Here is an 85,664-nt window from a genome sequence, read left to right as displayed (position 1 = left end):
TTGGCAGGACGTATTCTTGCCTTCTTTGTAATCATCTTTTTGGGAACCGAGATTCTTCTCAACGTTCTCCAAGCTCCTTCCTTACAATACTATAGAGATCAAAAGGTTCTTCATAGATACAATCCTATCTATTACGTGGATCTTGCTCCGAACAAGGATCTCTACATCCGACACTTTGCCGGAAAATGGGAAGGGCGATTTCGGACCAATTCTTTTGGGATGCGAGGTTTGGAAGAACCGGATCCTGATAAACCGAAGCTCGCTTGCCTGGGGGATAGTCTTGTGATGGGTTTTGGAGTCGGAGACGAGGATACGTTTTGCAATCAGTTGAACGGAATCGAACTCAAAGGTGGACCCAGACAATCAATGAACTTAGCCGTGGACGCCTATGGTTCCCTAGGAGCTGTTCGAAGGCTTAAAGACATGGCCCCGAAGTTGAGGAATTTAAAAGAGGTTCTCTTCTTTGTTTCCGCAAATGACTTCACGATCCCCGAAGAATTGCGAAACAAAGGAATGCTTTCCGACGACGAAGTGGATCAGATCCGAGATCAGGATCCTTCTTTCAATCGAAACTTTCAGATTCAATTCGAACTTTCTAGAGCCTCTTACACTTTACAGGCGTTAAAACTCGCCCTCGAGCAACTCAAGGTTCAATACTCGTTTACTACCTTTAAACTGAAATCCGAATGGAATTCCACCGGATTTTCTTCTGCTTCGACTCTGGATCAGACTCCAGTCCGTTATATGAAGGATTCTTTTTTTAGAACTCCGCAGAAAGAAAACTGCGAACCGAATTCTTCTTTAGGAATATTCAAAAATAAGAATATCCCTCTCGCCGCTCCAACGCCGGAAACGATGGCACAGGAAGAATACAAAAAACGATTCTGCCCCGAACCGATTCCGGGTTATTTCTCCTGTCAGGACCAGGAGCCTTCTTTGAATTCTTTAGAACCTCTTCCTGAAATTACGAAGAAGGCTTATGACGAAATGATTGATTACACTCGATCCCAAGGAATTCATCTCATTGTAGTCTTGATGCCGATTCAGGTGGAAGAAATCTTTTGTAGAAATCAAGGAAAGTATCACCCTCTGGAAAACTATGCGCTTCGCGCGGCTTCTTATTTTGAAAAGAAGGGAGTTCCTACGCTCAAGCTGCGAAAAGAAACCTCCGAAATGTGCGGAGAAGTGATCGATACTCCAAAGGGTAAAAAATTCTCCGGAATCCGAGATTATTTTATACCGGAAGATGGGCACCTTACCGTTCCGGGAAACAATTGGGCGAAAAGAGCGGTTGTAAGACAACTCAAGGAATTGGAAAAAAATGCTCTTTAATTCGGTTCAATATTTAATCTTCGCTCCCATCGTCATTCTCGCATACTTTTGGCTTCCCGCGAGGTTTCAGAGGTTCTGGCTCTTGGTTGCGAGTTTGTATTTTTATGCGATCTTTAAGATTCCGTTTATTCTTCTTTTGATATATTCGATTGTCCTAACTTACTTTGCCGTAAAAGGGATGGAGTCTTCTTCTTCTAAATTTTTGAAACTGGTATATCTAAACGTCGCGGTCTGGGGAAACCTTCTTCTTTTATATATGTTCAAGTATATGGATTTTTCTATCCACTCCTGGAACGTCTTTACAAACTCGGAACCTTGCGATCCGACTTATATTTCTCTTACTGGTGCGATGCTTCCGATGGGAATTTCGTTTTTTACTCTCCAAGCGATTTCTTATGCCGTGGACGTCTATCGAGGAACGGTTCCGCAAGCGAGAAGTCTTTTTCAGTTCGCACTCTTTCTTTCCTTTTTTCCACAATTGGTGGCCGGTCCGATCATTCGCGCTCAAGATATGCTTCATCAGTTTTTGGAAAATTACACTTATAGAAAGGAAAACCTGCTTCCGGGCGTGAGGCAACTTGCCTGGGGACTTTTTAAAAAAACCTTTGTAGCCGATCCGATTTCTTTGACGGTCGATCCCGTTTTCACAAATCCAGGAGCTTACGATTCACTTTCTTTATTGATCACTGCTTTCTTGTTTTCCTTTCAGATCTATTGTGACTTTTCCGGGTATTCGGATGTCGCGATCGGTACAGGAAGAATCATGGGTTATAAAATTCCGGAAAACTTTACGAGACCTTTTCTTTCTCAGACCGTAACCGAGTTTTGGAGGAGATGGCATATCTCCTTTTCTTCTTGGCTTCGGGATTATATTTACATTTCTCTCGGCGGAAACCGGGTAAGCATTTTTCGGGCGTATTTTAACGTATTTATCACCACATTTGTGAGTGGTCTCTGGCACGGAGCGGATTGGAACTTTATTATCTGGGGGGCTTGTCACGCGAGTGTGATGGTCTTCGAAAGATTCATCTTTTCGTTTTCGATTCTTAAACGCGCTTGGGATAAAATTCCGGAATGGGCCAAGTATGCTTATCCGTTTTTTGTGTTTTCCTTTTCGATGTTTTTCTTTCGTGCAAAGCCTTCCCCCGAGTACGGATACGAGACGAGCTTGGATCTTGCCTTTGCGATCGTGAAGAGGAGTTTTTCTTTTGAGAGTGGTCAAAGTTTGAGAATCCCGATTGCGGTTTTATTCGCGATTTTGGTTTTGTTCGGTTCCGATTTTTTGCAGGAAAAACGACAGGAATGGATGGAGAAAATTCAAGACGAACCTTGGGTCGTCTATCCGCTTGCGGGAATGATGGTTTTGGTCGGGTTTATCCTTTATAGCGTTACCGTAAGTCAACCTTTCCTATACTTTCAATTTTAATCTGCGGTTTAGTTTAGAAAGGAAGAAAATAATTGAGATGAGGACGTAAGAGGCATACCCTTTTCTAAGGTATTCCGAGCAACTCCCGATCGAATTGAAAAGAGCTTCTTTTTTGAAACAAAATTTAAGAAGGAAACCAGTCTCGATAATCCAAGACATAGAAGTAGTCCTCCGGATTGCATTTTAATGTGCGTGAAAGTTTATTTTTTGTAAGATCGAGGTGAAGGATATAGCTGTAATTACTGTGAAACGTAGGACCTCCCTCATTCATCGTTCTCACGATCGAATCTCCGACTTCGGCTCGATCCAACCAGAGCATATAATTAAAAAGAAAACAGCGTGATACTCCATGGGCTTGTGAAAGAGCTCCTAATAAGGCCCAGGCCCCGGTGCTCATTCGAACGTTCATCCTTCTCATGATTCTCAAACCGGAAGAATTCTGATATAGAGTATTACCCGCATTTTTACCCAGCCTCGGACTTGCGGTTAAGAATTTCGCATAACGCCTTAAAAGATCAGGTAATCTTTTGGGAAGATTTCGTCTTTCTTCTTCGGAATAAAGCAACAAAGTCGATTCCGGTATCAAAAGAGTGACTACGTTCAAGCGATTTTTTTGAAGAGTCGATTCGATCGGGTTTCCAGAATGGATTAATAATACGCCCATACAGAAAACGGTTCCAAGGCGAGTAACCGCAGCGGAAGTTTTAAAAAAAAACCGAAAAAAAACGAAGAGCCGATCCGAAAACCCAGAAACTCTTTTTGTTATCAAACGACGAAATCATCTCCAAAAACTATAGAAGACGAAATGTAGAATCTCGTAGTAGTAACTTCTCCAGACTTTCTTCCCGGTATTCTTAGGGAATGTTTATTGCATTCTTTTTAAGATTTTTTTCGCAATTAGATTAGCCGCAATCGAATTCGGATGCCCGTCGTTTTTAAGATAAAAATCGGTTTTCTTCTCGTTGAATTCTCTTAAAAAATCGGGTCTTGTATCCAAGACCGGGATGCCCTCTTTTTTTGCCATCCTTCCTATCTGATCCAAGAGAGGAGTGGAAGGAAGGGGAGTCAAAGAATGGGTTCCGTTTGGATAGAATAGAACGGTGAGCGGGATTTTTTCCTTTTTGCAGACGTCAAAGAACTTTCTCATCTCTTGGAAGGAGGGATGATCGTCCGGATAATCGGAAAGTGTTTCTGGAATGACCTCGGGACCAAGAGCGCGTAACGCTTCCAGTCTACGATTCTCACTTCGAATCTTAGAATAGTTGTAGAGCGCGCTGTATCTGGATAAAAAAACCGAACCTCGAAAAAACATCCTCCCCGTAAAAGAATTGCGAAGATAGAATTCTCGATGAACGTCCTGTAGATCAGAAGGATGGTAGATCCAAAACGCCGCCTTGGGAAGATGACATCCTTTATCAAACGATCTATCATCGCAACCGAGAGTTCTTTCCATTCTTCTTTGAACACCGCCTGTTCCGAGAGAATCGACGCCCAGATTTCTCACCTGGATTCCTTTTTCTTTCAGCGCGCTTTGCAATTTCCAAGCGATAGTATCTTCGTCGTTTTGTCCAAAGCCGTAAGCGATCGAATCCCCCATCAACCAAACTTCAGGCCTGGAACCGGGAATCACCTTTTCTTCCGAAACAAATCTTTCTCCGTTCTCGTCCACGCGGACACGAAACGTAAAACCTGCGGGATGGGGGAGAATCGTATCCGAATTTTTACAAAGAAGAATTTCTGGGATTTCCATTTCTTCGATACAATGGACCTGTTTGTCCCTGAGTCTGTAGATAAGTCCGGCGGGCGGAAACATTCTCAAAAAAATCTCACCTAACAAAAGACTTACGACTATGAGAATTGAAATTTTCGAATACGGAAACGATTTCATAAGGAGGAATTTGAATAGAGAGAAAGTTCGCATTTTAAAAACATTCTTCTCGCTGGAGGAAGAAGGGCCGGAATTCCGCTGTTTCGAAAACGATTGAACTCGGAAGGATTTTTTCTTTTCTCCAAAATACAATCCTTGAGAAAGAATGCATAACTTTCCATATCCTTGTCTTTCGCTTTTGAGAATTTTTCGAGAATTCCCTTCACCTTGTCCTTATCTTTTTCTTGTAAATGAATTTCTAAAAGATAGAGTAAAAGGGAAGATTCCCCAGGTAGAACCATCTCCGCCTTTTCTAAATAAAAGGCGGCGGAATTAAGAGCGAGGCCGCTGTCCGCGAGAATCATTCCCAACGTACGATTTGCTTCCAGATGGCTCGGATTTTTTTTTAGAACGAGTTCGTATAGACGCATCGCCTCGGCCGTATTCCCTTTAGAAAGAGAATCTCTTGCGTCCCAGATCATATCTTCGCTGGAAGAGCAGAAAAGAAAAGAAAAGAGGAAAAAAGAGAACGAAACGTATCGGATATTTAGTCTCATAAATACAGAAGTTTTTACTCTCACGTTTAGAAAAAAAGAATGTTTAGACCGGTTTTGTCCGGGGTTTCGTTTAGAATTTTCCAATAAACCCTTAAGGCAACATAAAAAAGTTTAATTCTCCTGAGAGGAAACGTCCGAAGGATTTAGTACTTGTTAAACATTTCAGACGGGACTAAAAACAGTGACATCTTCACATAACAACCTACTTCAAAATTTCCAGGAATATCTCTCCGTAGAAAAAGGATTAAGCGACAACTCGATCTACTCCTATGGTTACGATTTGAATAAGTTTAAGAACTTTCTGGAAAAGGAACACATCGATTTCCTTGAAGTTCAGGCGAATGACATCATGCGGTTTTTAAACGAGGAAAAGGATCGAAAGATCAGTTCCAAGACGATCGCAAGAGAAGTGGTCGCGATTCGACAGTTTTACAAGTTCCTAAAGGACGAAAAAAAACTCGATACCAACCCGACTGAAAAAATCGAAACTCCCGAAGTGATGCGAAGTATTCCTGATTATCTGACTCAGGAAGAAATCGACGAACTCTTCGCAACAATCCGAGAAGACAACCTCTACGAACTTCGAGACAAGTGCATTTTTGAATTACTCTATTCTTCCGGACTTAGAATTTCGGAAGCCTGCAATCTTAAACTCACGGATATGGATCTTGAAGGAATGACCCTCACGGTGGAAGGGAAGGGCGGTCGTCAAAGACTCGTTCCATTCGGTGAAAAATCCTTGGACATCCTGAATCGTTATCTAAAACAAAGCCGACCTTTTATATTAAAAGCTAGAAACTGCGAATATCTTTTTGTTTCGAAAAAAGGTTCTTATATCAATCGCAAATCCGTCTGGAGACTTCTCAACCACTATATCAAACGTACTACCATCGCAAAAAAGGTGACTCCTCATACGCTGAGACACTCCTTTGCGACTCACCTTTTGGAAAATCACGCAGATCTCAAATCCGTTCAGGAACTTTTGGGTCACATCGATATTTCGACCACTCAGATCTATACGCACATGGCGAATAAGACCCTAAAAGAAGTTCATAAAAAATTTCATCCGAGAGGATAAAAGTCGAGGTTCCGGTTTTTAGAAATCGGAACCGATTTTTCTTTTTTGTTGAAATCAAATCGAAATGGAGTCGGGCAAAAAAAAAGAATTTGAGAATCTGTTTCGAATGCAGATTCCTTCTCATCCACGTTACCTTTCGATCATCCGAAGTTTAGTTTATAATTTGGCTTTTGAGAATGGGTTTACGGCGAGCGATTCCGCGGACTTAAAACTCGCGGTAGGGGAATGCCTACTCAATGTCATCAAACATTCTTACGGCGGAAAAAAAAATCTCCCTATCTTTTTAGAAATCAATCTTTACGACAATCGAATGGAAATTCGAATTCGCGACTTTGGGAGTCAGAAAAATCTTTCCGAAATTAGAGGTTATGAACCCAATGATTATCGGGAGGAAGGAATCGGTCTTTATCTCGTAAAAAAACTTACGGATCATTTTTACTTGGACCAATCCTTGCCGGAAGGAAACCGACTGATTCTTACAAAACTAAAATGAACTCATTTCGATCCAAATTCACTCTTCTGATTCTCTTTCTTTCAATCCTTTTGTGGACTTGCAGAAAAGGACCTTCCATTTCAAAGGAAGAAGTTCGAAAACTCAGCAAGGACTACTTCACGCGGCTTTGTACAAAGACCGCGGAGTGTGCTAGCCGTTATCTGGAAACTCTGCCAGCTTCCGAAAAAACTTCGGAGAATTCCGCTTATTCCGTGGATCAGTGTATGGAAGAACAAAAGGACCAAAACATTCTTCCTGACGAATACGAAAAGGTGACCGACGCGCAGATCGCAAAAGTGAAAGTCTGTATGGAAGATCTTCTCAAGGTTCCCTGTGAGGAAATGGAAGGAGGAGGAATTCCTTCCTGTCAGGAACTCTTTCAATCTTCTAAAGACGAATAACGCGTTCTCTCCGGAAAAGAAATTTCATTTCCTCGCTTTCATTCTTAATAGATCCGATATTGGAACGCTTTCTTTTAAAAGTTTCTAAAGAAGAATCAGAAGCTATGTTATAATAGAGTAATTTGATTCGTTGGAATCAGTCTTTGCATCTTTTGAATTCTTCTTGAAAACAAGTTTTCTTTTGTTCTCATTCGAAAAATGGAAATCAAAGAAATCACCACAAACATCATCAAAACCTTAGAATCAGCATGGAATCGTGCAAACGGTGAAGAGTTTGGAAAAGCATTCACGAAAAATTCCGACTTCGTGGACATTCGCGGAGATCTACATTATTCCGACGTCGCGGTTGCCAAGGGACACCAAGCAATTTTTGATACTATCTATAAGGACAGTAAAATTAAATTGGAATTACTACAAGCCAATCAAATCGACTTGAATACGATTTTAGTTCACGCCAAAGCGAGCTTAGATTGTCCTAGCGGCCCCTTGGTTGGAAAAACTGATTCGACCATTTCTATGATACTGACAAACTCCGATGAAAGTTGGTCGATCCGTGCTTTTCATAATACGTTGAAACCTTTGGTCCGATAAACGGAGAAAGGTCGACCTTTCTTGTTTGAAACTTTTTACCGTTCAAGAAAGAATAACGCTTTTGAGGTGACATTCTAATTCTAATGATTCAAAAAGAATACGGTATTATGAATATTCTAAAACTATAATTTAATAATCAGATTTATTTTTGGATTTGAATTCCCTCAAGATCCAAAGTGGAAGTGTCAAAAGAATCAAGGCCATCAAAATATACAGGTCGTATGCTTCCAGAATTCCGCTCGCTTTTAACGTCTTTGGAAGCAAAAACAATAAAAAGAAAATCCAAAGATACAAAAAGTAGATTCGTTTTAATAGTATGAAGTTACGATTTTCTTTTCGCAAAAGAAAAGTTTCCAACCACGGTCCGAGAAAGATAATCCCATAGGTGATCATTCCCAGGATCAGACGGGAAAACACTGGAGCTTTTCCGGAAACAGAAAGATACGCGAAAACGAACATCAAGTGGATTCCATGAACGATCGCAAATGTACAGAAAGGCCTTTTTGAAAGAATTTTCCCTAAGACCTTTTCGTTTGCAAAAGCCATCCAGAATAAAAACGTCAAAAGAGAATATCTTCCCGAGAAACGCGCAAGAATTTGAAATCCTTCCGAGGTGAAACCGTGGAGAAAGAGAGAAACAAAAGCGATCCCCGCTTCGATCAGACAAATCAGAATAGTAACTCGGATTAGGCTCACGGGTTCAGGTTTCCAAGTCTCTCTTTTTTTGCGGTCGATCTTAATGGATGATAGAATAGGGGATCCGCATTTTGTATTATATTCCTTTCTTTCAAATTTTGGAAACAGGTCATCTCCAGTGTTTATCTTCGGCTCCGATATAAATCGCGTCCGGTCTTAAAATTCTTTCCTTTTTTTGTTCCAGACAATGTGCCATCCATCCCGCCGCTCTTCCGATCGCAAATACGGGAGTGAAAAGATCCGTTGGAAGATCGAGGCCATGTAGTAACAGCGCGGTATAAAATTCCACGTTTGTATGCAGAGTTCGATCGGGTTTGTATTCTTTTAATAAGCGAAGAGCGGTTTTTTCGACATACATCGCCAAAGAATAAAAGTTTATCAATTCCGGAAGCTCGTAGAGTTCTTTTGCGGCGGAAGCTAAGATGTCCGCTCTCGGGTCGCGGACTTTATAAATCCGATGACCAAAACCCATCAACCTTTCCGCTTTTTCGAGTTTATTTCTGAGATATTCTTCTGTTCTTTCGGGTGAACCGATTTCAAAGACCATGTCCAATGCCGGTCCGGGGGCGCCTCCGTGGAGCGGGCCTTTTAATGCGCCGATGGCTCCGGTTGCAGCCGAAATCATATCGGACTGAGTGGAAGCGATCACTCTTGCTGTAAACGTGGACGCATTGAGTCCGTGATCGGCGACGGTGTTCCAGTATGTATTGAGTGCCTTTATCTTTTTAGGATTCGGAGTAATTCCGAGCATAAAAAGAAAATTGGCTGCAAGACTTAGCTCGGGATTGGGAAGAATCGGATTCAATCCTTTTTTGAGACGATATACCCAGGCGACGATTAAGGGTAAGGTAGCAACGACCGCATAACTTTCCTCTTCACTTGTAGTGAAGGGTTTTCCTAAGGATAAAGACGCGGCCCCGATTCGGAGACATTCTATGATGGTAGCGTTTTCGGAAACGGAGCTTTCTAAGATGTTTCTTTGAACTTGAGAAAATCTTCTCGCGTTAATAAGATCGTCTACGATCCTTTTTTTCTGTTCGGCGTTCGGAAGTTTGTCCTCTAAGAGAAGAAAGAACGTTTCTTCAAAATCGATTTTTTCCGCGAACTCCTCTATAGGGTATCCCGCGATTACGAGTTTGCCGTGGGTTCCGTCCACCTTGGAAATTCGAGTCTTTACGGCGGGAATTCCCTCCAGGCCCGGGCTGTATTTACTTTTTTCTAAAAGATCCATTGTATTCATATTGAATTCCTTACGATCTTGAGTTTACAGCATTGACAAGAAATTATCAATATTGATTTAATAGTCAATGTATGAAACCTTCGGCAAAAAAATCGTTTTTATCGGCGTTTGAGGCGGCTCAAGAACTGGGTGTGGAAGTGGAAACGATCTACGCATATGTCAGTCGCGGAATCCTTCATTCCGAATCGAGCGGTTCAAAGGACCGTAGTAAACGGTATAGAAGAGAAGAAATAGAACGTCTTTTGTTGCAAAGAGAGGAAAAACAAAATCCCGGAAAAACCGCGAGGGCGGCTTTGAGTTTTGGTCAGCCGGTCCTTGAATCTTCGATCAGTTTGATCGAAGAAAACGCGATATACTACCGCGGTCTGAATGCTACCGATCTATCAGAAAATTCTAATTTTGAATCCGTTGCCAAGATTCTCTGGGACTCCGAGAATTCTTTTTCGTTTGAAGAGGAATGGCCGACCCTGGACAAGGATTCTCTCCAAATTCTTCCGGTAATTTCCAACCGTCCTTTGATCGATCTTTGTAGAATCCTATTGGGTGTCGCCGAATATGAGGACACGAGGGCGCTCCTAAAAACTCCGGAAGCCTTGAGTCAAACCGGAACGAAAATTATACGTTTGTTGTCTCTTTTTGCATCGAAGTCCAAACGAGGAGCGGGCTCGATTGCGGAGACTCTTTGGTTTTCTTGGAAAGAAATTTCTTTTGGAAAAAAGAATTCTCATTTTATTTCCGATTCTAAAAAGAATCGAATCCTTTCAAACGAGGACAAGAAGGCGATTCGTTTGATCGACGCGGCGTTGATCCTATCAGCAGATCACGAACTCAATGCGTCTTCCTTTACCACACGTTGTGTGGCATCGACCGACGCAAGTCTTTACCAAGCGGTGATAGGCGGGCTCGCAGCGCTTTCCGGAAAACGACACGGTCTATTGACAGAAAAAGCGATCGAGCTTATAGAAAATGCCTCCGCAAGAAAAAAAGAAGAACGGTTGTTTTTGACGGAACGTTTGAGGATGGGAGAAAAAATTCCCGGATTCGGGCATCCGTTCTATCAAACCGGAGATCCCAGAGGAAAAAAATTGCTCGAACTGACGGAACGATTCTTTCCAAAAAACAAAAATTTGGTATTTGCAAAAAGTCTAATACAGGAATCGATTTCTCTTTTAGGAGATTACCCTACGATCGATATGGGGCTCGCGGTGGTCATCCACACTTTGGGTTTGCCGAAAGGGGCGGGACTTGCGTTATTTGCGATAGGAAGGTGCGCCGGTTGGATTGCTCACGCGATGGAACAATACCAATCGGAACAATTGATCCGTCCGAGGGCGCGTTATGTGGGAATTTCGCCAAAAAAAATCGTTTAAGGATCTTCTTGAAGAATTCCGAGGCGTTTTGGTCTTACTTTTGTGATCTGCGGATTTCCGTCGTTCCCGAGAAATACAAAAGAAGGCCCGGGGATTTCTTTGAGGCGAACCTTGAAGTTTTTTCCTTTTCCCGGATAAATATCCACCCCTGGAAAAATTTCCTCTTCAACTTCAACATAGGAGTCCTTATCCGGTTCAAAACCCATGATCATGGATTGTTCTTGGCCGAGTAAGTTATTTAGAATTCCTGAATATTTCAGTTTGATCGCCGTGAGTTTGGGAAGACTTTCCTTTTCTTCCGCAGTCAGTTGTCTTCTCTGAGAATCTTCGTTGAGTTTTACAAGACTCAGTTCCACTTTTTTAAGAATCTCTTGATTCTTCTGAACTTCGGTCCTCAGTTTTTCCAAGTCCTCCAGAAGTTCCGGACGGATCCCGACGGATACTGAAGTTTTTGTTTCCGCGATGGCGCCTAACTTGGTACAGATGACCGCTTTTCCAGCGACGCAGGTTCCTCCGATCAATTCTCCTCTTCCACCTCGGATGACTACGGATTCTCCGGCGACGAGTTCGGAGTGCATGGAAGCCTCTTCGATAAAAATCGTATTTTTGGAAATGAGTTTTCCCTGTTCCACGAAGCGAGTGTAGATATCGGCTCCGGATTCTATCAAACCGCCGTTTCTTCCCATAAAACCGCCCGACAAAACGATGTCTCCGGCTGCCTTGAGAAAAACCTTGCCTACCGATTTTTTTACGATGATCGATCCTTCGGTTTCCAGCGTAAATCCGTCTGCGATCGATCCTTCCACGATGATCGTTCCAGGGAAACTGACGTTTCCGGTGGAAAAGTCTACGTTTTCCAAATGACAGACCTCGTCCACTCGGATGGTTCCTTGTCGATCAAGGATCGGTCTTCCACTGATCAAAGAATGAACTGAAGTTCCATCCGAAGAGAGTCTAACGTTGGCTCCGAGTTTCCAATCTGCTTCCTTTCCGGGTTCGTACGGAAGAATTTCTCCGAAAACATTCTTTCCTTCCTTTCCAGGGGTGGGAGAAATTTTTTCAGCAAGCTTTTGATCCTGAGCGACACTTTGTATGATTTGAATATTTTTAAAATCGACTCTTCCAAACTCGTCTTCTTCGAGATGGGGAAGCGCGGGATGAATGAAAAGAATTCTGAGATCTCCATTTTTACCTGGAATCGGAGCCGTTCCTTCCGCGATCAGGATTTTTTTTCCGTACTCGGGTTCTGCGGAAAGACGATCGATGGTTTCCGGAATCACTCCGTAAATGATTCCGCGGAGCTGAATCGATTCTTGGATCTGTCCCGAGCTCAAAAGTTTTCCGCCGTACTTTGGAGGATGAAAGAGAACGTAAGTTTTCATTTTATCTTCTGAAATCTCGATCTCGATTCGTGAACTTTCCGGTTTTCCCGGCCATTTTCCGATGAGGTGAGGAAGTCCGTCGGATTTTTGGATCAATTCTTTGATGATCGTATGGGAAATTTCGGAGATCTGAAAGAGTTCGATTCTTCTTAGGATTTCTTTGGAATCGAGGGGTTTCCCTTTTTTGCCGGCCGGAAAGACGGAGAGATAGGCGAGTCCTTCTTCATTTTCGATTTTGAAGAATGCGTTTTCGTTTTCTTCCAGATCCTTTAGAAGGGAATCAGTGAAATTCTTGAGAGAGTCGCTCATCCGGGGTTTCAGTGTAGAAATCATCTTCCATTTTACAATCGAAATCTCCCGGAAAAACTTGAATGTTTGGAAAGAAATTTCTTCTAATGATGGTGAGAATGATCCTCTTGCGGGGATGAATGTTCTTCCATCGGGTGCGAATTCGGAGAATGTTCGTGTTCGGAGTGCGAATGTCCCAGTCTAAAGAAAATCATCGAAATTCCGACAAGGACGATAATAATTCCTCCGTAGCGGATCACACCCTGCGGTAATTTAACCAGTAAGTTTCGAAAACCGACCCCGAACAAGAAGAGTGCAGGGAAGGTTCCTAAGAAAAAAATCGACATCACGAGCCAACCTGAGCTCGCGCTTCCTGTCGCCAAAGCAAGACTAAACGCCGGATACAAAACCGCACAGGGCAAAAGCCCGGTTACCATTCCGAAAGCCATCGAAGTCGTTGGAAGGTTCTTTCCTTGTTTGAGAGAAGCGAGTAATGGTCCCGCAAATCGATTTAGAATTTTCTGATAGAATCCGGACCGTTCCGGCGTTCCGTTTTGGATCAGACTGAGCCCGAATCCGATGATAAAGATTCCGGAGATGACCGCCGCCAACTCGTGAAGAGATACCAATTTTCCAGCAAGATTGAGACCGGAACCTAATATTCCGAAAATGGCACCTAACGTGGAGTAGGAAATCCATCTTCCTAAATTATAGAATAAGTTCGTTTTGTATTTTTGTCCCTGGTTTGCGAGATTTAAGGTTCCCGCAAATGGACCACACATTCCCAGGCAATGAAGCGAACTCGTGATTCCGTGAATAAAGGCGATCGAAAGAGTTGTCAAAAACAGTTCACTCTGCATGTCTTTGTTCTCCCGTTTTGGATATCGGTTTTTTTTCTTCGTCGTCGTCAAAAAGCATTCTGTACTTTGGACCTTCGATGTCTTCATACTGACCGGATTTTAAGGACCAGAAAAAAACTATCAGGGCCCCGAGTGCGATGAGCATCGCGAGAGGAATCGTAAGATAGAGTGCGTTCATAATTTTGTTCTCCATTGTAACGAGATCGAATTTAAAACCACCGAAAGGGAACTCAGAGTCATAAAGCCGGCGCAGATCACAGGAAGCATAAATCCGAAAGCTGCCAAAGGCAACATGATTGAATTGTAAGTTAAGGAAATTAGAATATTCTGAAATACGATATTTCTTGTTTTTTTGGAAATTTTCACGGCCGAAATGATCGAATCTAGTTGATTGCTGATGAGAACCAGATCGGATTTATCGATGGAAAGATCCGATGCGATTCCCATAGAAATTCCGAGATTGGCCGCAGCCAAACAAGCGGAATCGTTGATTCCGTCTCCTACCATGACCACGGTATTCCCTTCGTTTTGAGCTTTTTGAATCACCTTAAGTTTTTCTTCGGGTTTGAGTTCGAAAAGAGGATGGTCGATTCCGACGGCTGCGGCCAAGGATTCTACTTTGGATTTGGAATCTCCGGAAAGAATTCCTAGATAACCAAAATTATTTTTTAATCTTTCGATCGTACTTTTTGTTTCCGGACGAACCAAATCTTCCAATACAAAACTTGCGAGCAGATTTCCTTCTCTACCTAAGTAGATCTTGCCGTCTTGTTTTTGAGTTCCTCCGGACACAAAGTTTAGGTTTCCGATTCGATAAGAAGCGGATTCTCCGATCAATCTGCCTTCCATTCCGGATCCGGGAAGTTCGGTAATTTCTTTCCAAGTATAAATAATCGCTTCTTGATTTTGGTTTTTTAATTTTTTTCCGATTTCTTTTTTTAAACTTTCCGCGAGCGGATGTGTGGAACCGGATTCTAAGGAAAGGATGAGAGAATAGATGCGGAGTTTTTCCTCTTTGTCCAGAAAGTTCTCCTCTTGAAGCGATAGTTTTCCCGTAGTCAGGGTGCCGGTTTTGTCGAAGTAGATTTGATCGGCGCGACTGAGAATTTCGAGAGAGTCCGGATTCTTTACCAAAATCCCTTTCGAGCTGTGAAGTAAGTTACTCACTACATAGGCTGCGGGGACCGCGAGTCCGAGCGCACAAGGACAAGCAACGATCAAAACACTGATCGTGTTGAGGACTGCCGATTCCCAGTTTTGAAAATAGAATCCGTATATGCAAAAAGTTGCAACTGCGATTCCCAAAACGATCTGTATGAAATAAGTCGAAAATCGATCCGTCGTTCTTTGAATTCCGGGTTTTGCTTGAAGCGAGGATTCGATGAGCGCTGAGATTCTCGAGAGCGTGCTTTCCTTTGCGGTTGTAGTCGCAAGCAGCTCCGCGTTCGTACTCAGACACAAAGAACCCGAAAGGATCGTATCTCCATTCTTGTGTGTGACCGGTTTCGATTCTCCGGTTAAAAAGGATTCGTCGAAGTAAGAGGTAGTGGATTGTAGAATTCCGTCCACCGGAACTCGGTTTCCGTTTTTGAGAAGAATTCTTTCGTCCACTTGAATCGCGCTCGGTGCAATCTGAGCTTCGACGGAGTCCCGGAGGACCGTATATTCTTGAGGAAGGGTTGACAGTAGTTCTCCGACCTTTCTGCCCGCTTTCAAACGGATGGCGGATTCTAAAAACTTTCCGATCAGAATAAAGAAATAAATCGTACAGACGGAATCAAAATAGACTTCTCCATGATCGGTTAAAGTCACGTAGACGCTGTAAAAATAGGCAAGGGATACTCCTGAAAAAAGAAGAGTATCCATCGTGAGCATTCTTCTTTTGATCGATTCCTTCGCACCTTTGAAAAAGGGGTAACCCGAGTAGAGATATACCGGAGTCGCGAATATCCAAGAAACGTAATGAAATAGTCGTTTGAATTCGATTTCGATTCCTGTAAAATACCCGGCATACAATCCGACGCTGAAAAGCATGATGTTTCCCCAGGAAAAACCGGCGAGCGCCATTCGGTAAAATAAATCCTTGGAAAATCGAGAAACTCCCGTTTCCGCCTTGAGTGGAGAATAGAGAGAGGGTTCATAGCCGATGCCGTTTATGATCGAAAAAATTTCGTTTAGATCGACCAAACTTCGATCGTAGACAATTTTCATTCTTCCCGTTGCAAAATTAATTCTCGCTTCGAGAATTCCTTTATGATCACCGAGCACTTTTTCGTTTAACCAAACACAGGCGGAGCAATGAATTTTTCCGATGGTGATCAGAGTTTCGCAGATGCCTTCGTTTTTTTGTATTACATATTCCTGATATACGGATTCTGTTTCCAGGTTCTCCCGATTTTTTGTTTCGGAATTTACCGCCTCCAGTTTTTCAGAACCTCTCAGCGTATAAAACTGAGTAAGTCCGTTGTTTACCAAAAGGGTCGCAAGGCTTCTGCATCCGCTGCAACAAAACGATTCGATTTGCCCGTTGAGCTCTCCTCGAATCAGCTCTTTTTCCGTGCGGATCGGAGTATTGCAATGGTAGCAGTTTGTAACTTGAAACAACGTTTCCATACGTTCTATTGAATTTTTACTTCCACGGTTTTTTGAAGAATTCTTCCTTCGGTCTCTCCTTGAAGGTTAAAAATCCAAAGCCCCTCTTCCGGAATTTCCACGCTTCCGTGGTAGTTCCCTGAATCTTTCGGATATTCGATCAAGGATATGGAACGATTCCATTCGTCCGTAGCCGCCCTTTCCAAAAGGATATTCAATTTTGCTCCCACAACGGGCCTTCCCGATTTTTGAAACCGGATCAAAAAGGTATTTTTTCCTTTACGAACATCTTGCGGAGAAGAAAAAAGTTCACTTTCGTAAGAATACCCTTCCGCGATCATCTTTTTTTGTTCCAGGATCGACTTTTCATAGTTCAATCCTTTTTCGTAATATCCCTTTTCGATCGGTCCGGTATATCCTTCGCTTGCGTATCGAATCGTAACTACGGTCGCAGCGATCAAGGCCACGAATGCGACCCCGATCCAAACAAAGGCGAGTTTCATACTTTTATGTAGTGCCATCCAATTTTCCTTGTTTGTATCTTATTTGATCGGGATGCGAAATGGAATCGTCTTTTTTAGCTGAAAGTTCGGATTTTTCAAATCGGTGATTTTGAGTGAAATCTGATGTGTCGGTTTGGACTGATCTTGGGGAAGAGCTACCGTTTCTAAGATGATTCTAAAATCCTGAGAATCGTTTCCTAAAACTTGAATGGCCGGTTTTTCAGTTCCACCTAACAAGATATGGACGGGAGAATGAAGGGTGCTTTCCGCCACCTCGACTTTGAGTTCTCGCTCTTCAAACGTTAGATTCAAGAGATGTCCGTTATAAAAATTTCTTACCAAACCGCCAGGAACTTCCATCGGTTGTATGATTCTGTCCGGAAGAACGTTCGCGTAGAGTGGAACACGGTTGTAAAGAAGGGTTCCCGCCGCCGCCAGGACACAAAATAGAAGAGTTCCATAGACCAAACTTCGAGGACGGATCCAGCGCACTTTTGATCCTGGTTGATACGCTTGGGTTTCAGACATATATCCGATCAGAGTTTTTTTGCCTTCTTTTCCCATCGTTTTTGTACACGCATCCACGCATTTTCCGCAAGCGATACAGCCTACGTTGGTTCCTTCGCGAATATCGATTCCAGTTGGACAAACCACCAAACATAGATTACACGCCGTGCAGTCTCCTTCTTGAACTCCTGCCTTTCTTCTGGGTTCGCCGCGTTTGAAATCGTAGGTTACGTTCACCGAGTTTGCGTCCATCATTACGGTTTGGAATCTCGCGTAAGGACAAGCGTATTTGCAAAACTGCTCTCTAACAAAAGCCATGTCCAGATACAAGGTCGCCGTGAAGAATGCGGTGAAGTAGGTCCATACCGGCGGACTTGTCAGAAACGCGGTAGATCGGATTTCGTTTATCATTTCGTAGGGATCAGCAAAATAAGAAACCCATGCGAGAGCTCCTAAGACGCTCACAAGAATCCAAAGAAAGTGAACGATAAATTTTCCCAACTTGGGAGCGTCCTTTTTGCCGTATTTGGATCCGAGGATCGTTCTTCCGATCCAATCAAAAACGTCGGTAAACACCGTCTGAGGACAGGCCCATCCGCACCAGACTCTACCGATCAGAGTTGTGAAGAAGAACAGGGAAAGTCCCATCCCGATCAGGAAAAGATGAAGATAGTATCCTTCCTGCGGAGTAAAAATATTTCCAAGAAGATAAAACTTTCTATTTGGAATGTCGAGACGGATGAACGGGTGTTCCCCCCAACGAAGCCAGGGAAGAAAAAAATAAATGGGGAGTAAGATCGCTTCTACTAAATATCTTGCCGAACGAATCTTACCGGTTATATGCCTGGAGATGACCACAAAAGTCCTCCTTAGTGGTCTCTGGAAAGAAGGAGAGGTGCAACGTCCGTTGAATTCTCAATTCTTTCCGGAGTAAAACGATCAGACTCTTGGATGAGATCGAATTCAAGATTTCATCCAAGAATTTCATAAACTTATCTTGAAGCCTTGAGACTTGCATTTTGGGTGGCAAGCCAAGCCATCACCTGATATACTTTTTCGGAACCGAGAGAGTTTTCATGCGGAGGCATTGGTCCTCTTCCTAATTTTGTTTTGTCTACGGCGATTCCTTTCATAATCGTCGCATAAACTTCGGAATCCAGAGATCCGTGAATCCATTCCGCATCGACAAGATTGGGTCCGACAAGACCTTGCCCCGTTGGACCGTGACAAGCAGCGCAGACTGTTTTGAAAGTTTTTTCACCTTCCGCAATCGCATCCGCGTTTCCACGCAAGGGATTACTTCCATCGTTGCTCGTTACCGAGACCGCTTTTGGAAACTTTGCTTCGTGTTCTTTTACTTCGTTTTCATAAGCGACATCTTGTTCCCAGCTCGAAAACTTATGATAGTAAATCGAATACACGACCGCGACTACGATACAGATCACGAAGATCCATTTCCACCATTCCGGCATCGGATTGTCCGATTGTTTGATACCGTCGAAATCTTTATTTGAATCATGCGTCATGGATCAGTCCTCCTCCAGCATTCTATACTTTGGATCTTCCATTTGTACCTTGCGTTTCTTGTTGTAAACGTATGCGGTGATCAGACCGATCGCTAAAACAAGAACTGGTAGTCTTGCAAACTTGTAGATTTGAATCAGTTCCAGTTCCATACTTGCCTCACTGAATCGACTTGGACAACTCTGCAGTGTCCCTGCCTAATTTTAGGAGATAGGCGATGAGCGCGTCTCCTTCCGTTTTTCCTTCCAATTCTTTGGTCGCGGAAAGATAATCCGCGTCCTTATAAGGAACTCCGACTTTGGAAAGACCTTTCATGTGGTTCACGATTTCTTCCGCGTCGATGGTGGCTCCCTCTTCAAATAGCCAAGGATAAGCGGGCATAACGGAACCCGGAGAAGTATCTCTTGGATTGATCAAGTGAGTCTTATGCCAAGCGTAAGAAGGTTGAATCTGAGATTCGTGAGCGAGATCGGGTCCGGTTCTTTTGGATCCCCAGAGAAACGGATGGTCGTAGACAAATTCTCCGGCCTTGGAATAACCGTCTCTTCCGTAAGACTTAGAAGGATCGAAACGATCCACTTCCCATTTGAAAGGACGAATCATCTGCGTATGACAGTTGTTACATCCTTCTTTCTGATAGATGTCTCTTCCCGCGAGTTCCAGAGCGGAGAACGGTTTTACTCCTTGAATCGGAACCGCGGTTCTGGAAATAAAAAAGGGAGGAATCAATTCGAAGATACCGCCGATCAAAACCGCGATGGTAGTATAAACGGTGAACTTAACTCCTTGTTTTTCCCACTGATCGGTAAAACCGGAAAACCAATCCAGAAGTATGTCGAATAGTTTCATGCTTTTCCTCCTTCTTCTTTCACTCTCAAATCCACTTCTTGAAAGCCGGAACCGGAAGTTTGAATCGTCTTGACCACGTTATAGATCATCACAAAAACTCCGCTCAGGTAAAGAACACCGGCGACACCTCTTGCGAAGCGGAAGGGTTTGAGAACCTCGGTGATTTGCACCCAGTTCGGGTATTGAAGAAATCCTTTGGAATCGATGGCTCTCCACATAGAACCTTCGGTGATTCCGGAAACCCACATGGATACGATATAAAGAAGAATTCCGAGAGTTGCCAACCAGAAGTGTGTGTTCGCAAGTTTTTCAGAATAGAGATTCGTGTTCCACAATCTTGGGACAAGATAATAGATCGCCGCGAAAGACATCATTCCCACCCAACCGAGAGTTCCGGAGTGAACGTGACCCACGATCCAGTCGGTGTTATGTCCGAGAGCGCTGATCGAACGAATGGAAAGGAGGGGGCCTTCAAACGTCGACATACCGTAGAAGGTAATCCCGACGAGCATCATCTTGAGAAGAGCATCCGTTTTGATCTTTTCCTTGGCTTGTGTTAAGGTGAGAAATCCGTTGAGCATTCCTCCCCAAGAAGGCATCCACAACATGATCGAAAACGCCATCCCGGTTGTCTGAAGCCATTCCGGAAGAGGGGTGTTGAGCAAATGGTGAGGACCAGCCCAGATATAGATGAAGATCAAAGACCAGAAGTGGATGATCGATAATCTATGGCTGTAGATCGGTTGTTTGATATGTTTTGGAAAGTAGTAATACATCAAACCTAAGAACGGGGTCGTCAAAACAAACGCTACCGCGTTGTGTCCATACCACCACTGTATGTTTGCGTCGTAAACTCCCGAGAAAACCGAATATGACTTAGTAAGTCCTACGGGAACGGAAAGGTTGTTCACGATAAAAAGAATCGGAACCGTTACGAAAGAAGCGATGTAAAACCAGATCGCTGCATAGAGTTGTTTTTCCTCTCTCGTAAAGATCGTTGCAAAGAAGTTTACGATGAAGATCACGAACCAAACAACGATCAAAAGATCGAGTGGCCATTCCAACTCCGCGTATTCCTTGGATTGATTGAGTCCTAAGGGAAGAGTGATCGCTGCAAGAAGGATCGTCAGATTGTATAACACAAAATGAATCTTCGCCAGAGAGTCGCTCCAGATTCTAACTCTACAGAGTCTTTGGATCAGGTGATACGCGGTTGCAAAGATGATGCTCAGTGCAAATCCGAAGATGGCTGCGTTTGTGTGCAAGGGTCTGATTCTTCCAAAACTGAAATATTGTGTGAAATTCAGTTCCGGATAAACCATTTGAAATGCGGCGAGGACACCCACTAACATGGATGCGACTCCCCAAACCATAGCCGATATGATGAACCCTTTTACGATTGAATCGTTGTATTTGGCGTTCGTTTGGCTCATGAGATTTTGTCTCCTGATTCGATTATTCCTTCGGTCTAAACTCTCAAAGTCAAAAAATTATATACTATTTTAATAAAATAGAATATTCATTTTTAATTTAGAGTTTTATAATTTTACCTTATATGAAAACCGACTTGGAAAGAAAAGAAATCCCAGGGCGATTTCATGGATATAGGGCATGATAATTGTCAAGGTTGCGGGTTTTGCTTGCGGTTGAGGGAAAAGGGGACCGGAAGAATCTGGTCTTTCCAATGAGCGGTTTTGAGATTCTTTCTCAGAATCGGTTCAGTGGTGATTGGTTGTTTCCAAATTGGAGATTCCGCGCAAAGCTTCGAGATTTAAAAAACGAATTCTGTTTTTGTGAATTTCGATCCAATCTCTATTCTTAAAATCCGAAAGCGCTCGCACCAGCGTTTCCGTAGTAGTTCCAACCATGGAGGCCATGATTTCCCTCGTGAGATTCAATTCGATTTCCGGTTCGTTTCCGGAAGCGGTTTGGAAAGAGATCAGAAGTTCTGCCAGTTTACTGTGAACTTGTTTGGTTCCTAAGGCAACGGTTTGGTCTTCTAATTCTTTCCATTCAATTGCCATTTGTTTTAGAATTTCCAACTGAAGTTTGGGATCGTCTTTCATCAAATCTTCTAAGATGCCTTTCTGGATAAAACAAGCTTCTACCGGTTCCAACGCTTCCGCGTTTTGGGAAAAAGTGTTTCCCGATAAAAGATCTCGAAAGCCGACCCATTCTCCGGATCTCCGAATGGAAAACGTCTGTTCTTTGCCCGAGGGAGAATTCCGAAAGATGCGGACGCATCCTGATTTGATAAAATAAAAACCATCCGCCTTATCACCTGAATGGATCATACTTTCCCCTTTCCGAAAAAGGCGGAATTCCTTGGTAGAATTGATACGATCCAGCGTTTCCATGGAGACACATTTTAAAACGGATTTGTGTCGATTCGAACAGAAGTAGCAATCGGGGGCGAGAGGATTCTCGTTCACAAAGCCCAAACTCTTCTTTTTTTTGGAGATTGTAAATGCATTTTGTTCTCTAAGCGATAAGACGGTAAAAAAATGAGGATCAAAAAAACCGTTCGAGATTTTTCTCTTTCTTTGTAGAATTGGGAAATCTACCGAAACTAAAAACAATGGATCTCAATTTTAAAGATAAGCTCCAATCCGGGATGTCTTCCATAGACAGTCTTTCCCGAAATCTGCCGCCGCAAGTGCAAAAAACCCTCCTGTACACGGGGATTTCCTTGGCCGTTTTGGGTGTTTCTTTAGCGATACTCGTCGGAGTTCAGCGCGGAAAAGAAGGCGCTGCTTTTGAGGATCAGGCCAAAGAATTGGATCGTAAAGCCCTCTTTTTAGAAGATTTAGAAAGAAATTACAATCGAAAGCGAAAGTCCATCCGCTATAGCGATCCAGATCTTTCGGGAACGGGAGAATCTTCCAATCTCGAGATCGATCGATACGAAAGGGAAAAACCAAAGAGCGGACTTTTACCCGAATCGAATTCTCCGGAAGGAAAGGATCCTTTGAGAGAAGGAAGAAGGGAAGGTGGTGGAACCCCGAAACTTCCTACGGAATCCGATTCTCTTCCGAACAATGATCGAGAGAGAACCCCCGATTCGAATCGAAAACTGGAAGACCCGGGAACGGTGACACCCGATCGCGGGACAGGAAGTTCTTCGAATGGAGAAAGACCAAGTTTGATACGTCCTCCTAAAAATAATTCGAAAGGATCTCCGGAACTCAGATGAAATGGATTCGTTCTTTGATCCTTTCTGGATTCTTATTTGGAATTTCCTTTTCTATATTTGCAGATATGCCCCTTCCTTTTCCAGAAGAATCCGAAAAGTCTTCTGTAGAGGCCGAAGTAACCGTAGAAAAGACAGATGATTCTCCGGTGGCAAAATCGAAGGAATTAAATCCAAATTCTTCCGAAAAAACGGATTCAGTTCCGACTAGCAGGGACGAAGCAAAGACGTCTAACGTGTCTGATTCCTCCTCCGAAATGGACATTCAAAAATCTGCTTCCAAAGATTCTCCGGAAGAATCCCCTGCGCTCCCCGAAAAAACCACACTTCCAAATTCTTCCAAGACGAGTTTGAAAAAGAAGAAGGATAAAAAGAAGGACGATCCTTCCGAGAGCGGTTATAAAAAGGGCATACTTCGTCTGAGAGAAAATCAGAGAAACAACGCAAAGACCGAATTCAACCAAGCAAGCGGACAGGGAAAAACAGCTAACGCTTCCAAATTGGAAGACGCAAGACTCACCGCTGAAAGCGCGAATGACGCGAGTTCCATCACGGAACAGATCGATTCTGAAGACGAGAAATGGAAGGCAATTTTTGAAGTGGCCCGCGCTTTGCGAGGGAATGGAAAGATTCCCGAGGCAGAATCTCAATATCTCAAAATTATCACCGAAGCTCCTGAACACTTTCAGTTGATATCTCTTCTTTCTCTCGGTGAAATGCTTTCTTCCACGGAACGAAAGGATTCTGCGAGGAGATATCTTCTGCAACTCGTGAAACTTTTGCAGAAAAAACCGGAATTAGATTCTCAAAAACAAAGTTTGGAAAAAGCGGTGACTCTCATTGTGAGAATCTACGGAGATCAGGGAAAATACGAGGAGGCGGAGAATTGGGCAAAAACCTATCTCACTCGAATGAATCCGGATGCGTCGGAAGATTCTCCCTTTGTGAAAGAACTCCGGAGAATTCTCAAACGAAGATACTACTGAGTTAGAAAGAAATCTCTCATTTCGAATAAGACAAATCGAAACGTTTTTGAAATATGGAAGGAGATTGAAATTCCGAGATAAAGAATTTTAGATCCTAATCTTAAGAACTCCATCCTCTACTCATTTACGAAACGGAGGATTGTAAGGAGATCCGTAGGAACTACGACGCCCTCCCGTGAAAGTCGCGCCCCGCCCAAATTTCGGGTGGAGGGGAGCGGTGGTGGGAAAAACTCCGGAGTCTCTTCTCTATCACAAAATCATACTTTTTGCAAGTCAAAATTCCTATGTAGGAACTCTAACAAAATTCCCTTTCTGGGAAGATTCTCCTCATAGCCTGCGGGTTAAAGATATCCTGATTTTGTATTGGCTCAAGTAATTCAAAGCGGCATTCTCTTTCAATCGCGCTGTAGGGGAAATCTTGGAAAAATTTTTCTCTCTCAAGAAATTGGAACTTTGCAAAGACGAAATCTTGTGGGAACTCCCACACAAAATCATCTTTACGGAGCTCTTTGGGTGCAGTTTGGAAAGGAATTTGGATATTTTTTTTACTTGGATCGAGTTGGCGCTTCGCTTGGAAGACATTCTTCAAATTCTAAAATCGATCCTCTAAAACTTTCTCAACCCCCAAAGAGCAAATCAGATCCAAGAGAAAGTTTAGAAGTCAGAAAATTCTTACGTTAAAGAAACGTTTACGTCCAGTTTTCCGAACTTGGAAAAAAGACTAATTCCAAGAGAAGGTTTTTTGGGGATTTTTAAGGTTTCGTTTTTGGAATCGATGATATTCGGCGCCGTGATTTCGATCGATTGGCCCGAAGTCGCGAAGATATTCATCGCATTTCCCGTCGTCATATTCGCAATCTCTCCCAAGATATCCTTGTACTCGTTTTTGATATCTTGATCGCTCATTCCGGGCATCAGCACTCCCGCAATCTTGTAAGCCGCATCGTAGTTCAAACCGTAGACAACTTCTCCATTGAAAGTTCCGATCACACCAATGACGATCGAAAGCTCCAGATTGGTTTCAGGGCTGTCTTTGATTCCGATTTTTCCTCGGATGAGGTCCGTTTTTAAGACATCTCTAAAAACGATGGTCGCCGCTTCAAGAAAGGGATTTACCAGTTCAGCCCGGATTTGCATTATTCTTCTGCCTTTTGACCGATCCTTCGTTCAATCGGATATTTTTCCTGTAGAGCCTGGCTGATTTCCATCACAAACCCATTCATCAGGTTCGGATTGTCTCTCAAATCGGGGCCCTGGGAAGTCGAAATTTTAGACGAATTGATTTCCATGGAAGCAAATTCTACGAATACATTTTTTTCGGAATCTTTGTAAGGCCCTCCCACTTTTTTAGCCCCAAAGGCAACAGTGGTCAGATCTTTCAAAAATTGTGTGTTGTTTCCTAAACGAATTGTCTGATTTCCGGATTTCAACTCCCAGAGGTTGAGTAGGGTCTGGTCCTTGTAGTCTTGAATCGGGGTTCCGAGAAGTGCGGCGATCTTTTGTAATCCGTCTGGTTCTTCTTGAAGGACTTTTAGTTTGGCTTTCCATTCTTCTTGAGATTTGGATCTACTTTCTAAAAGAATTTTACTCTTGAGGAAATTTTTTCTTTCCTCAAAGCTGACTTCCTTTCCGTCCTTATTTTTCGGAAGTTTTCCTTCTTTTTTCTCGTTTTCATACTTAGCTTTTAGGAGTTCGTCCGTAATCGGAGCCTCTTTTTCCGCAAGTTTGGAAAGTTGGTCGTCTGTGTAAGAAAGAATTCTCAGCTGAACGCGTGCGGATGTGGATTCTTTCTGAACGCTGATTTCTCCGTCCGTTTTTTTCAGATCGGAATTGAGGAGAGAGTCATAGAGAACGCTTGCGTTCTTACGATCGATCCTGTACTGCATCGGCGCCGAATTTAAGATCTGTTTGTAAATGGCTTCCGGTTTTCGAATATCTTCCTCGGAATATCCGGCTCCGCCGATGGATTCTCTGTGAATTCTTCTGGCCTCATCCGAGAGTTCTTCTCGAATTCCGGTTTCCGACACGGAGAATCCCGTTGCGTCCGCGATCTGTTTGGTGACGACCAGGCTTCGAATCGTCTGAAAGGCGCAGGATTGAAGGGTGGCAGGATCTTCCGCCAAAGATGGGGCGATACTTCTATACTGAAAAAAACAATCCCTTCTCGCTGCCTGAAAGTAGTCCATAGGAATGGAATAGTCTCCGATTTTTCCGGCGTTCAAGCTGGAACGACCCGAGATGACGTCAAAAAAGCTCTTTTCCGCGTCTCCCGGTAGAAAGGTGATGATCAAACCACTGACAAGAAAGAAAAGAAAGATAGCGACTACGCCGCGGATGATTTTGTCTTTGAGAGAAACGTTTTCTAATTCCATGTTTGTATCTGTAAACTGAAAGGGTTTGTGAAGGAATATTTCTGTAAAGGAGAAAAGTGAGAAAAACGCTTCAGAAACCGGCCCATTCGACAGATAGATAAAATGATGCTCTTTATCGCAATTGCACTCATTCTTGTGGGACTTCTTTGTTTTATCTACGTCTCTCTGAATCCTCACGGTTCCGGGCAAGACCGTCCCACGTCCAAGTCGAGTTCTACTCGCCCTGGATTTTCTGAAAACGATCACCTCATTTCAAGGCCGAACTCAAAAAGGGCGGGTGAAATTCTTGCTTCCAACAAAAGGGCCTCTCAGACGGAGAATGTAGAAAAGCAGAAACATCTCGAAAACCTCTTCGTGGAAGGAAGAAAAATTCCCAATCAGAAGAAAACTCCAGATTCTTCTTTGGAAACTCCTTTGGAAAGTTTTTCCGAGGAGGAAGAATTTATTTCCGAAGAACTTTCTCCCTCCGGGATTCAGGTTTTGGAAGAATCCCCTAAGTATTCCACGAGAAACGAAGAGAAAATCGAAGAAGTGAGGGAGGTCCGTTTTGAGATCGAGGGCCTTTTGTATCTGGATCAGAATCGGGAACTTCCTTTTGAAAAACTTTCCGGTACAAAGGAGGATTTGACCCCGGAACTTATGAGAGGTCTGAAAAGAATCGGTCCCGGAAAGTTAAACGAAACTAAGGAATCCCTTTCTTTCGAAGCTTTGAACAGCATTTATCGTTATTCCTTTTCCGAGATTGAAAAGATTTTATTTTTTGACGAGGGGGTCGTCTTGATTCCTTCCAAACCCAATTTTCCGGTTCCGGTCTTTTTTACGAAAGAGACAAACCATCTCAAATCCTATCTTGAAAGTTCTTCGAAGACATTTCTTTCTTAGAGAAAAGGGGAATTTGTAAGAGCTCCTACGTCTTCTGCGACCGACTTTAACGCTCGCCTGGAAATCTGCTCAAGTGACCTTGAATCGGTGGACGGAACCTGTAGGAACTCCGACAATTCTTCCGTAAAAGTCGCGCGCCCCGCCCAAATTTCGGGTGGTGGGGTGGGTGGCGGAAAAATTCCGGAGGACTTTCCTATATCACAAAATCCTAATTTTGCGAGAAAAAAATCTCATGTAGGAACTCTTACAAAACCCTTGTCTTAGGACGATTCTCGTTGATCTACTCTTAACTTGTGGGTAGGGATATGCAAATTTTGGATGGTGAAAAAAATCACGAGGGACTTTTGTATATCATAAAATTCTAATTTTGCACGCACAAATTTCCATGTAGGAACTCCGACAATTCTTCCGTAAAAGTCGCGCGCCCCGCCCAAATTTCGGGTGGTGGGGTGGGTGGCGGAAAAATTCCGGAGGACTTTTCTATATCACAAAATCCTAATTTTCCAAGGATAAATTCCCATGTAGGAACTCCTCCCTCTCCTCGGGGCGATTCTCCTTGCACTTCCTCTCAACTTTCGGGTAGGGTTACACTGACCTCGGGCGGAGAGAACGGTGGCGGGAAAAACCTCAGTAGAATTTTCCTCTAATAGAAAATTCTACTTTTTCCAAATAGATTTGAGCCTTTGATTCTTAGTCGTAATTCCGAAAACTGGTTCGAGGTAAGGAATTGCTCTTGATTGGCTCGTTTTAAAAAACTCATACGTGTCGCGCTCAACGACCTTCTACGTGAAGCAAACGAGTTGTCTTTACGATAATTCTCACAAGAATATAGAATACAAGACCTCCTCCAAAAAGGATTATCTGAGGAAGACGCACCGCTTCAAGAAGATTGCTCACGGGCTCGTTAAAATAGACGGCGATGAGATCAAAGACGCTAAAGATCACAAGGATTCCAAATAGACTCGGATATTCTCTTTTGATCACGTTTCGAATCGAAAACGAAAGGGCAGGTTTTTTGTAACCGGTAAACTTAGGAATAAAAGCGGGCACAGTGTTTGCCCAGGAAAGATAAGCTTCTCCGAATTTTTTTCTCAGAAATTGTTCTTCCGCGAACATAATTCTTTCGTAATATACCCAGAAAAAAAGAATAAAGACCGATGCGATCAAAAAATTCTTCAGAAAAAGGACGGCTCCGAGATAAAGAAGAAAGTTTCCTAAATAGAGAGGATGACGCATGAGGGAATAAATGCCTTCTTGATTCACGACATCGGCGACTTGCTCTTTTGTGTTTCTTCCGGAAGTTCTTGCAGGAGCATAACCGATTACAAAACTCCGAACGAAAAGACCGAGGAGGCTGATTCCCAAACAGATCGTTTGGTAATAAAGATGATAGGTGTAAGAATATCCGGGAAACTGATAAAAAGGCAAAAGTCCAAGACAGAGAATCAAAATGATTCCGGGGATATAGGATCTCCAACGAAACAGAAAATTCCCCTGAGATTCAAATTCTTCTATCAAAGCCATGCTTTCGTCCTAATTTTAGATTTCTTGTGAAATGAAATTGGAAGCCTCTGGCCTGTCAATAGAGAATCCGACCCGCTTCCGAGAAGCGGTTTAGAAAGAATCCGGAAAGGAATCCTTCCAATCCATTCTTTCCTGAAAACGATTCATAAATTCAGGATCGAGAACATACAAAATGGAATCGTCCCCGCTTCGAAAAATCGGTTCTTTTTGAGAAGTTTTTGCGATCCATTCTATCTCATAGATCGATACCGGGTTTTTTCCGGAACGAATTTCGATTTTGAGTTTTTCTCCGGAGGAAAGATTTGAGATCGTTTCGTGAAACGGTTTTTTAAGAATTCTTTCCGCTTTCGTTTTCAGAATTGTTTCCACCCAAACTCCACAATCTTCCCCCCAACAAAATTTTGAGTCTGAGTTTTTTATCTCCCATTCGTTGCGCTCGGTCCGGGAAATTTCTATCTTCGAAGAATTTTTTATGCCAAGATAAATAAGAATAGTATGAATTTCTGATGTTTCGAGCTCTCGAGGAATTAACGAACTGGAAAAGAAAAAAGTCTCGTTTCCACGTCCGACGATTGGGTTGAGGCTTTCTTCCACAAACCAGATTTCCTTGTTTTCGGGTTCTCGAACAAAAGTTCCGGTTTCTTGTTTTCCGGAAACTCCGATTTCCAATGTCCCTAATTCCCCCGATTCCGTCTGCAGCGTTAGTTTTAGCTCGTCTCCGTTAAGACCTAAATTTTCGTTTTTTGAACTTGAGACGATTTTTGAGAACTTTCTGAGTTTCAGGAGCGCACCTAAAAAAGATTCAATTTTTTGAATATCACCTCTTGCGATCGTGTCTCGAACTTGAACGTTCCAGTTTCCGTTTTCTCTTTCGAGAAGAATTTCGTGTCCTTTTCTTCCGATTCGGATTTTTTCCACTTCGGAACTTTTAAAAGGAAAGAACGGTTCCGAGTTTCGGTAGGTTCTTTGAAAAATCAAAAACGGATCCGAAATCCCAAAAAAGACCGTTCCTAAAAGGACATTGGTCAAAAACAAAAAAAGGGCCTTTTCTTGTCTGAAAAATCGAAACACCGAAACGATCCGAGCCGAATCCGAAATCATGACTTTTGCTCTTTTCCCCGATAAGAATTTCGATGTCTGATTCTTAAAAACGTATAAAGACCGAGAAGAAAAGGAATTCCCAAAAGGTTCAAAAAACTCAAAAAGAATTTTTCCTTTTCCGAAAACGGATTCAACTTGAGAACTGCGGATTTTTTGCTGCGGATCTGAATGAGATCCGTGTCTCCCGAAGAGATGTCTAAGGCATTTAATAAAAATGGAATATTCGATTCTTGGTAAATGTCTCTTGTTTCCGGAAATACCAACAGATCGGAAACGATATAAGGAGAACCGATCACGAGAATTCTAGAAGTTTTATCTCTTTGAGTTTGCGAAAGAAAAGAAGCCGTTTGATTTATACTCGGAGCTCTTGTATATCGGGAATGAAAACTTCCTTCCAAAATCGCACCCAAGATCTGTTTTTTCTCGGAAGGTTTGTGAGGAGTCGAAAAGATTTGTTTTTCACCCAGGGCTACGATATCGGAACGAACTTCGGATTCTTCTCCCGCAAAGAGGATGGGTATTATGTTTGCATCGGGTTGCCTTGTCGGTTCTAAACTCAAACTGGAAGCCCAGGGAAGGAGTAGGTTCTGCAAACGCGACGTGAAAGGGCTCTCTTCGCTTAACAATTTTTCCTTTTTTCCGGCGACGATCCACGCGGGATACGGAAATCTTCCGATCACTCCAGGTTCTATTTCCATCAAAGGGCCGGTCGAAAGTGAATGTTCTAGATCCAGAACGATGTCCGTGTTTATCCGAAAACCGTAGGATTCAAAGATAGTATTTAATTCTTCTATTTCTTCCGTTGGTCTCGCGATGCCCGCACTGGTCGGAGATATCCCGATTCCTTCTTCCCTATTCGGGGCTTCCATACGGAAGTCCATGGACTTTGCAAAAAAAATCAGACTTCCTCCTCGAAGTAGGAATTGGTCCAGTTGATACGCGCCTTTTTCGGAAAGGATTCCCGAGCCGATCCAAAGGAGTGTATGAATCTCTTCCGGGAGTTCTTCTTCGTTTAACAATATCTCTGGGATCGGACCGTATTCTTCTTTGAGAACCTGATGAACCAAAACTCCAACGCTGTCTTTTCCGCTCGCAGCCCCCGGAGGATCCGTCGATAAAACTCCGGGAACGTTAAGAATCGCGATGCCCGATTCCTCCGGATCACGAATCATCTTTCGAAGTGTAGTCAAGATCTGGTATTCGATCTGTTCTGCAAAATACGCGACCGGGATCGTTTCCTTTCGTGCTCCCAGGGAAAGTGTGATTCCCATAAAGGCTTGTTTGATCTGCGAGGAATCTCTTTCATTCTTTTCCAAAATTTGCGGAGCGATCCCCGATTCGATCGCTTTTTTACGATCTTCTTCGTTTGAATCCGGATCATGAAATCGTAATATTACATCGGAGCCGCCAAGTTCGCTTAGTTCGATTAACAATTCTTTGGTGAGATCCAGAGACGTCTTGTATTCTCCCGGAACCTTGGTAGAATAATATGCGTCTATAAAAAGAGTAGAATTCAAATTTTTGAATATAGATTTTGTACTTTCCGAAATTTCAAAACGTCCCGAGATCGAAAGATCCTTTCTGCACGCGAAGTGTCCGATGATTCCGTTTGTAAAAATAAAAATCAAAAAAATCTGCGAAAATAAAAACCAAGAACTGGAATTTAGTTTTAAAAAAAAGTTTCGACTCTTTGAGATCATCGTTTTGACCTCAACATGAGAAGATTTGCATATAAGGCCGTGATCGAAAAACTCAGATAAAAGAAAATTTCTCTTCCATCCAAAATTCCCATCCGAAAGGTTTCAAAGTGTTTGGACAAGGATAGAAAGGAAACAATTCGACTAAGTTCGGGGCCTAAGAGCGGAAGAAAGGGTCTATAGCCCATAATAAAAAAAAGCAGACATACGATCAGAGCGGAAAGATAAGAACTGATCTGGTCCTTGGTCAAAGAAGAGATAAAACTTCCCAGAGCCAGATTGGCCCCTCCCAAAAGAAAAATTCCGAGATATCCCGCGAAAGTAGTTCCTAAATCCAGATCTCCTAAGTAAAGAATCGTCGTCGGAATCGGAAGCGTAAATAAAAGAACAAAACCTAAAAAACACCAAGCACCTAAAAATTTTCCGAGAACCAATTCCAATTCTCGAAAGGGAAGTGTGAAAAGAATTTCCAAAGTTCCGGAACGTTCCTCTTCGGACCAAAGACGCATCGAAAGCGCGGGAATAAAAATCACATACAAAATCGGAACCCAGAGAAAGTAGGCTTCCATACTCGCCGACTTGAGATCCCAAAACGAACTGTCACCGAATCCAAAGAAAAAAAGAAACGAAGTCATAAATAAAAAGAACCAGGCGAAAATCGTTCCGATCGGAGAATTGAGATACACGGAAAATTCTTTCCAAAAGACGGTTTTTATATTTCGAATGGATTCGAGGATGGAATCGGAAAGATTCATTCTTTTGATTTTCCTGTGAGAGATTCAAAAACGGATTCTAACGAATTTTTTTCTGGAATGAGAGAACGGATCCGAAACTGAGCTTTTTTTAGAATTCCAAAGACGTCCTCCGTTTGAAATTTCGGGGATAAAATTCGAAATTCCTGAAAGCCGTCTTCCTTTTTTCCCGTGTTTTGTATTTCATAAGAATCGTTCGTAAATAGTTTTTTCATCTCTTCGATAGAGGTTTCGGCTAAAACGAGGCAGCCTTCTCCTTTTGCAATCTCGGAAACGGAAACGTCAGCGATTAGTTTTCCGTTTGATAAGACAAGAATATGATCGCAGATCTCCTCCACTTCCTGCAATGTATGCGATGAAAAAAGAATCGTTTTATTTTTTCCTAATGTACGAATCAACGTTCTTAATTCTCCGATTTGGAGAGGATCCAGTCCGTCGCTCGGCTCGTCTAAGATGATATATTCAGGATCTTGAATGATCGCGCCCGCGAGTGAAATTCTTTGTTTAAAACCCTTGGACAAAAACGAAACCGGCCGATAAAGAACTTCTTCGAAATTCAAAAGTTCAGCCGAAGTTTCAATTTTGTTCTTTAGGAAATTCTTATGGATTCCTTTAGCCGAAGCCAAAAAGGAAAGATATTCAAAAACGGTAAGATCCGGATAGATCGGGGAGGATTCCGGAAGATAGCCGATCTCTTTTTGGATTTGAATTTTGTTTTCCGAAAAGTCGAGTCCGTCAAAACGAATCGATCCCGAAGAGGGGATCAGATAACCGGTCAAAAGCCGGAGTGTGGTCGTTTTACCTGCGCCGTTCGGACCTAAAAGGCCTGTGATTCTTCCCTTTGGAATTTCAAAGCTGAGATCGGAAACGGCGATTTTTCCGGGATAGGTGCGAGTGAGTTGACTTACGGAAATCGTTCCCATTGGGATAATCACAGGACTGCGGAACGGAGGAAGAGCGGCAATCGTTTTTCAAAAATGCTAAAGATCTAATTTACCGTCCACTTTGAACTTTTTTAGAACTTCCAAAAGTTCCGGATTGAGATTTTTTATCTTCATCTTCACTCCGAAATTATCCATGAGATTTTTTAGAGTCAGCAGTTTTGCGATTCCGCTGGAAGTGATTTTTTTTACACTTTCCACTTGAAATTCCACATCCGAGATCGCTCCACCGGAAGCTTTTCTGGAGACCTCGTCGAAAATTTTATCATAACCATCGATTACCGTAGTATCGATGAATACTTTTCCGGACTTTCCTTCTACATTGAATTTTGACATACGAATTCTTCCTTAGTTCCCTTTATCTTTTTCATATCCAAGACTTCTTTGAAAGTCTTGGTTGCGCCCCTTTCGAAAGAATATCTTCAGTAAGAAGGGCAATCCTTCCCTTTTTCTACAGCTGTAGACGTAAAAAGTTGCAATCTTAAGAAGTTGATATATATCACAAATTTCGTAAATTAATTTCCTTACTTCGACAGATATAATTTACTAAAGAAGCATCGTCCTCCAAGATCCAGTCCTTATAATCCGAACCCTCGGCCAATAGTTCCAGTCCGCATTGCTTAAGAAGTAAATGGATTGTATTCCTTGAAAAATAGGTGTGCTCGTGAACCTCGGAAAATTCTTCCTTGGACCGTGTGTGAAAGAAGGTGAGAGTGGATTCCAAACGATTGGATTTTTCTAAATAACGATTTTTCCATTGAATTTTAAAATCTCCGACCCTTTCGTGAAAGGTCTGTCCGTCGAAATGTGTTTTGAAATTGTATAAACTACTCAGATCAAAAAAGAACAAACCGTCCGGTGCGAGATGTCTTCGAACGTGTAAGAAGGCTTTTTTGAGTTCGAAGTCGTTTTTGAGATAGTTCAACGTATCGTGTGTGGAAAGAATCAGGTCGAAGGTTTTGTTTTCGAGTTTAAAATCGAGAAGGTCTGAGAGGACAAATTCTCCAGCAATCGCCTTTTTCCGAGCAATTTCAAGCATTTCAGAGCTTGAGTCCACACCGGTAAATCGAACCGAACTTGGAAATTTTTCCCAGAGCTTACAAGTTCCGCAACCGAGATCCAAAACCTGATTCGGAAGATAATTTTCCGTATGGTGGGAGTAAGAATTGAGTATAAATTCCGCCCAAAGATCGTATTGGACATCCTTCATAACTGCGTCATAAACGTTCGAAAAGCCGAAATAAGGCTTTTTTTTAAGCATAATTTAATTTTTTCTTGCTCTTTTTACGATCTTTCTAATAGTCAATCGTAATTTGATGAGACATAATGTTTCAAGGAAAATTTCAACTCCTTTTAGAATTCAATCCTTCCTTTGAGGAAGTTGTCGGAAGAGTTGCAAAGTTTTCGGCTGACGCTCGGATTCTTATGTCTATGGTAAACACAATTCAATGGGAATAGAATTACTCCTGCCGTTTATAGCCAGTGTAGGAATTACAATCCTTCTCAGAAGGTTAGATAAATCCAACTATAAACTCAGTCAAATCAAACGTTTTACTGGAAAAATTCAGGACGAATTGAACGATATCGCTCTTGAAAAAATTCAATCCGTAAAAGACGCAGGAATCGATTTAGAAATCAGTCTCAAACAAACCCGTAAACTCGCAAACGACGTACACGGATTGAACGAAGAATCCAGACAACTCTTAGAATCCATAAAAACAAACCGTGATTTTCTGGATAGCGTCGCGAGAGATTTAAAAGAAGTAGTTCAACTTTCTTCGGATATCCGAGAAGAATCCAATGCGATCCAGCAAGGCCTTCTTCGTATGGAATCCGGTAAAAAAGAGATTCAGCTTTTGGATCAGAAGATCCTCGATCTCCGTTCAGAAGCCGAAGCAATCCTGGAAGTTTTTTCCGATAAGGTCAATCTTCGTTCCGACGAACTCTTACAATCCCTCGCTTCCAAAATCGTAGAACTGGAAGAATTATTAGAAATCAAAAACGATAAAATCGATCAAGGTCTGAACGCGATCGCATCCAATTACAGAGAAAGTCTGGATTCTCATACGAATTCTTTACTCAGAGAATCGGTGGGAAGAGTGGAACAACTTCGTTCGGAAATCACTTCTCTTTTTGAAACGATCACAAACAAAGAAGAAGATTTGGATCTAAGATCCGAAAAACTGCAGACCGTATTCTTAACCGTAAGCGATAAACTGGAAAGACTGGATTCTCGTGTGGAAGAAAAAGCGGAAGCCGCCGATCGTAAACTCGAGGACATGGCGAGACTTTCCGAAAAATCAGTTCAGGACAAGCTGGATCGGATTCTCGAGCAAGTCACTCATTCAAAAGAAGCCTTTATCAACGGAGTCAAACTCGAAGTAGATTCGATCCGGAGAGAAATCGAAGGTATGAGCCTCGAGACGATGACTCGGAGAGACGAAATTCTCAACGAAACGAGACGTCAGGCGGAATCGATCAACGAATCCATCCAATTCTTCCAAGAAAAATATCTGGAAGCTGAGAACAAACTTCTCAGACAAGCGGACGCAAGAAAGTCCGAACTTTTACGTCAGATCGACAACTTTGAAGAAGAGTTCAACCGAATCAGCAGTAATCTTAGAAGTGAATCCGACAGTCTGAAAAAAGATATTTCCTTAGGTCTGAAAGAATTTCATTCCGCTCTGGATTCCGCAAGAGACGAGGCAAAAGAAAAGACGATCTCCGGAATCACGTCTCTCAAGGAAAACTTTGATATCGAACTCGCAAAGGTCCATGCAGAAAGGTCGGCTCTGATCCAACAAGACTTGGAAGCGGTGAGACAATCCATCGTCACACTCGATAAACAGATTTCTACCCGGATCAAAGACGTGGATTCTTACTTAGGAGATCTTCAATCCGCTATGGAATCCAGCGCCGGAGATCTTCTTTCACAAGTGGAAGGAAAGATCGATCTTCTTTCCGGAACCGTGGACGAAGAAGTCCGTAAAATCGATCAGAGATTCGAAAACTTAGGTCGTTATTGGGAAGAAGAATTGGGAACGATTCGTTTAAACACCCAGGATTCCGTTTCTCATCTCCAGGAAAAACTCGGCGGAATTCACGTCGAGGGAAGACAACTCCTGGAAGAATTTAAAAACGAATACAATATTCAAAAAGATAGAATCGAAGAATTTGTTTCCCGTTATAAAACCAACTTTCAAAAAGAAGGGGATTCCGTTTCCGATCGCCTCGGTGATTCTCTGCGTAATATCAAAGAAGAGGGAACTCACATTCTTCAAAACCTTCGGGAAGAATTTTCCGGAACCATCGATAAGATGGAACAGATCGTCAAGAAAAATGAAAAAGTTCTCGAGATCCACGCGGAAAAAATCCGCAACAGCGTGGAATCCAATCTGGAAAATGCGGGAAGAGACGCAGAACGTGTTCTTGATAAATTAAGAAGCTCTGCGGATGATTTTTTTGAACAGCAGGAAGAGAAGATCAGCCGCTTAAACGGGACGATCGACGCAAAAATTTCAAAACAACTCACTTCTCTTATGGATAAGGGTCAGTTGCAACTCGGACAACTCGAGGAAAGAATCAGTAAATACATCCTCGACGTAAAAAAGAATCTGGAAGAATCTCTCAAAGAATCCCGCAAAAACAGCGACGAGCAGATGAAAGGATTCCAGAAAGAATTGCAGAATCAGTTGCGTGAAATGGAATCCGCCTCCGAAGAATTCTTACGTTCCGGCAAAGAAGATTTTAAAGATTCTATGGAAGAATACAAAACTCTTCAGTTGGATCTCAAACGCGACCTCGAAGAAATACGCAACGCGAAGACAAATCTTGTCAACGAAATCCAAGAAGAAGCCGAGACCTTACGTTCTCGCGTCGAAGAAATCACGGACAAGATGGAAGAACTCGGTGAAAAAGCTGAGCTCTTTCACAAGGCGAGCGAAGTTGTAGATAGAACCGATATATACATTCAGACAATGGAAGAACTTCTTTCCAAAGCGGACGAAAGAACTCCTTTGTTAAACGAACTCGAAGATAAACTAGACGAGTTGCAGACTCTAAAACATTCTCTCGTATTGGAAACCGAAGACTTAAAAGTAAGACTCGATTCCCTTACTTCCATCAAGGAATCCTCCGATACCCTTCGAAAAGAATTCGAGGAATTACAAAGCCGTTCTTCCGATTGGGAAGATACGTTTACGAGACTTCTGGAAGCGGGCGAAAAAGCCCTTGAGATGGAAGAAACCTTCGGGGATCTTACTTCCAGACTGGAAACTCTCGAATCCGTTCGGGAGGAAGTCAAAGGTCTTTTTGACGAAACCGACGCGCACAAAGAGGCCGCAAAAGGACTCACGAATAAGCTCTATACCCTCCAAAACGACGTTGAGATTTTAGAGGCGAGAGAAAAAGAAATCGCGGAGACCGTTCGTAAAACCGACGATCGGATCGAGTCCTTGTTCCGTAAGAAGGAAGAAATTCGTTCGGTAGAAGCCAAGTTTGAAAAGATAGAAGACTTGATGGTCGATCTATCGGAAAGACACAAACAGATTTCCACTCTTCAACATCGTATGGAAGACTTAAAAGCAGGTGCTGTCGTCGTCAAAGAAGACCTCGAAGGACTTTTGAGCGAAGCCGACGACAAGTTTGAAAAACTTTCCGGCTTTTTGGACGCGGTTGGAGCCGTTACGGAAGGAAACGTTTCTTCCGGTAAGTCTAAAGATTCTTCCAAGGACCATTTGATTCAGAGAAAGAAAGCGACCGTGTTGAATCTCTATCACAACTTTCAGTGGCCGGCGGAGACGATCGCTGAAAAATTAAATTTAGAGACGGGACTTGTGAACACGATTTTACAAAGCGAGTCAGCGAAGAAGAAATGAAATATTTCTTGACGTTACTTCGCTTGTCTTCTATGTCTCATTCTGTTTCATTAGAGACAAAAACCCGGACGATTCTAAGTTTAGAATCGTTTCAGATGGGTCTGGTATCATTTTTTTTTAAAACAAAGGTAAGGTCGCAAAGGGGAAAGTTCTAAAAGGTTGTTCTTTTTCCGGGTTTCTGAAAAGAATGCAAACAGGAACCGCTAACGGAGTTAAAAACAATCGGACGACCGTGAACCGGAGCAATATTGAAGATGGCACAAAAGAAGAAAACTAAGACAGAGAGGAAGAACTCAATGGCTGGAAAGAATGTCGAAAAGGAAACCCTGATCGTAACAAGCAAAGTAAAGGCTTATATCAAGTCGAAAGGATTTATGACTTCCGGGGATGCAATTGACGGTTTGAATGAAAAGATTCATCAACTCATCGACGATGCAGTGAAGCGTACTGAATCTAACAAAAGAAGTACGGTTCGCCCGACTGATTTCTAATTCGATTTGATCTTCATTAAGAATAAGAGCGAAATCGAAAAAATGAGAGCGGCTGGGAAACTGGCCGCTAAGCTTTTAGATTATATTTCTTCTTACGTTCAGCCCGGAGTTTCGACTCTTCAGTTGAATGATCTTTGCGAAGAATTTACAAAAAAGCACGGAGCGAAATCTGCTCCGCTCGGTTATAAGGGATTTCCAAAGTCGGTTTGTACTTCCGTAAATCAAGTTGTCTGTCATGGGATTCCCAAGGCGACGGAAGTTTTAAAGGAAGGTGATATCATTAACATCGATGTCACTCCTTTACTTGATGGATATCACGGAGATTCTTCTCGAACCTTTATCGTCGGTGGAAAGGCGAGTCCGGAAATTGCAACCTTGGTTGCAGATACGGAAAGGGCGATGTACATCGGAATCGAACAAGTAAAACCCGGAAACCGAGTTCACGATATCGCAAACGCAATCGATGATTTTCTTACTCCGAAAGGTTACGGAATCGTTCGTGATCTAATGGGGCATGGAATCGGAAGAGGCTTTCACGAAGATCCTCAAATCCCACACTTTCGTCAAAACCGGAAGCTTGCAAAACTAGAACCCGGGATGATCTTTACGATCGAACCGATGGTAAATCTTGGAACCTGGCAAGTGAATTTTTCCAAAGAAGATCATTGGACGGTGACTACGAAAGATAACAAGTGGTCCGCACAGTTCGAGCACACAATTCTTGTCACCGAAAAAGGCTATGAAATTTTAACCGTATCGGGTTAATTAGGTGTCATGGAAACAGTACTTGGTTATCTGAGCAGCTTAGGCAAAGACGCAGTATTCTTCTTAATCAGTTTTGTCCTCTTTTATATCGGTAAAAAAATCAAAGACTGGATTGAGCCGGGCGATCTCGATCACGAAATCATCGTAAACAATAACACTGCGGTTTCTTCGGGACTCGCGGGATATTATCTGGGTTTGACCCTGATTCTTTTGGTCATCCTTTCCTCTCCCGGAACCGATTTTGTTTCGGATTGTTTTCAAGTTCTATTTTATGGACTTCTCGGGATTCTACTTTTAAATCTTTCTTATTTTATCAATGATAAGATCATTTTCAGAACTTTCGATTTTACAGAATTGGTTTATTCCGGAAAAAACACCGCAGTCGGTGCCGTCGTATTCGGAAGTAGTATCGCCTCTTCGGTGATCATCGCGGCCTCTTTGAGTGGGGACAGTTCCGCTCTTTCTTTTTCTATCTGGAAAGATCTTGGGCTTTTAGAGCCGATTCAAAAACTTTTAGACGGAACCGTACTCGGAGTTTTGTTTTTTTCCATCGGTCAAATCGCGCTCATTCTATTTACATTCGCATATCGCAAAATGATTCCGTATTCATTGGATCTTGAATTGAAAGATCGGGAGAATCTCGCGGCGGGAGTTTCTTACAGCGGAGCCCTAATTGCCTTGGGAATCATCATCGCCAGAGCCTTGCATAGGGATCTGATTTCGATGGAAGAAACTCTCATTCATATCGGTTTGGATTTTGTTTTGGGGCTCATTGTTATTCCTGCGGTACGACTTCTCACCGATGCGGTGATTCTTCCGGGAAGTACTTTGAAGGAAGAAATCAGCAGAGATCAAAATGTCGGAGTTGGACTTCTCGAAGCGATTGTCCTGATCAGTTTTGCGGGAATTCTTTTCTACGCGGTTTAAGAATTAAAAAATTTCTCTGGAAGTGTAAAGTTTCCACTCCAGGTGATAGACTTTTTGAATTCCGAATTCAAAAGAATCTTTTAGAATTTTGATTCTTTCTTCGTTTGAAATCCGATCGATAGAACCGACGTCTTTCATCGTATTCAAAATTTCGGAACTCAATTCTCCAAAGATGTATTTATGATTGGTATGAAACGGTTTCAGTTCCCTTTCTTGAAATCCTCGAAGAGCTCCTACGACGGAAGCAAAGACGATTTGTTTTGCGAGTTTTTCTTCAGGAAGCGAAATCAGGCGAACCGCTTTCATGACGTCCGAATAAGAAAGAACGCCGGAATGAGCAGGAAGCAATTCCAGTTCGGTTTTTGGAAATTTAACTTTTTCGGATAATTCTTTTTGCATAGTCTTTCTATATCAAATTTATGATCGAAAGTAAAGAAATAATTTCCGAACTCGCTCCTTTGATCGAAGAATGTGGATTTGACCTCTTCGGAATCTGCGAAGCCGTAATTCCGGAAGAAGATCAGAAGAATATTCTTTCTTGGGTGCAAGAAGGAAAACACGGAAAGATGGATTGGTATCCGAAGAATATGGATCTTCGTTTTCATTTTAGAAATCTGGGATTCGAACCAAAGTCCGTTCTAACGCTAGGTACACTCTACAACGATCCAGAATATGATATCTTTTGCAAAACGATGTCATTCCAATTTTCCCGGTATACAATCGGAGAGGACTATCACGAAGTCCTTCGAAAACTTGCAAAACCTTTACTTTCAGAATTGAGAAAGAAATTTCCAAATCACCAGTTTCGTCAAGGTGTGGATTCTCTTCCGGTTCCGGAAAAAGTTTTGGCAAGGGAAGCAGGGCTCGGATGGCAGGCGAAGAATACGAATCTCATTCATCCGGATCTCGGATCCTATTTTTTTCTTACCGTGATTCTTACGGATCTTCCGATCGTTGTGGCCAATGTCGCAGTTAAGGATCGATGCGGGACTTGCTCTGCCTGTATCGATTCTTGTCCTACGGGAGCTCTCGCTCCGTATCAGATCGACGCGGGGAAATGTATCTCGCATCATACTTTGGAAGATCGTTCTTCGACGATTCCAAACACATTCGGTTGGATCGCGGGCTGCGATATTTGCCAAGACGTTTGTCCTTGGAACGACGTAAAAGCTCGTAAAAAAGGAATCCAAACAAGAAGGGAAGAATTTAAAACACGTTCGATTTTTAAAGAAGATCCGAACTCCATCTTGGATTTGGACGAAAGAGGTTTTGAAAAAACGTTCGGCGACTCCGCAATCTCTCGGATGAATTTCAGCATGTTTCGAAGAAACGTTGAGCTTGTAAAAGATTGGTCTCGAAAAAAGAAAAATATTTGAAGAGAGATCGATTCCTCATTTCCAACCGATTTTTTTAAGGTGATTGATTGATTCGGACAAATCGTCCGCTGTAATAAGCGGATCCTCTGCAAAGCGAGTTGCAAGAAGTATGAGGTTTGACTCGATTCTACCGGAAATTCTTATGGAGACTCTTTAAGAGTTTTAATCAACCTTGGACTGTCCCAGTTGCGATGGGAAGCCTTGGTGGGAATAAAAAACAAAGAGTGCGATCGCGCTCTTTGTTTTAGTTTAAAATCAGATTCTTCTGAAATAGCTGAATGTAATTTATTTCTTTTTACTGATGATTCTTACAAACAACCGTTGAAATAAGTAGCCGGGGTTTCCGAATAGATAGGATGACTCCAAGTGGCGTATGGCATAACCTGTTGGCGCGCTCGAACCCTTATGTATTTCTGTTGTCCGATTGTAACCGAAACTGGAATAGACACTTTTGAAGAGGAGCTTGTGTAGTTTCCGTGAATGGTAACGTTTGCGTTGAAATCTTTGTATGGAGAGGTGGCGACTTCGTAGTTAAAACTTGTTCCACCGGACAAAGGTCTTGTCCATTCCACAGTGTTTGCCCCTCTACACTGTTCGTTGATGACCGAGATGCTGAGAGGCATATAGGTTCCGTAATTTATCAAACCTTCTGGAGCGTCTAACAAGGAATAAAGGAATCGGTTGGAATGGTGAAGAGTGGGAACACCCCCGACCACAAATCGGGTCGCAGTATCTACGATTCTTTTTTTTGTTTGAGCGGGAGTCGCTTGAGGATTTTCCGCAAGGAACATGGCTGCAGTCCCGGATACAAACGGAGCTGCGTAGGACGTACCGGTTGCTGAAAAGGTTCCATCACTCATAGTTGCAGCCGATACGTACTCACCTGGAGCGAAAACATGGATACAATCCCCCACGTTTGCGTCAGGGGCTCGATTGATATCTACGTCTACTGAGGATACGCTGATGACCCCAGGTACATTTACCGGAAAATAATCCGAACAATAAGGACTACTTCCGTAACCGTCTAATCCATCATTTCCTGCACTGACAACGACAGTGACCCCTGCGTTGATCAATTTAGTCAGGGCCGATTTTTTTGCCGATGTACCACTACCCATTTTTCCGAAACTCAAATTGGCAACGGCAGGTTTGACGTGGTTTGCAAAAATCCAATCGAATGCTTTGATGACGTTACTACTGGTCGCTCCACCTTCGCAAGCGAAGATTCGAACCGGGTGAAGTTTCGGTAGAGTGGTTCCAACGGTTTGATATCCTGAAAATAATGCGTTGGCACCAGAGATGGACGCGACCCCGGTTCCGTGACCGGAACAATCATCGGTTCCTCTTCCGTCGCTGATAAAGGATACTCCCCCCGAAACTCTTCCACCAAACTGAAGTAATGTGGCCTTGATTCCAGAATCTACTATATAGGCATGGACCTGACTTGCATTGGTTTTATAGTGGTACTGATTGTTTAAAGTAGCATGTGTTCTTTGATCTATTGAGTCTAACGCCCAATCCGCCGGGTCCGCGCTGATTAGAGTCTGATTGTCACCTCCATGCAGGAAGACCGTTTGCTCCGCCTCGATATATTGAACTCGTTCGTCCTTTGCGAGCCGTTCTACTTGTTCGTCGGTCGCTTGGATCGACATCCCATTTAAAACGTGTTGGAATACGTGTTCGACTTCGATTTGATAGTTCTCTTTCCATTCGTTTGCAATCGAAGTTGATTTTGCAAAGGATTCGTTGTTTGGAAGAGCTTCGTCAAAGACTACGATGTATTTTCCCTGGATACGATCAGCAAAATCTAAACCCAGAATTTTTGAATTTTCTACATTGGTGGAATAGAATCGACGCAGCAAGGAATCCGGTTGTTCGACTCGTAAAGTTGCCAAGACGTTGGAAACGAAATTTTTTTGTTCGTTTAAGTTTTCAGCGTTGGAACAAGATAGAAGGCCGAACGTGAACACGGCTAAACAGAAAATTTTTATTTTTATCATAATCCCTCTCAAAGTTTTTTGCAACGATTAGAAAAGTCTTTGATACATTTCAATGACTTTTCGGATAACAAGAATTTAACGTTTCAAATGAGGAATAAAACGCTTAACCGATTCTTTTTAAAAAAAAAAGATCCTCAATCGAGCGTATCTTCGCTTTGTTTTGTTCGCATTTTTATTTTGAATTTAAAAAACGTGCGAATTCTCTATTTTATTTTTAAACTTTAAACTTAACCAAAGAGTGCGATCGCACTCTTTGTTTTAGTTTAAAATCATATTCTTCTGAAATAGCTGAATGTAATTTATTTCTTTTTACTGATGATTCTTACAAACAACCGTTGAAATAAGTAGCCGGGGTTTCCGAATAGATAGGATGACTCCAAGTGGCGTATGGCATAACCTGTTGGCGTGCTCGAACCCTTATGTATTTCTGTTGTCCGATTGTAACCGAAACTGGAATAGACACTTTTGAAGAGGAGCTTGTGTAGTTTCCGTGAATGGTAACGTTTGCGTTGAAATCTTTGTATGGAGAGGTGGCGACTTCGTAGTTAAAACTTGTTCCACCGGACAAAGGTCTTGTCCATTCCACAGTGTTTGCCCCTCTACACTGTTCGTTGATGACCGAGATGCTGAGAGGCATATAGGTTCCGTAATTTATCAAACCTTCTGGAGCGTCTAACAAGGAATAAAGGAATCGGTTGGAATGGTGAAGAGTGGGAACACCCCCGACCACAAATCGGGTCGCAGTATCTACGATTCTTTTTTTTGTTTGAGCGGGAGTCGCTTGAGGATTTTCCGCAAGGAACATGGCTGCAGTCCCGGATACAAACGGAATCGCATAGGATGTGCCTGTTTGTGGATAGGTCCCGCCGGTTAAGTTTGCCGCATCCACATTGTGTCCCGGGGCAAAGAGACTGACACAATCTCCGACGCTCGCTTGAGGATATCGATCGATATTGATGTTTACGGAGGAAACGCTGATGATCGTAGGAACGTCCACTGGAAAAGTGTTCGAACAAAAGCTATTTCCATAACCGTCAATCCCGTCATTTCCTGGACCGCCAACGGCGATTACCCCGGCGTTAATCAGGTTTGTAAGAGCCGTTTTTTTTCCATTTGTATGCGGACCGCCAAAGCTCATATTGACAATCGCAGGTTTTACGTGATTCGCAAAAACCCAATCCAATCCTTGTATGGTTGTGCTGTCTGAAATCGAAGTTCCGCTACAAGGAAGGATTCGAATCGGATGTAGTAATGGCAGAGTGGTCCCCACGGTTTCCGCTCCTGCGGAAGGTGGGTTTCCGCCGATAACCGAAGCGACTCCCGTTCCGTGACCGTTACAATCGTCAGTTCCTCTTCCGTCGCTGATAAAAGATACTCCACCTGAAACTCTTCCACCGAAGCGAGAGATTGAAGCCTTAATTCCGGTATCCATTACATAAACGTGAACCTGGCTTGCATTGTTTTTATAGTGGTACTGATTGTTTAAAGTAGCATGTGTTCTTTGATCGATTGCGTCTAACGCCCAACCCTGTGGATCCGCACTGATCAACGGATGATAGTCCTCGTGCAGTTTGTTTGACTGCTCCGCCTCGATATATTGAACTCGCTCGTCCTTTGCGAGCCGTTCTACTTGTTCGTCGGTCGCTTGGATCGACATCCCATTCAAAACGTGTTGGAATACGTGTTCGACTTCGATTTGATAGTTCTCTTTCCATTCGTTTGCAATCGAAGTGGATTTTGCAAAGGAATCGTTGTTTGGAAGAGCTTCGTCAAAAACTACGATGTATTTTCCCTGGATACGGTTAGGAAGATCTAAACCCAGAACTTTCGGGTTTTTGATGGAGGAGGCGGAGAATTTACTTGCCAGGAACTCGGGTTGTTCGATCTGCAAAATCGATAATAGATTGGGCACAAAGCTTTTTTGCTCGTTTAAGTTTTCAGCGTTGGAACAATATAGGAGGCCGAACGTGAACACGGCTAAACAGAAAATTTTTATTTTTATCATGATCCCCTCTCAAGGTTTTGCAATGTTTGAAAAACTCACGGATATATTTCAATAACTTTTCATAGAATAAGAATTAAGTGTTTCAAATGAGGAATAAAATAAGAATTATGTGTATTTTTAGAATATAATGATTCTTTTTAGTGATTCGAAATCATCCGGGGTTGAATCCGAATCAAAAGATGCGGCGCCTTGCTTTTCGGATGTCTCTGGAATTAGTCGATCATTTGAGATTGTTTTTTGAAAGTTTAGCTCCTTGTATTCCTTGAATAAATGAAACTCGTTTCATAACCAATGAAATCTTTCTAGAGAAATTTTTAGGAATTCTCCCTTCATATTTGGCAGAGGAAATTTAATTTTTTCATTCTCCGCTACCAAAGAAAAAATCCATTTTGTCCGAGTGGAGAATTTGCAGTTCGCCTTTTCTGGGAAAAGAGAAGAAAAACGCTCTCTTATGAATACGGATTTATATGATTTTACTTTTTAGGATCTTTGTATGTGTTTGATCACTTTCTTAAGTGCGCGGCGACTCCAGGTCTCCAATTCACTATTTTGCGGACCAGAAGTTCATTTCAGAAAGCCGGCTTTCAGAAATCTTAGGAAAGAATCTTCTCAGAGTTGTTACTGGAATTTTGAATTCTTTGAACCCTAAAGACTGAGTCTTTAGGGAATCCTGTCGTAAGAACGACAATTCTCCCGTGAAAGTCGCGCGCCCCACCCAAATTCGGGTGGAGGGGAGCGGTGGCGGGAAAAACTCCGGAGACTTTCCTCTATCAGAAAATTCTAATTTTTCAAACACAAATTCTCGCGTAGGAACTCTGACAAACCCCAATCGTGAAGGACAAATCTTATGCACCCCTCTCAACTTCAACTTGTGAGTAAGGTTATTGCGGCTTCGGGTTAGAGGAAAAAAACTGAGAATTCTTTCCTATCACAAAAATCTAGTTTTTGAAAGAACAAAGTCTCTCAAGTGGAATTCCTACAGAAACTTGAAAAATTTTATCTATGAAAACCTTTCGTCGCTCCTAATTAAGAATCCGTGAAAGAGGGAAAATTTCCAAAATTATCAAGGTAGAATTTTGTCGGAGTTGAGATTGGGTCTTTGTGAGATTTCATAATTTGTAAATAGGAGCGGATTCTAGCCGGCGACTTTGAGATCTTGGGAAAGAAGTATCGAGGTCCGAAAATATCTTAGATTAAAAAAGGCGATTTACAAAGAATGGAAGATGTTTTGGATCGGTTTCCAGGTTATGAATGATAAATCTCGGCGCTTTCGTATTTATGAATATTATAAAATACAAATATATATTTTAATTTTATTTTTTCTTAGGCTTTGTCGGTTTTATTTCTTTGGACCTTTTGATTCCGTAGAATTTCGCAAGCATTTCCTGCGCGAGAAAAAGGGTTTCTTTGAGGGGGACTTCCAGAGGATCCAAATGCCACTGCAGATACAAACCGTCGAAAAGAGCGATGAGCAGAGAAGCTTTTAGAATCGAAGGTTTTGAATTCGGCTTTCCCAAGTTCAAATGATCGGACAATTTTTTTCGAAAGCTTCGATACATATCAAAAACTCTTTTTCGAACCTTGGAGTCCGCGGGCTCGTTTAAGATGAGAGTAAAAAAAACTCCATTCGCTTCCGGAGTTTCTAAAAAGAACTCGGTGAACTTATCGAAAAGACAAGAAAACGGATCCGCACCGTTTGCAAGACCTTCCCTGACGGATTCTTCCACTTCGAAAAAGAGAGAGTCTACGAGTTCGATCACAAGTCCTTCTTTTGATCCGAAATGCCAAAGGATGCTGCTCTTTGCGGTTTGCGAATATTCGGAAAGGCGATCCAAACTCGTATTCATAATTCCGTGAATGGTTACAAGATGTCTGAAGTCCGATAGAAGCTTTTCCTTTGTGATCTTGCCTCTGGTCGTATTTCCCGAATTAGCCATGTTGATTCCAAGATTCTAATATTTTCCGGCCTGCGATCATACTAAAGGCCATGATTGTAAAACTGGGATCCACCGAAGAGGAAGTAGGAAACACGGAAGAATCACTAACGTAAAGATTTTTGATCCCGTGAACCCTGTGCGAACTGTCGACAACGGAAGTTTTCGGATCTAAGCCCATTCTACAACCCCCGCCCGGATGGGGAGCCGCCATAAGCGCGGTTACGGGATTGAGTGGAAGTTCGTCGATTTTATTCAGCTCCGATTTGGATCTAAGAATCAAGGAAGTAGAATCCGGGATCATCACTTCCAGGGCGCCGGCTTCCAGATTGAGAAGAACTTGTTTTTTGTAAGTGTCTCTCATTGCTTTTTTGGTGATCGGACCGAAGGAATAATTTACGTTTCTTCGATTTCCATTCACGGTGATATTTCCCAGTTCCGTTTCTATATCGTCCAGCCAAGCGATCGTCCCGCCGAGTTTAGGCAAATTTTTCATATAACGCGTATGTTGTTCTCCGAAACCGGAAATCGTCGCCGCGATCGCGCCAGGTTGAATCTGATTCGGCATCAACATATATCCACCTTCAAGATAGTTTCCATTTTCATCGTAACGAGCCAATCTAAATTCTTCCACTCCGTATGCTGCGGGAATATTTCTCCACTGAATGATATCCTCATCGTAGAGTGCGTGAACAAAAAGAGTCGGATTGATCGAGACAAATTCTCCGAGGGCCGGAAGTTTTTTCTTCCATCCGTTTCTGAGTAAGAATGTGGAACTTCCGAATCCACCCGCAGCGACGACGAAAACCTTCGCCTCCACTTTGATTTGAATTCCGTTTTCTTTGAGAGTTCTTCGATCGATCATGTTCGCTTGGATGGAAGAGATACGGTCTCCATCCATTACCAATTCGGTCGCTCTGCAATCCGCGTAGATATCGGCTCCTGCGGAAAGCGCCAGGGGAATGTGTGTTACGAGTTGACTTTGTTTTGCACCGAACGCACAACCCTGCATACAATGACCCGATTTTTGACAGTTGTTTCTTGCTTGGGGAATTCTTCTTCCTTCCCAACCTAAGGATTGAGAAGCGCTCCGAACGAGTTCATTCATACGATTGAAGAATTCGTCCTCTGCGGGATGAACGTGTAGCCTTCTTTCTAAGATCGGCCAAAGAGGAGCGAGGTCTTCTTTAGTATGACCTTCTACTCCATATTTTTGAGACCAGAGTTGTAGCTTCTCATCGGGAGTTCTATAACTGTCAGCCCAGTAGTGAACGGACGCTCCTCCTACGTTGTTTCCATAAACGATGTTGATGGTTCCGTCTTTTGTTGTTGCAAGATTTCTTTCCGCAGAAACCTTCGCGGCCATATTGAGCTCGTTGTTGTCAAAGGTTCCGGTGTGATAGTAACCGCCTTGTTCGAGCATCACAACTTTTTTTCCCTCCTGTGCAAGACTGAGCGCTAGAGTGGAGCCTCCACAGCCGGTTCCGATGATACAAACATCCGCTTTTACGGTTTGATTTTTATCGATGTGTTTCCATTCGAAAATTTTTCCGGACATAAATGCTCCCTAGTTCTTACGAACCTTTGATTGATAGTAAATTCTGGATTCGCTGAGTTTTTCGGGGAAATTTCCGAAAGGCCCGTCATAGCCGATTTGATTCCAAGTGCTCTTATGCCCGTAGTAAACGAGCATCACAACCATACGAATATTGGATACGATGTTGCGAATGAGTTCCGTTTCGGATCGTAAGGCGAGGTTTAGAAATTCTTTCGCATCTTCCCGTTTCAATTTGGAAAAACGACTCCAATACCCGAATCGTAACGGAAGAAATTCTAAAATCCAAATCGCGGTATCAAAATCTCCGCTGATGGAAGAATCCACGAAAAAGAGTTCTTCATCTAAACGAGAGACTACTTCGGCTTTTTCTAGATCCGGAAAACCTTCTTCCTCCGGAAGAATCGTTTTTGCAAACCAAGACAACGTTTCCTCCGTGAAGCGGCTGAAAAACAATCGTTTCACTTTTTGAGCCGATCTCAAAACGAAACCGACGGATCCAAGAAGAAGTGCGCTTAAAATTGCGGTGAGAATAAACTTTTTTCGGGTGAGTTTTATTGAATTCATAATTGTACCGAACGGTCAGTACAATTATGAATTGGCTTTTTTCGTAAAGAAAAAAATTGAGAGTGGTTTTAAAAAAAATAAATCCCGTCAGATGATCAATCTCTACTGATTTGGGAGAAAAATGTGAATGGCTCCCATCTTTTACGGAATGTTTCCGAGATTGGGGCGTCTCAGTTTGAAGGAGGCCGTTGTCGCGCTCTGGCAAAAATAATTTTTTTACAATTCGCTCAAAATAACACGAAATCGCCTAAAAAAAGATTTCAAAAAGTAAAAACTTTGATCGATTTTATATCCCTTAAGTATCAAAGGAGGACCCTATTTCATGAATTCTCAATTCGGATCTCAGGAAATAAAACCTCCGATCTTCCACTCCGATAAACTCGGAATTTATCTTTCCTCCAATCCAGAGTTTCAAACGTTTTTGGAACTGGAGTCGATCCGGGATCCAGCGAAAGTGATCTCTAAGTCCGCATCGGAGGCCATCTCGGAATTCGCAAAGAATGCCTTCGAGGACAAAATCATTCTTCCGATCGAGTTTACGACCGAGGCTGGTTTTACCAAAAGAAGATCCGTTTTTTTTCGAAAGATCCTTAAAGACGAGGAAGTTCTCGAAATCGAAGGAGTGATCCTTCCCGAGGTGACTAAAACCAAAAAAGCTCGAGGAAAAAGAACGATCGCGGTCAACCGTTCCTACCTCATTCGAAACGAAATCACTCAGTGGATTCTTCGATCCAAATCGGTTCAAGAACTCTACACCGGGGTTTGTAAAATTCTCAAAGCTGAAGAGAATTTAGGATTTGTATGTTTTGGAACAGTGGAATCTAGAAAAAATCTAATATTCCAAGTTGCTTATGCTGGAGAGAATCCGTTTATTTTTAAGACGGAAACCGAAGGTATGGATTTGGGGCCGGGGCTCAAGGCGATCACAACGGGAAAACCTCTGATCGTAGAAGACATTCATAATGCAGAAGATTTCGGTCATTGGAAAGAAACCTGCGTTCAATTCGGCTATCAATCGATGGGCATTTTTCCGATTTTCTTGTTGAAGGAATTAGTTTCCGTACTTTGTATCTTTTCCAGGGAAAAACATTATTTTCTGGAAGACGAGGCCGGGATCTATTCCGAAATCACGAAAGATTTGGCGCTAGGTCTAAAAAATATCAGGGAAAGCGAACAGAGATTTTTAGCAGTTAACGCGTTACGCGAAAGCGACGAAAGATTCCAAGCCATTTTTGAAACCGTCGTAGATGCGATCATTATGATCACTCCTAAAGGGACCATTATGATGTTCAACACCGCGGCGGAAAAAATGTTCGGTTACGGTTTTACCGAAGTTGTGGGTAAGAATATAAAATTTCTGATGCCCGAACCCTATCATTCCGAGCACGACGATTATCTAAGAAGATACGTGGAAACCCGGGAAAAAAAAATCATTGGAATCGGAAGAGAAGTTGTGGCGCTCAAAAAAGACGGCACGAAATTTCCGGTGGAACTTGCAGTTTCGGAATTCTCACAAAACCAGAATCAATACTTCGTAGGCGTCATTCGAGATTCTACTTCGCGAAAAAAATCGGAGAACGATCTCATGGAAAAAACGAGCGCTCTGGAAGAATTGAATCGAGGTTTGGAAGCTCGGGTGGAATCCGAGATCCAAAAACGAAGAGAACAGGAAAAGGCGATGATAGTGCGCTCTAGACTGGCCGATATGGGCGAAATGATAGGGAATATCGCTCATCAGTGGAGACAACCTCTAAACGCGATCGCGCTTTGCGTGCAGGATTTTTCTTACGCGTATTCGGAAGGCGAGCTCGACGAAGAATACATCGAAGATTCCACAAAGAAGATCATGAATCTTGTCGAGCAGATGTCCGGAACCATCGACGATTTTAGGAATTATTTTCGTCCCAATAAGACAAAGGAAAAATTCTCACTGAAGACGGTGATACAAAAATCATTCTCCTTGGTTTCCGAAAGTTTAAAAAGTCACAACATTAGTATTTATTTTAACCCTGATGAAGACTATGAAGTATTCGGTTTTCCGAATGAGTTCTCGCAGGTGATTTTAAATATAATCGCAAATTCGAGGGACGCGCTTATGGAATCTCGTCCGGAAGAACCGGAGATTCACGTCGATATCCGAAAAGAAGGAGATAAAAAATTGGTGATCATACGCGACAACGGAGGAGGGATTGAAACTTCCGTATTAGAAAAACTTTTTCAACCTTATTTTACAACCAAAGATCAAGGAAAGGGAACCGGAATCGGACTTTATATGTCCAAATCAATCATCGAAAACAATATGGAAGGAAAAATTTATGCTTATAATTCGGATAAAGGTGCAGTGATGGTCATCGAACTTCCATGAGCCAAATCGCATTAAAACTTTTGTATGTAGAGGACGAGGAGTTGATCCGAGTGATGATGGTTCGTTTTTTGGAACGTTTTTTAACCTCGGTACGTTCCGCAGAAAACGGAAAAGTCGCTTGGGATGTGTTCCTTGAGTATCAACCCGACGTTGTGATCACCGATCTTAAGATGCCGTTGTTAGACGGAATTGAACTCACCAAAAAAATTAGGGAATACAATTTGAATATTCCGATTGCCGCGATGACTGCCTTCTCAGAACCTGAGATTATCGACGAAGCTCGTAAAGCGGGAGCAACCGAAATTTTTATCAAACCAGTGAACGTGGAGAGAATCAGGGAGCTTCTGCTAACATATGAAAAATAGAATATTTGTAATCCGACATTTATATTTATAACTAAGGTCTTGAAGACCGAAAGGAGTCGGTCCCTTGTCTGAAAATGATATAGCGCAAGCGGAAACGCAGAAGAATATTCCGAGAGAATTGACTCTCGAAATCGATACCAATTACGCGGTAGAAATCGCCGAAGACATCTACTGGATCGGATTTTACGATCAAAGGGAATCCCTTCATTGTAATCCATACATGATCAAAAACGGTGATAGCACCATTTTGATCGATCCCGGTTCCATTCCAGACTTTCCGGTCGTAGCCAGAAAAGTTTTTTCCCTCGTCGCCCCAAACTCCATAGAAACGATCGTCTTACAACACCAGGATCCGGACCTTTGCGCAAACGTTCCGATCTTTGAAGATTTAAGCGGAGATAGTCCCGTTCAGATCATCGCGGAAACAAGAACCGTCTATCTGATCAAACACTATGGTGTAAAAGGAAGTATCATTCGTATCGGCGATGAATTGACTTATTTTTCCACACCCAGCGGTAGAGAACTTCAATTTATCAGCACTCCTTTCGCACATTCCCCCGGGGCCATGATAACTTTCGATCTCAAGTCGCGCGTTCTGTTTACGAGTGATATTTTGGGAGGTTTGGGAAGAGAATGGTCCTTGTATCACGATAAAAAAGCTTTGAACAACATGAAAGCCTTTATGCAAGCCTATATTCCCTCCAACCTCGCTCTACGTTATGCGCTTTTGAAGATAATGAGTTTTGACGCCGAGGTAATCGCACCCCAGCACGGACAAATCATTCGGAAAGAACAACTTCCCGCGATCATCGACGAACTCTGGAATCTTCCCTGCGGACTCGATTTGATCAAAGACGACTGGATTCAAAAAGCAAGAAAGGGTGATCTACGTTGAACGAGTTGGCGGAGTTTGCTCGGAACATCGCGCTGGGAACTCCCGAAGATATCATTCAAAGGGAAGAGGATTATTTTCGGGCCCTAAGCCGAATCGTTCGATATCGAAACAAGGAAGCGCTTACTCGAGAGATGATGAATCACATCGTCAATAGCGATCGAAATCGGATTCTCGAGGAGAAAAAGAAGGCGGACGTACTTTTACAGAACATTCTTCCGGAGTATATGATCGAAGAATTGAAACTAAAAGGAAAAGTTCGACCCATTCAACACGAGAATGCCGTCGTGATTCTTACCGACTTTGTAGGATTTTCGGATATCAGTCGTTATATGAGTCCGAACGAACTTTTAAAGGAACTTTCGATCTACTTCGACGAATTCGAAAAAATATGCACTCAACACAGAATCGAAAAAGTAAAAACGATCGGGGACGCGTTTCTTGCGGTCGGCGGTTTGGGGGGATATAAGAGAACCGCAAAGTTGGATTCTCTTCTGGCATCTTTGAAGATGATGGAATATGCGGAGAATCGCAAAAAGGAAAGAATGAAAAGCGGAGAGGACGCCTGGGGGCTTCGGATCGCGATTCACTCTGGAACCTTGATCGCCGGAGTCGTCGGACATACAAAGATCGCGTTCGATATCTGGGGACATACCGTAAACCTCGCTTCTCGGATCGAAAATATCGGAGAGCCCGGAAAGATCACCGTATCAAAATCCGTTTACAACGACGTTAGGGACTACTTCGATTGCTCCTATGTGGGAATGAAAGAATTGAAGGGAGTCGGGCAACACGATATCTACACGATCGATTCCATCAAAAAGAAGTTGGCAAGTCCCGAGTCGGTTTTAGTCCCGGGACCGAACTTTCAAAAACTCTATCGTGCCTTGGAAAACGGAAAACACATCATGCTCTTGGACGGGAAATATCATATTTCCAATCCGAGCCGTCCGGAGAAGATAAACGTCCTGACCAGAGACTAAAAATTTCGATAGATTCAAAATAAAATCGAATGAAATTTAAGAATCCCGTGAAAACAGGATTTACCGTTGTTCGACGTACCGTTCCATGTAAAGAAATCGATCTTCTTTACGACTGTGGAATCCAAAAACGCCCCCATTTCTCCCGAGCTCCTATTAAAATTAAGAAAGGCCTTACTTTCTTGGTTTCAAAAAAACAAAAGGGATCTTCCCTTTAGAATCAACAAAAACGCGTATCGGATTTGGGTGAGCGAAATTATGCTCCAACAAACCCGCGTCGCGGCGATGCTTCCGATTTACGAAACATTCTTAGAAAGATTTCCGGATCCGAACTCCCTCAAAGAAGCTTCGGAAGACGAGGTCATGAAATACTGGAAAGGACTTGGTTATTATTCTCGAGCGCGAAACTTAAAAAAAGGAGCCGGTCTTTTGGTCGAAAAATTTTCGGGAGAATTTCCAAAGAACTACGACGACGCGCTTTCGATTCCGGGAGTAGGAAGTTATACTGCCTCCGCCGTATTATCCATCGCTTACGGAAAACATCACGCCGTTTTAGACGGGAACGTTAAGCGCGTTTTATCCAGACTTTTTTTGATTGAAGAAGATCCTCTTCTCAATTCCACGAATCAACTTTTAGGAAATCTCGCTCAAGAATTTTTAACTCCGGATTCCGCGGGCGACCACAACGAGGCGATGATGGAACTCGGAGCCTTGGTCTGTGTTCCGATTCCGATTTGTGAGTCTTGTCCATTAATCGATCACTGTGAAGCAAAAGCCGCGGGGAAAGAAAGGGAGATCCCCGTATCTAAATCGGTAGACAACTGGATCGATCTGGATCTGCATTTTTTATTCTTAAGATCTAAGAATCAGATTCTTCTTTTGAAATATTCAGGAAGAAGATTTTTTAAAACGATCTATTCGCTTCCGTTCCGATTGGAAGGAAAACATCCTTACGAAAAGGATTCTATCTCCGAGGAGTTGTTTGAAGAATCCCGTTTGAATACACATCCACATCGTACAAAACATTCCATCACCAATCATAGAATCCAATTGAAGTTCAGCGACATTCTGGAAGAAGACCGAACTCGAATCGAAAAAATCTTAAACAAAAAACAAGACGTCCTTTTCAAATGGGTGAGGGAAGAGGATCTCAAGGAAGAATTCCCTTCTTCGATTTCAGGAAAGCTGATCAAACTCAAAAACAAAACGATAAAACAACCGGAACTTCCGGTAGGAAAATTATGAAAATCAGATCCACGAGCGACTTTGTAAAAGAACTACAAAAAGAAAAAGAACTTCTCGTCATTGAAGAGGAAGTGGATCCGATCTTAGAATTGGCCGAAATCCAAAGACGGGTTGTAGCCAAACGAGGACCTGCAGTTCTATTTCGAAACGTAAAAGGATCCCGTTTTTCCGTCGCCACCAATCTCTACGGTTCCGAAAAAAGAATGAGAATCGCTTTCGGAGAGGATCCCGTAAAGTTCGTGCAAAAAATTGCATATACGATTCAACACTTTCTTCCTCCGTCGCCAGCTAAGGTTTGGAACTTGCGTCATCTCGCGTTTCAGGCTTTGCGTGTCGGATTAAAAAAAGTTAACTCGGCGCCCGTTCTTGAAAATACATTAGAATCTTTGCATGAACTTCCGACTATAAAATCCTGGCCGAAAGACGGAGGTAATTTTGTTACACTACCTCTGGTTTATACGGAAAGCCCGAAAACTGGAAAGGGAAACCTCGGAATGTATCGGATTCAAATCCACGGACCTCTGGAAACCGGGATGCACATTCAAATCCACAGGGGAGGAGGAAATCACTACTTCGAAGCGGAAAGAGAAGAAAAAGGTTTGCCGGTGCATATCTACGCGGGAGGTCCTCCGGGACTTACGATCGCGGCCGTGGCGCCTCTACCGGAAGAGATCAGTGAACTCATTCTCGCCTCACTATTATTAGGCGAAAAATTAAAAATGTATAAGAATTCAAACGTGAGTCCGCTTCCGATCGTCGCGGACGCGGACTTTTTGATTTCGGGAATCATTCCGCCGAAGATTCGAAAACCCGAAGGTCCGTTCGGTGATCACTACGGTTACTATGCTCTGAAACACGATTATCCGATCGTACAAGTAAGGAATATTTTTTATAGAAAGGATGCGATCTGGCCCGCGACCGTGGTTGGACGTCCTCCTCAAGAGGATCACTGGATTGCCGAATATCTCCAAGATCTATTGTCTCCGATGTTTCCGGTTGTCATGCCCGCGGTAAAAGGGGTTTGGGCCTATGAAGAATCCGGAGTTCATTCTCTCGCAGTTGCGGTCGTTAAGGAACGTTATCAAGGAGAGGCGTTTACGGGGGCCCTTCGGATTTTGGGAGAAGGTCAACTCTCCCTTACAAAGGTATTGCTCGTCACCGATCAAAACGTAGATCTTAAAAACTTTAGAAATACGTTTATTAGCGTATTAGAAAGAATGAATCCAATTACCGACTTACATATTTTTTCCAATATTTCCCAGGACACCTTGGATTATACGGGTCCGGAAGTGAACAAAGGAAGTAAAGCGATTCTTCTTGGATCCGGTGAAAAAAAGAATTCTCTTAAAACGAGTTTTAAGGGAAAATTCGTAAGTTCTTATTTTGAGGATCCGATCGTAGCGTATCCCGGAACGTTAGTCGTATCAGGAAAAAAATACAAAAAGAACGACGGCCTCCCCGCAAAACTTCTCAAAGAAAAATGTATTCAAGATTTTTTACTCGTTTTTCTCGTGGACGATTCGGTCGACGCGACTCGTTCCGATCACGATTTTATCTGGTCGATCTTTACTCGCTTTGAACCGGCGGGAGATATCTACGCAAACACAAAATTAATACGAAATCATCCGGGACTCTATCCTCCGGTCGTAATCGACTGCAGACTCAAGGATTGGTACCCGCCTCTAACGGAAGCGGACAGCCAAACCGTGAAAAGGGTAGACGATAGATTTGGTAGACTCTTAGACTCTCTTTAGGAAATTTGAATTCTATGACGAAAAAAAGATGTATAGTCACCGGTGGAGCAGGTCTCATCGGTTCCAATCTCATTGAAGAACTCAACCGCCAAGGAATCGACGACATTCTGGTTGTGGATCATCTTGGAAATTCTTCCAAGTGGAAGAATCTGCTGGGTAAAAAATATTCCGATTATCTGGAAAAGGAACATTTTCTGGATCTCGCGATTCGATCAAGTTTATTCAAAGATTATGATATTCTTTTTCATCTGGGAGCTTGTTCTTCGACGACGGAGACTGACGCCTCTTACCTGATAAACAATAATTTCGAGTATACAAAACTTCTCGCAAAGGAATCGCTCAAAAACGGAGTCCGTTTTGTCTACGCTTCGTCGGCGGCGACCTACGGAGACGGAGCGAACGGATACGACGACAAAAGCGACATCGATGTTTTGAAGCCATTGAACATGTACGGTTATTCCAAACACATGTTCGATCTCTATGCGAAAAAACATTCTTTCTTAGATCGAATTACCGGGATCAAATATTTTAACGTTTTCGGTTACGGAGAAGGTCATAAGGAAGATATGAGAAGTGTGGTTCTAAAGGGTTACGAGCAGATCAGAAGAGAAGGAAAGATCAAACTTTTCAAATCATACAAACCTGAATACAAGGACGGAGAACAAAGACGCGACTTTTTATACGCAAAGGATGCGGCTAAAATCACCGCCTATCTTGCGTTTGGCGGTCATGGAGGTCTTTATAATTTGGGAAGAGGAGTTGCCGAAACTTGGAACGATCTTGTCTCCGCGATTTTTGATACCCTCGGCCTTCCGAAAAACATAGAATACACGGAAATGCCGGAAAGTCTCAAAGCAAAGTATCAGTATTATACCTGCGCGGACACGACAAAGCTGCTCAAAACGGGTTACGAGGAAGGTTTTACGAAGTTAGAGGACGCGGTCAGGGAGTATGTAACCCTCCTCGATCAAGAAGAGGGCACATAATAAATTTTGAATACGCTTCGGGAATCAACCGTAGATCTTTACGATCGTACGAATCAGATCCTTGTATTTACCGTCTTTCAAGTAGTAGAAAACTTGATTGGATTCTTTTCTGCTGGAAAGGATTCCATTGATCTTCATTTTACTCAGGTGTTGAGATGCAGCGGACTGGCTGATTCCAAGTAAATCTACAAGTTCGCCTACGCTATGTTCCTTTTGAGAGAGGAAAAAAAGAATCTGCAAACGGTCCGGGTGTGCGATTCCCTTGATTCCGCGGATTGCTGATTCTAACTGGGTTTTCTTTAATACTGATTTTTCTTTAGACATTGTTTTACTCTTTTTTAGATTTCTAAAAGAAGAAGATGCTTTCTCTTTAGACTGGATTATTGAATTAAGTTTATTCAGTTTTAGTAAACCATAAAGACTTAATTCAATAAATTACAGTCAATTATATTATAATTTTCTCTTAGTGTAAAGTTCTTTTCTGAAAAAATCGATTTCCGATTAAATTTTTACTCCACCTGAAATTTCTAATACAACACCGGACACTAAATCGTTGTTAGCGATGAACTCCGCGGTCATTGCGATCTCATAAGGTTCTCCTAATCTACCAATTGGTATCAGAGACTCCCATTTTTTTAAAGCTTCCGGATTCATATCTTTCATTACCATCTCTGTTTTTATAAATCCAGGCGCTATTCCTGCCACACGAATGCCGTATCTACTTAATTCTTTTGCCCAGAGTTTTGTCATTGCGGCAACTCCGGCCTTCGCCGCGGAATAATTTGTCTGACCTGGATTACCGTGCATCGCAACCGAGGCGATAGGAATGATAACACCTTTACTTTTACTTTCAATCATCTGAATCGCGGCTTCTCTTCCAGTAAGAAACACACCCGTGAGATTTACGTCGATCACCGATTGCCAATTCGCTAAGGACATTTTTGAAACTACTTTACCGGTTTCTTTATCGGTTTTTACAAGAAGGCCGTCTCTTAGAATTCCCGCGTTTAAAACGGCTACGTCCAAACTGCCGAACTGACTCACCGCTGCCTTCATAAGCTTTTCTGCATCTTCTTCTTTGGATACATCCGCCTTAAAAGAAAACACTTCAGCTCCCAGCGACTTGATATCATTTTCGGCTTCCTTTAATTTTTCTTCAGATATGTCTGAAAGAACGATTTTTGCCCCTCTTTTGGCGAAATGTTCCGCCATCGCTTTTCCCAATCCACCGGCCGACCCGGTAACCAATACTGTTTTACCTTTGATTTCCAAGATTATTTTCCTTTAGTTCTTTACTTCGAATGCTGATATAATTTTCCGAAAACGGAATCTCGACACGCGCCACCGTTTCGTGTTCGTGAGTCATGACTCTGAAGAGATGAGGATCTATATTCTCACTTTTTAATAGAATCATAATGAGAGCGATACCGAGTCCGGCTCCTTCTGTATTATCCATATTATCCATATAGAATTCGGCGATATCGTTATAACCCATCGCCTTTCTCATTTTCTCCCGCATCCTTTCCTGTTCTTCGGCGATTACCGGAGTGTTGTTGGTTACTTCTACTACGATTCCGTCCATAGTATAAGTAATGTTTAATTTTACAGAAATTCCACGGGCAAGACACCGCTTGCCATATTCGTCCGCCATTCTTTCCGAAAACTTTGCTTTGAATGCCGCGACTCCCTTTTCATATTCTGCCGGATTTCGAATATCCAAACCTTCGTCCTCAAAGAAGACTCGTTTTTGGTTGGCCTTGACTCCGTTGATGGACATCTCTTTGGTGATGGTATATAACATCTCCACATAACGGGTCTGTCCAACTTTCGTTAGAATTTCCGTTATGATTCGAAGAACATATTTTTCAAGTTTGGAGTTCATCCGCGAGGATTGGACCGTGATTCGGGAACGCGATTGGATGAGTTCGCTTAGTTTTTGATCTAAGTCTTGAAAACTTTTTGCCATATTTCTTTCTATCCCCGTTCATTCCGGACGCTTAACAATTTTCACTGTCAGTATCGATGACAAAGAGATTGAATCAATCAAATTCCAGAATTACGATATTCTAAAAATCGGGTAAAACCGCAAAAATCCAAACCGATTCTTTTGTTTCTTTTGATTTCCGAATTCCTAATTTCTTTTTGCAACAAACGGCTTCTCTAGTAACCTTTGATCGTTCGCTTTTTTTCAGAGATTGAAAAAGAGACTCGAAGAAGAGTTCTCAAAATCAAAATTCGATCGATTTAAAAGTTCATTTTCTATAAGAAAGGAAGTTTTGTTTTATTTATAAGAAAAACGGCATCAGAACTCCATAAAAATATCATAAAGTGGGAATTCTTTTGGGGAAGGCTTCCGTTTTGGTTTGTTTGATTTTTGAAAGAAAACAAGAGGATTCAAAATTTGGAATATTTCATTCCTCATTTCCGTAGATTTTTTCGAAAATTCCAGCGTTAGGAAACGATTTGAGAAAAGGAAAAATTCCTTTTTCAAACTTCGGAAAATCAAAATTCTTTCTTCGTTTATTGCGTGTTCGGCGAGAATTTACGCAAACACCGCATAACCTTCCCCACACGTTGCCCGGATTTAAGAAAAATTGTCGTTGCTAGGACAATTTACTGTGAAAGCGGCGCGCCCCGCCCGTATTTTCGGGAAACTCAGTGCATCGCTTCCTATGGGGCGCTCGCAGGGGCGGGGGGCGGAAAAAACCACGGCGGCCATTCCTCTATCACAGAATCCTAATTTTGCAAGCACGAATCCCTTTGCAGGAAGTTCCTACAAGCCACTCTTTACAGGATCATTTCGTTGCAGATCCCCTCAACTTGTGGGTGAGGATATTGAAAATCCGTATGACTCGGATTTTTTTCGAAAATAAGGTTTTAGAAAAAAAATAACTTGCAATCAGATGTATAGCAGTTATATGAAGGGTATAATTTGTTTAGTATCCCGAGGTAAGTATGCTCAAAACCCTGAATATAAGAGATTTCGCTCTGATTGAAGAAGCTTGTATCGATTTTCAAAAAGGAATGACGGTGATCACCGGAGAAACGGGGGCCGGAAAATCGCTGATTTTGGACGCAATTTCTTCTCTTTTGGGAGGAAAGAGCAGTCCTATGGAAATACGGACAGGAGCCGCAAAATATGTCCTGGAAGGTGTTTTTGATCTTTCTCGCAACCCGGTCGCTCAGGATTGGCTCCAGGAGAAGGGTTTTCCGTCGGATTCCAAAGAACTTACATTGCATAGGGAATGCAGCCGAGACGGAAAGTCCCGGATTCTGATCAATCAATCCCTTGCCTCATCGACCACTCTGAGAGGACTCGGAGAATTGCTCGCGGAAGTCCACAATCAAAACGATCAGATTCTTCTTTTGGATCGAAGCGAACAGTTGGATATCATTGATCTGCACGCGGGGTTGATTCCTCTCCGAAACCAGGTCAAAGAATGTTTTTTAACCTATAAGAGTTTGAAAAAACGTCTGGAAGAATTGCGTAAGAACGAAGAGGAAAAATCAAAACGAATCGAGTTTCTTTCCTTTCAAATCCGAGAAATCAAAGAGGCAGACTTAAAAGAGGGGGAAGAAGAGAGTTTAAGCAAAGAAGAACGTCTTTTAGCTCACGGGGAACTTCTGGCGGAGAATTTCGAAATTCTTTCCTCTTATCTCGCCGATTCGGACTCGGCGATTCTTCCTTCCTTTCCCAGACTTCTGAGCGCAGCGGAAAAAATCAAATCCATCCAGCCGGACTTTGGGAAAACCTTGGACTCGCTTCAGGAAATTTACATCCAACTCAAAGAGATCAATTCTTCCGTTTTGGATGAAAAGGAAGAGATTTTCTTTTCGCCGGATCGTTTGCAGTTTGTTCAGTCTCGTTTGGACCTCATTTCCAAACTGAAAAAGAAATACGGCTCGGATCTATCCGAAATTTTAGATCGTAAGAGAAAGGCGGAACAAGAGCTGGAAGCCATGGAAAAAAATTCCAAAAATAAGGAATCGATGGAGTCGGAGGTGGAGAATGTTACGACCAGACTGGGTTCTCTTTCGATCCAGCTTTCCAAAGCGAGAAGGGAATCTCTGGTTCGATTCGAATCCTCACTCAAGTCCGAATTGGAACATCTGGGAATGTCGGGGGCGGCGGTACAAGTCGTTCTTCGGTGGGAACCTAGCCCCGAAGGAGAAATCTCTGCTTCCGGAAAAAGTTATATCGTAAACGAAACGGGACTCGATCAATTGGAATTTTATTTTAGCCCAAATCCGGGTGAAAAACCGAGACCGCTCCGAAAGATTGCCTCCGGCGGGGAAGTATCGAGAGTGATGCTTGCGATTCGTTCGATTTTGGGAGGTCAATCCCACCTGCGTGTTCTGATCTTCGACGAGATCGATTCCGGTTTGGGGGGGGAGATTGCTATGGATGTGGCTCGGAAACTTCGGAATTTAGCTTCCAATCATCAGCTCATCTTGATTACTCACCTGCAACAAATTGCTTCCGCAGCGAATGACCATCTAAAAATCAGTAAATATGTCGAAGGAGGAAGAACGTTTTCCCGAGCGGAATTCTTGAGTTTAGAAGAGCGTACCTTGGAACTTGCGCGGATGATTTCGGGTCAAAGGGTTTCGAAAGGCGCTCTTGAGCACGCAAAAGAACTGCTGAAAAAACAGGCGGTCTAACCTTGGAACTTTTCCATTGGGAATCCTTATAAAAAGGGTGGGCGCAGATTAGAAAACTGTTTGGCAGTAACAAGAGAGTTTTAAACTCTACTTATGGGAGAATTTCACTCAAATGTTTTTAGCCAAATCTGATTCTCTAATCTCTGCGATCCCTCCAGAATCGGTTCCAATCGTCATTGTCCTAGTTTCTATCGTTGGTTTTACCATCATCATTGAAAGAATGCTCTACTTTTCAAAGTGGAAGCCGATTACGCAGACGGACTGGCGGGCGCTCAAAGACTTGTTTCGCCAAAAGAATTGGGACACTGCAACCGACTTTCTCAAAAATCTAAACAACGGACCTGCTTCCCAAGTTCTCCAAGCGGGAATCGAATCTTCTCGAAAAAATTTGGACGCAGCTGAAGAGGAAATGTTGTCCGCAGGTTTTGCTCAGATCCTTAAGATGGAACGATTTCTATCCGGTCTGGGCACGATCGCGACCATCTCTCCTCTCTTGGGAGTTTTAGGAACAGTTTTAGGAATCATTCGTTCCTTTGAAGAAGGCTCCGGAACGCGCGGGGCCGAAGTCGGGATCAGCGAAGCCTTGATTACCACGGCAATGGGTCTAGCGATTGCGATTCCGGCTTACGTGGCCTACAACTACTTTCAAAAGAAAAAAGAAGATACAATCGCGGAGATGGAAAATCTTTCCGGTCAAGCGATCAAATATCTGAAGTAATATGAAATTTAGAAAGTTCCGATCTTCATCAAGCAGAGGAGGCCAAATCGAATTGGCTCCTCTGATCGACGTTATTAGTTTTATCGTAATTTATTTTTTGATGAATGCGACCTTGGAAAAATCGACCGTGATGAAGATTGAACTCCCTCGATCTTCTTCTACGGCTCAAGAAAAGAAAAAAGACGAACTGGTAATCACCATCAATAAAGATGGAAAGATATTCTTGGATAAAGATACGGATCCTGTTCCCCTGGAAAAACTTACGGATAAGATCAATGTGTTTCTAGGACCTTTGGAAAAGAGAGAACCGGGAAAGAACAGAGTGATCATTCGTGGAGATGGCACCGCAAGCTATCAAACCGTTATCAAAGTGATCGATAAGGTAAACGAGGCAGGAGTGAGTAAGTTTAACCTGGCCATGGTTAGACAATCGGGAACCGGAGAAAAATAAATACCGGCCTTTAGCGGTTTGATTCTGTAAGCAAATATCTGGTGGCTCAGTTTTTAACTTGAAACGAACATTTTCCCTCATTCTGAAAGGATCCATCCTAGCCATCTTATTCGGACTTTTATTCTATTCAGGCGAACTAACTCAACTTCTTTCCAAACGAAGCGATTACTTGGGAAAGGTGATCAAAGAAGTAAAATTCAAAGGAAATAAAAACACACCGGACAGCGATCTGGAATCGATGATCGATTTGCGCGTTGGAAAACAACTTACGAAGAAGGTTTTGGACAAAGATCTAAAAACCCTTTTTAATTCCGGATTTTTCTACTTTGTGGACATCCAAGCGGAAGAGATGGGTGACGGAGTTCGGATTGTCATCGAGCTCAAAGAAAGGCCCCGCGTAAAAGAAGTGGAATTTGTCGGCGCCGACGAAGTATTTCCCGCAGATCTAAGAGACAAACTTCCTCTCAAAGACAACGAAGTCATCACTCCCCAAAAAATTACGAAGTCCAGGGATCTCATCCTGCAAAAATATAGGGATGAAGGTTTTTTTCTCGCTTATGTAAAAGTGGAGTTGGGGAAGCCGGATCCAAAAACAAATCTCGTCAGAGTTCGTTTTATCATCGACGAAGGAGAGGAGATTCCGGTTTCCAAAATCAACGTTTATGGAAACGAATCCGTAGAGACCTCCGAACTTCTTTCCGTGATGGAAATGAAAGAGGAAGGAGTTTTTGAAGGCGGAAATTTCAAAGAATCTTCTTTCGAAAAAGATAAGGATACGATCGTAGCTTATCTTAAAAGCAAAGGATATCTCGACGCCGAACTCATGCGCGAAGGGACCAACTGGGAAATCCATTGGGAAAACCCGGAAAAAAAAGATCGAAGGGTAATCATCGTCAATATCAAAGTTTCCGAAGGGCAGGTTTATTTTTTTAACGGTTATACCCTCAATCACGATAAAACCTTGGACGCGGATGGAAGGCCTCTTTTCTTAAATAAGGAAAACAATCCTCCGGAAACGCCGAAGGAAGAATTAAAACCGCTTCTTCCCGTAAAAGAATTGGAAAAGAATTTAGACTACAGCGACGCGGACGTAGGAGTTCTTTTTGACGAAACTCGTTTCATGCGGGATCGGGGAACGATGAACGAGCTCTACAGTTCGAGAGGATATCTTTTCGCTCAGGTGATTCCTCGTAGAAAAGTTATTTCCCTGGATCGGGAAAATATAGAATACTACGAGAATTGTTACACGCGTAAAACGGACGAAGAACGAAAAGTCTGCGAGACGGAATATTCACAACTTCATATCAAACGTCTCAGACAACTCTATAACACCAAACCGGAGTTACACGGGAAAAAATTCGTTCACGTGGATTTTAATATTCGTGAAAACAATTTAGCTTATGTCGAAAACGTCGTCATCAAAGGGAATAAGAAAACTCAGGATCGGGTGATCCGACGGGAGTTGCTTTTCAAACAGGGAGACCTTTTTAATTCTTCTCTCGTAAACCGTTCCCGAGAAAGAATCTACAACCTCGGTTATTTTAAAGAAGTCAACTTCAACATGAGACCGGGATCGGACCAAACTAAGATGAATCTGATCATCGAAGTTCTCGAACAACCTACCGGAACCGTTTCGATGGGCGGGGGTTATGGAACCATCACCGGTTTTTCCATCTTTACGGAGGTGGGGGAAAACAACCTCAACGGAACCGGACAAAAAATTTCTGGAAGAATCGAATTTGGTCCGTTTCGAAGATTATTCCAGGTGACCTGGACGGAGCCTTGGCTCTACAACAAACCATGGTCTCTGTCTCTTTCTCTTTTTTATTCTTCGAGAATCTACAATGTCGGAGCGGTTTCCATCACCGAGAACAACAACCAACAGTCGATCAAGGAACAAGCCATCTATTCTCGGGACGGGGTGGGATTTACGGTCGGGATCGGACATCGAATCTTTATCAACTGGACTCACTTCCATCGTTATTCTCCGAGTATTTACGCTTCTACAAATCCTTCTTCTCTCGTTTCTGACCAGGTTCTCGCGGAGGTTCGGAGGGGTTGGCAGTTTCGTTCTCAGGTTTCAAACGGACTTGCTTATGACATTCGAGACAACGTTTTTAATCCGACACAAGGATTCGACCTTCTCTTTCAGTTGGACAACGTAGGACAGTTGTTAGGCGGTCAATCCCACTTTGATCAGTATCGTATCCTAGCGGAATACTATCACACTTGGTTTGACTACAGTCTTTTCGGACTATTTCGAAACAACGCGCTTCGTCGTTGGAGAGTCGTTCAAGAATTTAGAAGTTCTTCCCTTTTTACGTTCCAAAGAGTTCCGGCCTATGGAAAACAGGATCCGATTCAAAATCCGTATATTCAATTGCAGGACTTACAATTCTTAGGCGGTTACGAATCTCTTCGAGGTTGGTTTTACAACGACGCAAAATATCCTACCGAGTGGAGAGACGGGGCCGCGAGTCGGATGATTTTCGGTACGGAACTTCGGTTTCCGATCGAACCGAGTCTTCTCTGGCTCGTCACTTTTTTTGATGCGGGAGCTCTCTACGAGGAAGTCAATCGCGCGCAAGGTGTTCGAAGAGATCTTTTTACGACCTATGATCAAAGAATTTTGGAAGCTCAACAGAGAGATCCGGTCGGGTATGCGCTTACGAACTCTTACAACCTGACCGCGCTTCGAAAAGCGGATTATACCTACGAAGAGCTGAACAATCCAGCAAATCTTGTACTTTCCGGAAACAATGTCGCACTGGATAAATTTCGATTTTCTTGGGGGGTGGGGTTACGAATTCAAATCCCGGTTCTCCCTCTTCGGATCTATTTTGCACAAAAGTTGAAATACACAGGCGTCGCGGATCATCCTTTCACAAAATTCGATTCCGACAACGCGTTTCAGTTTGTCTTCGGGATCGGAGACTATAGGTTTTGACCGTGGATCCTCTTCTCGAAGGTTTAAACGAAGAACAAAAAAAAGCAGTCCTCCAAGTTTCCGGTCCGGTACTGATCTTAGCAGGAGCAGGCTCCGGTAAAACGCGCGTTATCACTCATAGAATCGCAAATCTTCTCATCAATCACGGGATTGATAGAATCTGCGCCGTTACCTTCACGAACAAGGCCGCCGCCGAAATGCAGGAACGAGTCAAACACTTAGTTCCATTCTTACCTGCCAATCTTCAGATCAAAACGTTTCACTCACTTTGTCTTTATATCCTAAGAAGAGAAGCTTCGTTTTTCGGATACGCAGGAGGTTTCACCGTTTACGATACAACTCTTCAGGAATCCCTTCTCAAACAAGTCGTAAAGGATTTTTCTCTTGATGCGAAATTCTACAAACCGTCGATGCTCGGGAATTATATCAGCGGTTTGAAAGACAAGATGTTATCTCCCGAAGCGTATCTGGAAAAGGAAGGAAGAACCGATTTTTCAAAAAACGTTTCGGCGATTTATAAGGAATACGAAAAAAGAAAGGACGCGAGTAAAGCTTTCGATTTCGGAGATCTCATTTGGAAGACCGTTCAACTTCTACAAAAATCCCCGGATGCACTTTCCAAGTATCGTCACAAATGGGAATACGTCATGGTCGACGAGTATCAGGATACGAACAAGGTCCAATACGAACTCGTGATTCTTCTTGCGGGAGAAAAAAAGAATCTCTGCGTCGTGGGCGACGACGATCAGTCGATCTATTCCTGGAGAGGAGCCGATATAGCGAACATTCTCAACTTCGAAAAGGATTTTCCGGAATCGACTGTTATCAAACTCGAGGAGAATTATCGTTCCTCCTCGAACATCATTCTTGCCGCGTCGCGCGTCATTTCGAACAACACACAACGCAAACAAAAGGAAATTTTCACGAACAACCCTAAGGGTTCTCCCGTGATTCTTACCGAGTTTCAGAACGAATCCGAGGAGGCTCACGGAATCATCACGAGAATTCGGTCCGCGTATTCCTCCGGAACGGAATATAAGAATATTGCAATATTCTATAGAACGAATTCTCAATCCAGATACTTTGAAGAGGCCCTTCGAAACATCGGAATTCCCTATAAGATTTTCGGCGGCTTTCGATTTTTCGATCGTGCGGAGATCAAGGATTTTATCGCTTATTTGAACGTGGTTTCCAATCCGGTGGATTCCGTTTCGCTTTTGAGAATCGTAAACTATCCTCCGCGCGGAATCGGAGATTCCGGAATCGACAAGATCCGAGAATTCTCCCTCGAAAAAGGAATTTCACTTTTGGAAACCTTGGGAAGAGAAGAGATTCCTTTAAAGAAAGCGGCGAAGGCGAAGGGAAAAGAACTCTTTCATCTATTTAGCGATCTCGTCGAAAAAAACGAAAAGGGTTCTTCTCCCTCCGAAATCGCATTGGAACTTTTGAATCGTTCCGGGCTCATGTCCTATCTTAAAGAGGAAGGAACGGAAGAATCCATCGCACGTCTGGAAAACTTGCAGGAGCTCGTGAACTCGATCGAGGAATACGAAAAAAATTCGGATTCTCCTTCCTTGGAAGAATACCTCAACCAGATCAGTCTTCTCACGAGCGAAGAGGACACAAAAGAACTGACAGACTATGTCAATCTGATGACGGTGCACAACGCGAAAGGTCTTGAATTTCAGATCGTCTTTTTATCGGGATTGGAGGAGGGAACCTTCCCACACAGTATGAGTCTGGAAGATTCTCAGTTTGGAGATGAAGAAGAACGACGTCTTTTTTACGTCGCTCTCACCCGCGCTCGAAAGGATTTGTTTTTGAGTTTTTGTAGAACTTCCCGCAAATTCGGAAAAGTCGAAGACCGGATTCCGTCCCGGTTTTTAGCGGAAGTTCCCAAAGAATGTTTTGGAGAACAGCAATTTGCAACCCGAGAAAGGACCGCAAGAAGACCGCAAGGGCCGCCTCTTGCTTCCAAAATTCGCGAGGTGGAAGAAGAATTCGATTCCGGTTTTTCGGAAGCCCCTTCTCCGGATAACCTTCAACTGAAGGCAGGCGATCGGGTGAAACACAAACAATTCGGGATCGGCACCATTTTAACGGTTTCCGGAAAGGAAAAGAATACCAAGGTGGCGATTCGATTCGGGAACGTGGAGAAGAACTTTTTTGTTGCCTATACCCCGCTCGAGAAATTATAAGGAAGGGGTAAGTTTACTTCCCCGAAATCCGATACTAGTAGCAGACAGGAAACCCAGATGAAGAAAATATTCGTGCTAACTCTATTGCTTCTCATTGCCTCTTCAGGTATGTACGCAGGAAAGTCTCAAGGTGTTGTGGAAGAATTCAACAAAGTGGAAGAATTTAACAAGAACATCAAAATTTCGGACGCTTTCAAAAAAGCGACCCTCGAAAAAAATCTCCTTTCCGCCGTAAAATATACCCTTCATCACAGATATCTGGAATACAAGGAAATCACGAAAGATCTCAATCTCGAGACGATGTTGTATGAACCTCAAAAGGGAACTTACACTGTTTATGTAAAATACAAGAAATTCCTTTTTTTCTATAGCTACAAAATGGATCCTGAAATCTATCTTCAAACTCCTGAAAACGAAGTTTTTTATATCCGTCCGGAAAACTTGGACGATCCTCATAAGGAAAACGCCGCCACTCCCGAAGTAAAACCCGGTAAGTGATTTTTCTTTACTGAGTATTTATTTTTTGGATTCGATTCAATTTCTTCAGCCCGCCGTCAATTCCGTCTTGGAAGCGGGCAAAATCGTATTAGAAATCTATCATACGGATTTTAAAGTCACGGACAAGGGCGGAAACGATCCTGTCACCGAGGCCGATCTCAAGGCCGGCGCCTTAATCGCGGAAATTCTTCAATCAACGAAGATACCGGTTCTATCGGAAGAAGATAAGGAAAGGAAAAACATTTCCATACTTCCGGCGGCTTGGATTTTGGATCCGATCGACGGAACCCGAGAATTTGTTCATAAGAATCCGGAATTTGCGATCAGCCTGGGATTGTCCGTTCAAGGACGAGCGGTCCTCGGCGTGATCCTAAATCCGGTAACGGGGGAATTGATTTTTGGAGACGAAAGTGTGGGAGTCGATTATCTGAAATTTACTTCGATACCCGATTCTTACGAAATCGATTTCAAACGATTTTCCAAAAAACTAAGCTCACACACACCCGTAAAAACGATTCTCATTTCTAGGAACGAAGAAAGGGACGGGCTTTTTAAACAAGAAATGCTTCCTTACGATTGGAAATTCGCCTCTATGGGTTCTATCGCTTATAAACTCGGGCTTGTGGCCGCGGGGATCGCCTCGATTTCCCTTTCTCTCAAACCGAAAAATGAGTGGGACGTTTGTGCAGGAATCGCTCTTGTAAGGGCTTCCGGAGGTTCGGATCTAGAGATTCAATCCTCTAAGCCGTTTCAGTTTCAAACCGTTTCCGGGCGAGGTGAAGGTTTGATCGCGGGTCACTCCGAGTCATTGGATCAACTCTGGACAAATTCAAAAACGTATTTTCAATCCAGTCTGACTGATTGGAATTGAATCATAGAGCTCTATGAGTAAAAAAGAATATTCGAATATTCCGATTCGTAAGATAAAAATCGGCGTAGACGCAAGGCCGTTTTCTACTCCGGTCTCCGGCGTGGGAAAGATGATTCACAGCGCGCTACTGGATCTGGGAAAAGACCCCGGATTAGAATTTTATCTTTTTTCACACAGGGATCTGCATCCGAGTTACGCGGATCTTCTAAAACTTCCAGGAATTACGTTTATCAAAGGTGAGGGGATTCTTTCCAAAAAAGGGGGAATCTATTTTGCGATCGCGCTTCCTCTTCAACTTCGAAAGATCCAGCTGGACCTTTTTTGGGGAACACAACAGGTTTTTCCTCCGTTTCTTTCCCAAAAAACCGCGACCGTTCTGACTTATAACGATCTGGTAGCCTATCGTTTTCCGGAAACGATGAGAACTCTCGCGAGGCTGCAGCAAAAATTCTATCTTTCCCGTTCCATCCGCCGCGCGGACAAACTGCTCCCGATTTCGGAATCCACCCGAAACGAAGTCTCGGAATTCTTCCACATTCCTTTGGAAAAGATGCAAGTGGTCTATCCCGGAATCGAACTTTCAGAGTTTCAAGGTCTCTTAAGGAAAAAACCGGGAGAACGCGTGGATTCGCTTCCAAAAAAATACTTTCTTTCCGTTTCTACGGTAGAACCCCGTAAGAATTATTCTTTTCTGTATAAAACATATTTAGAATATTCTAAATATGTAAAGCCAAGTCAGAAGTTTTCTTGGGTGATCGGCGGTAAGGCAGGCTGGGAAGATCCGGAATTTATCGAGACACTCCGAAGCGATAAAAGCAAAGAAATCGGAATCCATTGGATCGAAAGTCCGACCGATGTGGAACTCGCTCACATGTATAAAAAATGTTCTCTTTTTTTATTTTCTTCCTTATACGAAGGATTTGGAATCCCCCTTTTAGAAGCTTTGAGCCTGCAAAAGCCGGCGATCGTTACCGATCTTTCCGTGTTTCGGGAAATCGGCGGAAATCGGATTCAGTATTTAAAATTGGAACAGGATCTTTGGGTGAAAGCGCTTTTGGATTTTTCGAAAAAACCCTATCCTGGTAAAAAGGTGGATCTTCGAAAATTCTATCGGAGCGCAGCGGCAAAAACGATCGCGAATCAAATTCGGGAAGTTCTAAAGGTTAAAACCATTTCCTCCAGCCTTTAAGTCTGGCAAGAGTGCCCGAAAATTCCAACCCGATCTTAGAATCGATTTGAAGATGAATTCTCTTTCGATCCAAGGGTTGAAGACGAACCGTAAATTCCTCTTCTCCGTTCTTAAAACTCAAATAGTCCGGCAAAAACTCGAGGATATTCTTTTTTGAATTTCCATACAACGGGATCGAAAGAGTCTTCACGGTCTCTTTTCCTTTCAAAAGAATCCGAATCTGATTCTCTTGAAGTTCCAGTCTTGCTTTGCGATTGGTTTCCGTAAAATACGGTTCTTTAGGAACGGGGGTCGAGATCATTCCGGAACCTCCGAATCGATCCTTCGTAAGATACGTTAAGAATTCCTCCGGACCCGAAAAGTAATTATAAAAAACTGGATTCACTGGCGTGATCCTAGTTTGAAAGGGTGCATCCGGTTGGGAAGATTTTTTCCATTTACATTCTTGTCGATTTTTGGAAGATGTTAGAGATGTTTCTAACACGTTTTCTTTTTATTTTTCTTTTGAGTTTTGTTTCCGCCTGCCATTCCTCCACTGAAGAATCCATTCTTTACAAGCTCAAACTTTCCGACTTTGACGGTCGGCTGACAAGTCTTCAGGAATACAAAGGAAAGGTTTTGCTTTTGGACGTCTGGGCTTCTTGGTGTGAGCCTTGTAAGGAAGCGGTTCCGGTTTTGGAAAAACTTTCCAAGGATTTGCAAGGTAAGAATGGGGTTCTTTTGGGGATCAACACGGAACCTGAGCTCACCAAAGACGAACACATCAAAGCGGCTCGGGATTTCGGGATCACCTATCCCTCTTTTGTGGATCGAGACTTTGCGCTGATCAACGAATACAAGGTGGAAGGTCAACCGGCCCTCCTTGTATTCAGCGCTTCCGGGAAACTTTTGAAAATTCAATATGGAATTCAAGAAAGGGACTATCCAAAACTCAGAGCTCATTTTTCCAATTGGTTCACTGCACCATAGTATTGTATAACGCAGTAAATAAATAAGGCCTTCTCGAAAGAGGCTCAAAAAAAAGGGTTTATTTCTTAGCTTCCCTATTTAACTTTGAATCCTTGCCGGCGAGATCTTGCCGGATTCCCTAAGTTGTATTGAATTAAAGATATCAGGAGTGAATGAGTTTCATGGCGGAAAACTTAGCCCAGCTATTTCGTGAATCTGCGGAAAAATTCCGGGACCTACCGGCTTTCTTCTCGAAAGATTCCAAAAAGGAATATTCTCCAACGACGTATGGTCAGTTGTACGAACAAGGCATCCAGCTTGCGGAAGCCTTGATCGAATTAGGCGTTCAACAAAGACAAAGAGTTGGTTTGATCGCGGACAATCGGATTGAGTGGATCATCGCGGATTACGGTGTAATCCTGTCGGGGGCCGCAGATGTTCCTCGCGGAACCGATATTACAGATTCTGAAATTGTTTATATTCTCAATCACTCGGAAGTGGAAGTCGTTTTTATAGAAAACGATAAGATGCTCGAGAAGTTTAACAGAAATAAATCGCAGCTCAACAACGTAAAGACCATCATCATGATGGATCCAACGAGCACCGCGCCCGGCGTATTAAAGATGCAGGACCTCATAGAAAAGGGAAAAAAACTGAGAGCCGGCGGATCCAGAAAAGCGGAAGAAAGAATCGCCGCAATTCAAGCCGAAGACCTTTTCACTTTGATCTACACTTCGGGAACTACGGGACTTCCGAAAGGTGTTATGTTGAAACATTCCAACATGATGCACCAGGTAAACCACGTGAGCCCGATGTTGAATATTCAACCGAGCGCTCGTCTCCTTTCCATTCTTCCGATTTGGCACGTATTTGAAAGGGTAGTCGAATACGTTTGTCTCGGACTGGGAGCGGCGACATACTATACGAATGTAAGAGATCTTCGTCAAGATTTGGCTACCGTAAAGCCGACGTTTATGGGTTCAGCTCCAAGACTTTGGGAGAACATCTACAACGGGATTTATACAAGAATCAACGACCCGGCTCAGACTCCTGCGCTTCGCAGAGGTCTTTTCAAACTCGCTTACTTTTTTTCAAGCAAGAAGAACCAAGCGGTTCGTTTTTTGAAAGGTGTCCAAGTAGATTATCGCGGCAGAAATCCGATCAAATCTTTCTTTTACGGAATTTTGATGTTCCTTCAATTTCTGTTGACCGGTCCGTTTACACTGACCGTCATCGCAGGCGCGTTAGGCGCCTATTTCGCAGGGACGGATTTGTATTTCCTGACTTCTCCACTCTATACGATCGCGGGTCTTGCCGTTCTTTTGAACAGTTTTACACTGGACAGAATCGTTCTCGCAAAGATCAGAGCGGCTACGGGCGGACAACTCAAGGCCTCTATCTCCGGCGGGGGAGCGCTTCCAAGACACGTGGATGAGTTTTTTGGAAATATCGGAATCAACGTTTTAGAAGGTTACGGAATGACGGAGACTTCTCCCGTAATTTCCGTCAGAACGTTTGAAAAACTCATCATTGGATCCGTGGGCGTTGTGGTTCCAAAAACAAGACTCCAGATTCGCAACGATAACAACGTAGTTCTCACCGAGATCGACGAAGAAGGCAAGATTTCACAAGGAAAACTCGGTCAGAAAGGTGTAGTCTTTGTAAAAGGGCCTCAAGTGATGAAAGGGTATTTCAAAAACGAAGAGGCGACTTCAAAAGCGATCCAAGACGGTTGGATGAACACCGGTGATATGGGGATGATCAACTTCAAAAAAACCCTCACTCTTACCGGTCGCGCGAAAGATACCGTCGTACTTTTGGGCGGAGAAAACGTGGAGCCGGTTCCGATCGAAAACAAACTTCAGGAATCAGCCTATATCAGTCAGTGTATGGTAATCGGTCAGGACCAGAAGAATTTAGGCGCGATCATCGTTCCGGATTTCGAAAAGCTCCAAGAATGGGCAAAAGAAAACGGAATCAACGAATCGAGCAACGAAAAACTGATCGAAAATCCGAAGGTCTATGACCTCTTTAGAAAAGAGATCAAAGCTCTCAACAATACGAAAAACGGATTCAAATCGTTTGAACAAGTGACTCCTTTTATCATTATCTCGAAACCTTTTGAAGTGGGCGAAGAGTTGAACAATATGATGAAAATGAAACGTCACGTGATCACCGAAAAATACATCGATAAGATCAAAAAAATCTACTCTACCAACCAAGATTAGAATTTTTCGATCTTTCTCGAATTGGAAAAGCCAGCCCTCAAAGGCTGGCTTTTTTATTTCTTCGGAGAAATCGTCCCTGTACCGATAGAAAAAGTATATGGCCGGCACTCAGAAACAACTCCAGAAATCCTCGGTATTTTCCCCCTCGGGACACGGAGACTTATACGCACTGGACAATCTTTATCTTTCTTCGATGAGAGAAAACGAGTTCTGGAACTTTTCCCAGGTTTCACAATTTTCACCGTACAATCTGGGTTTTCTTTGTATGCGTTCGATTCTTATCTCCAACCTTACCCAAAATGCGATCACCGTCGGTGGTTTCACTCCCGGATTTGTAAGAGGGCTTTCGAAGATCGACGGATTTGAAAATTGGAAACAGTTTAAGACGGAAGGTTTTGTTCCCAGAGTTGTCGGAAAGGAATTTCCACTCTCAATGAATTCTGAAATCCATAATATACTTAACCCGGCCTTGGCGTCTTATGAAAAGGAATTGTTCGAGGAATGGAATCCGAAAGCTGTTTCTATTTTTGGGACGTGGGAGAATCATGAAATTCTGATGACCGGAGTTTCCCTTCCCGAAGACGAAAAAAATCTGCCAAAACTCTTAAAGGATCTGATTCAAACTCTCTCCGGGACCTGCGGAAAGTTTTTTCTTCGGACGGATAAACATTCTTACCTTTGTTTAAAAAAGGATCAGGAAACCTTAGGTCCGGTTTTCTTTCAGGAGAAGGAAAAGGTCTGGGATTCTTTTGTTTTTTTGATTTTAGAAAGGGAAATTTCTTAACTCAAATGTTTGCTGAAGAGGAAAGCCTCGATGTTCTCGTAGTTTTCCTCTTCCGAAAGTTCGATGACTTTTTTGACCAAGGTTCCCGCCTGATGCAGGGAGATAGAACGGATGATCTTTCGGATTGGGTTTAAGAAGGGAATAGAAACCGAAAGGTCACGGATTCCGATTCCGATTAAGAAGATCGTAAAGTTCGTATCCGAAGCGAGTTCTCCGCAAATTCCCAGAGGTTTGTCATAGTCCCTCGAAACTTCCACGATTCGAATCAAAGCTCTCAAAAAAGCGATGTGATAAGGATTGTAAAGTGAAGAAACGTGGATGTTGTTTCGGTCCACCGCCATGATGTATTGTAAAAGATCGTTAGTTCCCACCGAAAAAAAATCTGCTTCTCTCGCGATCAAATCCAAGGCGGAAACCGCAGCGGGAGTTTCGATCATCACTCCCACTTTTATCTTCTTGTTGAACTTCTCTTTTTGAGCGCTGAGTTTGCGTTTGCATTCTTCCAAAAGTTCCTTGGTTTTGACGATCTCGGCGGGACCGGTGATCATCGGAAGGAGTATGCTTACGTTCCCAAAAGCCGATGCTCGCAAAATCGCCGTTAGCTGTTCACTGAACCATTCCGGATTGGAAAGGGAGTATCGAATTCCTCTGTTTCCCAAAAAGGGATTTTCCTCTTCTTCTCCGGTCGAGAACTTATCGGCGCCGATATCAAAGGTGCGGATCGTAACGGGTTTGTCTTCCATTCCTTCCGCAATCGCTTTGTAAGCGCGGAACTGCTCTTCTCCGGAGACGTTGCTGTCCTGATATTTTAAGAATAGGGATTCGCTTCGAAAAAGACCGACTCCTTCCGCTCCGGAACGAATCGCCTGTTCGCAGTCGAGTTCGGATTCTAAATTACATTTGATTTTGACCCGGATTCCGTCCTTGCTTACGGCTCGAGTTTTTTTGGCTCCGCTTTCTTCCACCGGATACGTCGAAGAAAAACCGTAATATTTTACCTCTTCTAAAGTCGGAAAACGTACGACGTTCCCTCCTTCTGCATCTAAGAATATGAATTCGTTGTCGCGCACATAGGTGGAAAAATCTTTCAAACCCACAACCGTAGGAATTCCGTAGTTTCTGGCGAGAATCGCCATGTGTCCCGTTTTTCCTCCCAGGTCCGTAGCAATTCCACGAATTCTAGTCTTATCCATAAGAATCATCTGAGAAGGTGTGAGTTCTCTCGCGACTAAGATGAGATCCTCTTTCAAACCCGATAAAAAAGAATCTTCTTCCTTTTTTCCCGCAATAAATTCGATCAATCGATTCGAGACGTCCTGAAAATGATCCACTCTTTCCCGGAAGAATTCATTCTCCATCGCGCGGAATTTTTCGGTTATCTCGTGGGTTACGTTTTGAACCGCGAGGATTGCGTTCTCTCCCAGGTCCAATATTCTTTTTTGAACCGAAGTGGAAAGACTCGGATCGGAACAAATCATCGCCTGAGTTTCTAAAATTTCTTGAACCTCTTTGTGGTCGGGACCGGAGGATTCGACGGAAGTGATTAGAATCCGAAGACTTTCCAGACTTTCTTCCAAAGCCGTTTTGAACTTTCTGATTTCCTCCTCCTTTGAGGATTCGTGGACGTAGGTTCCGGTGAGGATCGTATTCCTTTTTTTACCGGTTTTTAGAACCTTACCGTATAGTTTTCCCGGGAAAGCTGTGATTCCGGTGAAAACTGTCCGTTTGGAGGGGATCATTTATAGAGTGGATTTCCGAGTTAAACTCGACTACAGGATTCTTGAAAAGAAGAATCTGACAATTCTTTTCTAAAAAAGGGAAACCCAGGGAGAAGGCGAGTTTCGACCTTTCCCAAAAGACCGACCGAGGAAAAAAGGTTTTTTAGACGATCGCCGCTTTTCTTTTGAAAAGTGGGGTTCTTCGACTTTTGTATTTGCTGATCTCGTCTCCGGTAACGCTGCTCATCACCAATTTTGCCATGGAGATATCCAACGCATGTCCTGCCTTGGAAGCGAGATAATGACCTATGATCGGACGTCCGGCGATCGAAATGTCTCCGAAAAGATCCAGAATCTTGTGACGAACGCATTCGTTTTCAAAACGAAGCTGCTGGTTCAAATATCCGTCCTGTGTGAGTACGATCGCGTTGTCCAGGGATCCGCCCATCGCCAGTCCCCTGGCTTGGAGAGCCTCCACGTCTTTTAAGAACCCGAAGGTTCTGGCAGGGAGAATCTCTTGTTTGATCTTTTCTCTGTCCAAAGCGATCGTGATACTTTGTCCTTTGAGAAGGGGATGGTTGAAGTCGATCGTGTAGGTAACCTTGAGTTCGTCGCTCGGTAGAAGAACGAGGTATTTGTCCCCGTCCACAACCCAGAGCGGGTTTTGCACGTAGATCGGTTCTACAATTTCAGGATATTCTACGATTCCCACGGATTCCAGGGCTTGTAAAAATGGGAGGGAAGAGCCGTCCATGATCGGAACTTCTACCGCGTCGATTTCTAAAATGAGATCGGTCAGTCCCAGAGCGTAAACCGCCGCTAAAAGGTGTTCTACGGTTTGAATTTTATAAAGTCCATCTCCTAGGGTTGTCGCATTGCTCGTGTCAACTACATTGCTAAGTTCGGCCGGGATCGAGGCTTTTTCCTGTCCTTTCCGATATTCAAAAACGATTCCTGTACCAGATGGGGCAGGGTGGGCGACTAAGTTTACTTCCTTTCCGGAATGAAGCCCGATCCCTTTGATTCTAACTGTATCCTGAATGGATCTTCTATATATAGTTTCTTTCATAGTTGTGCATTTTCGATTTCTCAACTGGATCCTTTCAAAAGGACATCCGGCGGATCGTCGAAGTTCGCTTTTCGTATTCTAAAAGTCCCAGGATTCTACCGAGGTTTTCGGTTGGATGGGAACTCTTTGATCCTATATAAGCAAGGTCTATGCCAAAGGGTGTATTAAAATCTATTTTTTCCGGCTAACCAGGCGGGGTTTAGGGCCCAATGCGACATAGTTTGAAATAAATTTCTGACGAACTGTCTCTTTTCTGCGACAGTGTATCTACTCGGACACAGGTTATTGTCCCATCCTTCCTTCCAATCTTTACGAAAGAATGAGGGGGAGCTGAATCGAAAACGAGAACTTTCTCCCCCCAAAAAAGGAGGGAATTGTGGGAATTTCGACAGATTTTTCCTTACCTACAAGTTGAGAGAGAACTGTAACGAGGAGCTTCCTGAGAAGAGAAATATTTGTAAGAGTTCCTACGCAGCGGTTTTAGCTTGCAAAATTAGAATTTTGTGATAGAGGAAAGTTTCCGGATTTTTCCCGCCACCCGCCCCTCCACCCAAGATCAGGGTGGGGCCGCGCAACTTTTACGGAAGAGCGTCGTAGTTCCGACAGATTCAAATCACCTTGCGGGTCAGCAAAGATCAGCGGGAGGGAGAGTTGCATATCGGAATGTGGTTCGAAAAAGGAGGGCCGTTTCTCGCAGAAATTCTCCGGAAAGGGACAATTTACTCACGACGCTTCTGATTTTCCAAAAAGATTTTTCACCAAGGTAATTCTTCTCCATTCTGATGAAAGAATTTACCGGAATTCACAAGATTGAGGGCCTCGATCCGCTCCGCTAAACCAGACACACTTTCTTCCGGAGATATTCCTTGTCTTCCAGTCATTTCCGTTGCCACCATTCCCGGATGGAAGATCCCGACCGAAATCCCTTTGGGAGCGAGGTCCCTTGCAAGGCTCACGGCGATTGCGTTGAGGGCGGCCTTGGACGCTCGATATCCATAGTAAGAGCCGGAGCTATTGTCCGCGATGGACCCCATTCTACTCGTCAAAAATACGAGCTTCGCATTCGTTTTGAGGGAAGGAAGAAGCGAGTGTACAACTTTCAGCGGCCCGAGCGCATTTACTAAGAATTGCGTGAGGATATTGTCTTCATCGAGGGTTTGCAGGTTGTCCGGAATCAATATCCCCGCGTTGTTGATCAGAATATCTATCTTTGTATCTAAGATCTTGGAATTCAAACCCTGGATGGAGTCGGAATTGAGAACGTCAATTCCTTCGATGATTCGAGTCGGTTTTAGACGGACAAGTTCGGTGGAACTTTTTCTGCAAAGTGCGAATACTTGATCCCCCTTGGAGAGAAAGTGTTTTGTAAGTTCCAATCCGATTCCTCGGTTTGTTCCCGTGATGAATATGTTTCTTTGTGCCATAGTATTCCTCCCATATAATTCTTTGAATCGCTCCTGAAAACACTTTTCGATTGACGTTTGGGTCAATTTATTTACATTGCTGCTTCTATGAATTACGAGATCATCCACAAACCTTCGTATTCTTTTCTAAAAGTAAAATTGTCCCCCGGTGAAACCATCAAAGCCGAAGCAGGCGCGATGGTCTATATGACCCCCGGGATCGACGTTGAAACCAAAATGGGAAGCGGATTTCTTTCCGCACTCTCCAGGCGATTTTTCGGCGGAGAATCCTTTTTCTTCAATATCTTCAAGGCTCCTTCCGCAGGCGCGGAAATCGGCTTTGCTCCGGAACTTCCAGGCGACGTCGTAGGAATCGACCTTACCGACAACGGACTTCTCGTAGAAGCTGGGGCCTATCTCGCTTCGGACGAAACGATCACTATGAAGCCGAGGTTCGGCGGCCTTCGTTCCTTTTTGGGAGGGGAAGGTGTGTTTCTTCTGGATGTTACGGGAAACGGAAAGCTCTTTTTGAATTCGTACGGAGCCATTCTTCCGATCGAAGTGCAAGGAGCTTACACGATCGATACGGGTCATGTAGTAGCTTTCGACAAAACTCTTCAGTATAAAATTGGAAAGGCCGGAGGAAGTTGGAAATCCACTCTTTTCGGCGGAGAAGGTCTGGTAATGGAATTTTCCGGGCACGGAAAGATTTTGATTCAGACTCGGGTTCCATCGGGATTCTTATCCTGGCTCACGGGGCTCCTTCCTCAATAAGGAAAAGGTAATATTATGAATATTGAAATTCTTAGCAAACCATCATATAGCTTTGCAAAGGTCACTCTCGGAGGCGGAGAATCGATCAAAGCCGAGTCGGGTTCCATGATGTCTATGAGCAACGGAATCACGATTCAAACTCACAAGGCACAACAGGGCGGATTCTTAAAAAGTTTAAAAGCCGCGTTCCTCGGAGGAGAATCCTTTTGGATGAACACGTTCACCGCTTCTTCCGGCAACGGAGAAGTTCTACTTGCGCCTACTCTTCCGGGCGACGTGGATAAGATCGATCTCGCCGGAACCGTTTATGTTCAATCCAGTTCCTTTCTCGCGTCTTCTCCGAACATCGAGATGGATACCAAGTTCCAAGGTCTGAAAGGATTTATAAGCGGAGAATCTTTATTCTTCTTAAAACTTTCCGGTAATGGACCTCTTCTCATTTCGAGTTACGGCGGAATCGATATCCTGCAAGTCGATGGAGAGATGATCGTGGATACGGGGCATATCGTCGCGTTCGACGAGGGACTCAACTACGAGATGACTAAGTTCGGCGGATGGAAGTCTTTTTTCTTGGGTGGAGAAGGATTTGTCGCTCGTTTTAAAGGAAGAGGAAGGGTTTGGATTCAATCCAGAAACGTTCCGTCTTTAGGAAGTTGGTTCCGCAATCAACTGCCTCCGATCAAAAGATAAGGAGAATGAATCGTGAAACACGAAATATTACTAAAACCTGATTTTCCAATCATCCAAGTGGAATTAGAGAACGGAGAAACCATCCGTGCAGAATCCGGTGCCATGGTCGCGATGAGTCCGACCGTGAAGATGGCGACAAAGGCGGAAGGTGGAATTTGGGCTTCCGCCAAACGCGCGTTACTCAGCGGGGAATCTTTTTTCCAAAACACATTCAAGTCGGAAGGCGGAACCGGAACACTTTTTCTCACAAGTCAGACCCAAGGCGATATCGAATACCGCAAGATGAAAGGAGAAGAATTGATACTCAGCCGAGGCGCGTATGTCGCCGGCTCCGAATCCTTGGTCATCGACAGCAAGTGGGGCGGATTCAAAGGATTTTTTTCCGGAGAAGGCCTTTTCTTTTTGAAAGTCAGCGGCGCGGGAGATCTTTTCTTTTCGAGTTTCGGTGCGATTCATACGATCGAAGTAAACGGACAATATACCGTGGACACCGGTCATATCGTGGGCTTTGAAGGAACGTTGAACTATACGATTCAAAAGGTCGGCGGTTTGAAGTCTTTGTTTTTGAGCGGGGAAGGTTTGGTCGCGGTGTTTTCCGGGACCGGTAAACTTTATATTCAATCTAGAAATCAAAACGCATTCGCAGGCTGGGCTAATCAATGGAGAAGAGTGGAGAAATCTTCCTCTTCCAACTAAAATTTTTTTGCAGAAACGTAGGATTCACCTTCGTGGTGGGTCCTACGCAAAACGTCTCAATTCTCTCCTCTTAAATTCCTCTTCTTTCTCCTTCGTGCTTTCGAAATTCTAATTTGATTCGATTTTATATCAAAAAATTCGGCGTTCGAAAATTTCAGTAAAATAGAATATTCTAAAAAACTTATATTCTTTGTGTTTTTTATGAAACGAACATTTGCTGGTTCTCTTTCTGTAAAAGGAATTCGGGTTACTCAAAGGGTCGAAGGATCTTTAAAATCCAGGTCGTTAAATTCGTTTGATTCCGAAAAAACGAGCCTTACTAAGAATGGAATCGGAGGTCCGTAGTCCGTAAATTCGTAAAGAGATTCATTTCGATTTTGAAAGAACGTTCTTGTTTGTTGCTCCATTTGAGAACAAATTGAATTCTTGAAAGGCAATTTAAAACGGGTCGCCCTTTCTAAAGAATCCTATAACAAACCTCAACGATTATATGCAAAAAATAGAATGAGCTAACTTGCGATAAAATAATAAAAAAAAATCAATATCCTGCTTGGAAAAAGCGGTGCCTAGTATGAAGTCGAGTCAATCGATTTAGGAGTATAATACCGTGAAAAAAATCTTAATCTTAGGGCTTTTTTTTGTTCATTTTTCCACCGGGATATTCGCTATTTCAGAAATGGAAGCGTTGTTGGTAAAAGAGGCGACCAATCCGGAACTCAAGAAAATTGCCAAAGACTATTTGCTAAAAAAAGCGAAGGATCACAAGGAGCTGGCGGAAAAGTATAGGTCTCTTTCAATGCGTAGTCAAGGTGGTAAGGCGGCCTCTTCAAACGAAGAGAATAAGAAGTATAAAAAATTAGAGGATCACTGTAACCAAGAAGCTATGGAATACGAAAAAGAAGCGTCGAAACTCTAAACGTAAAAAAAACCTCCCTCGTTTATTTTACAAGGGAGGTTGGTTTTGAAACAAGATTTAAAAGATTCAGTTTTTAGAATCTATTTTTTAACGATTCAAAACAGATTCTTCTTTTATTCTGCGACCGCTTCACCTTCGATTTTGATCGAAACTTCTTCACCCACCAAAACTCCTCCGGTTTCTAAAGCCTTATTCCAGGTAAGTCCGAAGTCTTTGCGGTTAATTTTTGTTTCCGCCTCGAACGCGAAGTGAACGGTTCCCCACGGGTCTTTCGCAGAACCGTTAAAAGTTACGTTCAAGACTACCGGCTTTGTAATACCTTTGATCGTAAGATCGCCCATGATTTTGGAAACAGATCCTTTTTTCACAGTTCCTTTCGAAGACTTGAAAGTGATCGTGGGTGTTCCTTCGACATCGAAGAAATCTTTTGATTTCAAATGTCCGTCGCGTTTTTCATCGTTTGTAAAAATCGAAGCGGTTTGAATCGTTACGTCCAATCCGGAAAGCGCGCCGGATTTTTCGTCAAAGCTAAACTTCCCTTGGAATTCCTTAAAAGAACCGGGAACATTGTTTAAGCCCAGGTGTCTGATTTTAAAACCGATGGAAGTATGCGACGGGTCCAGCTTAAAATTCCCTGCTTGCAGTCCCGTGAGTGAGATTAGAATCAATAGAAACGTAAAAGAAATTTTTCTTAAATTCATTCAGAAAGCTCCTTACCCGAAGAACGGATATATAAAGCTTAGAATCTTTTTTCTCTTCGGAATTTCAATATGTTTTCTAAAAATTCCAAAAGACGGAACCAAACGCAATCCTTTGTGCAAAAGAGACAAATGAGGAGCCAAGTATTTTAAAAAACTTAGGACCGATCGGATTTCATATTCATCGAAAACATCTTTCGGTTCGAGTCGAACCTTTAGAATTTTTCCGAGGTCCAAAACTGCGGTCTCCTCGTTTGTAACCGAAGGAACATCTCTCGAAAAGAAAATGAAATCTCAATAGAAGGCCCTTTTGTGAATGATTACAAATTTTCGAGCAAACTCTTAATAGAATAGGATTCAAACTTTTTGTTTCGATTGGTTGTTTTTTTGAGGAATCAAAATGGGTTACTATTCACAAAATATGATCACGAATTTTGAGGAAGTTTCGGACAAGGATCTGATCGTCGAAATGGATAATTTCTTTCAGATTGCGAACGTAAAAGAATTTCATTCCGATTTTCATGGAATTGTAGCCCAAGTCGATAGAAGTCGAGTGGTGAGAGAATGTGCTTCGGATCGAATGGATGAAATCGAGGAACTCATGGTTACTCTGGATGAAAGAACAGTTGAATTCAGCAGACTTTTTCCGGAGAAGAATTTTGTTTATATCACAGTGAATTGTTTTGGAGGGCAGTGCTCCTACGAAGGTTTCTGCGTAAAGAATGGGGAAATTATATTTACTCAGCCTTCAAAAGAAGACGGACATATTGAATTGTTAAAAAGACTGAATTCGAAATTCGAGAGTTTTTATTTCGACCCTTTTTCCCGCGACTTTTTTGTAAGAAAGGGAAGAATTGAAGGAGTCATCCAAGACTTATCACTGGGCGCTCTTTTTATCGGACTCAACTCGGAATACACGGACAAAACTTTGTATCGAATCGATGGAAGTTCCGAGCTTTTTTGTTTTGAAAGGAGGGAAGAATATTATTTTGTCTTCGAATCCAAAAACGGTTCGGAGGATATAGAAGTTTCGGGAGTGGTCTACAATGACGACCCGCAAATGCTGCAAGAAATGGAAGATTTGATCCTGGATTTCTTTTCGATTCGTAGCTACTCTGTTTCCATTTTTCTGGAGGGAATTTCGGAGGAAAGAAAATACGAACACCGAGTGGAATCTTCTACAAAATAGAATCGGGTCGAAATCATTTTGAATCTATTTTAGGAGTTGGAAAAGAAGTCAGGTCAGAACGAATTTCTGAAGGGAAAAAGTTTATTTGCAATCTTCGCCAAGAGAATCATGGAGCGGAGGCCAATTTCGAAAATGGAGTTCATTCTAAAGGGAAAAGAATTTTTCGAAAACCTCTTTTTCTGAAGATATGGATTCGCCTAACTGTGATTCTATAAAGAATTTATCGAAACAGAAGATATTATTGAACGGTATCGAATCGATATTTCCGAGAAAGATCCGAAAATTTAACCCAATCCCGCTTTGGGCTCCACCTCGAACGTTAGGTAGTTTCCGCAATGCGGGAATTGCCTATCGACGAAAATTTTTTTTTCGAGTAAACTGATTCTTGTCATTGAGCAGAATGACAAGGGAGGCGTTCCATGATGGAGAATGCAAAGTTACGATTTCCAACGATAGGGATTTTTGTTCTTCTCATCTCTTTGGGAATGAGTTGTCAGCCTTATATGTATAGAAATTACAACGACTGTGCCCGAAACGATTCCGGGAATTGCGACGGCTACAGGAGATATTCTTCTTACGGGTTTCAGAATCGTCCAGGATATCCAGGGTATTACAGAAATGATTCAAACTATGGAACGAATGGAATCGGAAACGGTGGTTCTGGATTTCGTCACAATCCAATGCACATTCCGTCAGGAAGATTTCACAATCTGGGTCGTCCAAGCCGCTGGAAACTCTAAAAGAGGTAGGATTTGAATCCGCCGGGTATTTTGTCGGGGAGTTCAAACGTTTATAAATCCTGCCAGAATTTGAATCCGGGAAAGAATTTTGTTCTCGTCGTAGTTCCTATACATATCCGTACCCACGAGATGAAAAGAACTACACCAAGAATCATCTTACAAAAATGAGTTTTGTAGGAGTTCGTAGCATGC

Annotated in this window: 80 protein-coding genes and 1 pseudogene; 40 read left to right on the top strand and 41 right to left on the bottom strand. The window is 42.9% G+C overall.

The annotated features are described in order from the left end of the window. Both JWG45_RS01330 and JWG45_RS01325 read left to right on the top strand, forming a co-directional pair. Window positions 1–1,332: an LA_2490 family SGNH/GDSL-type esterase gene (locus tag JWG45_RS01330; RefSeq protein ID WP_205277983.1), complete on the top strand. Its 1,332-nt coding sequence runs from the start codon at window positions 1–3 to the stop codon at window positions 1,330–1,332. Continuing rightward, window positions 1,322–2,758: an MBOAT family O-acyltransferase gene (locus JWG45_RS01325; protein WP_205277982.1), complete on the top strand. Its 1,437-nt coding sequence runs from the start codon at window positions 1,322–1,324 to the stop codon at window positions 2,756–2,758. Before JWG45_RS01330 ends, JWG45_RS01325 begins: the two co-directional genes overlap by 11 nt. Before the next feature lie 124 nt (window positions 2,759–2,882). Here the strand turns inward: JWG45_RS01325 and JWG45_RS01320 are convergent, their stop codons facing one another. The 3 genes and pseudogenes from JWG45_RS01320 to JWG45_RS01310 form a co-directional block, all read right to left on the bottom strand. Continuing rightward, window positions 2,883–3,422, bottom strand: coding sequence for a DUF1564 domain-containing protein (locus tag JWG45_RS01320; RefSeq protein ID WP_205277981.1), 540 nt, complete (start codon window positions 3,420–3,422; stop codon window positions 2,883–2,885). A gap of 201 nt (window positions 3,423–3,623) precedes the next feature. After that, complete coding sequence (locus tag JWG45_RS01315; protein ID WP_205277980.1) at window positions 3,624–4,646, bottom strand: LA_2486 family SGNH/GDSL-type esterase; 1,023 nt, start codon at window positions 4,644–4,646, stop codon at window positions 3,624–3,626. Between the two features lie 5 nt (window positions 4,647–4,651). Beyond that, window positions 4,652–5,266 (bottom strand): annotated as a pseudogene (locus tag JWG45_RS01310) (tetratricopeptide repeat protein); the annotation flags it as partial. 97 nt (window positions 5,267–5,363) lie between these two features. Here JWG45_RS01310 and xerD point away from each other — a divergent pair. The 4 genes from xerD to JWG45_RS01290 all read left to right on the top strand — a co-directional run bounded on the left by xerD (window position 5,364) and on the right by JWG45_RS01290 (window position 7,745). Continuing rightward, on the top strand, window positions 5,364–6,260 hold the full coding sequence (xerD, locus tag JWG45_RS01305; protein ID WP_205277978.1) for a site-specific tyrosine recombinase XerD: 897 nt from the start codon (window positions 5,364–5,366) through the stop codon (window positions 6,258–6,260). A 64-nt stretch (window positions 6,261–6,324) separates the two neighbouring features. Next, window positions 6,325–6,753, top strand: coding sequence for an ATP-binding protein (locus JWG45_RS01300; RefSeq protein ID WP_205277977.1), 429 nt, complete (start codon window positions 6,325–6,327; stop codon window positions 6,751–6,753). Then, a complete protein-coding gene (locus JWG45_RS01295; RefSeq protein ID WP_205277976.1) occupies window positions 6,750–7,154 on the top strand; it encodes an LA_2478/LA_2722/LA_4182 family protein in 405 nt (134 codons plus the stop codon). Before JWG45_RS01300 ends, JWG45_RS01295 begins: the two co-directional genes overlap by 4 nt. A gap of 198 nt (window positions 7,155–7,352) precedes the next feature. Continuing rightward, on the top strand, window positions 7,353–7,745 hold the full coding sequence (locus tag JWG45_RS01290; RefSeq protein WP_205277975.1) for an SgcJ/EcaC family oxidoreductase: 393 nt from the start codon (window positions 7,353–7,355) through the stop codon (window positions 7,743–7,745). Between the two features lie 129 nt (window positions 7,746–7,874). On the opposite strand, the gene JWG45_RS01285 is transcribed toward JWG45_RS01290, so the two are convergent. Together JWG45_RS01285 and JWG45_RS01280 are read right to left on the bottom strand one after the other, a co-directional pair. Further along, window positions 7,875–8,441 carry a hypothetical protein gene (locus JWG45_RS01285; protein ID WP_205277974.1) on the bottom strand — a complete coding sequence of 189 codons (567 nt, stop codon included), beginning with the start codon at window positions 8,439–8,441 and terminating at the stop codon, window positions 7,875–7,877. Between the two features lie 109 nt (window positions 8,442–8,550). Continuing rightward, entirely contained in the window at window positions 8,551–9,681 is a 1,131-nt protein-coding gene (locus JWG45_RS01280; protein WP_205277973.1) for a citrate synthase/methylcitrate synthase, read from the bottom strand. 71 nt (window positions 9,682–9,752) lie between these two features. Between JWG45_RS01280 and JWG45_RS01275 the strand changes: the two genes are divergently transcribed. After that, on the top strand, window positions 9,753–11,051 hold the full coding sequence (locus tag JWG45_RS01275; protein ID WP_205277972.1) for a citrate synthase family protein: 1,299 nt from the start codon (window positions 9,753–9,755) through the stop codon (window positions 11,049–11,051). Here JWG45_RS01275 and JWG45_RS01270 read toward each other — a convergent pair. The 11 genes from JWG45_RS01270 to JWG45_RS01220 all read right to left on the bottom strand — a co-directional run bounded on the left by JWG45_RS01270 (window position 11,048) and on the right by JWG45_RS01220 (window position 21,997). After that, entirely contained in the window at window positions 11,048–12,742 is a 1,695-nt protein-coding gene (locus JWG45_RS01270) for a DUF342 domain-containing protein (protein WP_205277971.1), read from the bottom strand. The genes JWG45_RS01275 and JWG45_RS01270 overlap by 4 nt on opposite strands. An 83-nt stretch (window positions 12,743–12,825) precedes the next feature. Beyond that, window positions 12,826–13,581, bottom strand: coding sequence for a sulfite exporter TauE/SafE family protein (locus JWG45_RS01265; RefSeq protein ID WP_205277970.1), 756 nt, complete (start codon window positions 13,579–13,581; stop codon window positions 12,826–12,828). After that, on the bottom strand, window positions 13,571–13,759 hold the full coding sequence (ccoS, locus tag JWG45_RS01260) for a cbb3-type cytochrome oxidase assembly protein CcoS (protein ID WP_205277969.1): 189 nt from the start codon (window positions 13,757–13,759) through the stop codon (window positions 13,571–13,573). Before ccoS ends, JWG45_RS01265 begins: the two co-directional genes overlap by 11 nt. Next, complete coding sequence (locus tag JWG45_RS01255) at window positions 13,756–16,194, bottom strand: heavy metal translocating P-type ATPase (protein WP_205277968.1); 2,439 nt, start codon at window positions 16,192–16,194, stop codon at window positions 13,756–13,758. The genes ccoS and JWG45_RS01255 overlap by 4 nt, the downstream gene beginning before the upstream one ends. A gap of 5 nt (window positions 16,195–16,199) precedes the next feature. Continuing rightward, entirely contained in the window at window positions 16,200–16,694 is a 495-nt protein-coding gene (locus JWG45_RS01250; protein ID WP_205277967.1) for a FixH family protein, read from the bottom strand. A 21-nt stretch (window positions 16,695–16,715) separates the two neighbouring features. After that, window positions 16,716–18,041: a cytochrome c oxidase accessory protein CcoG gene (ccoG, locus tag JWG45_RS01245; RefSeq protein WP_205277966.1), complete on the bottom strand. Its 1,326-nt coding sequence runs from the start codon at window positions 18,039–18,041 to the stop codon at window positions 16,716–16,718. A gap of 134 nt (window positions 18,042–18,175) precedes the next feature. Next, window positions 18,176–18,709, bottom strand: coding sequence for a cbb3-type cytochrome c oxidase N-terminal domain-containing protein (locus tag JWG45_RS01240; protein WP_205277965.1), 534 nt, complete (start codon window positions 18,707–18,709; stop codon window positions 18,176–18,178). Window positions 18,710–18,712: 3 nt separating this feature from the next. Continuing rightward, the gene (locus tag JWG45_RS01235) at window positions 18,713–18,859 is read right to left on the bottom strand and encodes a cytochrome oxidase maturation protein (protein ID WP_069607514.1); all 147 of its coding nucleotides are present in this window, start codon (window positions 18,857–18,859) and stop codon (window positions 18,713–18,715) included. Window positions 18,860–18,866: 7 nt separating this feature from the next. Beyond that, window positions 18,867–19,556 (bottom strand): cytochrome-c oxidase, cbb3-type subunit II, encoded by a 690-nt coding sequence (gene ccoO, locus JWG45_RS01230; RefSeq protein ID WP_205277964.1) that lies wholly within the window; start codon window positions 19,554–19,556, stop codon window positions 18,867–18,869. Next, a complete protein-coding gene (ccoN, locus tag JWG45_RS01225; protein WP_205277963.1) occupies window positions 19,553–20,989 on the bottom strand; it encodes a cytochrome-c oxidase, cbb3-type subunit I in 1,437 nt (478 codons plus the stop codon). Before ccoN ends, ccoO begins: the two co-directional genes overlap by 4 nt. A gap of 285 nt (window positions 20,990–21,274) precedes the next feature. Continuing rightward, window positions 21,275–21,997: a Crp/Fnr family transcriptional regulator gene (locus JWG45_RS01220; RefSeq protein ID WP_232380453.1), complete on the bottom strand. Its 723-nt coding sequence runs from the start codon at window positions 21,995–21,997 to the stop codon at window positions 21,275–21,277. 137 nt (window positions 21,998–22,134) lie between these two features. Here JWG45_RS01220 and JWG45_RS01215 point away from each other — a divergent pair, with 137 nt between their 5' ends. Next, window positions 22,135–22,749: an LIC_11485 family protein gene (locus JWG45_RS01215; RefSeq protein ID WP_205277961.1), complete on the top strand. Its 615-nt coding sequence runs from the start codon at window positions 22,135–22,137 to the stop codon at window positions 22,747–22,749. Beyond that, the gene (locus tag JWG45_RS01210) at window positions 22,746–23,732 is read left to right on the top strand and encodes a tetratricopeptide repeat protein (protein ID WP_205277960.1); all 987 of its coding nucleotides are present in this window, start codon (window positions 22,746–22,748) and stop codon (window positions 23,730–23,732) included. The genes JWG45_RS01215 and JWG45_RS01210 overlap by 4 nt, the downstream gene beginning before the upstream one ends. Before the next feature lie 295 nt (window positions 23,733–24,027). Here the strand turns inward: JWG45_RS01210 and JWG45_RS01205 are convergent, their stop codons facing one another. The 3 genes from JWG45_RS01205 to JWG45_RS01195 all read right to left on the bottom strand — a co-directional run bounded on the left by JWG45_RS01205 (window position 24,028) and on the right by JWG45_RS01195 (window position 26,203). Then, window positions 24,028–24,321: a hypothetical protein gene (locus JWG45_RS01205; protein WP_205277959.1), complete on the bottom strand. Its 294-nt coding sequence runs from the start codon at window positions 24,319–24,321 to the stop codon at window positions 24,028–24,030. An 83-nt stretch (window positions 24,322–24,404) separates the two neighbouring features. Then, window positions 24,405–24,869: a chemotaxis protein CheX gene (locus tag JWG45_RS01200; RefSeq protein WP_010574631.1), complete on the bottom strand. Its 465-nt coding sequence runs from the start codon at window positions 24,867–24,869 to the stop codon at window positions 24,405–24,407. Beyond that, the gene (locus JWG45_RS01195; protein ID WP_205277992.1) at window positions 24,869–26,203 is read right to left on the bottom strand and encodes a hypothetical protein; all 1,335 of its coding nucleotides are present in this window, start codon (window positions 26,201–26,203) and stop codon (window positions 24,869–24,871) included. Before JWG45_RS01195 ends, JWG45_RS01200 begins: the two co-directional genes overlap by 1 nt. Before the next feature lie 3 nt (window positions 26,204–26,206). On the opposite strand from JWG45_RS01195, the gene JWG45_RS01190 reads away from it, so the two are divergent. After that, complete coding sequence (locus JWG45_RS01190) at window positions 26,207–26,986, top strand: LIC_11490 family protein (RefSeq protein WP_205277958.1); 780 nt, start codon at window positions 26,207–26,209, stop codon at window positions 26,984–26,986. A 771-nt stretch (window positions 26,987–27,757) separates the two neighbouring features. Here JWG45_RS01190 and lmtA read toward each other — a convergent pair. The 7 genes from lmtA to JWG45_RS01155 form a co-directional block, all read right to left on the bottom strand. Further along, window positions 27,758–28,510, bottom strand: coding sequence for a lipid A Kdo2 1-phosphate O-methyltransferase (gene lmtA, locus JWG45_RS01185; protein ID WP_205277957.1), 753 nt, complete (start codon window positions 28,508–28,510; stop codon window positions 27,758–27,760). A 90-nt stretch (window positions 28,511–28,600) separates the two neighbouring features. Further along, a complete protein-coding gene (locus tag JWG45_RS01180) occupies window positions 28,601–29,611 on the bottom strand; it encodes a DUF4340 domain-containing protein (RefSeq protein ID WP_205277956.1) in 1,011 nt (336 codons plus the stop codon). Next, complete coding sequence (locus tag JWG45_RS01175) at window positions 29,608–31,311, bottom strand: GldG family protein (protein ID WP_205277955.1); 1,704 nt, start codon at window positions 31,309–31,311, stop codon at window positions 29,608–29,610. Before JWG45_RS01175 ends, JWG45_RS01180 begins: the two co-directional genes overlap by 4 nt. Further along, complete coding sequence (locus JWG45_RS01170; protein ID WP_205277954.1) at window positions 31,308–32,063, bottom strand: ABC transporter permease; 756 nt, start codon at window positions 32,061–32,063, stop codon at window positions 31,308–31,310. Before JWG45_RS01170 ends, JWG45_RS01175 begins: the two co-directional genes overlap by 4 nt. Further along, window positions 32,060–32,983, bottom strand: coding sequence for an ABC transporter ATP-binding protein (locus JWG45_RS01165; protein ID WP_205277953.1), 924 nt, complete (start codon window positions 32,981–32,983; stop codon window positions 32,060–32,062). The genes JWG45_RS01170 and JWG45_RS01165 overlap by 4 nt, the downstream gene beginning before the upstream one ends. A gap of 57 nt (window positions 32,984–33,040) precedes the next feature. Next, window positions 33,041–33,337 carry an STAS domain-containing protein gene (locus JWG45_RS01160; protein ID WP_205277952.1) on the bottom strand — a complete coding sequence of 99 codons (297 nt, stop codon included), beginning with the start codon at window positions 33,335–33,337 and terminating at the stop codon, window positions 33,041–33,043. 163 nt (window positions 33,338–33,500) lie between these two features. Next, window positions 33,501–34,262 carry a class I SAM-dependent DNA methyltransferase gene (locus JWG45_RS01155; protein ID WP_205277951.1) on the bottom strand — a complete coding sequence of 254 codons (762 nt, stop codon included), beginning with the start codon at window positions 34,260–34,262 and terminating at the stop codon, window positions 33,501–33,503. A gap of 65 nt (window positions 34,263–34,327) precedes the next feature. Between JWG45_RS01155 and JWG45_RS22385 the strand changes: the two genes are divergently transcribed. From JWG45_RS22385 to JWG45_RS01135, 5 genes are all read left to right on the top strand, one after another. Beyond that, the gene (locus tag JWG45_RS22385; RefSeq protein WP_269750264.1) at window positions 34,328–34,459 is read left to right on the top strand and encodes a hypothetical protein; all 132 of its coding nucleotides are present in this window, start codon (window positions 34,328–34,330) and stop codon (window positions 34,457–34,459) included. Continuing rightward, the gene (locus JWG45_RS01150) at window positions 34,450–37,878 is read left to right on the top strand and encodes a SpiroCoCo family coiled-coil protein (protein WP_205277950.1); all 3,429 of its coding nucleotides are present in this window, start codon (window positions 34,450–34,452) and stop codon (window positions 37,876–37,878) included. The genes JWG45_RS22385 and JWG45_RS01150 overlap by 10 nt, the downstream gene beginning before the upstream one ends. A gap of 296 nt (window positions 37,879–38,174) precedes the next feature. Continuing rightward, window positions 38,175–38,369 (top strand): hypothetical protein, encoded by a 195-nt coding sequence (locus JWG45_RS01145; protein ID WP_003008197.1) that lies wholly within the window; start codon window positions 38,175–38,177, stop codon window positions 38,367–38,369. Between the two features lie 6 nt (window positions 38,370–38,375). Next, window positions 38,376–39,134 carry a type I methionyl aminopeptidase gene (map, locus tag JWG45_RS01140; protein ID WP_205277949.1) on the top strand — a complete coding sequence of 253 codons (759 nt, stop codon included), beginning with the start codon at window positions 38,376–38,378 and terminating at the stop codon, window positions 39,132–39,134. A gap of 9 nt (window positions 39,135–39,143) precedes the next feature. Further along, window positions 39,144–40,061 (top strand): DUF350 domain-containing protein, encoded by a 918-nt coding sequence (locus JWG45_RS01135; RefSeq protein ID WP_205277948.1) that lies wholly within the window; start codon window positions 39,144–39,146, stop codon window positions 40,059–40,061. A gap of 3 nt (window positions 40,062–40,064) precedes the next feature. On the opposite strand, the gene JWG45_RS01130 is transcribed toward JWG45_RS01135, so the two are convergent. Next, complete coding sequence (locus JWG45_RS01130) at window positions 40,065–40,460, bottom strand: LIC_11502 family protein (RefSeq protein ID WP_205277947.1); 396 nt, start codon at window positions 40,458–40,460, stop codon at window positions 40,065–40,067. A 20-nt stretch (window positions 40,461–40,480) separates the two neighbouring features. Here JWG45_RS01130 and queG point away from each other — a divergent pair, with 20 nt between their 5' ends. Next, window positions 40,481–41,437, top strand: coding sequence for a tRNA epoxyqueuosine(34) reductase QueG (gene queG, locus JWG45_RS01125; RefSeq protein ID WP_205277946.1), 957 nt, complete (start codon window positions 40,481–40,483; stop codon window positions 41,435–41,437). A gap of 308 nt (window positions 41,438–41,745) precedes the next feature. Here queG and JWG45_RS01120 read toward each other — a convergent pair whose 3' ends face one another. From JWG45_RS01120 to JWG45_RS01100, 5 genes are all read right to left on the bottom strand, one after another. Continuing rightward, window positions 41,746–43,437, bottom strand: a complete 1,692-nt coding sequence (locus JWG45_RS01120) for a S8 family peptidase (RefSeq protein WP_205277945.1) — start codon at window positions 43,435–43,437, stop codon at window positions 41,746–41,748. A 322-nt stretch (window positions 43,438–43,759) separates the two neighbouring features. Then, window positions 43,760–45,442, bottom strand: a complete 1,683-nt coding sequence (locus JWG45_RS01115) for a S8 family serine peptidase (protein WP_205277944.1) — start codon at window positions 45,440–45,442, stop codon at window positions 43,760–43,762. A 1,313-nt stretch (window positions 45,443–46,755) separates the two neighbouring features. Then, entirely contained in the window at window positions 46,756–47,379 is a 624-nt protein-coding gene (locus JWG45_RS01110; protein WP_205277943.1) for a TetR/AcrR family transcriptional regulator, read from the bottom strand. Continuing rightward, window positions 47,372–48,934 carry an FAD-dependent oxidoreductase gene (locus JWG45_RS01105; RefSeq protein ID WP_205277942.1) on the bottom strand — a complete coding sequence of 521 codons (1,563 nt, stop codon included), beginning with the start codon at window positions 48,932–48,934 and terminating at the stop codon, window positions 47,372–47,374. Before JWG45_RS01105 ends, JWG45_RS01110 begins: the two co-directional genes overlap by 8 nt. A gap of 9 nt (window positions 48,935–48,943) precedes the next feature. Then, window positions 48,944–49,498: a hypothetical protein gene (locus tag JWG45_RS01100; RefSeq protein WP_205277941.1), complete on the bottom strand. Its 555-nt coding sequence runs from the start codon at window positions 49,496–49,498 to the stop codon at window positions 48,944–48,946. A gap of 322 nt (window positions 49,499–49,820) precedes the next feature. Between JWG45_RS01100 and JWG45_RS01095 the strand changes: the two genes are divergently transcribed. The 7 genes from JWG45_RS01095 to rfaD all read left to right on the top strand — a co-directional run bounded on the left by JWG45_RS01095 (window position 49,821) and on the right by rfaD (window position 58,085). Next, window positions 49,821–51,863, top strand: coding sequence for a sensor histidine kinase (locus JWG45_RS01095; RefSeq protein WP_205277940.1), 2,043 nt, complete (start codon window positions 49,821–49,823; stop codon window positions 51,861–51,863). Beyond that, complete coding sequence (locus JWG45_RS01090; RefSeq protein ID WP_205277939.1) at window positions 51,860–52,228, top strand: response regulator; 369 nt, start codon at window positions 51,860–51,862, stop codon at window positions 52,226–52,228. Before JWG45_RS01095 ends, JWG45_RS01090 begins: the two co-directional genes overlap by 4 nt. Before the next feature lie 64 nt (window positions 52,229–52,292). After that, window positions 52,293–53,123: an oxygen-binding di-iron domain-containing protein gene (locus JWG45_RS01085; RefSeq protein WP_205277938.1), complete on the top strand. Its 831-nt coding sequence runs from the start codon at window positions 52,293–52,295 to the stop codon at window positions 53,121–53,123. Beyond that, a complete protein-coding gene (locus JWG45_RS01080; RefSeq protein WP_205277937.1) occupies window positions 53,120–54,103 on the top strand; it encodes an adenylate/guanylate cyclase domain-containing protein in 984 nt (327 codons plus the stop codon). The genes JWG45_RS01085 and JWG45_RS01080 overlap by 4 nt, the downstream gene beginning before the upstream one ends. A gap of 114 nt (window positions 54,104–54,217) precedes the next feature. Further along, window positions 54,218–55,345 (top strand): A/G-specific adenine glycosylase, encoded by a 1,128-nt coding sequence (gene mutY / locus JWG45_RS01075; protein ID WP_205277991.1) that lies wholly within the window; start codon window positions 54,218–54,220, stop codon window positions 55,343–55,345. After that, window positions 55,342–57,099 carry a UbiD family decarboxylase gene (locus JWG45_RS01070; RefSeq protein ID WP_205277936.1) on the top strand — a complete coding sequence of 586 codons (1,758 nt, stop codon included), beginning with the start codon at window positions 55,342–55,344 and terminating at the stop codon, window positions 57,097–57,099. Before mutY ends, JWG45_RS01070 begins: the two co-directional genes overlap by 4 nt. Before the next feature lie 14 nt (window positions 57,100–57,113). After that, entirely contained in the window at window positions 57,114–58,085 is a 972-nt protein-coding gene (rfaD, locus tag JWG45_RS01065) for an ADP-glyceromanno-heptose 6-epimerase (RefSeq protein WP_205277935.1), read from the top strand. Between the two features lie 24 nt (window positions 58,086–58,109). Here the strand turns inward: rfaD and JWG45_RS01060 are convergent, their stop codons facing one another. From JWG45_RS01060 to JWG45_RS01050, 3 genes are all read right to left on the bottom strand, one after another. After that, window positions 58,110–58,409, bottom strand: coding sequence for an ArsR/SmtB family transcription factor (locus JWG45_RS01060; RefSeq protein WP_069607487.1), 300 nt, complete (start codon window positions 58,407–58,409; stop codon window positions 58,110–58,112). 177 nt (window positions 58,410–58,586) lie between these two features. Continuing rightward, complete coding sequence (locus JWG45_RS01055) at window positions 58,587–59,357, bottom strand: SDR family oxidoreductase (protein WP_118968689.1); 771 nt, start codon at window positions 59,355–59,357, stop codon at window positions 58,587–58,589. After that, window positions 59,341–60,051 (bottom strand): histidine kinase, encoded by a 711-nt coding sequence (locus JWG45_RS01050; protein WP_205277934.1) that lies wholly within the window; start codon window positions 60,049–60,051, stop codon window positions 59,341–59,343. The genes JWG45_RS01055 and JWG45_RS01050 overlap by 17 nt, the downstream gene beginning before the upstream one ends. Window positions 60,052–61,040: 989 nt before the next feature. Here JWG45_RS01050 and recN point away from each other — a divergent pair. From recN to JWG45_RS01010, 8 genes are all read left to right on the top strand, one after another. Beyond that, window positions 61,041–62,747 (top strand): DNA repair protein RecN, encoded by a 1,707-nt coding sequence (gene recN, locus JWG45_RS01045; RefSeq protein WP_205277933.1) that lies wholly within the window; start codon window positions 61,041–61,043, stop codon window positions 62,745–62,747. Window positions 62,748–62,859: 112 nt separating this feature from the next. Continuing rightward, a complete protein-coding gene (locus JWG45_RS01040; RefSeq protein WP_205277932.1) occupies window positions 62,860–63,465 on the top strand; it encodes a MotA/TolQ/ExbB proton channel family protein in 606 nt (201 codons plus the stop codon). A gap of 1 nt (window position 63,466) precedes the next feature. After that, window positions 63,467–63,916 carry an ExbD/TolR family protein gene (locus tag JWG45_RS01035; RefSeq protein WP_205277931.1) on the top strand — a complete coding sequence of 150 codons (450 nt, stop codon included), beginning with the start codon at window positions 63,467–63,469 and terminating at the stop codon, window positions 63,914–63,916. A gap of 94 nt (window positions 63,917–64,010) precedes the next feature. Beyond that, window positions 64,011–66,863, top strand: a complete 2,853-nt coding sequence (locus JWG45_RS01030) for a BamA/OMP85 family outer membrane protein (protein ID WP_408611584.1) — start codon at window positions 64,011–64,013, stop codon at window positions 66,861–66,863. Between the two features lie 2 nt (window positions 66,864–66,865). After that, complete coding sequence (locus JWG45_RS01025) at window positions 66,866–69,061, top strand: ATP-dependent helicase (protein ID WP_205277990.1); 2,196 nt, start codon at window positions 66,866–66,868, stop codon at window positions 69,059–69,061. Window positions 69,062–69,118: 57 nt separating this feature from the next. After that, on the top strand, window positions 69,119–69,559 hold the full coding sequence (locus tag JWG45_RS01020) for an LIC11625 family surface-exposed protein (RefSeq protein ID WP_205277929.1): 441 nt from the start codon (window positions 69,119–69,121) through the stop codon (window positions 69,557–69,559). A 25-nt stretch (window positions 69,560–69,584) separates the two neighbouring features. Continuing rightward, complete coding sequence (locus JWG45_RS01015) at window positions 69,585–70,430, top strand: 3'(2'),5'-bisphosphate nucleotidase CysQ (RefSeq protein WP_205277928.1); 846 nt, start codon at window positions 69,585–69,587, stop codon at window positions 70,428–70,430. Window positions 70,431–70,443: 13 nt separating this feature from the next. After that, window positions 70,444–71,619, top strand: a complete 1,176-nt coding sequence (locus JWG45_RS01010) for a glycosyltransferase (RefSeq protein ID WP_205277927.1) — start codon at window positions 70,444–70,446, stop codon at window positions 71,617–71,619. Here the strand turns inward: JWG45_RS01010 and JWG45_RS01005 are convergent. Continuing rightward, a complete protein-coding gene (locus JWG45_RS01005; protein WP_205277926.1) occupies window positions 71,594–72,004 on the bottom strand; it encodes a hypothetical protein in 411 nt (136 codons plus the stop codon). The two genes, JWG45_RS01010 and JWG45_RS01005, sit on opposite strands and share 26 nt — an antisense overlap. 86 nt (window positions 72,005–72,090) lie before the next feature. Between JWG45_RS01005 and JWG45_RS01000 the strand changes: the two genes are divergently transcribed. The 3 genes from JWG45_RS01000 (at window position 72,091) to JWG45_RS00990 (ending at window position 75,579) form a co-directional block, all read left to right on the top strand. Further along, window positions 72,091–72,588 (top strand): TlpA disulfide reductase family protein, encoded by a 498-nt coding sequence (locus JWG45_RS01000; RefSeq protein ID WP_205277989.1) that lies wholly within the window; start codon window positions 72,091–72,093, stop codon window positions 72,586–72,588. Window positions 72,589–72,749: 161 nt separating this feature from the next. Next, window positions 72,750–74,795: an AMP-dependent synthetase/ligase gene (locus tag JWG45_RS00995; protein WP_205277925.1), complete on the top strand. Its 2,046-nt coding sequence runs from the start codon at window positions 72,750–72,752 to the stop codon at window positions 74,793–74,795. A 97-nt stretch (window positions 74,796–74,892) separates the two neighbouring features. Further along, a complete protein-coding gene (locus JWG45_RS00990; RefSeq protein WP_205277924.1) occupies window positions 74,893–75,579 on the top strand; it encodes an LIC11631 family protein in 687 nt (228 codons plus the stop codon). On the opposite strand, the gene ptsP is transcribed toward JWG45_RS00990, so the two are convergent. The 3 genes from ptsP to JWG45_RS00975 all read right to left on the bottom strand — a co-directional run bounded on the left by ptsP (window position 75,576) and on the right by JWG45_RS00975 (window position 79,790). Beyond that, window positions 75,576–77,318 (bottom strand): phosphoenolpyruvate--protein phosphotransferase, encoded by a 1,743-nt coding sequence (gene ptsP / locus JWG45_RS00985; RefSeq protein ID WP_205277923.1) that lies wholly within the window; start codon window positions 77,316–77,318, stop codon window positions 75,576–75,578. The genes JWG45_RS00990 and ptsP overlap by 4 nt on opposite strands. Before the next feature lie 142 nt (window positions 77,319–77,460). Then, a complete protein-coding gene (lpxC, locus tag JWG45_RS00980) occupies window positions 77,461–78,366 on the bottom strand; it encodes a UDP-3-O-acyl-N-acetylglucosamine deacetylase (protein WP_205277922.1) in 906 nt (301 codons plus the stop codon). 755 nt (window positions 78,367–79,121) lie between these two features. After that, window positions 79,122–79,790 carry an SDR family oxidoreductase gene (locus tag JWG45_RS00975; protein WP_205277921.1) on the bottom strand — a complete coding sequence of 223 codons (669 nt, stop codon included), beginning with the start codon at window positions 79,788–79,790 and terminating at the stop codon, window positions 79,122–79,124. An 87-nt stretch (window positions 79,791–79,877) separates the two neighbouring features. On the opposite strand from JWG45_RS00975, the gene JWG45_RS00970 reads away from it, so the two are divergent. The 3 genes from JWG45_RS00970 to JWG45_RS00960 are packed head-to-tail and all read left to right on the top strand — an operon-like array spanning window position 79,878 to window position 81,929. Further along, on the top strand, window positions 79,878–80,543 hold the full coding sequence (locus JWG45_RS00970) for a TIGR00266 family protein (RefSeq protein WP_205277988.1): 666 nt from the start codon (window positions 79,878–79,880) through the stop codon (window positions 80,541–80,543). Between the two features lie 15 nt (window positions 80,544–80,558). Next, window positions 80,559–81,233, top strand: coding sequence for a TIGR00266 family protein (locus JWG45_RS00965; RefSeq protein WP_069607469.1), 675 nt, complete (start codon window positions 80,559–80,561; stop codon window positions 81,231–81,233). 12 nt (window positions 81,234–81,245) lie between these two features. After that, window positions 81,246–81,929: a TIGR00266 family protein gene (locus JWG45_RS00960; RefSeq protein ID WP_205277920.1), complete on the top strand. Its 684-nt coding sequence runs from the start codon at window positions 81,246–81,248 to the stop codon at window positions 81,927–81,929. Between the two features lie 251 nt (window positions 81,930–82,180). On the opposite strand, the gene JWG45_RS00955 is transcribed toward JWG45_RS00960, so the two are convergent. Further along, window positions 82,181–82,336, bottom strand: coding sequence for a hypothetical protein (locus JWG45_RS00955; protein ID WP_205277919.1), 156 nt, complete (start codon window positions 82,334–82,336; stop codon window positions 82,181–82,183). A 200-nt stretch (window positions 82,337–82,536) separates the two neighbouring features. On the opposite strand from JWG45_RS00955, the gene JWG45_RS00950 reads away from it, so the two are divergent. Beyond that, entirely contained in the window at window positions 82,537–82,845 is a 309-nt protein-coding gene (locus JWG45_RS00950; protein ID WP_205277918.1) for an LIC_10421 family protein, read from the top strand. 113 nt (window positions 82,846–82,958) lie between these two features. Here JWG45_RS00950 and JWG45_RS00945 read toward each other — a convergent pair whose 3' ends face one another. Further along, window positions 82,959–83,546, bottom strand: a complete 588-nt coding sequence (locus JWG45_RS00945; protein ID WP_205277917.1) for a YceI family protein — start codon at window positions 83,544–83,546, stop codon at window positions 82,959–82,961. A 397-nt stretch (window positions 83,547–83,943) separates the two neighbouring features. Here JWG45_RS00945 and JWG45_RS00940 point away from each other — a divergent pair, with 397 nt between their 5' ends. Both JWG45_RS00940 and JWG45_RS00935 read left to right on the top strand, forming a co-directional pair. Further along, window positions 83,944–84,732: a hypothetical protein gene (locus JWG45_RS00940; protein WP_205277916.1), complete on the top strand. Its 789-nt coding sequence runs from the start codon at window positions 83,944–83,946 to the stop codon at window positions 84,730–84,732. A 419-nt stretch (window positions 84,733–85,151) separates the two neighbouring features. Then, a complete protein-coding gene (locus JWG45_RS00935) occupies window positions 85,152–85,472 on the top strand; it encodes a hypothetical protein (RefSeq protein WP_205277915.1) in 321 nt (106 codons plus the stop codon). The last annotated feature ends 192 nt before the right edge of the window (window positions 85,473–85,664 follow it).

Source organism: Leptospira ainlahdjerensis, from assembly GCF_016919175.1.
Classification (GTDB): Bacteria; Spirochaetota; Leptospiria; order Leptospirales; family Leptospiraceae; genus Leptospira; species Leptospira ainlahdjerensis.
Note: the sequence above shows the minus strand (reverse complement) of the source record. Positions and strands in the feature narration are given on the sequence as shown.

What these genes read in the sequence shown, in the direction of transcription:
- JWG45_RS01325 (WP_205277982.1), top strand. Translation starts at nt 1,322, where the DNA reads ATGCTCTTTAATTCGGTTCAATATTTAATCTTCGCTCCCATCGTCATT.
- JWG45_RS01320 (WP_205277981.1), bottom strand. Translation starts at nt 3,422, where the DNA reads ATGGGCGTATTATTAATCCATTCTGGAAACCCGATCGAATCGACTCTT.
- JWG45_RS01315 (WP_205277980.1), bottom strand. Translation starts at nt 4,646, where the DNA reads ATGAAATCGTTTCCGTATTCGAAAATTTCAATTCTCATAGTCGTAAGT.
- JWG45_RS01300 (WP_205277977.1), top strand. Translation starts at nt 6,325, where the DNA reads ATGGAGTCGGGCAAAAAAAAAGAATTTGAGAATCTGTTTCGAATGCAG.
- JWG45_RS01295 (WP_205277976.1), top strand. Translation starts at nt 6,750, where the DNA reads ATGAACTCATTTCGATCCAAATTCACTCTTCTGATTCTCTTTCTTTCA.
- JWG45_RS01290 (WP_205277975.1), top strand. Translation starts at nt 7,353, where the DNA reads ATGGAAATCAAAGAAATCACCACAAACATCATCAAAACCTTAGAATCA.
- JWG45_RS01280 (WP_205277973.1), bottom strand. Translation starts at nt 9,681, where the DNA reads ATGAATACAATGGATCTTTTAGAAAAAAGTAAATACAGCCCGGGCCTG.
- JWG45_RS01275 (WP_205277972.1), top strand. Translation starts at nt 9,753, where the DNA reads ATGAAACCTTCGGCAAAAAAATCGTTTTTATCGGCGTTTGAGGCGGCT.
- JWG45_RS01270 (WP_205277971.1), bottom strand. Translation starts at nt 12,742, where the DNA reads ATGAGCGACTCTCTCAAGAATTTCACTGATTCCCTTCTAAAGGATCTG.
- JWG45_RS01265 (WP_205277970.1), bottom strand. Translation starts at nt 13,581, where the DNA reads ATGCAGAGTGAACTGTTTTTGACAACTCTTTCGATCGCCTTTATTCAC.
- ccoS (WP_205277969.1), bottom strand. Translation starts at nt 13,759, where the DNA reads ATGAACGCACTCTATCTTACGATTCCTCTCGCGATGCTCATCGCACTC.
- JWG45_RS01255 (WP_205277968.1), bottom strand. Translation starts at nt 16,194, where the DNA reads ATGGAAACGTTGTTTCAAGTTACAAACTGCTACCATTGCAATACTCCG.
- JWG45_RS01250 (WP_205277967.1), bottom strand. Translation starts at nt 16,694, where the DNA reads ATGGCACTACATAAAAGTATGAAACTCGCCTTTGTTTGGATCGGGGTC.
- JWG45_RS01240 (WP_205277965.1), bottom strand. Translation starts at nt 18,709, where the DNA reads ATGACGCATGATTCAAATAAAGATTTCGACGGTATCAAACAATCGGAC.
- JWG45_RS01235 (WP_069607514.1), bottom strand. Translation starts at nt 18,859, where the DNA reads ATGGAACTGGAACTGATTCAAATCTACAAGTTTGCAAGACTACCAGTT.
- ccoO (WP_205277964.1), bottom strand. Translation starts at nt 19,556, where the DNA reads ATGAAACTATTCGACATACTTCTGGATTGGTTTTCCGGTTTTACCGAT.
- ccoN (WP_205277963.1), bottom strand. Translation starts at nt 20,989, where the DNA reads ATGAGCCAAACGAACGCCAAATACAACGATTCAATCGTAAAAGGGTTC.
- JWG45_RS01215 (WP_205277961.1), top strand. Translation starts at nt 22,135, where the DNA reads ATGGATCTCAATTTTAAAGATAAGCTCCAATCCGGGATGTCTTCCATA.
- JWG45_RS01210 (WP_205277960.1), top strand. Translation starts at nt 22,746, where the DNA reads ATGAAATGGATTCGTTCTTTGATCCTTTCTGGATTCTTATTTGGAATT.
- JWG45_RS01200 (WP_010574631.1), bottom strand. Translation starts at nt 24,869, where the DNA reads ATGCAAATCCGGGCTGAACTGGTAAATCCCTTTCTTGAAGCGGCGACC.
- JWG45_RS01190 (WP_205277958.1), top strand. Translation starts at nt 26,207, where the DNA reads ATGATGCTCTTTATCGCAATTGCACTCATTCTTGTGGGACTTCTTTGT.
- lmtA (WP_205277957.1), bottom strand. Translation starts at nt 28,510, where the DNA reads ATGGCTTTGATAGAAGAATTTGAATCTCAGGGGAATTTTCTGTTTCGT.
- JWG45_RS01180 (WP_205277956.1), bottom strand. Translation starts at nt 29,611, where the DNA reads ATGATTTCGGATTCGGCTCGGATCGTTTCGGTGTTTCGATTTTTCAGA.
- JWG45_RS01175 (WP_205277955.1), bottom strand. Translation starts at nt 31,311, where the DNA reads ATGATCTCAAAGAGTCGAAACTTTTTTTTAAAACTAAATTCCAGTTCT.
- JWG45_RS01170 (WP_205277954.1), bottom strand. Translation starts at nt 32,063, where the DNA reads ATGAATCTTTCCGATTCCATCCTCGAATCCATTCGAAATATAAAAACC.
- JWG45_RS01165 (WP_205277953.1), bottom strand. Translation starts at nt 32,983, where the DNA reads ATGGGAACGATTTCCGTAAGTCAACTCACTCGCACCTATCCCGGAAAA.
- JWG45_RS01160 (WP_205277952.1), bottom strand. Translation starts at nt 33,337, where the DNA reads ATGTCAAAATTCAATGTAGAAGGAAAGTCCGGAAAAGTATTCATCGAT.
- JWG45_RS01155 (WP_205277951.1), bottom strand. Translation starts at nt 34,262, where the DNA reads ATGCTTAAAAAAAAGCCTTATTTCGGCTTTTCGAACGTTTATGACGCA.
- JWG45_RS22385 (WP_269750264.1), top strand. Translation starts at nt 34,328, where the DNA reads ATGTTTCAAGGAAAATTTCAACTCCTTTTAGAATTCAATCCTTCCTTT.
- JWG45_RS01150 (WP_205277950.1), top strand. Translation starts at nt 34,450, where the DNA reads ATGGGAATAGAATTACTCCTGCCGTTTATAGCCAGTGTAGGAATTACA.
- JWG45_RS01145 (WP_003008197.1), top strand. Translation starts at nt 38,175, where the DNA reads ATGGCTGGAAAGAATGTCGAAAAGGAAACCCTGATCGTAACAAGCAAA.
- JWG45_RS01135 (WP_205277948.1), top strand. Translation starts at nt 39,144, where the DNA reads ATGGAAACAGTACTTGGTTATCTGAGCAGCTTAGGCAAAGACGCAGTA.
- JWG45_RS01130 (WP_205277947.1), bottom strand. Translation starts at nt 40,460, where the DNA reads ATGCAAAAAGAATTATCCGAAAAAGTTAAATTTCCAAAAACCGAACTG.
- queG (WP_205277946.1), top strand. Translation starts at nt 40,481, where the DNA reads ATGATCGAAAGTAAAGAAATAATTTCCGAACTCGCTCCTTTGATCGAA.
- JWG45_RS01120 (WP_205277945.1), bottom strand. Translation starts at nt 43,437, where the DNA reads ATGATAAAAATAAAAATTTTCTGTTTAGCCGTGTTCACGTTCGGCCTT.
- JWG45_RS01115 (WP_205277944.1), bottom strand. Translation starts at nt 45,442, where the DNA reads ATGATAAAAATAAAAATTTTCTGTTTAGCCGTGTTCACGTTCGGCCTC.
- JWG45_RS01110 (WP_205277943.1), bottom strand. Translation starts at nt 47,379, where the DNA reads ATGGCTAATTCGGGAAATACGACCAGAGGCAAGATCACAAAGGAAAAG.
- JWG45_RS01105 (WP_205277942.1), bottom strand. Translation starts at nt 48,934, where the DNA reads ATGTCCGGAAAAATTTTCGAATGGAAACACATCGATAAAAATCAAACC.
- JWG45_RS01100 (WP_205277941.1), bottom strand. Translation starts at nt 49,498, where the DNA reads ATGAATTCAATAAAACTCACCCGAAAAAAGTTTATTCTCACCGCAATT.
- JWG45_RS01095 (WP_205277940.1), top strand. Translation starts at nt 49,821, where the DNA reads ATGAATTCTCAATTCGGATCTCAGGAAATAAAACCTCCGATCTTCCAC.
- JWG45_RS01090 (WP_205277939.1), top strand. Translation starts at nt 51,860, where the DNA reads ATGAGCCAAATCGCATTAAAACTTTTGTATGTAGAGGACGAGGAGTTG.
- JWG45_RS01070 (WP_205277936.1), top strand. Translation starts at nt 55,342, where the DNA reads ATGAAAATCAGATCCACGAGCGACTTTGTAAAAGAACTACAAAAAGAA.
- rfaD (WP_205277935.1), top strand. Translation starts at nt 57,114, where the DNA reads ATGACGAAAAAAAGATGTATAGTCACCGGTGGAGCAGGTCTCATCGGT.
- JWG45_RS01060 (WP_069607487.1), bottom strand. Translation starts at nt 58,409, where the DNA reads ATGTCTAAAGAAAAATCAGTATTAAAGAAAACCCAGTTAGAATCAGCA.
- JWG45_RS01050 (WP_205277934.1), bottom strand. Translation starts at nt 60,051, where the DNA reads ATGGCAAAAAGTTTTCAAGACTTAGATCAAAAACTAAGCGAACTCATC.
- recN (WP_205277933.1), top strand. Translation starts at nt 61,041, where the DNA reads ATGCTCAAAACCCTGAATATAAGAGATTTCGCTCTGATTGAAGAAGCT.
- JWG45_RS01040 (WP_205277932.1), top strand. Translation starts at nt 62,860, where the DNA reads ATGTTTTTAGCCAAATCTGATTCTCTAATCTCTGCGATCCCTCCAGAA.
- JWG45_RS01035 (WP_205277931.1), top strand. Translation starts at nt 63,467, where the DNA reads ATGAAATTTAGAAAGTTCCGATCTTCATCAAGCAGAGGAGGCCAAATC.
- JWG45_RS01020 (WP_205277929.1), top strand. Translation starts at nt 69,119, where the DNA reads ATGAAGAAAATATTCGTGCTAACTCTATTGCTTCTCATTGCCTCTTCA.
- JWG45_RS01010 (WP_205277927.1), top strand. Translation starts at nt 70,444, where the DNA reads ATGAGTAAAAAAGAATATTCGAATATTCCGATTCGTAAGATAAAAATC.
- JWG45_RS01000 (WP_205277989.1), top strand. Translation starts at nt 72,091, where the DNA reads ATGTTTCTAACACGTTTTCTTTTTATTTTTCTTTTGAGTTTTGTTTCC.
- JWG45_RS00995 (WP_205277925.1), top strand. Translation starts at nt 72,750, where the DNA reads ATGGCGGAAAACTTAGCCCAGCTATTTCGTGAATCTGCGGAAAAATTC.
- JWG45_RS00990 (WP_205277924.1), top strand. Translation starts at nt 74,893, where the DNA reads ATGGCCGGCACTCAGAAACAACTCCAGAAATCCTCGGTATTTTCCCCC.
- ptsP (WP_205277923.1), bottom strand. Translation starts at nt 77,318, where the DNA reads ATGATCCCCTCCAAACGGACAGTTTTCACCGGAATCACAGCTTTCCCG.
- lpxC (WP_205277922.1), bottom strand. Translation starts at nt 78,366, where the DNA reads ATGAAAGAAACTATATATAGAAGATCCATTCAGGATACAGTTAGAATC.
- JWG45_RS00975 (WP_205277921.1), bottom strand. Translation starts at nt 79,790, where the DNA reads ATGGCACAAAGAAACATATTCATCACGGGAACAAACCGAGGAATCGGA.
- JWG45_RS00970 (WP_205277988.1), top strand. Translation starts at nt 79,878, where the DNA reads ATGAATTACGAGATCATCCACAAACCTTCGTATTCTTTTCTAAAAGTA.
- JWG45_RS00965 (WP_069607469.1), top strand. Translation starts at nt 80,559, where the DNA reads ATGAATATTGAAATTCTTAGCAAACCATCATATAGCTTTGCAAAGGTC.
- JWG45_RS00955 (WP_205277919.1), bottom strand. Translation starts at nt 82,336, where the DNA reads ATGGAGCAACAAACAAGAACGTTCTTTCAAAATCGAAATGAATCTCTT.
- JWG45_RS00945 (WP_205277917.1), bottom strand. Translation starts at nt 83,546, where the DNA reads ATGAATTTAAGAAAAATTTCTTTTACGTTTCTATTGATTCTAATCTCA.
- JWG45_RS00940 (WP_205277916.1), top strand. Translation starts at nt 83,944, where the DNA reads ATGGGTTACTATTCACAAAATATGATCACGAATTTTGAGGAAGTTTCG.
- JWG45_RS00935 (WP_205277915.1), top strand. Translation starts at nt 85,152, where the DNA reads ATGATGGAGAATGCAAAGTTACGATTTCCAACGATAGGGATTTTTGTT.